The sequence below is a fragment of the Kitasatospora purpeofusca genome (assembly GCF_034043715.1).
GTDB classification, from domain to species: domain Bacteria; phylum Actinomycetota; class Actinomycetes; order Streptomycetales; family Streptomycetaceae; genus Kitasatospora; species Kitasatospora purpeofusca_A.
In genome coordinates this window covers 1-102,192 of sequence record NZ_JAXCLC010000024.1, presented here as the reverse complement: position 1 = coordinate 102,192, position 102,192 = coordinate 1, and the positions used below count along the sequence as shown (strand labels likewise).

Here is a 102,192-nt window from a genome sequence, read left to right as displayed (position 1 = left end):
GCCAGCAGGGCGGCGAGCTCGGTCCGGGAGCCGACACCCAGCTTGGGGAAGGCCCGGTACAGGTGGTGTCCGACCGTCCTCGGGCTGAGGAACAGCTGCGCCGCGATCTCCCGGTTGCTGGCCCCGGTGGCGGCCAGCCGGACCACCTCCCGCTCCTGCGGGCTGAGCAGGCTGATCGGCCCGTCCTGCCGGGTGGTCAGCACGGTCTCCCCACCGGCCGCGCCCAGCTCCGACCTGGCCCGCTCGGCCCAGGGCCGCGCGCCGAGCGCCTCGAAGCCGTCCAGGGCGGCGCGCAACTGCTCGCGGGCGTCGATCTGCCGGCGCAGACGGCGAAGCCACTCCCCGTACAGCAACGCGGTGCGGGCCCGGTCGAACGTGTTCCCGTCCCCGTTCCCGTTCCCGACCCCGTTCCCGACCCCGGCCACGTCTCCGTCCCCTTCCCCGTTCACGTGCCCGGCCTCGTGCAGGGCGAGCGCGGCCGTGAAGTGCTCCTCGGCCGTGCCGTCGGGGCCGGTCAGCGCCCGGCACCGGGCGGCCAGGGCGCCGAGAGCGGGCCGACCCAGCGCGGTGGCCCATTCGTCGAGCACACCCACCGCCTGTGTGGCCCGCTCCGGGCGGCCCGCCCGGACCGCCGCCTCCACCAGGTCTGGCAGCAGGGGCAGACAGAGCAGCGGGTGGCCGACCTCCTGCCGGGCCGCCGCCAGGTCGTCGAAAGCCGCCTGGGCCCGGCCCAGGCCGAGTTCGAGCAGACCCCGGGCCCACAGCGCGTCCGCCGCGGCCCGGCCCACGCCGCGCGGCCGCGCGTACCCGAGGGCCTCCTCGGTCAGGGCCCGGACCCGTTCCTCCTCGCCCCGGACCGCGGCCGGCAGCGCCAGGGCGGCGCGCAGGTGGGAGGCCCGGTGGGCGAGGTCGTGGTACTCGGCCAGCCGGAGCGCCTCGGTACCCCGAGCGGTCGCCTCCTCGTGGCGGCCCAGCGCCAGCTCCGCGCGGACCAGCAGGTCGAGCGTGGTGGGAAGCCAACCGCTGATGCCCTGCTCCCGGCAGTGGGCGACGGCGCCGAGGGCCACCCGGCGGGCGGTCGGGTGATCGCCCGCCTGCAGGCAGTGGATGCCGGTCAGCAGGCGCTCCATCACGCCCGGGGCGTCCGTGCCCGCTGCGTCCGTGCCCGCTGCGTCCGTGCCCGCGTCGCCCGTGGCCGCTTCGTCCGTGGCCGTCACCAGCGGGCGCAGCGCGGCGAGCGCGCCGGGCACGTCGGCGCCGAACAGCCGGGCGGGCACGGCGAGCACGGGCAGCCCGGGGGCGCGGGACGCCACCTCCGCCATCAGCGCCGCGTCCCCGCCCGAGTAGGCCGCGTGGACGGCGTCGACGAGCAGCGAAGCCGTCGCCTCCGGGTGCGCGGCACCGGTCCGGTCCGCGCTGTCGAGCAGGATCCGGGCGGCCGCCGCCGGACTGCGGTAGCCGAGCTCGACCACCGCCCTGGCCCGGGCGAAGCTCGCCGCCACCTCCGGGTCCGCCAGTGGCAGCGGCACCTGGTCGGCGAGGGCGCCGCAGCGCTCGTCCTGGCCCGCGTCGGCGGCCTTCCGGGCGGCCTGGACCAGGCGGCGGGCCCGCAGGTCCCGATCCGCGGTCAGCTGGGCGGCGCGCTCGTACGCCGCGGAGGCGGAGGCCATCGCCTGCCGGTTCCCGGCCCACTCGGCGACCCGCTCCAGCTCCTCGGCGACCCCCTCGTCCGGGCCGGTCGCGGCGGCGGCCAGGTGCCAGGCCCGGCGGTGCGGCTGGCCGGCGTCGCCGAGTGCCCCGGCGAGCGCCCGGTGGGCGGCGATCCGGCGGGCGAGCGGGGCGCTCCGGTACGCGGCGTACCGGACCAGCGGGTGCCGGAAGCGCACCAGTTCGCCGGAGACGACCACCAGCCCGGCCCGCTCGGCCGGTTCGAGGTCCTCGACGCCCGCACCGAGCACCCGAGCGGCCTCCAGCACCGTGCCGAGGCTCCCGGTGTCGTCGGCGGCCGCCACCAGCAGCACCAGCCGCGCGGCCTCGGGCAGTCGCCCGACCTGCTCCAGGAAGCCGTCCTGGATCCGGCCGCGCAGTGCGGCGGCCGTCTCGGGCAGCGCCAGCGGGCCCAGCCGGCCGGCGCGCTGGGCGGGCGTCAGGGCGGCGGACAGCTCGATCAGGGCCAGCGGGTTGCCCCCGGCCTCCTCCATCACCCGATCGGCGACGTACGGGGGCAGCCCGGGGAGCAGTTCGGCGGCGGCCGTACGGTCCAGACCCTCGACGAGCAGTCCCGGCAGGCCCTTCGCGGTGGCGCCCGGCGCCCCGTCGCGGACGGCGAAGAGCATCACGACGCCCTCGGCGCGCAGTCGGCGCGCGGCGAAGGTCAGCATGTCCACCGACGGCTGGTCGACCCACTGCGCGTCGTCGACCAGGCAGAGCAGCGGCCCGTCGGCGGCGGCCTCCGACAGCATGGCGAGCACCGCGAGGCCGACGGTGAAGCCGTCCCGCACCTCGTCGGCGGTGAGCCCGAACACCGCCCGCAGGGCGGCGGCCTGCGCCGGCGGCAGGCCGTCGACGAGGTCCAGCACGGGCAGGAACAGCTGGTGGAGGCCGCCGTAGGCGAGCTCCATCTCCGACTCGATGCCCTCCACCCGCAGTACCCGGGCGTCCGCGGCCTGCCCGGCGGCCCAGTCGAGCAGGGCGCTCTTGCCGATCCCCGCCTCACCGTGGAGCAGCAGTGCGCCGCTGTTCCCCAGGCGGCCGTCCGCCAGCAGCCGGCCGATCCGCTCCCGCTCCGTACTGCGCCCCCGCACGATGTGCCTCTGCTCTGTGTGTCCTGATCGCCCGTACTGGCCCCGCGGGACCGGACGGCGGCGACCGGCGGCCACCCCCGCGATCCTCTCATCAGCGCGTTTGCGCGTTCACGGGCCCCGTCGGCGACGAGCCGGGCGCCCGGCGGCCGACGCCGTCGCACGCCGTGCGGTCGCTCAGGCCCCGCCGGCCGAGCCGTAGGGCCCGTCTTCGAACCCGCACCTGCGGTGCGGCGCCGGGGCACGCACGCCCCCGGCCGAAGGCTGGGGGAACCGCACCGCCCGCCCTACGGGCGGACGGCGGGGGTTCGAAGACTAGCCCTGGGCCGACGCCCGCCGGACGCGGTAGCCCCAGCGCGCGAGCGACCGGACCACGGCCGCGGCGCCGACGGGGTTGGCGCTGTGGACGAACACCTCACCGATCCGGAAGGGCCGTCCGTCGAAGGCGGCCTGCTCCAGCAGGGTCACCACCGGCATGACGGTGTCGTCGCCACCGAGATCGTGGTCGAGCCACAGCTCGTCCACATAGCGGTCGCGGTGCTCCTCCAGGAGCCGGACACCCTCCTGGCTGGTCCGGGCGATCCGGGTGGCCCGGGGCAGCGCCCGCAGGTCGTCCACCCCGAGGACAACGGGCCCGGGCGCGGGGGAATCGTTTCTCATCGGACCATTGTGCGACGGGTAGCGTGACGGGCGTCCGTTCATCCGTTCATCCGTTCGACAGGAGGGGTCGTGGACGTAGCAGAACCTGCCGTTCCGGCACGTGTGACGGCCGCCGAGCGTATCGCCACGGAGCTGGTATTCAGGAAGAGCTGTACCCCTCAAGTGGGCAGGCTGCTCGGCCTGGCCGCGGCTTCGAAACCTGACGGGACCATCGCGGAGAGCGGCACCGGAGTCGGGGTCGGCACCGCATGGCTGCACAGCGGCCTCGGTAAAGGCGCGCGTCTGGTCACGGTGGAGCGGGATGCGCAGCTGGCCCGTCGAGCGGCCGGGGTCTTCTCGGACGACGAGCGGGTGAGCGTCCTCACGGGGGATTGGCGGCTTCTCGAGCGGTACGCCCCCTTCGATGTCTTCTTCTGCGACGGCGGGGGAAAGCGTGACGACCCCCAACGGGTTGTCGAACTGCTCGCCCCGGGTGGCCTTCTCGTCATGGACGACTTCACCCCCTCGTCCGACTGGCCGCCCCGCTACGGCGGCGAGGTGGACGAACTCCGGCTCTTCTACCTCACCCATCCCCTCCTTCGCGCCGCCGAGATCCTCACCACACCCTCCGCCGCGGCGGTTGTCGCGACCCGACGTCCGTAGCGCCACATCCGGAAAGTGAAGCCGGGACGGGCCGGTGACGTGCGGAAACTACAGCGACTCCGGGCGAGTCCGGTGGCACCGGTAGCGCAGGCCGTGGCCGTCCCGCGCTACCGGTTCGCTTCGCCGCCGGCGTCCCGTCGGGTCGCCGGCCGGGGGCCGCTCAGCGCAGGCCGGCGAAGAGGTCGTCCTCGGGAAGCGCGGCACCGGTGGTGTCCTGGACCCGGAGGAAGGTCTCCACCCCCATCAGCTCGGTGAACTTCTCCTTGCCCATCTTCAGGAAGAAGATGTTCTCGCCCTGGCTGGCGTGCGCGGCCAGGGCGTCGAACTTCTGGCCGCCGAACCCGGTGGTGTCCACCCAGGTGGTGATCTCCTCGTCGGGGAGGCCGATCTCGGGCAGCTCCGGCTCCTCGGAGCCCGGCTCCTCCCAGTCAGCGCCGAACTCGCGCATGACCTCGCCGAACCGCGCCATCATCGAGCGCGGGGCCGTCGTCCAGTACACCTTCGGCGTCGCGCCGACCAGCTCCAGCGCCCTGGAGGTGATCCGGTTGGCCTGGATGTGGTCGGGGTGGCCGTAGAAGCCGTTCTCGTCGTACGTCACGACCACGTCGGGCCGGTACGTCCGCATCAGCTCGGCGAGGCGGGCGGCCGCCTCGTCCACCGGCGTCGTCCAGAACGAGCCGGGCGCGTCGTTGGCGGCCCAGCCCATCATCCCGGAGTCCCCGTAGTCGAGCATCTCGAGGTGGCCGACCTTGAGCACCTCGCAGCTGGCCTCGAGCTCCTGACGGCGCATCGCGGCGACGGCCGCCGGGTCGTGCCCCGCCTCCCCGGGCTTGACACCCCCCGGACCGTCTCCGCACGCGCCGTCGGTACAGGTGACGAGCACCGTCCGGATGCCCTCGGCCGCATAGCGGGCGAGCACACCGCCCGTACCGGTGGCCTCGTCGTCGGGGTGGGCGTGCACGGCCATCAGCGTCAGGGGCCGGTCGGTCATGGGAATCGTCCTTCGGTCTGCCGAGTGTTCGGCCTCAGTGTGCGGCACGGGTCCGACAACGGACGGTCGGCCGTGCCTCTGATCGACAGTGGGGAACGACGGAGCCGCCGCCCCTATTCCGGGCGGTCGTTACCTCTCGCGCGGCTCTGACATCATCCGACCGGGCCCGGGTCCGGTCCTGTCCCGCTGTCCGTCGAGCCCGCCGCCGTCCGTCGCCCGCCGCTGCCGGTCCGGCCGCGTCGGGGGCGATTCGGGGCGACGTGCAACCTTTGCGGTCGCGCGGGGGTGAGTAGGGCAGAGCGGCGGTCCGGTGGGGCCGTCGCGCGGATCGCGGAGAGGAATGGGATGACCGCGAGTGCAATACCCGTACCGGTGGAGGACCGGTCCCGGCCGGTCGCGGAGTCGGCTGCCGGGCCGCCTTCCCGGGCGGTTGCCGGGGAGGGTTCCGGTGTGCGGGAGCTGGGCTTCGAGGGGTTCGCCGCCACGCGTTGGCGGCGGCTGGTGCGTACCGCCTACCTGCTGACGGGCGACCACCACGAGGCCGAGGACGTGGTGCAGGCGACGCTGGCGAAGGTGTTCCGGAGCTGGTCGCGGATCAGTCGGCTGGACGAGCCGGACGCCTACGTCCACCGGGCGTTGGTGAACACCAACCTGAGCCGCCACCGGCGGCGCCGGGTCAGGCAGCTGCTGGTGCCCGTCCTCCCTGATCGGGCGCACAGCGCGGGCGCGGGCCACCGCGATGTCGAGGAGCGCTCGGTGCTGCTCCAGGCGCTGGCGGAACTGCCGCCGCGCCAGCGGGCCGTTGTCGTCCTGCGGTACTGGGAGGACATGAGCGAGAACCGGGTCGCCGAGGTGCTCGGCTGCTCGGCGGGCAATGTGAAGAGCCAGGCCAGCCGGGGGCTGGCGAAACTGCGCGGCCATCCGGCGCTGGCCTCGTACGCGGTGGGGTCCGGTTCGACGATCGGCACGAACGGAGGCAACAGGTGATGGACACCGAGGACATGGTGCGCGGCGTGCTGCGGGAGGAGGCGGACGGGCTCGCGGTGGGGGACTGGTCCGCCGGGGCCGTGCAGGTCCACGTGCGCCGGCAGCGGCGGGGCCGCCGCCTGGCGATGGGTGTGTCCGCAGTGGCGGCCGCGCTCGTGGTGGTGGGCGGCACGGGCGTCGCCCTGTCGGCGCGGGACGGGGTCCGGGCCGTGGCGCCGGCGTCGCAGCCCTTGTCGGCGCCGGCCGGGCCGGCGCCCGAGGCCGTGGTCGTGGAGCCCGGCCAGCAGCTGTCGCTGGGCCGCGAGAACTGGTGGATGCAGCTGAACGACCAGGAGGTCTGCATCCACGACGAGCCCGCGTACAAGACCGGTCCTGGGTGCGGCGGGCACTCCTGGGCGGCGGGCGCGACCGAGATCACCATGCAGTACTACGGATTGCCCCCGCAGGACCGGGAGGGTTTCTACAACCTGGTGTACCAGGGGCCCGGGCGGGTTGCCTCGATGGCGATCGAGGTGGACGGCCAGGCGCACTGGGTCACCGTCGCCTCGCTCCCCGGGAGTCCGGGCTTTGCCAGCGGCTTCTTCTGGGGGCCGGCCCTCAAGGAGTCCGGCACCCCGAGCGAGCACCCGCCCGGCGGCATCCGGCTCGCCGCGTACGACGCCGAGGGGAAGGTGCTGGCGAGCAGGACGCTGGGGAGCTGACCCGGCATCGACCGTGCCTGTTACCGCGGAGCGCTCCGCGGGAACAGGCACGGTTCCGCGTACGGACGGCGGATCCCCTACGGCCGACCGCGTCCGGGGCCCGGTCCGGGCCGGCCGGTGCTCGCCCGTCGCACCCGGACCGAGGCGGCGTCGACGATCGCCGACGTCCAGTCCGGCTCACCGCACGCACCCGGCCGGTCCGGTACGGCCCGGTGCAGCCGGCACCACAGCCCGGCCCTCGTCCAGGCGGAGAACCGCCGGTGCGCGGTGGCCGGCGAGACCCCGAACGTCGGGGGCAGGTGCCGCCACGCGCATCCGCTGGTCAGGACGTACACCACTGCGGCGAACACGGCCCGCTCGTCCAGCGGCGCGGTGCCACCGCCCTGGCGACGCGTCGCGAACGACGGCAACAACGGCGCGACCTGGTCCCACAGGCCGTCGGGGACCAGCCGCTGCGACAGATCAGCGCCCACGGAGCAATGATGCCCGCGGCGCGCCCCGGTCCCACGTATTTTTTGTCATGAACGTTACGAATATTGGACTCGTCAACGTCCCCGCTCGGCTCCGGACCGGCGCTGGTCCGGTGCTGGTCCGGCACCGGACCGGCGCTGGTTCAGCGCCGGTTCAGCCACCCGGCCGCTTCCGTCGCCCAGTAGGTGAGTACGATGTCGGCGCCCGCGCGCCGGATCCCGGTGAGCGACTCCAGGACCGTGCGGTCCCGGTCGATCCAGCCGTTCGCCGCCGCGGCCTCGACCATCGCGTACTCGCCGGAGACCTGGTAGGCGGCCACGGGCACGTCCGCGATGTCCTTGACGGCCCGGAGGACGTCCAGGTACGCGCCGGCCGGCTTCACCATGATCATGTCGGCGCCCTCGTCCAGGTCCAGCCGGGCCTCCCGCAGGCCCTCCCGCGCATTGGCCGGATCCTGCTGGTAGGTCTTGCGGTCGCCGACGAGCTGCGAGTCGACCGCCTCGCGGAACGGCCCGTAGAGCGCGGACGCGTACTTGACCGCGTAGGCGAGCACGGCCGCCTCGGAACGGCCCGCCCGGTCCAGCGCGGCGCGGATCACGGCCACCTGGCCGTCCATCATGCCGCTCGGCGCGACGACGTGCGCCCCGGCCTCGACCTGCGCGACGGCCATCTCGGCGTAGATCCGCAGCGTGCGGTCGTTGTCCACCCGACCGTGCTCGTCGAGCACCCCGCAGTGGCCGTGCTCGGTGAACTCGTCGATGCAGACGTCGCCGATGACCACCGTCTCGTCGCCCACCTCGGCCCGCACATCGCGCAGCGCCGCGTTGAGCACGCCGTCCGGGTCGAGGCCGCGGGACCCGTCCGCGTCGTACTCCAGCGGAATCCCGAAGAGGATCACGCCGCCGACTCCGGCCTCCACGGCTTCGACGACCGCTTTGCGCAAGGAGTCGCGCGTGTGCTGAACGACACCGGGCATCGAGCCGATCGGGACCGGTTCGGTGGCGCCCTCCTTGACGAACAGGGGCAGCACCAGGTGGCGCGGTTCCAGAGTGGTCTCGGCGACCAGGCGTCGCAGGGCGGGGGTACGCCGAAGCCGTCGCGGGCGCTGTTCCGGAAACACCGATGTCCTCCTTGGGATCGACTGTCCTCCAGCCTACGACCGCCCCGGCGCGCGGTCGGACGCCACCACCGAGACACCGCAACCGAGTTGGTCGCACCGGCGGGCCCGGCCGGGTATCCGCCCCGGTGTCCGCTCCGGCGCTCGCCCCGGACCGTCCTTCGACCACGACCGGCCAAGTTCGGAACGGCGAAAGCCACTTGGGGCGATCACAAGCTCCGTGTACGTCTTCCCGCCTAGGCTCATTCCCGGACATGAGGGAGTGAACCTGTGCGAACCGGCGGAGGTGAGGCGCGACGGAACCCGCTGGACGCTGGAATACGGGCGGGGCGTGCGGGTCGCGGGGCCCGCACGCACCGGCCCGGCCGACGGCAGCGGGACCGTGATCACCTTCTGGCCCGATGCCGAGATCTTCGAGACGCTGACGCTCTCGTTCGAAACACTGGCCGATCACTTCAGGGAACAGGCCTTCCTGAACCGTGACTTGGACATCACCCTGGCCGACGACCGCGACCCCGGGGCACCCAGGGCAGTCCGCTTCTGCTTCCCAGGCGGAGCAAGGGACTGGATCGCGCAACAGAGCACCACACCCCACCCGGACGTGTTCGGCTTCGAGCGTGAGTACTCCGAGATGGAGGGAACCGTGGAGTCGCCCTGTGCTGGGGCGACTCCGGCGACGAGCGGGTCACCAGCTATGCCAACAGCCGGCCGACCGCCGGAGGCGGCACCCACGAACTCGGCTTCCGCGACGGCCTGGTGGCCGCGCTCACGGCGTACGCCCGGGAGCAGCGCCTACTCACCCCCTCCGACCCCGACCTGGCCCCCACCCGGCTCGGCGCGGGGCTGACGGCCATCGTGTCGGTGAAGCTCGACCGGCCCGAGTTCGAGGGCGCCACCCGCGGCCACCTGGGCAACGGGCCCGTCCGCGGCTGCGTCGCCGAGGCCGTCCGGGAGCACCTGACCACCTGGCTCCGCACCGACCCCGAGCGCGCGACGGCCGTGCTCCCCCGAGCCCTGGCGACCACCCACGGCTGACGGCCCCGAAATACCGAAGCCCAGGCCGGAGCCGCCGCCTGGCCTGGGCTTTTTCGGATGACACGGACGGCGTGGCCGCCGCCGTGCGCCACCGGTGGTCGCCAGGAGAACTGCCCCGCCGAGGGGGCCGGGGACGGGGCATGATTCGTACCGTGCAGAACGAAGCGGACCATCGGGAGCGGGCGCGGTTCACCCTGGTCGAGAGCGGTGGCCGCCGCACCTGGGGAACATGTGCCGAAGCGGAGGGCCTGTTCGGCGAGCCACGGTACGGGACGTACGAGTTGTTCGGCTGGACTCCGGAGGCCGGCGGGCCGCGTGGCTGGGCCGGCCGCAGCGTGTGGCTGGTGCCGGACGACGTGGCGCTCGGCCCTTGGCTGCTGGAGGACGCCCGGACACTCGAGTACGACCCGGGCCCGGGCGGCCTGGTGATCACCGGCCTGGACGACTACGAGGGCCCGCCCGATGGCCGCCGGGGCCGCGTCCGTCTTCACGACGGGCGCCGATGGCTGGGGACCTGCCGCGAATTCACCCGGGTCCTGCCGGCCCGGCACCAGGCGGTCCCGCTCGTGCTCCGGGGGCTCGCGCCGAGCGAAGGTCTCCGTACGCGCCTTGCGCGGGGCACGCGATCCGCACGGGACCTGGACCACGCCGTCCTGGAGATCCGGGACGACGGGGGAGTGCTGCTCACCGACCGGTCGGTGGGGGCCAGGATCGCGGCTTGGCGGCCGTCCTCCCGCGGTACGGGCCTGATCGACCTGGAACTCGACGGCGACCTCTGCGCACCCGTCCCCGCCCACGCCCGGCCCGTCTGGGAACAGTGGCTCGCCGGGCTGTCGGACGCCCCCGGGTCATGGGCCCGCTTGGACACCCGCCGTCGTGACGCCTGGCTCGACCTTGCCCGTGACCGGGCCTGCCGACGCACCCACCGTGACCGGCCGGCCGGTCACGCCTACGAACTCGACGGCCGGAACATCACCGACCAGCCCGGCCTCTACCTGGCCCTCGGCGAGGCGGTGAACGGACCGGGCGGCTACTTCGGCGGCTGCCTGGACGGTCTCGTCGACTGCCTGCGCGGAACCTTCGGTTGCACCACCCCCGCGACCATCCTCTGGCGGGACGCCTACATCGCCCGCACGCACCTGTCCCACACGCTCGGACCCGGAGGACAGCCCCGCGACCTGTTCGCCACCACCCTCGACGTCCTCGCCGAGGCGGGCATCCGGGTCACCCTCCGGTAGCGGCGGTCCGCCCGCCGCACCTACGGGTCCGGACCCGGACCCCGGACCCGGGCACCGGCGCCGAGCAGGTCATGCCGGGCGGGTGGCGCTTACACGGTGTCGCGGCGTCCGCACGAGGGTGGCGGAGACCGCGGCGATGCGGAGGACCCGGAGCAGGGCGCGCGGGCCGAGGGGGCCGCCCGGGGCGGCTCGGCCGACAAGCCCGCGCCCCGGCGGCAGCGGACCGGCCGCGCAATGCCGCTGCCCGCAGGGGTTATGCCGGAATCCCGCCGACGGCTGCCGCTACCGCAGCAGGAAGTCGTAGACCGCCTGTCGTCCGGCCGGATTCTCGGCCCGGCTCTGCACCGAATGCGCCGCGCCCGGGACGATCACGACCTGCGGGTTGTGTGCCGACTCGGCCTGCTCGTAGATCAATTCGTACGGCGTGGAGAGGTCCCGGTCGCCGCCGAGCAGCAGCACCGGCACGTTCGGCAGCCGTTGGTGCTCCGGCGGCGCCGGCGGCACCTGCTCGCGCGGCCAGTGGAGGCAGACCAGCATGCTGCCGAGCCCGGTCGCGGTCGCCGGGTCGTAGGGCCAGGTCTGTTCGGCGGTGAGCCGCCTGCGGGTGCGTTCCAACGCCGCCGCGCGGCCCGGGACAGGGGTGTCGGTGGTGCCCCAGGGGAAGCGCGAGTCGGCGCAGAGGGTGGCGGAGTGCAGTCCCTGGCTGAGTTCCTCGGCCGGGGCGGAGTCGACCTGCTGGTGGACGAACTCGAAGAAGTCCAGGAGCTTCTCGGGCCGCCCGGCGGCGGCCTCGTGCAGGATCTCCGGAACCCCGCCGTAGTCCGGGTCGACGAACTCGTAACCGGTGAGCGCAGCGAGGATCCGTGCCCCGTTGCCGTAGCGCCGGACGGTGGCGGCGAGGTCGGCGGCCGGATCGGTGGCGCAGCCGGTGGCCCGGCAGGCGGCGCGCAGCACCCGGGCGCTCGCGGGCAGCGCGGCCAGGTCGAGGGGGTCGAAACCCTGCTGCGGCACCACCGAGTCGAGCACCAGCCGCGCCACGCGCGCCGGGTGCGCGAGCGCGTACCGCTCGGCGACGAAGCTGCCGTACGAGACCCCGTCCAGGGTCAGGCGCCGGGCACCGAGGGCGCGGCGCAGCAGGTCGATGTCGGCGACGGTGTCCGCCGTGCTGTAGTGGCGGGCGTCGGGGCCAAGGACGGCTGCGCAGTCCGCGATCGACCGCCGGCGCGGCACGGCGAGGTCGGAGGAGCCCATGTCCGCCTGCAGGCCGGGGCACTGCAACGCGCCCCGGCCGGTGCCGCGCTGGTCGAACATCACCAGGCGGTAGTCCTTGAGGACGGGCTCCAGCCTCTCGGCCATCCGCCTCATGGCCGGGACGCCGGGCTGGCCTGGGCCGCCGGTGAGGAACAGCAGGTCGCCCCTGGGGGCCGCGGTGTTGCCGGTGACGGCCACCTGGAGGCCGAGGGTGCCGGGAGTGGCGCCGCTGTGGTCGAACGGGACGGTGAGGGTCCCGCAGATGAACTCGGGAGCCTGCGGGCAGGGCGCCTGCCCGGTGATCCCGCCCCCGGCGTGGGGCCCACCGGCCGTGGCGGCGAACCCGGCCGAAGGAGCGGTCAGGGCGTTCCCGACGACCACCGCCACGACACCCAACAGGGCGACGACACGCCCCCGCATGCTCGTCATGCTCGTCCTTCCGATCGGGCCGGGCCCGTGCCGGCACGGCGACGGAAGCAGCCTGCCCCCGGGCACACGTCGACGGCCCACCTCCAGCGCGCGACGCGACCGGGAACCGACCACCAGAACCCGAACGGCCCCGGAACGCGGACACACCCCCCGCCGTTCGGGTCCGACGGCGCGGCGGAGGTGGTGGTGGAGTTGCCTGGAGCCGTCCCTCCTCGGATCAGCCGCGCAGGGAGGCGATGGCCTTCTCGATGCGCCGCTGGCGTGTCTCCGGCTTCTTCGCGCTCTCGACGGCGCGCACATGCTCGCGCTTCCGGCTGAACGAGAGGTGGTCGTAAGCGGCGCGCGCGGCAGGGTCGTCGTCCAGAGCCTGGGCGAAGTCCGCGGGCTCGACGACGACGCGCGGCTCCGCGTCGAGTTCAAGCTCGACCTCGACCTCCTCGCCGATCTCGACCTCGGCGGCCTGCCGGTTGGCGTTGCTGAGGCCGAGCAGGTGCCGGCCGCGCAGGATGGCGACCCGGCTGCGCCAGGAATGCCCGTTGACCGTGATCGTCACCGGCGGCCGCGCGCCGCCGCCGAGCGCCGCCACCACCTCGGGCGGGACCTCCAGTCCCCGCATGGGCTCGGGCGGTTCGACGAGGGTGTGGAACTTCACGGGACGCTCCTCGGTGATCGGTGCGGCCGGTGTCGGCCACGATCACAGCTTCTCGCGGCTGCGGTGGGCGCACATCCGTACCGACCACGGAGACCATCACGGAGCCGGCGGCACGTGCGGACACGCTGGGGACCGTGGCCGCCCACAGGAATGCCGGGGCGGTCGCCCTCCTGGAGTGTTTCCGACCTTGGGTCCCAGGTTTTGAGACAGGGCTTGAGGGTCGGGCTCAAGGACTTCTCCATCTGCTGGAACTCGCCCGGGCATCCTGCCGCCGGCTCGGGCGGCAGGATGCCGTCGGGGTTGCGCTCGGTTGCGACGACCGGGGCGTACTGGTCGGGGTCCGAGCCGTAGAGCCAGCACATCCAGTTGGAGAAGCGTTGGGCCTTCCGGTTCATCGCCTTCCGCTACTAGCAGCGCTCCGTCATCGGGACGCCCAGGCGCAGCAGTTCGTCGGCGTCCTCGGGCACGGCGGCCGGGCGGCGGTGGTGGGGTTCATCGGCTGGTCGTCTCCTGGGCGACGTGGGTGGTCAGCGGGAGGCGGAGAGACCTCCGGCTCGATGGCGGGACGAAATCTCCTGCTCCCGCGTCCGGCGCTCCGTACGGGAGGTGGCGGTGGGGCATCTCAGGCTTCTACCAGGGCGCGCGGGTCCACCGAGTTGTCCCAGCCGTGGGTGGAGAACCCCCGCCCGCCGCCGCCGAGGTAGGCCGTGAGGGCGGCGTGCGAGGTGGGGAACATCGGGGTGGGCAGCGTCCGGACGTCCATCCAGAGGACGGCGAGGTGCTTGTCCGGCTCGGTGTTCGCCAGCTCGCCGCTCCAGGACGTCGTGGCGAACACCGAGAGCAGGAACGGGCCCTTGCCGTCCCACCCGGCCCTGACCTGGATGGTGTGGACCAGCCGCAGCTCCTCGGGGGCGACGGCCAGGCCCGTCTCCTCGTGCAGCTCGCGGGCGGCGGCCTCGTCCAGCCGCTCGCCCTCCTCGACCTTGCCGCCGGGGACCGTCCAGGCGGGCACCGTGGACCAGGAGTTGTTGGCGTAGTGGATGCAGGCGACCTTGCCCGCCTTCTCGTCGTGGACGATGACGCACACGGCCTGACGCAGGGACTGCACGGGGGACTCCATCGGGTAGAGGGGAAAGCGGTGTGCACCTGAAAGGGTTCGGGTCGCGCAGGAGGTCGAGTACGGCGCGGGCGCAGCCGAGGACATCCTCGTCGCGCTGGTGGTCCAAGGCCCGGCGGAGAGCGGGTGGGGCGCGCTCAACCGGCCCACCCGACGGTGGACAGGGTGCTGCCGCGGGTGATCCCGGCGAGCGCGTGCGCGGTGTAGGGCACGGTGTCGTCCGGCAGCCCGTCCAGCGGCCACCAGCGCAGTTCGCCGCACTTGTCCGGCTCCGCGTTTCGGAGCCGGCCGTTGTACCGGGTGGGGCGGAAGAACAACTGGAGGCGGCTGCGGCCGTCGTCGGCATCGAGGTGGTGCAGGGTGTGGACGAGCAGGAGGTCGTCCTCGGCGATGGTGATGCCGAGTTCCTCCTCGGCCTCGCGGGTCATGGAGCGGGTGACCGGTTCGCCGCGCTCCATGTGCCCGGCCGGCAGGTGCCACATCCCGGCGGCGTAGCGGGTGTTGCGGCGCCGGCCGAGCAGCACGCGGTGGGCCTCGGTCAGGACGAGGTGGACGCCGACGACCAGGGCCGGCGGATCCGTCCTGGACGCCGGGGCCGTGGTGAGGCGGATGTCGTCGCGGGGGTTCACGCGGTCCTCCCGGAGGTCTGGTCGGCGGTGGTGGCAAGGAGCGGCAAGGAGCGGCAGGCAGTGGCCGCCGGGGTACTCCCACAGGCCCGGCAGGACGTCGTCGGCGGCCCGGTGGATCATCAGGAACCGGCCCGAGGCGTCGCGGACCACGACGCCGACGCCGATCCGTTCGATGCCCTCGTGGGCGGCGCGTTCGGTGAGTACCTCGAAGTCGATCAATGAAGGGGCTCCTCGGTGTCGGGGGGCGTGACCGGGCGGTCAGGAGCGTGACGACCTCCAGCAGCGGGTGGTGTTCGAGCACATGGCGCCAGGCATCGGCGTCGTGCGCGGCAAGTAAGCCTTCTTGCAGCGCAGTTGGACGGCTTCAAGTGGTCGGTGACGACTGATGATGGTGCTGTTCGATTCTGGCGTTCAAGCGGTTTTCCGCCGGTCGAGCCCGGGTCGAACGGGGATTTTTCGATTAGCCCCGCGCGTGCTCCAGGGGCCCTCCCGGTCGACGGCGGAGGGCGTCCGGCAGGCGCTGAGCCCAGTGCACAGGCGGGCGACAGCCCGTTCGAGTGCCGCCGCCCCGGTCGGGGTCGGGACCACGGCGGAGGTCTCCCGGGTCTGCGGGTCGCGCAGTGCGCAGCCATCGCCGGATTCACCCGTTCGGCTGGTCAACTGATCCAGGAGGTTTCGCGCGACCGGACCCGCAGCTATCCACTTGAAGAATTCTTCACATTCATAGATGCTGCATCCTTGTACGGAGAGGTTCAGCACGGTCGGCCGCCACCGGCGGCCGGCACAGGGAGGGTGACGATGGGCGACGTGTTCGACGAGGAACTGCGCGAGCAGCTGGCCGAGGCCCGCAGGATGCGGGCCCGAGCAGGGGAAGCCGGCGACGAGGACGGCGCCCAGGCGTACGCGGGCCGGGTGACCCAGTTGCTGCGGATCGCCGCCCACCACGGCATCGCCGTGGCGCACACCGTGGACGAAGAGGAAGAGGACTGAGCGCTATGGCCGTCCCGCTGTACCAGGCCAAGGCGGAGTTCTTCCGCACCCTCGGCCACCCCGTGCGGATCAGGGTCCTGGAGCTCCTCCAGGACGGCCCGCGCCCGGTGCGCGAGCTGCTGGCCGCGATCGAGGTCGAGCCGTCGAACCTCTCCCAGCAGCTCGCCGTGCTGCGCCGCACCCAGCTGGTGACGGCGACCCGGGAGGGCAATACCGTGGTCTACGCGCTGAGCACCCCGGATGTGGCCGAGCTGCTGCGCGCGGCCCGGCGGATCCTCACCGAGATGATCACCGATCAGGGCAGGCTTCTCGCCGAGCTGCGCGAGCCGCAGCGGCAGGCGCACGGGGCATGAGCGGGACTGCCGACACGATCACGCCCACCTCCGCGTTCACGGCCTTCGCCCGGCGGGCGGAGGCGCGGCTGCGCGCGGTGCTGCCGAACCGGGCGGTGCTGGCGACGATGGGCCGCTCGCCGCGCAAGGACCTGCTGGCGGGCCTGACGGTGGCGATCGTCGCGCTGCCGCTGGCACTCGGTTTCGGCGTGGCCTCCGGCGCGGGGGCCGAGGCCGGGCTTGCCACCGCGGTGGTGGCCGGCGCGCTGGCCGCGTTCTTCGGCGGCTCCAACCTCCAGGTGACCGGGCCGACCGGGGCGATGACCGTCGTCCTGGTCCCGATCGTCCACCGGTACGGCACCGCCGGAGTCCTGACGGTCGGGCTGCTGGCCGGCGTACTGCTGACCGCCGCCGCGCTCGGCGGCGTAGGACGCTTCATGGCGTACGTGCCGGCCCCGGTGGTGGAAGGCTTCACCTTGGGCATCGCCGCCGTGATCGGCCTCCAGCAGGTGCCCGCCGCGCTCGGCGTGGAAGCCTCCGGCGCGGCGAACGTCGCGGTCGCCGCCTGGGACGCGGTCGTCGGCTTCGCGCGCACCCCGCACCTGGTGGCACTCGCCCTGGCGGCCGGGGTCGCGGCGGCGATGCTGATCGGTGCCCGGTGGCGCCCGGGTGTCCCGTTCTCGCTGCCGGCAGTGGCCGCTGCCACCCTGGTCACCGGCCTGGCCGGCCTGGACACGGCCACGATCGGGCACCTGCCCTCCGGACTTCCCGCCCCCTCGCTGGCCTTCCTGCACCTCGGCGAGGTTCCGCACCTCGCCACCGCGGCCCTGGCCGTGGCCGCGCTGGCCGCGTTGGAGTCACTGATGTCGGCGACGGCGGCGGACGCGATGAGCGTCTCCGAGCGCCACGACAGCGACCGCGAACTGTTCGGCCAGGGCATCGCCAACCTCGTCGTCCCGTTGTTCGGCGGTGTCGCCGCGACCGGCGCGATCGCCCGCACCGCGGTCAACGTCCGCTCCGGTGCCGCCTCCCGCCTCGCCGCGCTCGTCCACGCCGCCGTGCTGGCCGTGGTGGTGTTCGCCGCCGCCCCGCTCGTCTCCGGTGTCCCGCTGGCCGCACTCGCCGGAGTGCTGATCGCCACCGCCGTGCGCATGGTCGAGGTCGCCTCGCTGCGGGCGCTGGCCCGCAGCGGCCGGGGCGAGGCCGCGATCCTGGCCCTGACCGCCGGTGCGACCCTTGCCTTCGACCTGGTCACCGCCGTCGTCGTCGGCCTGCTGGTCGCCGGCGCGCTGGCCCTGCGCCAGGTCGCCCGATCCGCCGCCCTCACCAAGGTGGCACTGCACGAGGGCCTGCCTCCGGCCGACCACCACGCCGAGGAACAGGCCCTGCTCGCCGACCACATCGTCGCCTACCGCATCGACGGCCCCGTCTTCTTCGCCGGCGCCCACCGCTTCCTCCTCGAACTCGCCGAGACCACCGACGTCAAGGCCGTCATCCTGCGCCTGTCACGCGTCAGCGCGATCGACGCCACCGGCGCCCTGGTGCTCGGGGACGCCATCACCAAGCTGGAGCGGCGAAACATCCTGGTCCTGGTCTCCGGTGCGCACGAGGACCACCTGAAGACGCTCGACGCACTCGGCGTGCTCGACGCCCTGCACGCCGAACACCGGGTCTTCGCCGCCACCCCCGAGGCCATCGGCTACGCCCGCCGCCACCTGACCGGCGTACAGGCCGCCGCGGCGGAAGAGGGACGGTGGTGACCCGCACCCGGCGCGCCTTCGGGCCGCCACGACGAACCCGACCCCGCACCGGTACCCGACCCCGCGCCGGTACCCGCGCCGGCGGCGAGGCCCGGGAGCGCCCCGGCCCCCGGCCGGCCCCCCACACACACACAAACCTCAAGGAGTACCGATGAGCTCGGCCGGCAGGGACGAGAAGCAGCGCCGCAAAGCCATGCTGATCCGCGCCTCGATCTACATCGCCGGCACACACCTGTTCGCCGGCTTCGTCATCCTGCTCTTCGCGCTCGGCAACCGCCACTGACCGCACCCCGGTGAACGTCCTGCGCCGTTTCGGCGGCACGGGCGCCGGGCAGCCGCGCACCACCTCCCGAGAACGGGAGCGAACGGGAGAGAAGGGAGACCAGCGCCATGACCGACGACCGCTCTCAGCCCCGGCACGGCCCCGGCGGGGTCGGCGCCTCCAGTGGCCGCGAGCAACTCGCCCAGGAACGCACCGTGCCGGGCACCGCATCGGCTCGGGAGGGCTACCAGTCCGAGCCCGGCACCGCTACGGGCACGCCCTTGAAGGACATCGGGACGACGGGCACCGAACAGACGACGGACACCGAACAACAGGAGATCAGTGCGGCGGACGACGGGGACCAGCCCGAAGCCGACCGCCCCCGCGACCGCTGACCCCGGGGGCGGCGCGCCCGCGAAGGGACCGCCCGCGAAGGGACGGCGGCACTCGCCGACCGGCCCGGAACCCGTCCGGCCCCTGGGGAGAGCAAACCTCCGCCCGGGGCCGCGTTCGCCCCCGCCCCCGCCCCCTCCGCCCCGCCCTCACGCCGCCGATTCGCCGAGAGCGCGGGACACATCCGCGGCCGTCTTGTATCGGCCGTCCTGCGGGAGCCGTCGGAGGTTGTCCACCAGCTCACCGGGGGCGTGGGCCTCCTCCAGCGCGGACAGCAGACCCGCCGTATCGGTTGGGAAGGCAGCGCGTCCGAGGTGGCGGGCTATCTCGGTCTGGAGGCTGCCGTGTGCGCTCCCGGCCGCCGGGTCGTCGTCGGCAGGGGGTTCGGGGTCGTGGAAGTCCTCGGCGTGCGTCGACTGCCCGGATTTCAGGTAGCCCTGGAGTTCGTGCTTCCTCTGGTCGTCCTGGCGGGGCCCGATCGGATTGCTTCCGCGTTGCATGGGCGCCACACCTCCCGTCCTCAAGGGTGTGCTGATCATTCCCGGTCACTGCGCGGCCACCGCAGCAACGCGCCGACGCCTCCGGCCGGAGTGCCGTCCGCGGCACCGTCGCCCGGCAGCACGACGGCTTCTCCACCGGCCGCCGCCGTGCTCAGCAGCAGGGCGTCGTCCGCCCTGGCGGGGCTGGGGCGTTCGGCACCCAGCTGCTGGACGTCGGACCGCCGCGGGGCCACCTGATCGGGTTCCTCGCCCACCCAGACCTCGCGATGCAGGTCCGGGCCCGTGCCCCGCAGGAGGAGCGTGTCGATCCGGTGCTGCTGGGCGGCCTCGGCGACGTCCGGTACCCCTTCGACGGCTGCGCCGGGCCGGTCGGATGCGTTGCGACCCGCCCGGAACCGGTCGAGCAGGCGCTCCGTGCGGCGGGCCGCGTGGTCCAGGCGGGCCGCCTCGATGTCAGCCGCCAGTTGGTCGGAGTCCGCCCCCGCGGCCCGGCCGCCGTGGCCGCTGACCGTCGTGACCTCCCGCAGTTCGGGGGGCAGCCGGTCCCGTACGGCGTGGCATTCCCGGGCACCGCCGGCCAGCACGACCAGCTCGGCACCGGACGCCTCGAAGGCGCGGCCGAGTTCCTCCGCGATCAGCGAGGCGTTGTGCTCCCACGTGTTCTCCACGGCGGCGTCGAAGTGCTTCACCGACCAGTCTCCCGCGGACGCGCGGTGGATGGGCCAGTCCTGGCCCTGCACGCCGCCCGCGGCGGTGGGCCGGCCCACGTCGTACAGCTCGAAGTCCCCGCCGGACCGGTCGACACGTGCGACCAGGCAGGCCGGCTCCTGCCCGGCGAGTCCCAACAGGGGTGTCAGGCGCGGCAGCACGGACCAGGACGCCTCCGGGCGCCCCGGATCGCGGGCGAGTCGGCATTCGAGCGCGACGCGGCCCTCGGCGGCGAAGAGGGCGACGGCCCGGGGCCCGGCATCCGGGACCGAGCGCTCCAGCGCCCTGCGCACCGCGTCCACCGTAGGCGCGTCCGCGCCCTGGTCCTCGAGGGAATGGCACAGTTCCTGCCAGGTCAGCTCCCGCCGCGTGGTCGCCGCCTCGTCGGGCGGCCCGGTGGTGGCGTAGACGGTGGCCCACGGACCCTCCCGAGCCGTCACGGGCTCCAAGAAATCCAACTTCACCGTTATCGCCCCTCACATCACTGGTTCCTGCTTTCTCACCTTGCCCTTCCGCGGCTACCCGGCCGGACGGAGGCTACGCGCGCCCCGCCGCGGGGCGGCCCTGCGCTCCGCTGGGCCTGCTACGTCTCCCGGGGGGCGTCATGTGCACGTCGCGGATGTCGCACCACCCGGGCCCTCCGGCGACCGCCGCCCGGAGGCGGCGCTCCGCTTCGGCCAGGGCCTCCGGGTCGGGACGCTCGCCGACCCTGTGCCAAGGGCCCGGTCCGGCGGGAGGCCCAGGTCATCACGAAGGCACAGGACGTTCCGACGACGGGCCCACACGCACGCGGCGGGGGCGGGTCGGCGCCTCGGTCAGCGTCTCCCCTCAGCCAGCCATTCGGCGAGTACGGCGGCCTGGCTGTGGTCCGCGTCCTTGCTGGCGGTCAGCAGCGTGAGCCTGTCGTGGGCGGCGAGTTCGCGGAGGTGTCCGGCCGCCTCGCGGTGTCGCGCGTCCCGCAGTTCGGCCAGATAGCGGCGGCGGAACTCGGCGAAGCGCTCCGGGTCGTGGCCGTACCAGCGGCGCAGTTCGGTCGACGGGGCGACCTCGCGCAGCCACTCGTCGAGGTCGGCGCCCTCCTTCTTGAGCCCGCGCGGCCAGAGTCGGTCGACGAGCACCCGCCGCCCGTCCTGCGGTGAGGCTTCCTCGTAGATCCGCCGGTAGGCGATCCGTGCGGCCATGGGCGGCTGACCCCCAGCTCAATCGGCTGCGCCGAGTAGTGCCCTCGGCCCGGCGCCCGGCCGGCCGAGCGCCTGCTGCCCGGGGCAGTGCGGGTCGGGGCAGGGTTCGGGCTGCCGGACGCCGGGCCGCCGACCGGCCGGGGCGGCGGTCCCGAGGAGGATCCAGCGGCGCGGGTGCCCACAGACCGGGCACGGCTGTGCGAGGGCGCCGGACCGGACGGGGCCGGACGTGGGTGTGGTGGTCATCGCGGTCACTCCTGACGGATCGGGCTCAGGGGCTCTGCCCGCACCTCCGCGGGCACCCCACAAGCGCGTCTGCCCGGATCAGGAGGATCCTCACCGTCCCGCGGCTTGGATCCCGCCGCCCATCGAGGCGGCCGACGGGATCCGGGCCGCGGGACGGACCACGGGCGGCCGTCTCGCCCCGCGCCCGGTCGGCATGCGACCGGCGGCCGTCCCACCCCGCGCCCGGTCGGCATACGGGTGAAGCACGCTCCGCAGCGCGAGCCCGGGAGCCGCTGGGACCCGGCCGGGGCGAGGCTGACGGGAGACCGGAACGAGGAACGGAAGGCGGGGAGCACCGGATGCTGTTGACCCGGAAGAAGGCGGGGGCGGCCCGGCGGGCCGCGGGGGCGGTCGAGCGGTCGGCGGTCGCGCTGGACCGGCGGCTGCCGCTGTTCGACGGGGCGAAGGGCCTGGTGCGCAAGATCTTCCCCGACCACTGGTCGTTCCTGCTCGGCGAGCTGGCCCTCTACAGCTTCGTCGTGCTCCTGCTGACCGGAGTGTTCCTGACCTTCTTCTTCGAGCCGTCCATGGCGGAGACCGTGTACACGGGCGGCTACGGACCACTGCGCGGGGTCCGGATGAGCGCAGCGTACGCGTCGACGGTGTCGATCAGCTTCGACGTGCGCGGCGGCCTGCTGATCCGCCAGATCCACCACTGGGCCGCGCTGCTCTTCACCGCGTCGATCGGCGCGCACCTGCTGCGGATCTTCTTCACCGGCGCGTTCCGGCGCCCGCGCGAGGTCAACTGGCTGGTCGGACTGACCCTGTTCCAGCTCGCGCTCGTCGAGGGGTTCGCGGGCTACTCCCTGCCCGACGACCTCCTCTCGGGCACCGGCCTGCGTACCGCCCAGGGCTTCGTCCTGTCCGTGCCCCTGGTCGGCACCTACCTGGCCTTCTTCCTGTTCGGCGGGCAGTTCCCCGGCCACGACATCGTGCCCAGGCTCTACAGCGCCCACGTCCTGCTCCTGCCCGGACTCCTCGTGGCCCTGATCACCGCCCACCTGGCGCTGGTGTTCTACCTGAAGCACACCCAGTGGGCGGGGCCGGGCCGCACCAACCGCAACGTCGTCGGCAAGCCGCTGTTCCCGCACTTCACGGTGCAGACGCTCGGCCTGTTCGCGATGGTGTTCGGTGTGCTGGCGCTGTCCGGCGCCCTCGCGCAGGTCAATCCGATCTGGGAGTACGGGCCGTACCGCCCGGACCAGGCGTCCACCGATGCCCAGCCCGACTGGTACATGGGCTTCGTGGAGGGGGCCCTGCGGCTGATGCCCGGGGCCGAGACCCGGCTGTGGGGCCATACCGTCTCCTGGAACCCGCTGGTTCCCGCGGTCCTGTTCCCCGCCGTGTTCTTCCTCGCCCTGTACGCGTACCCCTTCTTCGAACGCTGGGTGACCGGCGACCTGGGCGAGCAGCACCTGTGCGACCGTCCACGCAACCAGCCCACCCGGACCGCCCTGGGGGCCGCGGGGACCGTGTTCTACGCGGTGCTGCTGATCGCCGGTGGTCAGGACGTCATCGCCGTCACCTTCGACGTGGCGGTGGAGGGCCTGGACTGGGTGCTGCGCGTCGCCGTGTTCGTGGGGCCCGTCGTGGCGTTCTGGCTCACCAAGCGGCTCTGCCTGGCCTTGCGGGCCAAGGACGTCCGGCTGCTGACCGAGGGGGAGGAGACGGGATTCGTCCGCGAGTCCATCGAGGGCGCCTTCCAGTCCGGGCACCGGCCGCTGTCGCAGGGCCGGCGCCACACCCTGGCAGCGGGTCGCACGCCGACGCCGCTGCCCGCTCCCGGGCCCGGCGCCACCCGCCGCGAGCGGCTGCGCGCCCGGGTCAGCGCCTGGTACTACCAGGACCGCGTCGAGCTCCCGGCCGCCGACGGCGGGAGCCGGACGAGCGCGCCCGCCGAGCAGACCCCGCCCCGGTCGCTCCGGTGACGGAGCGCCGCTACTGACCGCGGTTGCCGTACTCGAACACGAACCCCGCGATCCCGGGCGCCAGAAGACCGACACCGACCAGGACCATCCACAGCGCGTACACCACGCCCAGGGCGAGCAGCGCCGTGCCGGCGGCGGTCAGGGCCGGGTAGTAGCTGTGCGGGGGCAGGAATTCGAGCGGTCCGGCTCCGGTGGCGATCTCCGCGTCGGTGCGGTCCTGCGGACGCTGACCGCGACGGGTGTGCTGGGTCCAGAAGAAGAAGGCGACCAGCGCGGACATCAGGAAGGCGATGACCAGGACCGCCTTTCCGGCGGGCTCGTCCGCGAACCAGCCGTAGATCGAGGCCGTGACGGCGAAGAACAGCGCGACCCCGGCGAACAGGTAGGACTCGGCTCTCACTGGGCGCTCTCCTGGGCGTCGATCCGCTGGCGGGAGTGCTCGGGGTGGTGCAGGTCGAAGGCCGGACCTTCCGAGCGGATGCGGGGCAGGGTGTGGAAGTTGTGCCGCGGCGGCGGGCAGGAAGTCGCCCACTCCAGCGAGCGGCCGTAGCCCCAGGGGTCGTCCTCCGTCACCTCGGGCGCGTACCTGGCCGTCCGCCACACGTTGTACAGGAACGGCAGGGTGGAGGCGCCGAGCAGGAAGGCGCCGGCCGAGGAGACCGTGTTGAGAGCGGTGAAACCGTCGGCGGCCAGGTAGTCGGCGTAGCGGCGCGGCATGCCGGAGGCACCCAGCCAGTGCTGCACCAGGAAGGTGGCCTGGAAGGCGGGCAGCAGCAGCCAGAAGTGGATCTTCCCGAGGCGTTCGTCGAGCATCCGCCCCGTCATCTTCGGCCACCAGAAGTAGAAGCCCGCGAACATGGCGAACACGACGGTGCCGAACAGGACGTAGTGCAGATGGGCCACGACGAAGTAGCTGTCGGTGACATGGAAGTCGATCGGCGGGGCCGCCAGGAGCACTCCGGTCAGTCCGCCGAGGAGGAAGGTCACCAGGAAGCCGAGCGCGAAGAGCATCGGCGTCTCGAAGGAGAGGGACCCGTTCCACATGGTGCCGACCCAGTTGAAGAACTTCACACCGGTGGGTACCGCGATCAGCAGCGAGGTCAGGGAGAAGAACGGCAGCAGCACCTGGCCGGTGACGAACATGTGGTGGGCCCACACCACCGCCGACAGCGCGGTGATGGCGACGGTGGCGGCGATCAGCCCGTAGTAGCCGAAGACGGGCTTGCGGCTGAACACCGGGAGGATCTCCGTGACGATGCCGAAGAACGGCAGCGCGACGATGTAGACCTCCGGATGCCCGAAGAACCAGAACAGGTGCTGCCACAGCATCGCACCGCCGTTCGCCGCGTCGAAGACGTGCCCGCCGAACTTGCGGTCGGCCTCCAGCGCGAGCAGCGCCGCCGTCAGCGGAGGAAAGGCCAGCAGCGCCAGGATCGACGTGAACAGCACGTTCCAGGTGAAGATCGGCATCCGGAACAGCGTCATACCCGGCGCGCGCAGACAGGTGATGGTGGTGATGAAGTTGACCGCGCCCAGGATGGTGCTCAGACCCGCCACCACCAGGCCCATCGTCCACAGATCGCCCCCGGTGCCGGGTGAGCGCACGGGACCGTTCAGCGGCGCGTAGGCGAACCAGCCGAACGAGGCCGCCCCGTTGCTGGTGAGGAAGCCGCTCACGACCATCAGGCCACCGAACAGGTACACCCAGTACGTGTAGGCGTTCAGCCGGGGGAACGCCACATCGGGCGCGCCGATCTGGAGCGGCATCACGGCGTTGGCGAAACCGGCGAACGTGGGGGTGGCGAACAGCAGCATCATGATCGTGCCGTGGATCGTGAACAGCTGGTTGTACTGCTCGTTGCTGACGAACTGCAGTCCGGGCCTCATCAGTTCGGCCCGCATCGCCATCGCCAACAGCCCGGCGACCAGGAAGAACCCGAACGCGGTGACCAGGTACATGTTGCCGATGACCTTGTGGTCGGTCGTGCTCAACCAGCGCAGCATCGCCGAACCGTGACGCAGCCGCCCGGCACGCGGTTCGGACCTCCCCGCGGGCGCGACCGTCTGCTCCGCCATCCGACGCCTCCTCGTTCACCGGGCGGATTCGCTCCCGTCCCGCGGCCCCTGCCACGCCACCATGGAACCACCGGCCGTCCCCGTGAACGGCCAGCCACGCGGTGCGGCCCCCGGCCCACCCGGCACGTCACCCGTGCCGGAGCTGCTCCGCCGCGTCCTTCGAGAGGCCGACCCGGACCAGTGCGGCGGCCAGTCTCGCGTGGTCCTCCGGCGGCACCAGCTCGCCGAGGCCGCGGGGCGTGTGCGGCAGGCCGAGGTCCTTCGCCGTCGCGCACGCGCGGTCGCCGAAGTACGGACGCAGTTCCGGCCAGACCGCCTGCACCTCGCGGCAGAAGATGTCCGCGCCGACCGGTCCGATCCGCGGGACGTCCCGCAGCAGCCCGCGCAGCGCGTCCGGCTCGCCGTCGGCCTCCTCCCGCATGCGGCGCAGGTCGCCGTGCCAGCGGTCGAGCACCAGCTGCGCCCCCTCACCGAGGGCGGTGGCGGTGCTCTCGTCGTACCGGACGTAGTGGGCGCGGCCCAGCGCGTCCACCCGGTCCTGCCAGCCGGAGCGGGCCATCGCCCGCGGTGTCCGCCACCCGGCCCGGAACAGCTCCCGGGCGGCGGCGGTCGCCGTGTCGGCCTTGATGCGGACCGAGTAGAGCACGGTGAGTGCCAGCAGCTGGTAGAGCGGGGAGGGCTTGTCGCGCAGGGTGATGCCGGCCTCCTCGGCGTACGTGCGGCCGTGTTCGGACAGCAGCCTGCCGATGATCGTGTCGACTGTCATCGCTCCGGCACCTCGCCTTCCGCAACGCCCCGCAGTGTTTCGGCTGCCCCGCCGGGATCATTCGACACGTGCGACGTCACGCCGCACGTGTCGAAGGATCCCGGCGGGGTAGACGGAAGCCTGCCTGGGAGGAGGTACGGCGATGCCCGGAACGGACACCTTGGCGGAGTACCGCCGGAAGAGGGACTTCGGAAAGACCCGGGAGCCCAGCGGACAGGGCGGCGCCGGGGCCGGCCGGGAGCCCGGGTTCGTGGTGCAGATCCACGACGCCGGCACCATGCACTTCGACTTCCGCCTGGAGGTCGACGGCGTGCTCAAGTCCTGGTCGGTCCCCAAGGGGCCGTCCGGCGACCCGCACGACAAGCGCCTGGCCGTACCCACCGAGGACCACCCGCTGGAGTACCGCGACTTCGAGGGGACCATCGCCGAGGGCGAGTACGGCGCCGGCACGGTGATCGTCTGGGACGAGGGCGGCTACGAGAACCGCAGCACCGACAAGCGCGGGCACGGGATTCCGTTCGCCGAGGCGCTCGCCGACGGCCACGCCTCGTTCCGGCTGAACGGCCACAAACTGCGCGGCGACTGGGCGCTCACCCGGTTCCGGCAGGGCGACGGGGAACGGGAGTCGTGGCTGCTGGTCAGGCACGCGCCCGCCGCCCGGGCCTCCGGGCCCCGCGACCCGCGCCGGGCCCGCTCGGCGCTCAGCGGGCGGACGCTCAAGCAGGTCGCCGCCGAGGAGGCCGGCGGATGATCCCGCTGGACCGGCTCCCCGAAGCCCAGCACGACCGGCTGTGCCCGGCGCAGGACGCTAGCGAACAGCCGATGCCCGCCGTGCTCAGCGACCGCCGCACCTTCGACGAGGGCATGCTGTTCGAACGGGAACCGGACGGGGTGCGCGCCGTCGCCGTCCGCGGGGGCAGCGGGTGCGGCGCCGCGCACTGGGTCCGCCCCGAACTCGTCGCCCAGATCGGCTCCACCGAGTGGACCACGGCCGGACGGCTGCGCCACCCCCGGTTCCTGGGCCTGCGCGACGACCAACGGCCCACCGACGTCATCCGCGAGCGAGGCACGCCATGACGACCACCGACATCCACGTGAGCGGCCGGACCGTCGAGATCAAACGGGCCGACAAGGAACTGTTCCCCGACGACGGCATCACCAAGGCCGACCTCGCCGACTACTACCGCCGGGCCGGCCGCGGCATGCTGCCGCACCTGCGCGGCCGCCCGCTGATGCTGGAGCGCCACCCGGACGGCATCGGCGAGGGGCGCTTCATGCAGAAGGACACCCCCGACTACTTCCCGGAGTGGATCCACCGCGCCGAACTGCCCAAGGAGGGCGGTACGGTCACCTACCCGGTCTGCGACGACCTGGCCACCCTGCTCTACCTGGTCGACCAGGCGTGCATCACCCCGCACCGCTGGCTGTCCAAGGCCGACCGGCCCGACCACCCCGACCGGCTGGTCTTCGACCTCGACCCGCCCGGGGAGGACTTCGAAGCGGTCCGGCGGGCCGCCGCCCGACTGCACGAGCTGCTCGACGAGCTGGATCTGCCCGCTGCCCTGATGACCACCGGCTCCCGCGGCCTGCACGTGCTGGTCCCGCTGGACCGCCGTGCCCCCTTCGACGACGTCCGCGCCTTCGCCCGCGACGTGGCCGACCGGCTCGCCGGCCGGCACCCGGAGGAGCTGACCACCGCCGCGCGCAAACAGGCCCGCCAGGGACGCCTCTACCTCGACGTGCAGCGCAACGCCTACGCCCAGACCGCCGTCGCCCCCTACGCCGTCCGCGCCCTCCCCGGCGCCCCGATCGCCGCCCCGCTCAGCTGGAGCGAGCTGGACGACCCCGACCTCGCCCCGCAGCGCTGGACGGTCGCCACCATCGGCGATCGTCTGGAGAGCGACGACCCCTGGGGCGAGGAGCTGCGACGCGGCCGCTCCCTGACGGCGGCCCGCCGGAGGCTGGAGAAACTCTGAACCGGGCTCGGAGGGAGAAGGAGGGCGCTGCCGGGAGGAAGGGCGCTGCCGCCTCCGACAGCGCCCTCCTCGGTCCCTGAGGCTCCGCGCGGTGAACCGAACGCTCCGGCCCCGCCCGAAGGACGGGGCCGGAGCCGCGATCACCGGTCAGCTGTCGGAGTAGCTGAGGTCGCCGATGGTCCAGCTGCTGATGTCTTCGATGGCGATGCGGTACATGCCTCCGGTGTGAGGGAGTCCGAAGTCGCCCTGGAGGATCTTCGCCCGGTGGAGGTGGAGGTGGGTGGGCCGTGGGGGCGGGGCGTCGGTGGGAGGAGCGAAGAGGACGGCGAACGGCTTCAGGTGTTCCGAGGCGTGGAGGACCTCGGCCACCCGCTCCAGCCACAGGGCCACCGGCGCGAGCCTGCCGGTGATCACCGCTCCGGGGACCACCACGGTCAGGGACATCTGGTTGCTGTGCTCGGACTCGACCATCGTGGCGATGTCGACGAGCAGCCTGTCAGTGTTCGACATGATCCCCAGAATAGGACATGGCCTGCGCGGCGCCCACGGGCCCGGCCGGAGTCGAGGACCCCCGGCCGCGTCCGGCGCGGACGACGCCGGTGACCCGGCTGCCCTGGCGGGCCTGCTCGCCGAGGGCGTCGCCGAACATGGCGTCAGCGAGCACCGCCCCACCGATCGCGCTCTCGGTCTGCGCGGCCACGTACGCGGCGACCTCCCTACTCGGCGACGGTGACGGCGGGGGTGGAGTGCGTGCCGGCGACGGGGCCCGGCAGCAGGGCCGGCACACCGAGGCCGAGGACGGTGGCTGGCGAGTCGGCGAGTCGGCCGGCGCCTGCATCCCTACGTCCGTCGTGAGCCGGGTGGGGCGGATGCCGGAGCCGACCACGACGGGCTCCAGGGCGGCGGTGCCGGTCACCCGGGTGTCGCGCCGACTCGTGCATATGCCGCCGGTGCGTCCGGGCGGGTGAAATCCCGTCACGGCGGAGTGAGCCGGACCTGCCCCGTCACCGGCCGGAGCGGTTGACTGGTGCTCACTCCTCGGGAAGGTTGGGCATGCGGCGTGCGCCCCGGCACTGGCACTCCGTGGCCCGGTCTGCCGTGACGGCGCTGCTGGGCGCAGCCCTGGTCCTGCTGGGCGGCGCCGCCGCAGCCGAGGCCCGGCCGTGGGTCGCCGGCGTGCACTGCGTCACCGCTCAGGAGGCCCCCGCGGGGGGAGGGGAACCGCTGCCGCTGGTCGCCCCGGGCACCGGCGAGTGCTCCGAACCCGCCGAGCGCCGCCGCAGCCAGGGAACCGTCCCGCTCCATGCCTGCGCCCACCGCGCGGGCCCGGCCCGCATGACGGGCTGCGGTCGGCCGCCGCTGCCTCACCCCGAGGCGTACGCCGTGCACGACCCCGCCCGGCCCGCCCCGCCCTGGCCCCCGTACCCCGGACGGAGCGCGTCCGGGGCGGCCGGCGTTCGAGGTGTCGTCCTGCGCTGCTGAGGGGCCCCGCCGGGCAAGTTCGGGCCCACGCACCACCCACCGCGGCCGTGCAAGGCCCGGCCCGGCTTCCTGCGACCCCTTCCCACGCCGTACCGCAGGAGATCCATCATGCCTTTCGACGTCTTGTCCGCCATCGGCGCCATGGTGCGCGCCGAAGCCACCCGGACCACCGACCCCGCTCCGTCCCGCCCGTCCGCCCCGTCCACCTTGCCCACCAGGTCCGCCCCGTCCGGCCAGGGCGCCTCCGCCCGCCCGGCCGAACCGCGGACGGCCCCGCACCCGCTCCAGGAACCCGCCGCCGGAGCCGCCCCGCTGCCCCCGGCCACACCCCCGCTCCCCGGCCTGCCCGCCTGAACACCCTCGGGGCAAGGGCGGGCCGGCAGAGCCCGGCCCGCCCGGCCCCGGGCGCGCCGGAGGGACGGGTGATCACCGGATCGCGTGAACTTCGACGGGGGCTGACTTCGTATACAGACACGGTCCCGGGGGCCACCCGCACCCCACCCACAGGTCGCTGTCCCCTGCTGACAGCCGACCGGCATCGCGCGCATCCGGCGCGGCAAGCAGCCGCGGTCCTCCTCAGCGATCAAGATCAGGTGGCAGGATTGACCGGGGGGTTCGGTGCTGCCGGGGCCTTGTTCGCCTCCGGTGATCGTCGCCTTACTGATCGTTTCGGAATGAGATCGTGGTCTGACCTTCGGCCGGGTTGGTGGTCGGCGGTACGACGGAATCGCCTGCCCTGCCTGCGCGTTGGCTCGACAGGGCTTTGGGGGAGAGATATGTCGAGCTGGGGCTTCCCGTCGGCGCGAGCGGTCGGACGCGGGGCCGCCTGGTACCGCGGGGACTGCCATGTCCACTCCGTCCACTCCGACGGGGTACTCACCCCCGAAGAGTTGGCCGTTCGGGCGCGTGCCGCCGGGCTCGACTTCATCGCGACGACGGAGCACAACTCGGCTGCGGCCCCCGGTGTGTGGGGGCGGCTCGCCGCCGATGACTTCTTGATCGTCCTCGGTGAGGAAGTGACCACGAAGACCGGGCACTGGCTCGCGCTCGGCATCGGTCCCGGCGAGGTCGTCGACTGGAACCACCAGGCGAGGGACGGACTGGTCGGCAATTGCCTGGACCAGGTCCATCGAGTGGGGGGCCTGTGCGTGGCCGCGCATCCGCACGCACCCTATCCGTCCGGCGACTTCATGTTTCAGTTTCGGGGCTTCGACGTGGTGGAGGTGTGGAACGGACTGTGGACGTCGGACCTCCCTTGGAACGCTGACAACGAGGCGGCCCTGGCGGAGTGGGGGAGGACGCTCGCGGCGGACGTCCACTCGGGCTCGTGGCGGCCGGCGATGGGCAACAGCGACACCCACTTGGAAGGGCAGATCGGCATCCCTCACACCGTGGTCTTCGCCGAGGAGCTGAGCACCGAGGCGGTCCTGGCCGGGATCCGTGCCGGCCGCAGCTGGATCGCCGAATCGGCGGACGTGAACGTGTCGTTCACCGCCGATGCCGGTGGTCGCGTTGCCGGGGTGGGAGAACGGCTCAGGACTCATGGTGGGCAGGTGGAAGTGCGGGCAGCAGTACGAGGTGTGCCGGCGGCGACCGTCACCTTCCACACGGATCGAGGGAAGGTCCACCGGGCGTCGCTCCCCGCTGACGGGGCGGGCGTGGTGCAGTGGGACACGACGGCGGAGCACTCGGCGTTCGTTCGCATCGAGGTCCGCCATCCCAACGGGCATGCCGCCGCACTCACCAATCCGATCATCCTCAACTGACGGCTCGCTTCATGTCCTCGGCGACCGTCCGTTCGCCGAAGTCGGCACGAGAAGTACGGGTCGGCCGCCTCGTGCTGCGGCGCGCGGCCGGAAGTCGCACGGCCATCCCGTGACGCAGGTCACAGTCGAGGTCTTCCTGTTCGCACGGGCTCGGCCCGGCGCTAGGGTGAAAGCGCATGGGGGAATCGGCAGCCGACCTTCGTCGGTTCTGTCGTCCGGTCCGCCCCGGAGCCCGATTCCCGTCTTCCCGCCTTGTGAATTCCCTGTCTGCACAGTCGTGTTCATCCGACATGGGGGCCTCATGAGCCTGGAGAATGCAAGCGAGTTCCCGAACGATCAGATTCGTTCGACTGATCCCAACGACCCGAACGGCGTGGGAGAGCGCTTCTGGGCGGAACACCTCGCGGGTGCGCCCGCCCGGTCGAGCCTGCCGGGCCTCTTCGGGGCCGCGGGTGGGCCGGGTGGAGCGGGTGGAGCAAGCGGACCGGGTGACACCGGAACGGTGCCGTGCGCCCTGTCCGCGCCGCTGCTGGACGGCATCGACAAGCTGGCCGCCGCCGAGGGGTGCCGTCCGTTCGACGTCCTGGTCACCCTGGTGCAGGTCCTGTTGCACCGCTGCTGCGCACAGGACGACGTGGTGATCGCCGTGCCGCGCACCGGTGGCGGCGTCGGGGCCGTCCCGCTGCGTGCCGTCCTCACCTCGGGCACCACCTTCCTCGACCAACTGCGGTCCACCGCCGAGGCCCTGCGGCAGGCGGAGCGGCACCAGGACGTGCCGCCGGACCGGATTCTCGCGTCGGCCGGGTTCTCCGGCGGAGCCGGACCGCTGACGCCGTGCCAGGTGTTGGTGAGCCGTCCCGGCGAGCCGCAGTCCGTCGACGTCCGCTACGACGTCCGGTACGACCTCGAGCTGCACCTCGCGCCGGCCCCGGCCGGGGCGCTGGTCTACCGGGCCGACCGCCACGACCGGGAGACCGTCGTCGCGGCCGGACTGCGGCTGGTCCGGCTCGCCGAGGCCGCCCTCGCCGACCCCGGCCGCCCGGTCGGCCGCCTGGAGCTGCTGCCCGAGGCCGAGCGCGCGCGGTTGCGCGGCTTCAACGACACGGCCGTCGACCACGGCGAGCCGCGCCGGCTGCACGAGTACATCCTCGACCAGGCCCGGCGCACCCCGGCGGCGGTCGCGGTCAGCGACGGGGCCGAGGAGATCGACTACGCCGAACTCCTCGCCAGGGCAAGGGCCCTGGCGGAGCGCCTGCGGGCGCACGGGGTCGGACCGGACGAGCCGGTGGCCGTCTGCGCCCAGCGGTCGGTCGCCCTGGTGGTGGCCCTGCTGGGCGTGCTGCTCGCGGACGGCGCCTACCTTCCGCTGGACTGCGAGCACCCGGCGGCGCGGATCCGGACCATCCTGGACGAGGCCCGTCCGGCGGTGGTGCTCGCGGACGCGTCGTTCGCCCCGCTGTTCGCCAGTACCGGCTCCGTGCTGCTGCCGCTCGACGGGGGCACCCGGCTCACGGACCCGCCCACGGCCCAGGCGCCGGTCCAGGCGCCGGTCCAGGCCCCGCCGCCCGCCCGCGAACCGTCGGACGCCGACCTGGCGTACGTCATCTACACCTCCGGTTCGACCGGGCGCCCCAAGGGCGTGGCGATCCCGCACCGCGGCATCGTCAACCGGCTGCTGTGGATGCAGCGCCACTACCGGCTGACCCCGGACGACGTGGTGCTGCAGAAGACGCCCTACACCTTCGACGTGTCGGTCTGGGAGTTCTTCTGGCCGCTGCTGGCCGGCGCCCGACTGGTCATGGCGCGGCCCGACGGGCACCGGGACCCGGCCTACCTGGCCGGATTGATGGCGGAACAGGGCGTCACCACCGCCCACTTCGTGCCGTCGATGCTGGCGGTCTTCGCGGAGGAACCGGGACTCTCGGAGTGCACGGCGCTGCGCCGGGTGGTGTGCAGCGGTGAGGCGTTGACCTCGGCCGTCGTACGGCGGTTCCGGGAGCGCAGCCGGGCCGAGGTGCACAACCTGTACGGCCCGACCGAGGTGTCCGTCGACGTCACGCACTGGACCTGCCGGGACGACGACCCCGAGGGCGGGGTCCCGATCGGCGTGCCGATCGCCAACACCACGGCCCATGTCCTGGACGACGCGCGCGAGCCGGTGCCGATCGGCACGCCGGGCGAGCTGTACCTGGGCGGCGTGGGGCTGGCCCGGGGCTACGTCGGCCGGCCGGACCTCACCGCCGAGCGGTTCGTGCCGGATCCCTTCGGCACCGGGCCGGACGCGCGGCTGTACCGTACGGGCGACCTGGTGCGGTGGACGGCGGGCGGGCGGCTGGAGTTCCTCGGCAGGCTCGACCACCAGGTCAAGCTGCGCGGCCTACGGATCGAACTGGGCGAGATCGAGGCGGTGCTGTGCGGCCATCCGGCGGTGTCGGAGGCGGTGGTGCTGCTGCGCGAGGACCTGGGGGCGGTCCCGGCCCTGGTGGCCTACCTGGTGACCGCGGACCGGCAGGAGCCGGCCGACCTGGCGTCGCACCTGGCCGAGGTGCTGCCCCGCTACATGCTGCCGGCGCGCACGGTGGTGCTGGCGGCCATGCCGCTGACGCGGAACGGCAAGCTGGACCGGGCGGCGCTGCCGAAGCCGCCGGCCCGGCGTCGGCGGTGAGCACGCGGTGAGCACGGGGTGAGGTCGCGGTGAGCCGAGGCTGAGCCCGTCGGGCCCGGGTGGGGCGCTGCGGGGCGTGAACGAGGTCGGGCGGGTCGTTCCGGGAACACCACGTTCCCGGAACGACCCGCCCGATTGCTGTTCCTGCCATCACAGCGGTCCGAGCTGCCGCGACCGCTGCCGCGACCGCGACCGCCGCCGCTACCGCTACCGCGACCGCGCGTACGACCGGCGCTCCGGACGGTTCTCGGCGGGCCCGGCCGCCCCGGCCAGGTGCCGCTCGATCTCCGCGGCCCGAGGGTGCGCGATGTCCGTCAGGATCGAGTGGGCACCGCGCCAGGCCCGCACCGCCTGCTCGGGCCGGCCGAGCCGGGAGTACGACGTCCCCAGCCCGTTCAGCACCTCCGCCTCGGCGTAGCGGTCGCCGGACCGCCGGTACAGCAGCAGGGCCTGGCGCCGGTAGTCGACGGCCTCGGTGTCGCGGTCCAGCAGCTGGTGCAGTTCGCCCAGCCCGGCCAGTGCCTGCGCCTGCCCGTGCTCGTCGTCGAGGCCGCGGAAGGCCGCCAGCGCGTCGCGGTCGTGCGAGACGGCCTCGTCGAACCGCTCCAGCGCCCGGTACGACCGGGCCAGGTTCACCAGGCAGGTGGCCGCGCCGAGCCGGTTGCCCAGCTCCGCGAAGATCACCCGGGCCTGCCGCCAGCACCGGACCGCCTCCTGCGGCCGGTTCAGCCGGTCGTGCGCGCTGCCCAGGCTGAGCAGCGTGGCGGCCTCGCCCTCCCGGTCGCGGTTGGCCCGGTGCAGTTCCAGGGCCCGCTCGTGGTGCCGGACGGCGTCCTGGTAGCGACGGGTGAGCGCGTGGTAGTCGCCGAGCTCCGTGAGCACCCGGGCGGCCAGCTCCGGGTCGGCCTCCGGGTTGACGGTGGCCTGGGTGGTGCGCAGCACCGACAGCAGGCTCGACGCGGGACCTCGGGTGTGCAGGTACCAGCTGAGCGAGAGCGCCAGCGCGGCGACCAGCGGGCCCAGGCCGTGTTCGGCGGCTCGGGAGAGCACCGCGGTGAGGTTGGCGCGCTCCACGTCCAGCCAGGCCAGCGTCCGGTCGTGGTCCGGGAAGCGCAGGGCCGGCAGCACCGGCGGGGGCAGCGGCGGGGCGTAGCGCGGGCGGACCACCGACGAGCGGGTGCGCAGCAGTTCGTCCGCCGCCCGGGCGGTGTGGCAGTACCACACCGTCAGCCGGTAGAGGGCCAGCCGGTCGGCGGCCCCGCCCTCGGTGAGTTCGGCGGCGAAGGCGTGCAGCAGGTCGTGCAGGCGGTACCGGGCCGGGGTGTCCTGGATCAGCAGGTGCTCGTCCACCAGGAGTTCCAGCGTCTCGCGCGCGGTCGCCGGGTCGACACCGGCCAGGGTGGCGATCGCGGGGGCGGTGTACTCGCGTCCCGGGTGGACGGCCAGTAACCGGAAGACCCGTCGGGCCTCCTCGGGCAGGCCCCGGTAGGAGAGGTCGAAGCTGGCGCGCAGCGAGCGGCCGCCGGTGGTGAGGGCACTGATCCCGCCGGGTCTCAGGTACTCGACGAGGTCGGCGAGCCGCCAGGCCGGGCGGGCCCGCAGGCGCGCCGCGGCGAGTACCAGGGCCAGTGGCAGGTTCCCGCAGGCGTGGATGACCTGGGCCGCGGCGGCGGGGGAGTCGGCGACCCGCTCGGCGCCGGCGACCGCGGCGAGGAGCTGCAGCGCCTCCGCCGGGGCCAGGGTGGCGAGCGGCAGGGAGCGGGCACCGTCCAGCCCGGCCAGGCTGCGCCGGCTGGTGACCAGGACCAGGCAGCCGGGGTCGGCCGGGATCAGCGGGCGGACCTGGTGCGCGTCGGCCGCGTCGTCGAGCAGCAGCAGGGCCTCACGGCCGTGCAGGCGGTCGCGGAACAGGGCGGCGCGTGCGTCCAGGCCCTCGGGCATCAGCGAGCGGTCCACGCCGAGTGCGTGCAGCAGGCCCGCCAGGACGTCGGAGGGGTCGGCCGGGGGCCGGTCCGGATCGAAGCCGCGCAGGTTCACGTACAGCTGCAGGGTGCTGAACCGGCCGGCGCGGACCAGCTCGTGCGCCGCGTGCACGGCCAGCCGGGTCTTGCCCACCCCGGCCATGCCCTCGATCGCGGTGACCAGCACGGTGGCCGAGACCCCGGCCGGTCCGGCCGCCGGTCCTGCGGCCGGGGCCGGGGCCGCGAGCAGGGTCCGCAGCTCCTCCGTGCGGCCGTTGAAGAAGGGCAGGTCGGCCGGGAGCTGGCGCAGCACGGTGACCGGCTCGGCCGGTGCGCGACGCGCTCCCGGGAGCGCCGGGCTGCTCTCGCACACCGCCACGCCGCTCTCGCACACCGCCGCGCCGCTCTCGCACGCCGTCGTGCCGGGGCCGCCCGGCAGGGCGCCGGCGCCGGCGATGGCGACAGCGACAGCGGCGGGGCCGGTGCCGCTTCCGGTGCCGGGCGCGACCGGCCGTTCCCGGGACGCTACCGCCGCCGGCTCCGAACCACCATGCCCGGCAACGGAGTTGCCACCGGAACGCAGCACCCGTTGGTGGGCGGCCGCGATCCGCGCACCCGGTTCGATGCCCAGGTCGCGGGCGAGCGCGGTGCGCAGCCGCCGGTAGACGGCCAGCGCCTCGGCCCGCCGTCCCGCGATCGCGAGGGCCTCGATCAGCAGGGCGTGCACGCCTTCCTGGTGCGGCTCCTCCGCGGCGAGGCGGGTGAGCAGCAGCACGGATTCGGCCGCGCGTCCCAGTTCCAGTCCGGCCCGGGCAGCCAACTCGGTGACCTCCACCCGGGATTGGGCCCAGCCCGGTGTCTCGTCCCGGTGCAGCCGGTCGCAGTTCACGTCGGCCAGGGGCGCGCCGCGCCACAGGCCCAGGGCCGCGGAGGCCGCCGTCCAGACGGCGGGCCAGTCGCTCGACCGCGCGGCGTCGCGGGCCGATTCGCAGTGCTCGCCGAAGACCAGGCTGTCGAGTTCGGTCCGCGGCCCGACCTCGATCCGGTACCCGGGACCGGTGGTCACCACCCGGTCCGATCCCTCGCCCAACAGGCGCCGCAGGCGCAGCACATGGCTGCGCAGGGTGGCCGGCGCGGCGGGCGGTTCGTTGCTCCACACGATGTCGGTGAGCTCGTCGACGCTGACCGTCCGGTTGGGACGGCACAGCAGCGCCGCGAGCAGGACTCTGACCCGCGACGGCAGCGCGACGGTTGCGCTGTCGACACGGACTTCGACGGGGCCCAGTACCCCGAAAAAGACGCTGGTTTCTGTCATTTCTTCCCCCGAAAGGCCGGTGGCCGCTGGGAAATTGAACCTATGTGAACGGTCAGCGTCAAGGGTTGTTGATCCGCGTCCAAACCCCGGCCACGCGTATTCAACAGGATTTGCACAGGCATTCCATCGGCCTTGCACGGCCCTGCCGGACGCTCTTGCCGTGGCGATGGCCAGCGGGGCGGGACCGCTCGGCCGTCCCCACCCGTCCGACCAACCACGAAGCGACTCATGGAAGGGGTGTCCCCTTTGCTGGATTTGGAGTTGATAACCGGGCGATTGCAGGCGATCGCCGACTTCATGCGCCGGGGAAAGGTGAACCATCGCTGGGTGGGATCGCTGCCGGAACAGGTGGCGTCCCTGGCCAGGGAGTGGGAACTCGACATCGGGGAGGTGGTCGGCGTCGACTTCTCGTCGGCCGTGACCTCCGTGCTGGTCTCCTGCACGGGGCCGATGGGCGAGGCCGAGCTGAAGCTCGCACCGGACGCCTACGCCCTCGCCGAGGAAGTGGCGATGCTGCGGCAGTTCGCGCCCGGCGGCCGGGTGCCCCAGGTGTACGGGAGCAGCCGCGGCGCGGCGCTGCTGGAGGCGGTCCGGCCCGGCACACCGGTGGAGGACCTGCCGCAGGCGCCGTCCCCGGTCGACTACGCGCGGTTCCTGGACGACCTGCACAGGGTCGGCGACCCGGCGAGCGCGCCCCGGCAGGCCGCCGACTGGCTCGGCATGATGCTCGGCTGGGCCGAACAGGGCGGTGCCGAGCTGGCGCAGGCGAGGCGGACCGCCGACCGGCTGCTGGCCACCGAACCCGAGCGGGTGCTGCTCCACGGCGACCTGCACCTGGGCAACGTGCTCACCTCGGACCGCGGGGGCCTGGTCGCCCGGAGCCCGATCGCCTGCATCGGCGAACGCTGCTTCGACGCGGCCGACTACGTGCTGGAGGGCACGGACCTCGCGGACATGGTGGGCCGCCGGGACGGCCTGGCGGCCGCCGCCGGACTCGACGCCGAGCGGCTGGACGGCTGGGCCCGGGTGCTGGCCCCGCTCGGGGCCGCACGCGCACCCCAGCCGGAGCGGGTCGCCACGCTCCTCGCGTACGGACGGGGTGAGTACTGAGGTGGCCGGACCCGTGGGCAGCACCACCGGCCTGCTCGGCCGGCTGATCCCCGCCGACGCGCTGCGCCGGCGACTCCTGGCGATCCGGTTCGCCGAGGCGGCCGGCAAGGGCGTCTTCCTCTCCGGCAGCATCGTCTACTTCACCCTGCACGTCGGGCTGACCGCCGCCGAGGTGGGCATCGGCCTGTCGCTGGCGGGCTTCGCCGGCCTGCTCTCCTCGGTGCTCTTCGGCATGATCGCCGACCGGGTGCGCAAGCGCACCCTGCTGTTCCTGCTGTTCGCGGCGGTCGCCGTCGGCTTCGGGCTGTACGCCGCCGTGGACGACGCGATCCAGTTCTACGTCCTGGTGACCCTGGTCGGCTTCCTGGACTACGGGATCGGACCGACCGAGAACGCGCTGCTGGCCACCGTGATCCCGGAGGGCGAGCGGGTCCGGCTCAACGCGACCATGCGCACGGTCTTCAACGTCGGCTTCAGCGCGGGCATCGGCATCGCCGCCGCCGCCGCGCTGAGCACCCGGCTGCTGGTGCTGATCCCCGCGGTGGCGGCGGTCCTGCTCGGTCTCGCGGCCCTGCTGGTGACCCGCCTGCCGGAGGGGCCGCCGGGCGACCCGGAACACCGGCCGCGGCTCTTCGGCGCGGTGCGCGACCTGCGCTTCCTCGGCGTGGTCGGCCTGTCGACCGTGCTCGCCTCGCACATCAGCCTGCTCATGGTGGTGCTGCCGCTGTGGGCCCTGGAGCGCGCCGCCGTCCGGCCCTTCCTGGTGCCCCTGCTCCTGGTGGTCAACACCGTCTTCGTCATCCTCTTCCAGGTACGGGCGAGCAAGGGCGCCGAGACGGTCGCGGGCGCCGCGGCGACGGCCCGCCGGGCCGGGCTGTGGATCGCCGCGGGCTGCGCGGCGGCCTCGGTCACCGCCCTGTGGCACGGGACGGCGCCGGCCACCGCGGCCATCGTCGTCACCGCCCTGATGCTGTCCGTGGCCGAGGTCATGCAGTCCGCCTCGGCCTGGGGCCTCGCCTTCGGGCTGGCTCCCAAGCACGCCGAGGGCGAGTACCTCGGCGCGTTCGACCTGCACGTGGCGACCCAGAACATCGCCGGGCCGGCGCTCTTCTCCGGCCTGGTCATCTCGGCAGGCTTCTGGGGCTGGATCGCGATCGCCGGGCTGATGCTCGCCGCGGCCGTGCTGATCGGGCCCGCCGCGCGGCGCAGCGCCGACGCGATGGCGGGCACCGCCCGCCCGGAGGCCGCCATGGACACCGGAGGGGCGGCATGACCGACAGCGGCAGGGCTTCGTTCACCCAGGAGCGCTTCTACTTCCTCAACGAGCTGCAACCGGGCAACCCCGCCTACGTGGTGGCCTTCGCGCTGCGCATGACCGGCGCGCTGGACCGCGACCGGCTGGCCGCGGCGGTCCGCGCCGTCACCGCCCGGCACGCGGTGCTGCGCACCGGGTTCGCCGTGCGGGACGGCGAGTTGACGCAGCTGGTGCACGACACGGCCGAGCCCGACGTCACCGCCGTCACGCACCCGCCGGCCGGCCGGCCGGCCCAGGACCGCCACCTCCGCGAGCTGGTGGCCGCCGAGGCCGCCGTGCCGTTCGCGCTGGCCGACGGCCGGGTGCTGCGGGCCCGGATCCTGTCCTGGGGCGCCGACCAGCACGCGCTGGTGGTGCTGGTGCACCACATCGCCTGCGACGGATGGGCGGTCGGGCTGCTGCTGGACGACATCGCGGCGCAGTACAACGGCCGGGGCACGGCCGCGCCGAGCGCCTCCTACCTGGAGTACGCCGAGGCCCAGCGCACCCTGTGGGAGAAGCACACCCGGCGTCTGGAGCACTGGCGCGAACTGCTGGCCGGCGCCCCGAAGCTCGCCCTGCACAGCGACCGGCCCAGGCCCGGCGTACTCACCCACCGAGGTGCGGTGCTGCGCCGGCCGGTCGATCCGGAGCTGGTCCAACGGCTCACCGACTGGGCCAAGGAACACGGGGTCACCCTGTTCGCGGTGGCGCTCGCCGCCTACGCCAGGGTGCTGTCCCGGCACGCCCGCCAGCCGGAGGTGGTGATCGGTGTCCCGGTCGCCAACCGGCTGGACGAGGCGGAGGAGCAGCTCGTCGGCTGCCTGGTCAACACGCTGCCGGTCCGGGTCGACCTGACCGGCGAACCCGACTTCGCCGACCTGGTGACCAGGACGTGGCGGACGGCGCTGACCGCGCTCGGCGACCAGGACGTGCCGTTCGAGCGGATCGTCCAGGCCGTCGGCGAGGAGCGCCAGCTCAGCCACGCCCCGGTCTTCCAGACCATGCTGACGGTGCAGAACTTCACGTTCACCGTGCCGGACTTCACCGGGCTGACGGTGTCCGAGGTCGACGTGGAGATCGAGGCGGCCCGCTTCGACCTCGGACTGACCCTGGACGTCTCCACCCGGTCGCCGTTCCTGCGCGCCGACTTCAGTACCGAGCTGTTCGACGCGGCGACCGTCGACGGGTTGACGGCGCACTTCCACGCCCTGCTGGAATCCCTGGTCGACGACCCGGGCGCCGAGCCCGCCATGGTGGACGTGCGGGAGCACCGGCTGCTCGTCGAGGGCTGGAACCCGCCGGTCGGGCCGCCGCCGGGCGAACCGTCGCTGGGGGACCGCCCGTCCGTGCTCCGGCTGTTCTGCGAGCACGCCGCCACGGCGCCGCAGGACGTGGCGCTGGTGCACCGCGGGCGGACGACCACCTACCGGGAACTCGACGAGTGGTCCGGCCGGATCGCCGCCGGTCTGCGCCGGGCCGGTGTGCGCACCGGTACCCGGGTCGGGCTGCTGCTCGGCCGCTCCCCGGCGATGCTCGCGGCGATCCTCGGGACGTGGAAGGCCGGCGGCGCCTACGTGCCGCTCGACCCCGCCCACCCGCGTCGGCGCCTGGAACACATCCTGGACAGCTCCGAACCGGCCGTCGTCCTGGTCGAGGAGGAGACCGCCGGCCTCGCGCGGCAGCTCACCGAGGGCCGCGGCACGGTCCGGTTGGACGCCCACCGCGTCGAGGGCGCGCTGGAGCACCCGGTCCGCCGGCCCGAACCGTCGGACGTCGCCTACGTGATGTACACCTCCGGTTCCACGGGGGTGCCCAAGGGTGTGATGGTCCGCCACCGCGGCCTGAACGCCCTGTTCGGCCCGCGCCCGTGCGGCCTGGCCACCGACGGCGGCGACACCTGGCTGGCCGCGCACAACTTCTCCTTCGACGTGTCGGTCCTGGAGGTCCTGGGCGCCCTGACCACCGGCGGCCGGCTGGTCATCGCCGACCAGGAGGACGTGCTCGACCCCGAGCGCCTCGCCCGGCTGATCCACACGGAACGGGTGACGGTGGTCAACCTCACGCCGAGCCTGCTGTACCGGGTGCTGCCGCCGTTCTTCGACTCGCTGCCCGGCGACCGCTCCCCGGTGCGGTACGTGGTCCTGGTGGGCGAGGCGCTGAGCTGGTCCCGGCTGGCCGCGCTGGTCGACCCGCGGCGGCTGCCCGCGGTCTTCGTCAACATGTACGGGGTCACCGAGGCCACCATCGTGAACACCGTGATCGAGGTGCCAGCCGCGGAACTCGGCCGGGTGCGGGAGGGCAGCATCGGGGTGCCGCTGCCGGCGAACCGCTGCTACGTGCTGGACGAGGACCGACGGCCCACCGGCGTCAACGTGCCCGGCGAGCTGTACCTGGCCGGCGAGCTGGTCGCCGCCGGCTACATCGGCGAACCGGAGCTCACCGCCGCCCGGTTCGGCGAGGACCCGTACGTCCCCGGCGAGCTCTACCGGACCGGGGACATCGTCCGCTGGGCGCCCGACGGCCGACTGGTGTACATCGGCCGCGAGGACACCCAGGTGAAGGTGCGCGGCCACCGGGTCGAACTCGCGGACGTCGAGGCGGCGTTCCTGCGCCGCCCGGGGGTGCGCCAGTGCGTGGCCGTGGTGGAGGCGGAGGAGCTGATCGCGTTCGTCTGCGCCGACCCCGGGACGGGCGACGAGCGCGAACTGCGCGCCCTGGTCCGCGACGAGCTGCCCGGCTACATGGTGCCGTCCCGGATCATGCCGGTGGAGCGCATCCCGCTGAACGCCAACGGGAAGGTCGACCGGCGGCGGCTGCTCGCCGAGCACGCCACGGCAGAGCAGGCCACGGCCGGGCACGCCACCGCCGGGCACGCCACCGCCGGGTCCGCCGCCCCGGCCCCGCGCACCGACCCGTCGACCGCCGGCGGGGGACCGGCGAACGGCGACTCCCTCACCTCGCGGATCCGCGCGATCTGGGCCGACGTGCTGCGCCGGCCCGACCTCGAACCGACCGACAACTTCTTCGACGTGGGCGGCAGCAGCTTCGCGCTGCTCACCGTACGGGAGCGGATGGCGGAGACCGGGCTGGAACTCTCGGTCACCGACCTGTTCCGGCACGGCACGGTCGCCGCCTGCGCCGCGCACTTCCGGCAGGCACGCACCGCCGCGCCCGCCGACGACCGGACCGCGCTGCGCAAGCGCGGCCGTGACGAACTCGCCCGACAGCGCCGACTCAACAGGGGGCACGAGCATGTCTGACGAACAGGTACAGGGACAGGACCGGATCGCGATCATCGGCATGGGGATCAGGCTCCCCGGCGCCGGGCGCGACCTCGACCGCTACTGGCACGACATCGAGAACGGCGTCGAGTCGATCTCCTTCTTCTCGCGCGAGCAACTCCTCGGCTGGGGCGTCCCGGAGGAGGTCGCCGACAACCCGAACTTCATCCCGGCCCGCGCCGTCCTGGACGACTACGACCACTTCGACCACCGGCTGTTCGGCTACTCCCCGCAGGACGCCGTCCTGATGGACCCGCAGCAGCGGATCCTGCTCGAATGCGCCTGGGGCGCGCTGGAGCACGCGGGCTACCCGCCGATCGGCGCGGACGGCAACCGCACCGCGGTGTACGTCGGCACCGGGATGAACGTCTACCTGCTCGACATCCTGTGGCCCAACGCCCGCGCGGTGAAGTCGGCCGGCGGACTGGGCGTGCTCACCTCCAGCGACAAGGACTACGCCGCCACCAGGATCGCCTACAAGCTCAACCTCCAGGGCGCGGCCTTCTCCGTGCAGACCGCCTGCTCCACCTCGCTGGTCGCCATCCACCTGGCGGTGCAGAGCCTGCTCACCTACGAGGCCGACATGGTGCTCGCCGGCGCCGCCTCCTCCGGCCCGCCCACCCGGCGCGGCCACTTCTACGCCCCCGGCGGCACCTTCTCCCGCGACGGCCACTGCCGCACCTTCGACGTCGCCGCCGACGGCACCGCGGACGCCGACGGCGGCGGCGTGCTGGTGCTCAAGCGCCTGGAGGACGCGATCCGGGACAACGACACCGTCCACGCGGTGATCGCCGGCACCGCCGCCGTCAACGACGGCGCCCGCAAGGCCGGCTTCACCGCGCCCGGCGTCGAGGGCCAGGCCACCACCATCCGCACCGCACTCGCGGCCGGTGGCATCGACCCCGACACCATCGGGCTGATCGAGACCCACGGCACCGCGACCCCGCTCGGCGACCCGATCGAACTCGCCGCGCTGCGCTCGGTGTTCGGCACCGACCGGGGCGACCGCCCGAAGGCCGCCCTGGGCGCCCTCAAGTCCATCATGGGCCACCTGGACACCGCCGCCGGGGTCGCCGCCGTGATCAAGACCGTGCTCGCCCTGAAACACCGCACCATCCCGCCGGTGGGCCTGTTCACCGCGCCGAACCCGGCCCTCGAACTGGAGAAGTCGGTCTTCTACGTGCCCGCCACCGCCACCGAGTGGCCGGCCGTCGACGGCGTGCGCCGGGCCGGCGTCAGCTCCTTCGGCATCGGCGGCACCAACACCCACATCGTCCTCGAGGAGGCCCCGCCGGCCACCCGCCGGCGGCCCCGCCGCCCGGCGAGCGAACTGCTGCTGGTCTCGGCCAGGACGGAGCAGGCCGCCACCGAGAGCCTGGCCCGGGTGGACGCCTTCCTCGCCGACCTGCCGCCGGCCGAACTCGGCGACGTCGCCTACACACTGCGCACCGGGCGGACCGAACTCCCCTGGCGCGGCTTCACCGTCCGGATGCCGGAGGAGGACCTCAAGCCGCTGCTGCCGGTGCGCCGCACCGACCCGCAGGCCGCCGAACGCGGGGTCGCCTACCACCTCACCGGCGGCGGCCGGCTGCCCGGCTGCGGCCACTGCTACCACATCGACCCCGACTTCCGCCGGATCATCGACCTCGGCTACGCCGCGCTGCGCCCGCTGGGCGAGGACGCCGACCCGGCGACCAAGGAGCGGGTGGGCCGGTTCGCCGTCGCGATGGCCTGGACCGACGCGCTGGCCCGCCGCGGCATCCGCCCGGTCGCCCTGACCGGCAACGGCCCCGGCGCGGTCGCCGCGGCCTGCACGGCCGGCGTGCTCGACTTCGAGGCCGGCATCGAGCTGGCCCTCGGCCGCCGGCCGTCCGACTGGCGGCCGGCCGCACCCACCGCCCGGCTGTACTCCCCGGCCGACGGCGCGCCGGTCACCGCCGAGCAGGCCGCCGACCCCGACTACTGGGCGAGCCGGTTCGACGAGCCCGGGGACGGCGCGTTCGCGCCGCCCGCCGTCGACCCCGAGCCGGCCGCCTGGCTGGAGGTCGGCACCCAGGTCTTCCCCCACCTCGGGGTCGAACTGCCCGAGATGAGCAGCGCCTACGACCGGATGCTGGCCGCGGTCGGCCTGCTCTGGCAACTGGGGATCGGCGGCCCCTGGAACCCGGAGGGCGACCTCGGCCGCAGCCGGGTCCCCGCCCCCGGCTACCCGTTCGCCCCCACCCGGCACTACCTGGAGATCCCCGCCACCGCGAAGGAGAGGCACCTGTGATGAACCCTCGGACCGAGCAGGACTGGGTCGCCGAGTTCGAGCAGCTCTGGATGGAGGTCCTCGGCGTCGACGAGGTCCACGACCACGACGACTTCTTCGACCTCGGCGGCCACTCGCTCAGCGCGCTGCGGCTCAGCACCCTGATCCGCCAGGAGCTCAACCGTCCCGTCGACCTCGCCGACGTGCTGCACAACCCCCGCTACGGCGACCTGCTGGCCGTGGCCGGCCGGGACGAGCCGGAGCCGGCGGGGGCCGAGGACGGTCCGGCATGACCGTCGCCCCCGGGCGCGCCGCCGACTGGCTGCCACTGGTCGCCGAGGTGCTCGGGCTGCCGGCCGACGAGGCCGCCGCCCGGTACCGGGCCGAGTCGTTCACGGCCCTGGGCGGATCCTCGCTCCAGGCGATCGCACTCGGCGCCCACGGCCAGCGCCGGCTGTCCCGCGACGTCGAGGTCGCGGGACTGCTCGGCCCGGACCCGCTGGCCGCCGTCCTGGCCGGCGCGCGGGCCTTCGCGCCGAGCGTCCCGCCGCCCGTCGACCCGGCCGCCGCCCCGCGGCCGCGCCCGCTCCTGCCCGGGCAGCGGGCCATGCTCGCCGCCCACCTGGCCGGCCAGGACCAGCCCTACCGGCTGCTCTTCACCCTGCGCCCGCCGGAGCCCCTCGACCCCGGGCGCACCCGGGCCGCGCTGCGCGCCCTCACCGCCCGCCACGAATCGCTGCGCACGATGTTCACCGCCGAGCAGCCGCTCCCCGGCGAGCAGCGGACCGTGCGACGGCTCGTGCTGCCCGCCACCCACGAGCCGAGGCTGCTGCACCAGACCCTGCCCGCCGGGACCGACGCGGTGCGCGCCGTGCACGAGCTGTACGCCGCGCGCGCCGGGGAGCTGCTGCGCCCCTTCGACCGGCCGCCCGTGGTGTTCGTCCGCACCCGCGCCGGCGCCGGGACCCTGCTCTCGGTGCTGGTGCACCACGCGCTGGCCGACGGCTGGAGCATCGGTGTGCTCTGGCGCGAGTTCGCCCGGCTGTACGAGGGCGGTCCGGGCGCGCTGCCCGCGACCGGACCGTCACCGGACTGGATCGGCACCCGGCTGGCCGCCCGGGAAGCCTCCGGTGACCTCGCGGCGGCCACGGCCGGGGTGAGGCGTCGACTGGACGGCGCGCCGCTGGTGGCGACCCTGCCCGGCGGACCCGACCCGGCCGGGTCGGCCGGTGTGGCCGGTGGGGCCGGTCAGCCCGGTGCCGACGGCAACGGCGCCCGGCTGGTGTTCGAGCTGCCCCAGCGGGTGGCCGAGGGCGTGGACCGGCTGGCGCGGCACTGCCGGACCACGGTCACCTCGGTGCTGCTCGCGGCGTGGTCGCTCGCCGCGGCCCGCCGGACCGGCACCGCCGACCTGGTCCTCGGCGTGGCGGCCGCGGGCCGCTTCGAGGCCGGAATGGAGGACGTCGTCGGGCTCTGCACCCGGATCGTCCCGGTGCGCTGCCGGATCGACGGCGCCCGGCCGGTCACCGAGCACGTGCGGGCCACCGCGGGTGCGCTCGCCGCCGCCCTCGCCGACGCCGACCTGCCGTTCGACCGCGTGGTGACCGCTCTGGACGGCACGGTGGACGGGACCCGCAACCCGGTGGCGCAGCTCGGCTTCGCCGCCCACCACGAGCTGGTCCCCGACTCCTTCGAGGCCGCGGGCGGCAGCTGGCGGGTGTACGAGGGCCACTGCGCGGGTTCGGCCTTCGACGCCCTGCTGTACGTGCAGTCCTGGTCGCCGCGGCCCAGGCTCGCCATCGAGTACGCGACCTCGGCGCAGAGCGCCGCGGACGTCGGCGAGCTGGCCGAGTCGCTGCACGCCGTACTGGCCGAGCTCGCGGCGGAGCCGCAGGCCGCCGTGGAGCGGATCGCCGGGCTCTCCACCGGCCAGCTCGCGCGGCTGCGGGAACTCGGCCTGGGCGTGGACCCCGCGACCGGCGACGACCTGTGGAGCCGGTTCGAGCGGCAGGTACGGGAGCGTCCCGACGCGACCGCGCTGCTCGATCCCGACGCGGGCCACACGCTGACCTACCGGCAGCTGCACGCGCGCGCCCTCGACCAGGCCGAGCTGCTGCACGGCTGCGGGGTCCGCGCCGGTGACCGGGTGGTACTGGAGCTGCCGAGGTCGGCGGCGGAGGCCGTGGCCGTCCTCGCCACGCTGCGCCTGGGCGCCGCCTGGGTGGCGGTCGACTCGGCCGCCCCGGCGGCCAGGCGCGCCCAGATCGCGGCCGCGGTCGCGGCCACCGCCCGGATCGGCGGGGCGGCGGACGATCCGGTCTTCGCCGGCGTCCCCCGGTGCCCGCAGGCCGGTCCCGGCCGGGCGCTCCCGGCGGGGCGGCCCGCCGGTGCGGGGCCCGGCCTCGCCCCGCACCGGCCGGAGCCCGCACGGGCGGCCTACGTCTCCTTCACCTCGGGAACCACCGGTGTCCCCAAGGGCGTGGTGGTCCCGCACCGCGCGGTGCTGCGCCTGGTGGACGACGCGGACCTGTTCGCCGACACGGACCTGTCCGCCGACGGGCCGGGGGCGTCGATGCTGCGGCTGTCCCCGCTGGCCTTCGACGCCTCCACCCTGGAGCTGCTGGTGCCGCTGGCGAGCGGGACGACCGTGGTGGTCCACCCGCCCGCGGAGCCGACGCCCGACAGCCTGGCCCGGTTCCTTCCCGCCGCGGGCGTGACCCACGCCTGGCTGACGGCGGGCCTGTTCCACCTGGTGGCCGACCACCGGCCGGAGGCGCTGCGCGGGCTGCGCCAGGTGTTCACCGGCGGCGGGGTGGTCTCCCCGGCGCACGTCCGGCGGGTCCTCGAACAGTCGCCCGGACTGCGGGTCACCAACGGCTACGGGCCGACCGAGAACACCACGTTCACCACGGTGTGCCACGTCGAGGGCGTGGCCGAGGTGTCCGACCCGTTCCCGATCGGCCGCCCGGTGCACGGCACCGGCGTGCGGCTCACCGGCCCGGACGGGCGGTTGGTGCCGCCCGGGGCGGTGGGTGAACTGCGGGCCACCGGCGCGGGCCTCGCCGACGGCTACCTGGGCGACCCGGAGCGCACGGCGCAGTCGTTCGGTGAGCGGGCCGGCGAGCGCGAGTACCGCACCGGCGACCTGGCCCGCTGGGGCGCGGACGGGCGGCTGCTCTTTTTGGGCCGCGTCGACCGGCAGCTGAAGGTCGCCGGGTACCGGATCGAACCGGCCGCCGTCGAGCGGCGGATCAAGGAGCAGGAGGGGGTGCTGGACGCCGTCGTGCTGCTGGCCGGTGAGCGGCTCTGCGCGGCGGTCAAGGCCGAGGGCGACATAGTGGACCGGGTGCGGGCGGCCGTCGAGCCGGTCCTGGCCCCCTACGAGCGTCCGCAGCGCTGGCGGGCGGTGGCGCGGTTCCCGCTGGACCGCAACGGCAAGGTCGACCTGCGGGCGCTCGGCGCCCTGTTCGCCCCGGCACCGGGGCCGGACCTGGCCGCTTCGGGGCCCGTCGCCGCCACGCGGCCCGTTGCCGCTGCGGAGCCGGTCGTCGCCGCGCAGCTCGTCGCCGCCGCGCAGCCCGTGGCCATCGGTGACCCGGCCGCCGCCGCCGGGGCCGACCCGGTGGGCCGGGCCGCCGACGACGCCGAGGAGCTGATCCGCGACGTGTGGACCGAGGTGCTCGGGACCGACGACTTCGACTTCGACGAGGGCTTCTTCGACGTCGGCGGCGACTCGCTCACCCTCGCCATGGTCCGGACCCGGCTGGAGCGGCGGCTGGGCGGCCGCCCGGTCGGCCTGGCCGAGCTGTACCGGTACCCCACCGTCCAGGCCCTTGCCCAACACCTGCGAACGACATGACGACATGACGGGGGTGACGAGATGAGTGACGAGCCGCGTGACGAAGTGCGTGACGAGATGAGTGACGAGCTGAGGCAGGACATCGCGATCGTCGGAATGGCCGGCCGGTTCCCCGGCGCGGCCGACCTCGACGAGTACTGGAACGGCCTGCTCTCCGGGCGGGTGGCGGTCGCCCGGCTCTCCCGCGAGGAGCTGCTGGCGGCCGGCGTGCCCGCCGCCGACCTGGACGACCCGGCCTACGTGCCGGCCCGCGGCCTGCTCGCCGGGCCGGAGCTGTTCGACGCCGGGTTCTTCGGCATCCCGCCGCGCGAGGCCGACCTGATGGACCCGCAGCACCGGCTGCTGCTCCAGACCGCCTGGGAGGCACTGGAGAGCGGCGGACTGATCACCGACCGGCCACCGGGCCGGGTCGGCGTGTTCGCCGGCTCCGGATTCAACTACTACCTGCAGCAGCAGGTCCTGGCCGACCCGGAGATCCTGGCCGAGCAGGGACTGCTCTCCGTCGTGCTCGCCAACGAGAAGGACCACCTCGCGGCCCGGATCGCCTACCGGCTGGGCCTGAACGGGCCCGCGATCGGCGTCCAGACCGCCTGCTCCACCTCACTGGTCGCCGTGCACCTGGCCTGCCAGAGCCTGCGCACCGGGGACTCGGACCTCGCCCTGGCCGGCGGCGTCGACCTGGAGTTCCCGCAACGCGCCGGCTACCGCTACGAGCCCAAGGGCATCATGTCGCCCGACGGCTCCTGCCGCCCGTTCGACGCCGCCGCCAACGGCACCGTGCCGGGCAGCGGTGTCGGCATGGTCGTCCTCAAACGGGCCGCGGACGCCCGCCGCGACGGCGACCGGGTCCACGCGCTGATCTCCGGCTCGGCCGTCAACAACGACGGCGCGGCGAAGGTCGGCTACACCGCCCCGGGCGTCACCGGCCAGGTCGACGTGCTCGCCCGCGCCTACGCGGCCGCCGGCGTCGACCCGTCGACGATCGGCTACCTGGAGGCGCACGGCACGGCCACCGAGGTCGGCGACGCCATCGAACTGTCCGCTCTGCGCGAGGTGTTCGGCGACGGCCGGGGCACGTGCTCGCTCGGCTCGGTCAAGGCGAACATCGGACACCTGTCGGCCGCCGCCGGCGTGGCCGGCCTCATCAAGGCCGCCCTCGCCCTGCACCACCGGTGGATCCCGCCGCTCGCCGGCCTCGACCGGCCCAGGGCCGAACTGACCGGCCCCGGGTCGCCGTTCACCGTCGACACCGTCGCCCGGGAGTGGACCGTCCCGGACGGCCTGCCGCGCCGCGCCGCCGTCAGCTCCTTCGGCCTCGGCGGGACCAACGTCCACATGGTGCTCACCGAGGCACCCGCCGACCCGGCGCCACCCACCCCGAACGCCCCGGACGTCGTCCTGGTCTCCGCCCCCACCGAGGCGGCCGTGCGGAGCGCCGCCGAACGCCTCGCCCGCCACCTCGCCGACCACCCCGGGCTCCCGCTGCCCGACGTCGCCGTGACCACCCAGCAGCACCGCCGGCACTTCGCCCATCGGATCGCCGTCGCCGCGCCGGACACCGCCGGCGCGGCCCGCGCCCTGGCCGGCGCACCCGTACGCACCGCGCTGCGCCGGCCCGAGGTGGTCTTCCTGCTCCCCGGCCAGGGCGCCGAAGCACCCGGCATGGCCGAGTGGGCCTACCGTCGCTACCCGTCCTTCGCCGCCGACATCGACCACGGCAGCGAACTCGCCCGCGGCCTCCTCGGCGTCGACCTGCGCGACCTGCTGGTCGACCGGGACCCGCAGGGCCTGATCCACCGCACCGACCTCACCCAGCCCGCCCTGGTGCTGCACGAGTACGCGCTCGGACGGCTGCTCGGCACCTTCGGGGTCCGGCCCGCCGCCCTGCTCGGGCACTCGGTGGGGGAGTACGCGGCGGCCTGCCTGGCCGGCGAACTCGGCCTGGCCGACACGCTGCGCCTGGTCGCGGAGCGGGGCGCGCTGATGCGCCGGGCCCCCGAGGGCGGCATGGTCGTGGTCCTCGCGGCCCCGGCCGCGGTGCGCGCAGAACTCGCCGGACCGGACGAGCTCGACATCGCCGCGGTGAACGCGCCGGAGGTGGTCGTGGTGTCCGGCCCGGCCGACGCGCTGACCCGGCTGCGCGCCCGGCTGGACGCCGCCGGCATCCAGCACCGGGTGCTGCCCACCGAGCGGGCCTTCCACTCCCGGATGATGGCCGGGGCCGCCGCCGCGCTGGACGCGGTGGCCGCGACGGTCGAGGCCGAGCCGGGCGGGGTCGACGTGATCAGCACCGTCAGCGGCCGGGTGCTGCCCGCCGGCGGGCTCCGGCCGGCCGGCTACTGGGCGGAGCAGCTGCGCAGCCCCGTCCGCTACCAGGACGCGGTGGTCACGGCGGCGGCCCGCGGCCGGGCGGTCCTGGTCGAGGTCGGCCCGGGCAGCGGTCTGATCGGCAGCGCCCGGCAGGTCCCCGAGGCCCGGCGGACGCCCGTGGTGGCGCTGCAGCCGCGCCGCGCCGACCTGCTGAGTGGGCTCGGCGCGCTGTGGGCCTCGGGCGTCGAGCTGGACTGGGCGGCGGTGCGCGCGGGCGCCCCGGCGGCCCGGGCGCCACTGCCCGCCCGCCCCTTCGCCGCCGAACGCCACTGGCTGGACGCGCCCGCGTTCCGGCACGTCCCGGCACAGGCGTCCGTCCCGGCCCCGGTCCTTGCTTCGGTGCCGGTCCCGGCTACGGCTCCCGTCTCGGTCTCGGACGACGAGGACCGGACCGTGCAACAGATCGTGGAGATCTGGCGCGCACTGCTCGGGGTGCCCACCGTCGGGGCCGACTCCGACTTCTTCACGCTCGGCGGGGAGTCGCTGCTCTTCATCCGGATGATCGCCCAGGTCCAGCGCAGGTTCGGCGTCCCGGTCCGGATCGCCGAACTGGCCGACGCACCGACCCCGCGGGCGATCGCCGCCCACGTGATCGGCGGGTGACCCGGTCCCGGTGTGCGGTCCGCCGCACACCGGGACGGCCTCCGTCACACGTAGCTAAACCATCGACATATGTAAATCAGTGATCTATGGTTCCAGCATGGCAGACCGTCAACTGCAAGAGCCTGCGAGGCTCGTACTCACCGCACTGGCCGACGAGCCCCGGCATGGTTACGCGATCCTCCAGGAAGTCCTGGCGATCACCGAAGGCCGCACCAAAATGCTCACCGGCACCCTCTACACGGCACTGGACCGCCTGCTCCATCAGGGCCTGATCCGGATCGCCCACGAGGAGGTCGTGGGCGGGCGGCTGCGCCGCAGCTTCACGCTGACCGAGCAGGGCCGGCACACACTGACCGAGGAGACGCAACGGCTGCGCGCCGGCGTCGCGGAGGCCGAGCGCAGGCTCGCCCTCGGCACCGCCCCCCGGCCCACGCTGCGCACGAACTGGGGAACGGCATGACCGACGAGCACACCTCTCCTCCCGCCCTGCTGCGACGCCTTCCCCTCTCCGGCCTCTACCCGTCCGAGTACCGGGCCGCGCACGGCGCGGAGATCAACGCCGTCCTCGCCGACGCCCTCCAGCACGCCGGCCCCCGCACCGCCCTGCGCGAGTGGGCCGCCCTCGCCGCACACGCCGTGCGACTGCGCACCCGGCTCAGCTCCAGCGATCCCGCGGGCAGGATCCTCGCCGGTGGCGCGCCGGCCCTGCTGGCCGGCAGTGCCGCCCTGAGCGTGCTCCACCTGCTGTTCGGCGCCCTCCCCGCCGGATCCGACGCGCACTGGGCGGCGGGTGCCGCGCAGAGCGCCCCCTGGGTCCTGGCCCTGCTGTGCGTCGCCCTCGGCCGCTGGGCCCCGGCCCGGGCCCTGCTCCTGGCGGCCGTCGCGCTGGCGGCATTCACCCGTAATCCCGAACTGCCCGGCCTCTGGGCCGTCACGGCCGTCCTGGCGCTGATCGCACCGCCCGACGCCGTCGACCTCTCCCGGCGGGGCCGCTCCTGGGCGATCGGCTCCGCCGCCGCCGTCGCGCTGCCGCTGAGCGCTCTCACCGTGCTGTGGCTCGGCACCCGGCCCGAGGACTACCCCGATCTGGTCTTCCCGCCCCTCCAGCAGGCCCTGCTCGACCTCTCCCCGGCCTGGCCGGCCCTGGTGCTGAGCCTCGCCCACCTCGCGCGCCTCCGCAGGCCGAACACCGACCCCCTGCACGCCGGCGGCATCGCACTGGCCGTCCTGCCCTGGACGCTCACCATCGCCCCACCCCTCCACGGCGGCACCCCGTCCGACGCACTCGACCTGCTCCGAAACGTCGGCCTGGTCCTCGCCTTCCTGGCCACCGCCGCCGCCATCGGCATCGGACTCGTGCGCCGCGACACCCGGCGTACCCGCCTCACCGAACCGGACGGACCGCGAGCACCTGGTCCGACACCGTAGCCAGCAGCCGCCGACACCACGCCTGAACCAGCCTGCGGAAATCGGGGGCGAGGCGGCTGCGGTCACGGGAGCCGACTCCGTGCTACCTTCCAGGCCGTTGGGTTCCAGGGTCGGGGGGCCGGTGTGGACGGTACGCCGAGGGCGGCGCGTGAGGAACTGGACCGGCTGGGCCGGTCCCTGCGTGAGCAGATGGTCGCGCTGATCACCGATTTGACCACCCGTGTCCACCTGCGCCGGCTGTCCCTCGACGAACCGAAGGCCGCCGACCTGGGCGGCCCGCCGAGCCACCGCTATTCGACGGTGTACCAGGGCGATCGTCCGGCGGGCGCCACTGCTGCCGGGACGGCCTCCCGAGCGGCCTTCCAGCTCCGCGCGGCCGGTTGGGACGTCACCGTGTCCGAGGAGCACGACGACGGGCGGCTCTGGACGGTGGTCCTGGCGCACCGGGACGGGAACGAGATCCGTGTCCTGACGAGCGAGGACACGCCCGCCGTGGCGTTCCGGGGGCGGACGCCGGCGCTGGCACTGGGCCCGCCGGAACGGGCCGGGGAGGCGGAACCGGTGCGGACGCCCGCTACCGTCACGCCCGGCCACGTCCTCTGCTACGAGTGCGACGGCCTCGGCCGGTGCCCCGGGTGCGGCGGCCGCGGGTGGGTGCCCGGCCGGAACCGGCCGAGGAGCCGGTGCGGGGAGTGCGCCACGACGAAGGTCTGCCCCATCTGCCGGGGTCGGGGCGAGTTGGCCGTCTCCGGTCTGTCGCCGTACCAACGCGGCTACTACCCGGGACTCGACCAGCGCTGACCGGGGCGCTCCCGGCGGGACCGTGGCTGGTCCGGGCGCCCGCCGTCGACGGCGGGCCGCTGCGAGCGGCCACTATCGTGTTCCCGTGACCGTCCCCGCGCAGCGTCCGCTGCTGTTTCTCGACGTCGACGGACCTCTCATCCCATTCGGGTCGCCCGATCGGTATCCGACCTTCGCGACGGGTCCTCACTCACCGGGCGACGACGCGAACCCTCTCCTGAGCAGGATCGATCCCGCGCACGGGCCCCGCCTGTCGGCGCTCCCGTGCGACCTTGTGTGGGCGACGAGCTGGATGGCCGAAGCGAACGACCGCATCGCCCCGCGCATCGGCCTACCCCCGCTCGCGGTGGTCCCCTGGCCGGAACCGTCCGACCTCGACGACCTTGACGACCTCGGCCGCCTCGACGACCAGGACGAGCGGCACGGGCTGCACTGGAAGACCCGCACCCTCGTCGACTGGGCCGCGGGGCGCCCGTTCGCCTGGGTCGACGACGAGGTCACCGACACCGACCGGGCCTGGGTCGCCGCCCACCACCGGGCGCCCGCACTGCTCCATCGCGTCGATCCCCGCCGCGGTCTGACCGACGGCGACTACGCGGCTCTCGACGCGTGGTTCCGCCGGCAGATCAGAGTCCTGGGACAGTGAGGGCCGTCGTGCCCTCGGCCCCGCCGGGCCTTGTCGCAGCGGTGAACGTCGGCTCGTGGCCGGTCAGGTCACTGCTGGCCGCCCAGAGGATTGCCGCGGTCGTGGTGTCGGTGAGGTGGTTCCACAGGGGTTCGGTCCTGGGTGTACCGCGCAGGCCGAACGCCCGGGGGCTCAGCATCCGGCCGCCGCGTACGCCCGGGTCGAGCACGGCTCGGACCGCGGGCCACGCGGCGGCGTCCTTGCCCTGGACGACGAGGCCGAGCGGCAGGTGGCCCAGCCGCTCGCGGGCGGTCCGGACGTGGATCGGCGGGCGCGACGGGGTGAGGGAGTCGAGCGCCCCGCCGGGATGGACGAGCACGCTGAGCGTTGCGCTGCCGGCGGCGCGCAGGCGGCGGTCGAGTTCGAGGGCGAAGAGCATCTGGGCCAGCTTGGAGCGCGCGTAGGCGCGCTTGGGCCGGTAGTCGCGCGTGCTCTGGAGGTCGTCGAGGTCCAGGCGTTCGGACTTGGCGGCGAAGCTGCCGGTGGTGACGATCCGGCTCCCCGGGGTCGCCATGAGCAGGGGAGCCAGGTGGTGGGTCAGGGAGAAGTGCCCCAGGTGGTTGGTCGCGAACATCAGCTCGTGGCCGGCCGCGGTCTCGCGGCGCGGGGGGCGGTCGAGTGCCACTCCGGCGTTGTGGACGACCGCGTCGAGGCGGTCCAGCCCGAGCGCGTCCACGGTTGTCCGGAGCGAAGCGGGATCGGCCAGGTCCAGGGGCAGGTGCCCCAGCTCGGCGCCGGGGACGCGCGAGGCGATGGAGGCGATCGCGGCTCCGGCCTTCGCCGGGTCGCGGCTGCCGAGCACGACTGTGGCCCCGGTGGCGGCGAGCTGCTCGGCGACGAAGTACCCGATGCCCGCGTTGCCGCCGGTGACCAGGAAGTTCTTTCCGTCGGCCCGGGGCAGCCGGTGGACGTCCCACGGCGGGGTCTGGGGTACGGAGGACATGGCGGGCTCCCGGAGCTCGAAGTGGTGCGGCGGCGGGCGGAGCCGCGGATTCCCAGCCGCTCACGCCCGGTTCCCACGGTCCCGGAGGCCACCCGCATCCCACCCACAGGTCGCTGTCCCCGCTGACAGCCGACCGGCATCGCTCTCCCGGTCCGTGTGATCAAAAACCGCGCCCTACCGGACAGGCGTCCGGACAGCGGGTGCACCGAGGTCGGTCAACACGTTCCCGACGTGTGTCTTCACTGTCTTCGGACTCACCACGGGCGACCGCGCGAGCTCGGGGTCGGCAGCCGTGCAGGCTGCCGCGCGGGAGGTCCGGACGGGGATCGGCAGGTGAACCGCCGCCGCCCGAGCGCAAGGTTGTCCCGTAACAGCAGCGCGCGCGTGAGATGATCTCCGTGTCGTCCGAGTCGTCCGTGTGCTCCGACCGCTGACAACGCCCCCGGCAGCCCAGCGGCGCCCGCCCGGACCTGCCCGGGTGGCGCCGGCGAGCACGGGCGGAGTTGGCGGTGCGAGGTTCCCGGAAGGAAGCGGTCGGCCCCGGCCGGCCCGGCGAAGGCCCGGCCGACGCCGGGGTGGCGAAAAGATTGGTGTGCGGGACCGGCGGAACCGGGTAACGTCCTTGCCGTGTGCTTCCAGGCGCCGCTTTACGAGTGAGAGCGTGACGGGCCTGCGCTGACATCCTTCGACGTCGCCGCCCGTCCCCCACCGATGCATCCGTAGATCACTTCACATCATTAACCCTTCACATCATTAACCGGAGACCCTTGACTGTGAGCAAGAACATCAACAACCCCGTGGGCATGGGCGGCGGCCAGCGCAAGAAGCTGTCCCGCGACGAACGGCGGAACAACGGTCCGCACCGCAACCTCGACCGCCAGAGTGCGGCCGACCAGAAGGCGGAGCTGGTGCGCAAGATGCGCGAGAAGGCAGGCACGGCCGAAGACGCCGCGCAGGCGGGCGACGACACCGCGCAGACGCAGAGCTGACGCACCGCCGCTGCTGAGAAGCACGGGTCAGGGCCCGGACCGCGCGTCGCGGTCCGGGCCCTGCTGCTCTTTCGAGCCCCGCATCGACACCGGCGGAAGATGGCCGGGCCCCTCACGCTCGTCGACATGAGGGGCCCGACCATCAGCCTACGCCCGTGGCCACCGGCCCTTGCGGCCGGGCCGGCCCGAACCGGAGTTCCACAGGCACTACCGCCGCCGACCTTCCCGGACCGCGCCCCCGGCAGTGACGCAGGGACTCCCGCGTGAACCAAGCCACGGGCGGCACGAGTCCGACGCCGAGGAACCGGTGAGCCCGCCCCAGGCCGCCCCGCCAGGCGATCAGGACCGCGGATTCCCGCCCGCGGTGGGGCCCCGGTGGTCCCAGCCGGGGGAGCGGACCTCCAGGCCGACGTCCGGGCTGCGCACCTCCACCCCGCAGGTGCGACAGGTCCAGGCCGCGTCCAGCGGGTGGCCGGGATCGTCAGGGTGGTCGGAGTCGTCAGGGTGGTCGGGGTTGTCCAGGTGGTCGGGATGGTCCGGGTGGTGGCGTAGCACCACCGGTGGCTCGGGCGACAGCCAGCGGTCGCCCCAGGCGAGCAGGGCCTGGGTGAGCGGGGCGAGGTCCCGACCGGCCTCGGTGAGGTGGTACTCGTAGCGCGGGGGGCGCTCGCTGTAGGCGCGGCGTTCGACCACTCCCGCTTCCTCCAGGGAGCGCAGCCGGGCGGTGAGCCGGTCGCGCGGGGCGCCGGTGTTGCGGGCGATCCGGTCGAACCGGTGATTGCCGTAGAACAGCTCGCGCACCGCGAGCAGCGCCCACTTCTCGCCGAGGACCTGCAGCGCGGCCGCGATGGAGCAGGGGCGGCCCGGCAGGGCGGTGGCGGCGGAACGGGCGGCTGCGGGCTGGGCGTCGATGTGCGGGGTCACTCCACCAGCCTGCCACAGCGGGTTGCGTATTCAAACTCACTGCCGCTAGCGTTCCGGGCCATGGAGCCAGTTGGAATATCAAACCCAGTAGCCGCGCCGACCGACCGGGACCGGCCCCACCGCCGCACCGCGTTCCTGGTGCTCGCCGCCGCGGTCTTCGTCTCGAACCTCGACCTGTTCATCGTCAACGTCGCCCTCCCGGCGATGCAGCAGCACTTCCACGGCAGCAGCCTGGCCACCCTCTCCTGGGTGCTGAACGGCTACGCCATCGTCTTCGCCGCGCTGCTGGTCCCCGCCGGACGGCTGGCCGACCGCATCGGCCACCGGAGGGTGTTCCTCGCCGGGCTGGCCGTCTTCACCGCTGCCTCCGCACTCTGCGCACTCGCCCCGGCCGTCGGCTGGCTCGACGCCGCCCGGGCGGTCCAGGCGGCGGGCGCGGCGGCGCTGATGCCGACCTCACTCGCGCTGCTGCTCGATGCCACTCCCGCAGCCGAGCGCCCCGGCGCCATCCGGGCCTGGGCCTCGATCGGCGGGATCGCCGCCGGCCTCGGACCGGTCCTCGGCGGACTCCTGGTCGAAGCCGACTGGCGCTGGGTGTTCGTCGCCAACGTCCCGGTCGGCATCGCCGCCATCGCCGTCGGGGCCCGCGTACTGCCCAGGCTGCGCGGCCGGGAGAACGGACCGCTGCCGGACCTGCTCGGCGCCGTCCTGCTCACCGCCGCCATCGCCACCCTCACCGTCGCCCTGGTCAAGGGCGACAGCTGGGGCTGGCTCTCGCCCCAGGTCCTGGGCAGCCTGCTCGCGAGCACCCTGCTGACCGGCTGGTTCCTGCGCCGCTCGGCGCGCCACCGCGCCCCCATCGTCGAACTGCCGCTGCTGCGCGTACCGGTCTTCGCCGCCGCCAACACCGCGGCCCTGCTGTTCACCCTCGCCTTCGCGGGCATGCTGCTGACCTCGGTCCTGTGGTGCCAGCAGACCTGGGGGTACTCGGCGCTGCGCACCGGACTCGCCATCGCCCCCGGACCGCTACTGGTGCCGCCGGTCGCACTGGGCAGCGCCGCACTGGTCCGCAGGCTCGGCCCCGGACGGGTGGCCGCGCTCGGCACCCTGCTGTTCGCCGCAGGCATCGGCTGGTGGACCGCCGCCGTCGGAGTCCGGCCCGGCTACGCGACCGAACTGCTGCCCGGGCTGCTGCTCACCGGCCTGGGCGTGGGACTGACCCTGCCCACCCTCGTCGGGTCCGCCGCGGCGGCGCTGCCGCCCACCCGCTTCGCCACCGGCTCGGCGATCACCACGATGGCCCGGCAGCTCGGCGCGGTGGTGGGCGTGGCGCTGACGGTGAGCCTGATCGGCACCTCGCACGGGTCGCAGGCCGCGCTGGAGGGCTTCCGCCGCAGCTGGACGCTGGTGATCGCGGCAGCACTGCTGGCCTGCGCGGCCGCCCTGTGGCTCGCCGCCGCCCAGCGCCGCGCGGCGGATCCGCGGTAGCCGGCACGCGTCGGCCACCGCCGTCCTGAAACCGCCGGCCGGGGCGGTGGTGTGACCGCTCCCCGCCACCGGCGGCCGGCGCTGGACCCCCAGTCACCAAGGACCACGCCCGGGCCCGAGCCGCAGGCGGCCACCGACGGCCCCGGCCCGACGACGCGTTTCCGGAAAGAGCGGGACCTGGGCGACCGACAGCTGATCCTCATCGGCCGGGCGCGGCTACCTGGCGAAGCTGTCGAGGAGCCAAGGAGCAGCGTCTCATCGTGTCATCCGTGACCGACAGGGCGGGTGGGTCCTGGAGGAGAGGCCCAGTTGTATCGGGCTTGGGTGTGGTTGGGGGTACGGCGGTTCGGTGGGCCGGTCGGGAGGCGTCTGCCAGGTCGCTGGTGTGGAGAGGGTGGGAGGGTGCAGGGTGTCACCATGTCCGAACGCCGTGACCGTCGTCGTCGTCACGCCCGTGCCCGGGCTCTCGGAGTGCCCGTCGGCCAGGTCGGCCGCCGGACTTCCTTCCGTCGGCCTGGGCCGCCGGTCGTGGAGCCCGCGTGGCCGCGTACCGCGGTGCCGGACCGGGACGAGGCTCCTGCGATCGTCCGGGCGCCGCTTCCGGTACTGGTGGTGTGCTGCACGGTCTCGCGTGACCGTCAGGTCACGGACGGCGGGACCGTGGTGGTGCTGATCCGCCACACGGCCGACTGCTCGATCTGGTCCGCTCGCTGACCACGGGCCCCGACGGACCCGACCACGCGACGAGGACCATCGGGCATGGGCACCTGTGTGCTGCGTCCGTCGGCTGACCCCGCAGGCGAGGGGAGGGCACGGTGATCACTGCCGGCGGGCTCCCGCGATGCGGCTGACCCCCGTCTGTGCGGGGGAGAGTTTCGAGGCAGTAGTGGGGCTGACGAAAATCATCTGGAGATCTTCGTGGCCCCTGGCAGGCTGGTGGCATGGCATCCCTAGATGATCAAGAACTGAGCACGGCGATTCGGAATGCCGACTCACCGGCATGGTCCGTTCGTGCGGCTGCCGGGCGGCAGCTTGCGGTGTCGGACAGGCTCGAGGAGGCGACGGACGTCATCCACCGCCTCCTCCTGGACGTCCAGGACACCGGCGTCACCCAGGAGACGGCGGTGGCCCTGCTCGAACGCGAAGACACGATCGGGCTCCGCCGCGTGTTGCTGGCCAGAAGCTGTGCGTCGGAAACCTGGACTGCAGAGGAGATCCAAGCCGCTCTGGACTGCGACCCCGACTGGATGACGACCGAAGGCGCGGACCGGCTGATCAAGCAGTACCGCGAGCTGGCAACAGACCAGGACGTCGGCGTCCGCGACGAGGCCCAACGGCTTCTGGCGCGGCTGCGGCCGCGCGAGGAATGGGCACGGGACTCGGAGACGGACGCCTGACACTTGGCACCCGGACACCTGACCCTCGCGCCTGCGAGGATGACCTCGGCGCCGACGACGGGGATCAGGGGCACGGCGGCTGGCCCCCGGACCCGGTTGAGCACGTCGGACCGGATCGACATACTTCCTCAATGACCAGCACCGGGACCGAAGGCGTTCAGTCGGGATGGGACGAGCCCTGGTACCGCGTCCGAACAGATCGGTTCCAGGCATCGTTCCTGCCCGATGCGGGCGAACCCCTGGACACCGTGTGCAACGTCGATGTCGAGGTCCGGCTGACATCGGACGGCTCCCGCTGGAGCGCGACCGTGTTCACGCTTGCCGAGGTCGAACGCATCATGCAGAGATGGTCCCGAACCGGTGAGGCACAGGGCGGCCGCTACTTCGCGTGCTCCGACGGCCTCATCGTTCGGGATCGCGGCATCGAGAACATGACGCAGGTGCTGGCCGGCCTCCTCGACGACGGCGACTTCACACAGGTTCTCCAGCGGCTCGACGACGAATGACCGTCCGGCTCCGACCGGGCCCGTGGCCGCGGACACCGCGCGGCTGCGGGCCTGCTGTTCAAGGGCGAAGGGCGCATCGGCGAGCGGCTCGCGCTCGGCCGGGAGGCGGTGCCCGGCGGGTGCGGATCGCGGGGACCGGCCTCGTAGGTCGGGCAGCGGGTCGATGGCGGGCCCGGTGGCTGAGTCGGCGTTCTTGGTGGGGGTGGAAGGTCCGGTAGCGGTCGGAGCCGCCGCTGGTGAGCAGGGCGCGTGGTTCCGGGGCGGCTTTGGCGCCGGCCGGTGGCCGTCGGGCTCCGGTGATGTCGGGGTGGTCGCCGATCAGGTGGCGGCAGGCGCCTTCGGGTGTTCGCGCTCGGCTCGGTGCCCGGCGGAGTCCCCGCCGGGCACCGAGCCGAGCGACAGCCGTCCGCCCGAGTGCCGCGGTCTGCCGGCCGCGGCACGGGGAGAGGCCGGGAGCAGCCGGAGGAGCGGTCAGAGACAACGGGGCCTCCTGGCGTGCTCAAGGTCTCGACAACCCCGAACTGCACCAGAGGCCCTGTCTCCATGCTCGGCGAGCGGCAAGATCACCCGACCGTGCTGTCCAGTCGGACCCGCGTCCACCAAGATCGATACGACAACGGCTTCTCACGCCTCGCCGACCAGCAGCCGGGCGTTGATCGTCGGGTTGCCCGCCTGCGAGAGCGGGAAGGCCGTGCCGATCTCCTCGCCGTGCCCCGGCACGTCGATCCGGACGGACAGCGCCTTGTCGAGGATCTCGTCCTGGGACATCCGGAAGTCGAGGTTGATGATGCCGTTCTTCTTGCACGTCTCACAGCCCTGCGGGTTCTTCGGCTGGAAGAAGAACCGTGCCGCGATCGGCTCGCCGTCGGCGAGCAGGGTCACGCTGAACGACCCCGGGATGTTCAGCCGGTCGATCCCCTTGACCCGCACCGAGACCGGGTCGGAGCTCCGGAACGCGAAGGTGCGGGCGGCGTCGATGCTGCCGGAGAGGTTCTCCATCTCACCCTTCGCGTGGCTGATGAGTTCCAGGCGGTCGTACGTGACGTCGGTGGCGATGGTCTGCTGGGCGACCTGGGGGAAGGGCTTCAGCTCGGTGAACACGGAGGAGGCGGGTTGCAGCCAGGTGTCGTCCTGCCCTGCCAGCGTGGTGCGGAACCCGGCGAGTGCGGTCGCGTCGGTGTTCGTCTGCCAGCTCAGCCAGAGCCGGTCGATGTTGCAGTGGAAGAACCAGAACACCGGGTCGAAGGCCGAGACGTTCTGGTCGTTCATCGTCGGCCCGATCGATCCGTGGCCGGCGTCGTGGGCCTGGATCGAGAAGTCCTGGTAGCCGTTGGTGTTGAACGCACCCCACAGCGACTGCGCCAGCGAGGTGGTGATGTCGCCGAGGACGTCGAACACTCGGACGCGCGCCGTGATGCCGTCGACCGAGTAGCGCTCGGTCGTGTACGGGAAGTACCCGTGAACGGGCGGGTGCGCGGCGGCGCCGGGGTCGGCCGGCAGGACGTACTTGTCGAACGGCGGGTGCTGCAGACGGTCCGGCAGCGGGGTCGAGATGTCCCAGTACGGGAGCGTCACGTCCTGGCAGCCCGGAACGGAGCGCAGCGCGTCCTCGAACTCGGTCAGGTACTGGCGGTGCCAGGGGTTGAAGCGGTTCTCGTGGTGCAGGCACCAGGCTCCCGGGAGGCCGTGCTGCCCGGCCAGCACGAAGTAGCCGTCCGCCGCCATGGTTGCGCGGGCCATCACTCCCTCGAACGCCGTTGCCAGAAGGGCGAATTCGGCGTCGGTCAGGGCGGCGACGTCCTTGCGCAGCCGGGTCGGCGCCGCCCCGGTCGGCGGCTCCGCGGCAGGGGGCGTTGCCGTACCGAGCGGGAAGCCGTTGAGGATCCAGTTCTTGAACGTCTGCGAGCGGTTGGCGCTCCACTTGCCGGCCGGGTCAGGGGGCATGTCCGCCGTGGGAGGAGCGGTGTGGGTGAAGATCGCCCCGGCGTTGTTCTTCACTCCGTCGTAGGTGCCGAGATCGATGCCCTTGGCGGCCATGTGTTCCACGTCCTGGGGCCGGAAGTAGTGGCGGATGTCCGCCAGGTAGGTCGGCGCCGCGACGACCGGATCGTCGGCGGGGTTGTTCTGGGGCGTGGTCATCTGTCCTCCGCGGGGCTCGGGGGGCGTTTTGCTCTGATATCGAGCATTGCGGGGCGAGTATGCGCCACTGCAAGAGTTCTCTATACGATCGACACGGCCCGGCGGTCGGAGTCGCGGTGTGCGGGCGGCTGTTTCCTGCGAATTCCAACGAATTACTCAGGCGCTCCGGTCTTGAGTTCCAGGGGCCCTTTCGCGTGCGCTACTGGTCTGCGGACCACGGATCGGTCTTCCAGATGATCCTGAAGACCGTCTGGGGCGGGTAGGACCTGAAGCCCCCGCCGCCGCTGCTGTCCGGCTTGACGTGCACCCAGCCATCTGGGCCGATAAGGGCCAAGCCCGTGTCTGCGGCGTGGCCGCCCTCGGTGGCGGGGAGCTCAATTCTGGCTTCGGTCCATGTGGTCTGTGTCATGTATCGACTGTTCCTGGCCCTGGAGCGGATTCGCCACCCGGCGTGCGCCGGGTGGCGGGCAGCACACCTCGAAGGTGCAGCCCGACCGGAGCAGGAGGGCCTCGGGCATCGCGCTCCGGGCCCTCCCTCATGCACTGGGGGTCACAGTCAGAGCGGCCTGGCCGGCTTCGCCGCCGGACTGGTCCCCGACCTCGACGCCGTCGTCCTCGTTCTCACGTCACTTCGGCGCGTCCAGCCGTGACTCGGCGACCGCGAGACCGGTGATGGCCACGAGCATCAGCACCGTGCCGATCACCGTGGCCGGGGTGAGCCGCTCGCCGAGGAGGAGCACGGCGAGCACCGCCGCGCTGACCGGCTCGATCAGCATGACCACCGATGCCGTCGCTGCCCGGACGGCGCCTGCCCCGGCGAAGTAGAGCGGGTAGGCGAGCGCCGTCGTGACGGTGGCGACGTAGAGCATCAACAGCATGACGCGGCCGAGGTGGGCGGTGTGCGGCACGAGTCCCTCGCTCAGCGCGAGGGGCAGCATGACGGCGGCGCCGACGGCGAACGACCACACCATGAGGGTGTAGGGATCCTCGCCGGCGCCGTGCCGTCCGGTCCAGCGGCCCAGGATGTTGGAGACGGCGTACCCGCCGGCGGACAGCAGGGCCATCCCCACGCCGACGGGGCGGACGACACCGCTCTGATTGCCCAGCACCAGGACGGCGAGGCCGGCCAGCGTGCCGGCGACCGCGAGCAGCCCGGCGCGTCCGATGCGCTCGCCCAGAAACAGGCGTCCGCCGGCGGCGGTGAACACCGGGGCCGCTCCGAGCGTGACGGTGGTGCCTACGGCCAGTCCGGTGTCCTGGACGGCGGCGAAGTAGGCGGTCTGGAAGACCGCCAGGCCGATGCCGGTGCCCGTGAACAGCAGCACACGCCGGTCCAGCGTCTGCGGAGTCCTGGGCGTGTTGCGGGCAGGGCGGAGGGCTCGGGCCGCGAGCAGCAGTGCCGCGCCGGTCAGGAAGCGCCAGAACGAGACGGCCATGGGCCCGAGGTCGCTGGACCGGTAGACGAGGTCCACGGTGGCTCCGGTGGTGTCCCAGGTGATGGCGGCGAATGCCAGACAGGCAAGGCCGCGGCGCACCGATCGGGGCGCCGTCACGGGGGCAGGGGTGATGGCGACAGCAGTTTTCGACACGGAAAGAATCTCCAGACGGAGCAGATGGTCGTGGTCTCGCGTCTGCGGGCACAACCAGTCAGCGCGTCGGGTCCGGGGCCCGGGCCCCGACGCGCCGGTGTCGATGGCGACCCGCCTCAGAGGACGGGCGGCGACAGAACTGCTGTGGAGGACATGCTCACCACTGTAGGGCGCCGCGGGTGGAGACTCATCCCCGGCGAAGGTGCCGAGGCGTCCCGATGCCCCGTGGCGCGACTTTGGCCGACGCACCGTCGCCCGAACGGTGCGCCGAGCCGCAGGTGGCCCACCCAGCGAGCACCTCGACCACGGGTGACTCACGGGTGCTGTCGTCGCCCAAACCGGGGAACTCCTCGACACCGGAACGCTCTTGGCCAGTCGGCCTGCACCGGAGCCTGCGGAAACCCGGCCTGACCGTCCTGCGGGCGGCCTGGAAGTGAAGCTGCGGATACGGCTACTTCTCAGTGGCCGACGTGGATATACCCGGCCCACAGTGAGGGGCTGGCCCGATACCGGTCACGCAGGGCACGTACGGCCTGGTTCAGGGCCAGGGCCGACAGTTCGGTGCGCGGTGGGGTGCTGCCGCCGTGGGTGAGGCCGGCGTAGGTCGCGCGGGTGATCTCCACCGAGGTGCTGTCGTCGACCGGCCAGAGGGTGCCGATGACGCGTTGGTATCCGGCGAGTTGGAAGGCCCCGGTGATGTGCAGTGCCTCGTCGGCGTTGTCCGGGTGCGTGTGGGAGGTGCTGCAGGCGGACAGGTAGGCGAGGTCCGCGGAGGGCAGCTCCAGGGCGGAGAGTTGTTCCACGGTCAGCGGCCGGGTGAGGTGGTCGTGGAGCAGCAGCATGCCGGCGGCGGGGTTCTCCCAGAAGGTGAGGCCGTGGCAGGAGAAATGGGCGACGGGGTAGGCGGGCAGCGCGCGGACGACGTTCTCGTACGTGGCCTGCGCGCCGGACAGGACCAGGGCGTTCGGCAGCAGTTCCGTGAGGGCCGCGGCCTCTGCCGCCGCTCCCGGCAGCGGAGGGGCGTCCTCGGCGTCGGGCACCGCCACGACCAGCGCGCGCGGGGTCGTACCGGCCGCCGGGGGACCGGACCGGCCGGCCAGGGCGCGCACGGTGGTGGTGTAGGAGGAGACGGCCCGGTCCATCACCGTCGCCTTCCCGCCGCTGTCGTGATGGCCGGCGGCATGGAGCGGGAAGTACGCCATCAGGCCGACGGGGCACCACCAGATGCGGGGCGGGGGCCGCGTGTCGGAGGACGGGGCGGTGAGGCCCAGCGCGTCGAGCACGGGTGCGGTGACGCGGTCCCACAGCCAGCGCAGGATCTCGTCCAGGTCCCGCTGGGCGTTGCGGCGGGTGAGCAGCGACGGGTCGTTCGGGGCGGCGAAGACGGCACGAGTCAGGCGCAGAAGGTGCGCGATGACGTCGGCCTGGGTCAGGCCGGTCAACGGGATTGTCAGAAGGGGCTGTTCGGCGTCAGCCCGCAGGACGAGTGCGTCGCAGCGGCGCTCGTTGATGTTCACGATCACTACGGGGCCCTGATCGGCGTGGCGGCGCAGCGCGTGGACGGAGGGCGCCCGCAGGAAGCCTGCCATGCCGTCGAGGCTCCGGATCCGGCTCATCAGGTCGTCCCAGTTCCCGTCGTTCCCCTCGTTCCCGTCGCGGGCAGGGGTGTTGAGGGCAGGGGTGTTGAGGGCGGTGCGCAGCCGCAGGAACTCGGCATGGAGCTGGGGTGACCGGTGCCGCAGCAGCCTGAGGTCACGGGCCTCCAGCGTCCGACCGTGCAGGATTCCGCGCGACAACTCCAGGAGTTCCACGGCCCGTTCCGGTCTGCCGAGCTCCAGTGCGGCGGCTGCGGCACCGTCCGGCAGTCCCTCGATCTGGCTGAGTCCGACGATGTTGCCGTGGTAGGACAGCCAGTCCGGGGTGAGCTGCGGCAGCAGGGCGACTGCGGCTTCGTAGGCGGCGAGTGCGGCGTGCGGGTCGCCGAGGGCGGCCTCCATGGCGCCCAGGTGCTGGAAGCTCTTGATCCGTACGTTGGGGGGTCCGGCGGCGGACGCGGACTCTGCGAAGACGTGCCGTGCCTGGCGCCGCCACGCGGCGGTGTCGCCGTCGCCGTGCCTGGCCAGGTCGCGCAGGGTGACGCCCAGGTACCACAGGCGATCGCCCCGTTCCCGGTGGTCGGGCGGTGTGGCAGCCGCCACGTGCTGGAACAGCCCGAGCGCCTCGTGCAGTGCTACGGCGTCCGTGCCGCGCGCGTCCACGCTGGAGCGGTACAAGAGGGTTGTTGCCAGGGCGAATTGGGCCGCTGTGCGCCAGGGGCCGGGGTCGGGGGCGGCGGCCACGGCCGTGCGGGCGGTCAGTTCCGCCTCGTGGAGCGCGAGTTGGTCGTCGGTCATGGTGTGCAGGGAAGCCAGCGACTGAGTGAGGTCGATGAGGGTGTCGGCGTGCTCGTCGGCGGCCGACGGCGTCTCGATCGTCGCCCGCATCAGGTCGATGGCCCGGCGCATCAGGTCGGGGTCCCTGCGGTCCTGGGCGAGCAGCCTGACGGCGGATGCGAGACGCGTCCGCCGCCTGTTGAACTCGGGATCGCGTCGCGGTGTGGCCGCGAGGCATTGTTCGCTCAAGTCGACCGCCTCCACCAGCAGTCGCGTGTCCGTCGTCGCGTCGTACATGGCCCGCAGAGCGCGTACGAGATCGAACTGGGCCCCGGCACGGTCGGAGGTGCCGCGGGCCTCGGACAGCGCCTCGCGCGCGAGGCCGACGGCTTCCTGGAGCGGTTCGACGTGTGCGGTGACGCCCGCGAGCCGCCGCAGCGAGGTGATCAGGGCCGTCCGGAACATCGGGTGGAGCTCGTCGCCGGGCGGGACGGTGGCGTAGCCCTCGCGCGCCACCCGGACGGCCTCGACGGGCGCGTCCCGGTGCCCGCTCCGCTCGAAGTGCTCACCGAGCTGGACCACCAGATAGAACTGGTTCACCTGGCGCATGTGGTTGCCGTGCGGTGTCGCCGCCACGGCCTCGCGGAAGGCGAGCACCGACTCGGCCACGGGCTCGGGGGAGTCCGTGCCCTGTGCGACTGCGAACAGCCGCTGCCCCAGGCTGTTGAAGACCCGGCCGCGGTCGTCGTGGCCGGGCGGCACCAGCGGAACGCAGCGGTGCAGCAGGGCGATCGAGGCCGCGAGGTCCGCTTCCCGCGCGGTGCCGGATCTGCGGCCGGCGCGGTCGGCGAGCAGTTCCGCGGCGGTGAGCAGCACTTCGAGATCGTACGGATCATCGGCCGCCAGTTGGTGCAGGCCGGCCAGCACGTCGGACGGGTCGGTGCCCCGCCTCTCATGCAGTCCGGCCCTGAAGAGCAGTCTGCGGCGCTTCCACTGACCCACTGCTTCCTCCTGGTGGCCCCGCGGCGTCCGGCACCGCACCACCGACCACCGTAGCGGGATGCGCCGGATCCTGGGGCCCCGTAGAGTCGCCAACTCAGGGATCGTCCAACTGACATGGCGATCGCGAAGGCAGGGAGCCCTCGGTGGACGAACTCGCGGAACGGCTCAGTCGCGTGTGCACGCTCATGGGTGCGGGCGAGCTGGAGGAGGCGGCGCGCGAGGCGGGCGCGGCGGAACTCGTCGTCGCTGTCCTTGCGGCGCTGCGCGGAGAAGAACCGGTGGCGCGCTCCGTGCTGGAGCGTCGGCTGGACACCCTGGACGACCGGATGGCCGCGGCCGGCTTCGGCATCGTGACCAGGGCGGCGAAGGGCTTTCCGACCCTGCCGGGGAACAGCACCGGCCGCCCGGTGGCGCACCGGTGGACCTGCCCCGCCGCCCACCCCTGCGAGCGGTTGCCGAGCGTGGAACGGTACCCGGAGGCTCCCGTGTGCGCGATGACGGGCCGTCCCTTCGTCTATGGCCGGGCCCGGCTGTGAACACCTTTCTGTCCGCACTCGCCGGCAAGGCCGCCGAGAAGTGGCTCGCCCTGCTCGTCCTGCCCGGAGTGGTCTACCTCGCCGGTGTGGCCGCCGCCGCCGTACTCGGACACGCCCAAGCCCTGGACCTGGCGGAACTCCGGGCTGCCATCGACCGGTTGGCCGCCGACCCAGGAGCCTCCAACGCCGCTGCGGTCCTTCTCGTGGCCGCCGGTGTGCTGGCGGCGGCCACGCTGGCCGGACTGTGCGCCAGAGCGTCGGCAGTCGTCGTGGAGCACCTGTGGACCGGTCGGGGCGACCGGTGGCCCGCGCGCCTTCTGGTACGCCGCCGCGTCCACCGCTGGCGGCAGGCCGAAGCGGCGTGCGAGGCGGCCGGGACCCGCGCCGAACTCGCCAGGGCCATCGAACGCCGCGACGCCATCGCCCTCGTCCGCCCCCGGCGGCCCACCTGGATCGGCGACCGCCTCCACGCGGCCGATCAGCGGGTGTACGACGCCTACGGCCTGGACCTCGGCGCCGCCTGGCCCCGGCTCTGGCTGACGGTGCCCGATGCGGTCCGGGCCGAAGTCCTCTCCGCTCGCGAGGCATACGGCGCCGCTTTCGGGCTCGCCGGATGGGCTGCGCTGTACCTGCTGCTCGGCGTCTGGTGGTGGCCGGCGCTGGCCGCCGCCGCTGTCGTCGCGGCCACGGCATGGATCCGGGGCCGCTCGGCAACGGCGGTGTTCGCCGATCTCGTCGAGGCGACCGTCGACCTGCACGCCGTCACCCTGGCACAGGAACTCGGCCTGACCGGCGAACGGCCCGCCCTCACCTGGGAGGTCGGCGACGCCATCACCACCACCCTGCGCAAGGATCCGCCGCCCGAGCCACCCCGTGATCCGCCGGGCACTGCCTGATTAGCGGCGCCCTGCCCCCCGACAGGTCGGCTGCCGGCGGACCAGCGCACCGGCGCCGCCGGGTGCTGCTTCCGGCCGTCAGGCCGTGGCGTGGTCGGGAAGCAGGCGGGCGCGCAGGAATGCGAGGACCTCGTCGCGGGCTTGCACGGTGGGGTGGCCCTGCTCGTCGACGAGGTGCGCGGTGAGCACGCTGTGGGGGGTCCGGACCAGGTCGCGGAAGAACGGCGGCGGTTCGGGGTTCGCGTACTCGCCGGGGAGGACACGGCCCTCGAAGCGGTCACCGAGCAGTTGTGCGTAGGCGGCGAAGCGTTGGCCGGTACACCACTTGTCGGTGTCGAAGCGCAGGCCGAGCGCGGTGAGCCCGTCGCGCTCGAACCGCTCCCGGATGGCGGCCTCGTCCTCGGGCGACAGCTCCAGGGCGCCCGGGTCGTCCAGGGGCAACGAGGGCTGGCCGAGGACCGGGGCGATGACGGCCGGTTCCAGCGTCATGCTCAGCGCGAAGTTGCCGGTGAAGCACATCCCCACCGCGCCGACGCCCGGTCCGCCGCACTCGTCGTGCGCGGTCCTGGCCAGCGCGCGCAGCCACACCGCCACCGGACTCGTGCCACCGCCCGCGAACGCCCTGAACTCCTCACTGACGCACGCCCGTTTGAGGATCGGCTCGCCGAGTTCGACGGTGGGATACGCCCCGTCGACACCGAAGAGCGAGGGCACGTAGACGGTGAACCCCGCATCGCGCACCCATCCGGCGAAGCGCACCACGTCGGGGCTTATGCCCGGCATCTCGGGCATCACGACCACCGCGGGCCCGTTCCCGGCCACGTGGACGGTCTTCTCGCCCCCGGGCAGCGAGAGCACGCGTCTCGCGAAGCCGTCCAGCCCGGCGCCGTCGTCGGTACCCATGATCTGCGCCCCCACTATGCGATCGACCGGTCGTAATTATTGCGCACACTACACGACCGATCGATCGCATACAATGGGGCACATGCTCCCGGACACCCCCCACCCCGCCGCTGACGCGCCCGCGCCGCGCGCCGACGGCCGCCGCGCCCGCGGCGACCGGACACGGCACGAAGTCGCCCGCCAGGCAGCCATGTCCGCGACCGTCCACGGCCTGGACGCCATCACCGTCGGCACGCTCGCCGCCCGGACCGGGCACAGCAAGAGCGGCATCCTCACGGTGTTCGCCAACCGGGAAGCCATCCAGATCGCCGCCGTCGCCGAGGCCCGCGCCCTGTACCTGCGGCACGTCGTCGAGCCGTCGTGGCCCGCCGCCCCGGGCCGGCCCCGGCTCCGCGCCCTGCTCGACAACTGGGTCGCCTACCAGCGCGACGGCGTCTTCCCCGGCGGGTGTTTCATCACCACGACCTCGGTCGAATACGGCCGCCGCAAAGGCCCCGTCGCGGACGCGGTCCGCGACCTCGTCCGCGAGTGGACGCACCTGCTGGAGTCCGAACTGTCCACCGCCGGCAGCCGTTTCCCCGCCGACGACGCCTTCCGCATCGACGCCTACCTGCGCGCTGCCAACACCCGCTACCAACTCTTCGGCGACGATACCGACCTGGACCGCGCCAGACGCCTGTCCCTGGACGTGCTCGGCGCCTGACGCCGCCACTCGAAGGCGCCACCTGCGGCACCACCACCCGCTTCTCCGGCCCGTGCGAAACCCGCCCGGGGCCTGCTCGGCGGTTCACACGCGAAACGGGGCGGGCCGACGGCGTCGGGTGCCGGCTCGCGCGCTCACCGCCCGGGCCGCTCCTCCCAGGCGTGCAGGACCTTGTCCAGCGTGATCGGCAGGTCCCGGACGCGCACCCCGCAGGCGTGCCACACCGCGTTCGACACCGCGGCGGCCGTGCCGACGATGCCGATCTCCCCGATGCCCTTGGATCCCATGGCGTTGACGTGGGGGTCGTGCTCCGGGATCCAGTGCGCCTCGATCTCGTCGACGTCCGCGTTGGCCGTGATGTGGTAGTCGGCGAAGTCGTGGTTGACGACGTGGCCGGTGCGGGGGTCGAGCACGCTGCTCTCGTGCAGTGCCATGGACAGCCCCATCGTCATCCCGCCGACGAACTGCGACCGCGCCGTGCGCGGGTTGATGATCCGGCCCGCGGCGAACACTCCCAGCAGACGTGGCACCCGCACCTCGCCCGTGTCGGCGTGGATGTGCGCCTCGGCGAACTGCGCTCCGAAGGCGTGCATCGCATAGCGCTCGTCGGGCGGCCCGACGGTACCGGACGCCTGGGCCCCGTCCGGCGGCTCGGCCCCGTACGCGTCGCGGAAGGCGCGCGCGGCCTCGACCACGGCGGAGCCCCACGTCGTCATGCCCGAGGAGCCCCCGGCCACCGATGCCACCGGGTAGGCGGTGTCGCCGATCCGCACCTCCACGCGGGCCACCGGCTCGCCGAGCGCGTCCGCGGCGATCTGCGCCAGCGTGGTCCACGTCCCGGTGCCCAGGTCGGCCGCGCCGATCTCGGCGACGTAGCGTTCCCCTTCCCGCCGGATCGTCGCGGTCGACCTGGGCATGCGGTTGACCGGGTAGGTGGAGGCGGCGACGCCCGTGCCGACCAGCCAGTCGCCGCGGCGGCGCACGCCGGGGCGCGGATCGCGCTGCGACCAGCCGAACCGTGCCGCGCCCTCCCGTAGGCAGCCGACGAGGCCGCGGCTGGAGAAGGGCTTGCCCGAACCGGGTTCGACGTCCGGCTCGTTGCGGATCCGCAGCTCGATCGGATCCAGGCCCAGGCGCTCGGCCAGCTCGTCCATGGCCACCTCGGGGCCGAACATGCCGGGGCACTCGCCCGGGGCGCGCATCCAGGACGGTACCGGGACGTCGAGAGCGGCGAGCCGGTGCGTGGTGCGCCGGTTCGGCGAGGCGTACATCATGCGCGCGGGCACACCGGTCTGTTCGGCGAACTCCTTGATGCGTGAGGTCTGTTCGACGACGTCGACCGCGATGGCGGTGAGCCTGCCGTCCCGGTCGGCGGCGAGGCGGCAGCGCTGGATGGTCGGCGTGCGGTAGCCGGTGAGGGAGAACATCTGCTGCCGGGTCAGGGCCAGCCGCACCGCCCGGCCGGGGACGGCGCGCGCGGCCAGCGCGGCGAGCACCACGTTGACGTGCGGCTGCCCCTTGGACCCGAACCCGCCGCCGACGTACGGGCAGACGACCCGCACCCGCGCCTCGTCCAGACCGAACAGCGGCGCCACGACGGCACGCGTCGTGTGGACGCCCTGCGTGGAGTCCCACAGGGTGAGCAGCCCGTCGCCCGCCGGTTCCCACAGGGCCGCCGTGGCGTGCGGCTCCATCGGGTTGTTGTGGTACATCGCGGTGGTGTACGTCGCCTCGACGCTCACCTGGGCGGCCGCCATCGCGGCGTCGACGTCGCCCTCGGCGGTGTCGGTCGGAAAGTCCGGGTTGACCGTCTCCGGCGCGTACAGGTCCTCGCGGTCGGCCCGCAGCTCGCAGTCGTGCTCCTCGCGCGCGTAGCCGACCCGTACGAGCGCGGCCGCGTGCCGCGCCACCTCGGAGCTGTCGGCGACGACCAGCGCGAGGACCTGGCCGCGGAAGGCGACCTCCTCGTCCTGCAGGACCGCCAGCTCCCTGTTCTCCGTGGCGGCCAGGCGCTCCGCGGAGCCGGGGGTGAGCACCGCGACCACGCCCTCGAGCGCCTCCGCGGCGGTGGTGTCCAGCTCCGTGACGCGCCCCCGGGCGATCGTGGCCTGGACGGCGTGCAGGTGGGCGGCGCCCGCCGGCGCGTTCTCACCGGCGTACGCGGCGGTGCCCAGGACCTTGACGGCCCCGTCCCGCCGGGGCAGGTCGCGGCCGACGGCCTGCGGTTCGTTCGGGAACGTCATCGGGTGTCCTCTCCGGCCAGCTCGCGCAGGGTGGCGGCCAGGGTGCGGCGCAGCAGGGGGATCTTGAACGCGTTGCCGCCGTCCAGCCCCTCGGCGGCCCGGGCGTCGGCGAGTTCCGCGTCCGCGGCGGCCCGGTAGCTCTCCTCCGAGGCGGGGGAGCCCCGCAGCACCTCCTCGGCCCGGTAGGCGCGCCACGGCGCGTGCGCGACGCCGCCGAACGCGACGCGCGCGTCCACGATCACGCCGTCCACGACCTCCAGCGCCGCGGCCACGCTGACCAGGGCGAACGCGTACGAGGCCCGGTCGCGCACCTTGCGGTAGGCCGATCGGCGGGCGAGGGGCTGTGCCGGCAGGTCGATCGCGGTGATCAGTTCCCCGTGCTCGAGCACCGTGTCGCGCTCGGGAGCATCGCCGGGCAGGCGGTGCAGGTCGACGAAGGGGACCACGCGCTCGCCGTCCGGGCCGAGCACCCGCACCCGCGCCTCGAGCGCGGCCATCGCCACGGCCATGTCGGAGGGGTGGACCGCGATGCAGTGCTCGGACGCGCCGAGGACCGCGTGGTGGCGGGTCCACCCGCCGATCGCCGAACAGCCCGCGCCCGGCTCCCGCTTGTTGCACGGGGTGGTGACGTCCTGGAAGTAGACGCAGCGCGTGCGTTGCAGCGGGTTGCCGCCGACGGTGGCCATGTTGCGCAACTGCCCCGACGCACCCGACAGCAGCGCCTGCGACAGCACCGGGAACCGGGCGCGCACCCGCGGGTCCGCGGCGAGTTCGCTGTTGCTGAGGCCCGCGCCGATCCTGAGGGCGCCGCCGTCGAGTTCCTCGATCTCGGTGGGCAGGAGGCCGGCGAGGCCGACGACCAGGCGGGGTTCGGCGACGCCCAGCTTGAGGTGGTCCACCAGGTTCGTCCCGCCGCCGAGGAACACCGCGTCCGGATTCCCGGCGACGCCGCGCACGGCGGCCGCGGGGTCGGCGGGGCTGAGGTAGTCGAAGGGTTTCACCCGGCGACCCCCTGGTCGGCGACCTCCTGGTCGGCGACCTCCTGGTCCGCGGCCCGCCGGGCCGGGGACGCCTCGGCCGCCTGGCGTACGGCGGTCACGATGTTGACGTAGGCGGCGCAGCGGCACAGATTGCCGCTCATCCGCTCGGCCACCTCGGCGCGGTCCAGTCGCGGCGCCCCCGGGCCCTTCGTGACGGCGCTCGGCCAGCCCTTCGCGAACTCGTCGAGCGCGCCGACGGCGGACACCACCTGCCCCGGGGTGCAGTAGCCGCACTGCAGCGCGTCGCAGTCGACGAACGCCTGCTGCACCGGATGCAGCCCGCGCTCGCCGTCCTGTCCGTCGCCGTCCTGTCCGTCGCCGTGCCGTTCGTCGGTGCCGGCCACCTCGGCGGCGAGCCCTTCGGCGGTGACGACCTCGGTGCCGTCCTGGGTGACCGCGAGTGTCAGGCAGCTCAGCACGCGCCGGCCGCCGGACAGCACCGTGCACGCGCCGCACTGTCCGTGGTCGCAGCCCTTCTTCGGGCTCGTTACCCCGATCCGTTCCCGTAGGGCGTCGAGCAGCGTGGTGCGGGTGTCGACGGCCAGTCGGCGCGGGATCCCGTCGACCCGCACGGTGATGTCCTTGTTCATCGCACGAGCGTCCCCGGTCCCGCCCCCGCTCACACGGCGCCCGGCGTCCGGTCACACCCCTGGCGGCAGGACCGCGCGCAGGGGCTTCGCGTCCGGAGCCGGGGGCGGAGCGGGCCGGGTCCGCGGGGGCGGGGGCGGGGGGTGTCAGCCGGCGTCGCGGTCGCGCAGCTGTTCGGCTGCGGCCTGGTAGGCGTCGGTGGCGCGGGCGAAGTAGTCGAGGAGGACCTCCAACTGCTCGGGCGGGTAACCGCCGAGGAGTTCGCCGATCCGCCGGCGGGCGGGGGCCATCGCCTCGTCGAGGCCGGCGGGCTTTCCGACGGGTTCGATGATCACCTTGCGCCGGTCGTCGGGCGACGGCGCCCGGCGGACGTAGCCGGCGGCCTCCAGCCTGTCGACCAGGCGGGTGGTGGGGCCGGTGGTCAGGCCCGTCCGCGCGCCCAGTTCCCCGGGGGTCATCGGCCCGCAGAGCTCCAACACGTTCAGCGCGTACAGGTCGGTGGCGCCGAGGTCGCACGCCTTGGCGCTGGCGTGGCCGTGGAGCATCACGGCGCTCAGGTACCGGCGGTAGGTCTTCCCGGCCCCGGCCGGGACGGCATGCGTTGACACGGACTTCCCCACTCCCTAATCTCTTCCTTGAAGAAGATAAATCCTGGAGGCAGATAAAGCCTCGAGGAAGCATCTTCATCGGCGAAGCTACCACGGACGGGATCCCGCCCGGGCCGGGACGTGACCACCCCGAAACCCGCCACCGCCGGACTACCGCCCACCCCGCAACCTCCCGGAGGACCCGACCGTGACCAGCCACCAGCCCGCCCCCGCCGACCGCACCGAGGACACCGCCGCCGTCCGCGCCCTGCTGCAGCGCAGCGCCGCCGCCTGGGCCGACGGCGACGGCGCCGCGTACGGGGCGTGCTTCACCGCCGACGCCACCGATGTCACCTACGCCGGCACCCTCTACCGCGGCGCCACCGAGATCGGCTGCGCCCACCAGGCCCTGTTCGACAGCTTCCTCCAGCACACCCGCCTGGACCTCGACCTGATCGACCTGCGCTTCCACGGCCCCGACACCGCGGTGGCGGTGACGCGCGGCGACGTGCGCAAGAGCGGCGCCAAGCCCGGCCGGCCCGCGAAGCTCGCCACCTACACGCTGGTCCGCGAGGCCCACGGGCAATGGCGCATCGCCGCCGTCCAGAAGACCCGGCGCAAACCCCTCATGGAGGCCTTCTCCTTCCGCGTCCAACCCGCCACCCGGCCCGCCGCCCACTGACCGAGTCCGCTCGTTCCGCTGGATGCCGCGCGGCCGAGGCCGGGTGACGATCTCGCCGCGGCAGCCGCCTCGTGGCCGGGGGACCTGGTGCGACCGGGAACCCCGGTCGGGTGCGGCGACCCGCTCCTCGGCTCACCCGAAACGACCGTGCACCGCACCGAGGGCATGGAGCCGGTCCTCTCTCCCAAGTACGGGCATCGCCAACCTCCCGCCGCAGGGCCTCCAACAGCGCCGGGCCCGCGGCCGGGTCGGCGAGCCGGTACAAGCGCGGCGCGGCGGAACACCGCTTGGGCGAGAGTCGGTGACCGAGCTGCGCCACGGCTTCGCCCGATGTCAGTGCCATCGCACCCCTCTTCCCGGCGACTGCGTCCTCGGTGGCAACGTACGTCCTTGCTCCGACCAGGCGCTCCGGCTCCTCCTCGGTCAGGACCCGATGAGCTGACGTGCTGCCGCGTCGATGGTCTGCGCGAGGAGGACAGCAATAGTCATGGGGCCGACACCGCCGGGCACAGGAGTGATCAGGCTCGCCCGCTGCCGGGCTGTGTCGAAATCAACGTCCCCGACGTTGCCCGGGTTGTAGCCTGCGTCGATCACCACGGCGCCGGGCTTGATGTCCGCGCCGTTGATGAAGCGCGGCCGCCCGACCGCAGCGACCAGGACGTCCGCCTCGCGCACGATCGAAGGCAGATCAACGGTGCGGGAGTGACAGTAGGTCACCGTAGCGTCCCGCCCGAGCAGGAGCATGCCGACGGGCCTGCCGAGGATCGGGCTGCGTCCCACCACGACGGCGTGCTTTCCCGTGAGGTCGACCTCGTACTCGTCCAGCAAGCGCATGATCCCTCCGGGCGTGCAGGAGACGAAGCCAGGCAGGCCGAACCCCATCGCCGCGAAGGAATGCATGGTGACCCCGTCGACATCCTTCTCGGGGGCGATCGCCTCGAACGCGGCGCGCTCGTCGATGTGTGCCCCGACCGGGTGTTGGAGCAGGATGCCGTGCACGCCGGGATCCTCGGACAAGGCGGTGACGGTCGCCACCAGGCCGCTGGTGCTCACCGTGGCGGGCAGGGCCACGTGCCTCGAGTGAACGCCGGCCTTCGCGCACCTGGCCTGCTTCATCCGGACATAGGTGACCGAGGCCGGGTCCTCTCCCACCAGTACGGTCGCCAGGCAGGGGGACACCCCGGTACGCCGACGGATGTCCTCGGCGGCTGCCGCACTGGTCTTGGTCATTCGGCGGGCGAGGTCCGTGCCGTCCATCAGCCGTGCCTGCTGCGTCTCCATCACGTGCCACTCCTGAGCTCCACAGTGAGGTGCCCAGGCGCACGGCATCGACGATGCGTCAGGCCGCTCCCCGGTGGTACTCCACCTCAGCGCCAGTTACGGCCCACGCTCACCATACCGGTGCGGCCCCAGGCGGACGGCCCCATCCACTGATCTCGACAATTGCATGCTGGTCTGGGTGAACGTCGCCGAACCGCCCGGATCATCGCCGCTACGCGGCGACCGCGCGACGGGTGGCGGAATAGTCTTGCGGGACTGGGCGGCCCGGCGCGCGGGGATCGGTGGGCCGGTTGCCGGCAGGTTGACCTGGGCCGTTGCCGGGCCGTGCCTGGGGGCCCACGTTGTGTGGTGCTCCACGTCAGCAGAACGACACCTTTTCGAACAAGGTCCACCCGTTCGAGCGCAGCCTGTTCGAGGGTGCCTGCTGGTCTGGGCGGTAGGGGACCTCCTGTGAGCGTCATGACCGCTTCGGCGCCGGTTCGGGCAGTGGTGGGTTCGCGTGTCTCGGACGCGCACGGGAACGAGGGCAAGGTCTCGCTCCCGATCCAGGCAGAGCCAGCGACCCGGCATGCGGTCTCGAAGGAATGTCACTACCGACTCAGCGGTGACGCCACAGCGAGTGCAGCCGCAGGACGTCCATCTGCCAGTGCTGTTGGAGTCCGTTCTGTGGTTGAGGGAGCTCCCTGCTGAGTGCCGCCGCGACCTCGCGGTAGACCCCGGTCGGGGTGTGGTCACCCCTGACGACGAGTGCGGACAACAACGGCTCGTCAGCCGGCGTAGCCCTGTCTGCCCGGGCGAGCAGCTCACGCTGCTCGGAGCCGTCAAGCCGGGGCAGTTCGCGCTTCAACCGACGGCTGATCCCCGACCAGGTAATGGTGGATTGGTGGCGGGCGACATCCCGGAGAATGCGCTCCACGGCCTCGGCGAGTTCGCTGAGCGCGGCCTCCGGAAGGGCACGGTTCTGCACGACCTCCTCGGGCGTCGCCCTCGCCATATCGGTTGCCGTGAGGGTGGTCGCAACCGGCGGCGCCGAGTCGCCGGGTTCGAGGAGCGGGGAGGCCGGTCCTGCCACGGTGGCCTCGGGCGCGACCACCCGCACCGTTGTGCCGGGCGACACCCGAGGTGGGGAGCAGATCTCGAACAGTTCCTGAAGATCCCGCGGAACACCGCCGATGAGCTTGCGCCGAAGGATCCTGGCGTGGGCGAGGTCGCTGCGCAAGGCGAGTTCGTCTCCGTTCTCTCCCGACCGGCGGGCGTTCTCCAGCAGGCTGCGGATGCGGGCCAGGATGTCGCCCGCCTCGCGCGAACCGATCCACTTGTGGAGGTTCCTCAGCAGCCGTCGAAGCGTCTTGGTCGTCGGGTCCGGCACCCCGGGTGCGCCGAGGGCGCGCACCGACTCCTCACGGATCCCGGTTGCGGCGGACACGTCGTCCGCGGCCTTGGCCCGCTCGAAACGGGTCACCAGGTCGGCGGCCCGGTCGGCGTGGCCGGACGAGGGGTGATCCGCCTGGCGGGCGGCCGGGACCCCGGCCTGCCCCCGTCCGGTGGCGTTCTTGGTCTCAGCGATGGGGTCGGGGCGTCGGGCGGTCTCGCCCTTGCCGATGTCTGCCGCTCCGCTGGCGCGGCCGGGTCGGGCGCGGCGGCCTCCCGAGTCGGGTGCGCCTGCCCGGCCGGTGACCGTGGTTCCCGCCACTAGGGTTGCGCCGTTATGGGTGGCCGTCGGCTGCGCCTGGACGGTGTGGCCGAGCACCCTGGCGAATTCTTTGAGGAGGGCGGTACTGGGCAGCACGACAACGCCGCGGGCACGGGCCGTCTCGAAATTGTGCAGTTGTTGCTCCGCCTGCTGGATCGCGGTGGCCAGTCGTTCCGCCCGCCTGCCCTGGGTACGGGGCCGGAGGTCCTGGGCCTCGCGCAGCACCCGACGTAGCTCCCGCACCTCCGACGGTTCCGAGTCGTCGGGCCGGGAGTGCGGTGCGGCGCCCGAGGTCGGTGCGGACCGGTAGTGGTCGTGGGTCGCTCGGACGGCCCGCTCGCACCAGTGCTGGAAGGCGGCTTCCGTCACCGGTATATCCGCGTTCAGCTGGCGCAGCACGGTTCGCAGGTAGGGGAGGACGCGCCCGGACCGGCCTTGGACCAGGACGCACAGCGGGGCTCGGTCCGGGTGGAGCGGCCGGTCGACCTCGACCAGGAGGGAGCGCCGTTTCGGGTCAGGCAGGTGTGACAGATCGAAGTGGGCCCGATGGGAGAGGTCCTCCCACGAGGTGCTCTCTCCCGCGCGAGCGACTCTGATCAGCACCTGGCGGAGGAGTTCCGCGAGAGGGCTGCGCGGGGCATCGTCGGATCCGGTCTCGACCCGGATCGGTGCCGCCTTCGACGGGGCTGAGGTCGGAGGGCCGGCGGGGACCGGGTCCTCCAGGGCGACCTCGGGGCGCCAGAGGCCGGTCCGTTCGGCTTCCAGGCCGGACAGCCGGGTCAGGCCGTCGGCACGGACGGCCCAGCCGGTGTTCCCGGAGGCGTCGAGGTCGTCGACCAGCAGCCGGGCCACCCCGTTGAGCCGGTAGACGTACTGCTCGGTGGGGGCCGGCACGGCATCGGGCAGCGAGACGTAGGAGCGGACGATCCGGCTGGCGGCCGCCTTCACGAACGCCGCGACCAAGTAGCGGCCGGGAACCCCGAAGTGCGACGCGGCCGGGGGAGCTGCGGCCGTGTCCACCGCGAAGACGACCTCCGCGCCCCGGAGCGGCAGGCTCGCCGGGAACGGGGTCTCTCCCACAGTGCGAGTGGGCAACGAGCCCTCGGCCCGCAAGGCGGCCAGTGCAGGGGGAATCAGGCCGTCGCCGGTCATCCGGCACGACTCCAGCGGTGCCCACGGGACGGCCCCGGTACTGGCGGTCACCAGTCCGATCAGAACACGGCGGTCGGTTCCCTGCGTCTGGCAGCGGACCCGCAGGGCGTAGCCGCGCCGGGCCACCATGTCGTTGACCAGGACACCGTCCTGCCCGAAGACCCATTCGACCCGGCCGGTCTTCGCTCCGAGGCTCTCCACGGCCCGACGCCAGTTCCGGTAGTCCCCGGGGTGGAGTGCGAATCGCAGCTGCTGCTCGGTGGCGCGCAGCCAGAAGTCCACGGCGTCCCCGGGTCCGTGCCCCAGGCTTCGGAGGTCGGCCTGGGCCAGGTGACCCTGGTCGGCCAGCCAGGCTTTCACATCGCGTTTGATGAAGAGGTGGTCGGCGCTTTCCACACCGGTTGCTCTGCGGTGGCAGGTGGGCTTGCTGCCGTCGCGGTCCGGGTAGTGGGAGAAGTGGCAGACCTTCCACTCGTACCGTTTGGTCATCAGCTTCTCGCCGCAGCCGCCCAGGTGCGTGCCGCACCAGAACTGGTCGGTTCCGAAATGGCGTCGGAACTCGTCCAGATTGTGCGGTTCCTCGGGGGCGATGACGGGCCGGTCCGAGTCCGGGTCTCCGATGACGGCCGTCTGTACGCGTCGGCTGTCGACTGCTGCCACTAGGTTACCGCCTGATCGGTCTGTCGCTTGCTTGCGGCAGAGAATATGTCAGGCCTGACCGACAGTCATTGCCGCTGCCTGAATCGTGACCTCGTGTGCGAACCGGTGCGGAGTCGATCCGTTCTGCGCGACCCGCTCCCGCTCAGCGTGCGCAGCGGGAGCCGCCTTGAGTGCCCGGACGGCAAGGATCGCCGCGATCGCGGCGAGCTTGACCAGATCTCCGCCGCCTGCTCCCGGCAGCCGTCCGGCGGGCAGCCAGGGCACCGATACGTCGCCGTTCCTCCCGCTAGGCGTCGTCAACGGCATCCTGGCCGGGCTTGTCCCTCCTGGCCGCCCCCATCTGCCGGGCCTTCTCCGCCTTGTCGGCCCCCGACTACGTGCGCCGGTCCCTCGACCGGCTCACCTCCCGCCGCGGACGCCCCGCCTACCACCGCGACGGCCGCATGGTCGGCTACGCCGTCCTCGGACCGGACGCCAAGTCCTCCCGTGCCTCCGGAACCTTCCGCCGCCGCGTCTTCTGGCTCCTGCCCCACGATCGCGACCAGGAACCCACCGGCCTCTACGCCACCGGCGCCCCTCCGAGGCCGTCGACCCCCGCACCGTCGCCCCAGGCGTCAAGGGCTACAGGACCGAGCGGTCCGAGGGCGGCCCCGCCTCGCCCGCCATGCTCGAGCTGGGGATGACGCTCCCGAAAGCCTGACCGGCCATCGGAGAGCAGACGTCGTACGGTCCAGCAGTGCGGTGATCCGCGCGGCTCGGTGGTGCGCTGATGGGGATCTCGGCAGACGGAAGACGGCCAGGGCTGCTCACGGTTCCCCGCGAAGCGCCTCTCCTTGGTCGGATCGGTGCTCCGGGCGGGCTCGGTGGCCGGCCCGGGCGCGGTGGGTCCCGCTTGTGGTGCCGTTCCCCGGGCGGCGGCCGGATGTGGTGAAGTCGTGCCGCCATACGGGTGAACGGGGCCGATATAGCCGCGACTCAGTCCGTTCGTACACGCTACAGATGGGGGTGTTCGTCAACGGAGCCCGGCCCTGGCCGGTGGGTGGAGAAGGTGGTCGGCATGCGCAAGGCTTGGCTCGCGGCAGTGGTGGCGCTGGGGTTGTCGCTCGTTCCGTCGACGGTCGTGCCCGCCGGGGCGTCCCCGGCACCCGCGCCGGTGCCGACCGAGGCGGCGTACGAGGGGGTGCTGCTCGTGAACCGCGCCAGTGGGAAGTGCCTGGAGATCGCCGACAGCAGTCACGCCAACGGGGCACGCGCCCAGCAGTGGTTGTGCGACGGCGGCGCGAACACGATGCGGTGGCGCATCGAGCGGCACGGGGGCGGTGACACCTTCCGGATCGTCAACGTCAACAGCGGCAAGTGCCTGGAGATCGAGAACGGCAGTTACGAGGACGGCGCCCGGGCGCAGCAGTGGGCGTGCGAGAACCTGCCGGTGATGCGCTGGTACGTCAAGCTGAGCGGCGACGCGCTGGTGGTCTACAACGAGGAGACGCTGCGCTGCCTGGAGATCGCGGACTCCAGCCTCGCGGACGGTGCCCGTGCGCAGCAGTGGGCGTGCGCCTACTGGGCCACCCAGTTGTGGGACGCCATCGTGTGACGGGGGTTCCGGGTAGTCCCGGTGGGCGGAGGGGTCGCGCGCCGGGACCGGCCGGCAGGTCAGCTGCGGACCGCATGGGCGACGGCGGCCTGCGGGTCCGGCACGGTGGCGAGGCCGGCGATCGGGACCGCGGCACAGCCGAGGCGGCGACCGCCTGACTGGCCGGCTCAGGCCGTCCATCCCTCGGTGGCCCGATCCCGACGGCAGTGGCCTGGGCGGAGCCTTCGGCGCGGGCGGCGCGGTGCTCGGCCGAGCTGTACTGGCGGGAACTCGCGGCCGAGAGCGCCGATTGGTGCTGTCGGCCGGCGAGCTGCCGCAGCAGGGCGCGCACCGTGGGCTGCCCGTCGGCCGCTACCTCCGGTCCAGCCACTCCGCCGGGGGGAGGTGGGTCTCCGTGTAGTCGGTGATCCGGTCCGCCCAGAAGGTACCGACGAGCACAGGCCTGGTGAGGAGGACGTCGTCGGCCCGCTGGGAGCGCCCGACCTCGAGGGTGCTTGTCGTGGGGGTCGGTCTCCAGGGTCCAGCGGGTGCCGTCGGGGGCGCGGGCGGTGTGCCCTGTTGCCACCGCGCCTCCCGATGTCGGCCGCATACCGGTCGGCGCGGCCACCGAGAGCCGTCCGTTGCGCGCAGGGCACCGGAGATCCGGCGCCCCGGCCCACCTTGCCTGCCGGGGGTGCGACACTGGTGATCATGACCGACCGTCGTAGTCTCTCGCTGCTCGCCTTCTCCGACCCTGCCGCCGACGCGCCCCGGGCCGCCCCGTCCGGCGGGCGTCGGCTGCTGCCGGTCGAGCAGGGCGCCGACTTCCGCCAGCCGCCCGGCGGGACCGCGCCCGTACCTGCTCCGACCCGGCGTCCGCTCGCGGTCGGCGGCCTGAGCTTCTCCGACCCGGACCGGCAGATCTGAGCGCTACGGCGTGCTGCCCGAGGAGCTGGGCACCCAGCAGGGTGCACTGACGGGTTTCGGTGACGACGAAGGCTCCGGGTTCGGCTGGTACCCGGCAATCGGCTGCATGCTGTTCCTGGTGATGCCCGCCCTCGCCCTCGTCCGTCCGGCCGGCGCCGAGCAGAAGGCGGGCCCGCCGTGGCACTGACCGACGTCGCGATCGAGCGGATCAAGGAGATGATCGTGTCCGGGGCGCTCGCCCCGGCTCCCGGCTGCCGAACGAATCCGATCTCGCCGAACAACTGGGGCTGTCCCGCAACTCGCTGCGCGAGGCGGTGCGGGTCCTCACCGCGATGCGGATCCTGGTCGCCGGACAGGGCGCCGGCACCTATGTGTCCGGTCTCGAACCACACCTGCTGCTGGAGGCGATGTCCTTCGCCGCGGACGTCTCCCACGGACAGTCCGCGCGTCAGCTCCTGCACATCCGACGAATGCTGGAGCCCCAGGCCATCGCCCTCGCGGCGGACCTGCTCTCCGAGTCGGAGCCGGCCGAGCTGGAGGCGATCCTGGAGGCGGGATCCTGGAGGCCAGTGCGGAGACCGAGAGCATCGAGCGCTTCATCGCGCTGGACGTCGAGTTCCACCGGGTGATCGTGGACCCGGTCAAGAACCCGGCCCTCTCCACGCTGCTGGGCATTCTGTCCACGCGCACCCAGCGGCTGCGGATCGTGCGCGGCACCCAGGACAGCGTCCGGCGGGCCGCCCACCGCGAGCACGTGGGCATCCTGCGGGCACTCGGCCGACGCGACGGCCAACTGGCCGCCGCCATGGCCACGGTGCACGTCGCCCGCCGTCGAGGACTGGCTCACCGCCGGCTCCCCGATGTGAGCACCGCACCTCCGAGGCCGTCCCCCCGGGAGGAGGACGGCCTCGGACCTTGTACCGCTCAGGCAGGCCGCGGCCCGTGTCCGGCCGGTCCGGCTACAGCGGCGGCAGAGCGGACGCGGGCGATCCGAGCGTCTTGCGCAGCCACTGCTCCACCCCGGCGACATGCACCGTGGCCCAGGCGTGGGCGAGATCCGGCCGACGGGACTCGATGGCGGACAGGATCGCCTCGTGCTGCTCCCTGGTGCGCTCGACGGCCCCCTCCTCGGTGACCCCGCGCCAGATCCGGGCGCGGGTGGTCGGCCGGGAGAGCCCCTCGACCAGCGAGCACAGCACCGTATTGCCGGACCCGGCGGCGATCTGCTGATGGAAGTCCAGATCGTTGGCGATCAGCTCCTCCAGCGTGGGATCGTCGCCCAGGCTGTCGAGCACGGTCCGCAGCCGGGCGATGGCCTCGTCCGACATGAGGCTCGCGGCCATCGCCGTCGCGGCCGGCTCCAGGATTCGTCGTACCTCCAGGAAGTCCAGCACCGTGTCGTCCTGGTGGAAGTCGACCGCGAAGCCCAGCGCGTCCAGCAGCAGATCGGGCTCCAGACTGGTCACGTAGGTACCGTCGCCCTGGCGGACATCGAGCACCCTGATCAGCGAGAGGGCCTTCACGGCCTCGCGCAGCGAACTGCGGGAGAGGCCGAGCCGTTCGGCGAGCTCGGCCTCCTTGGGAAGCCTCGCCCCGGGGCGCAGTTCGCCACTGACGATCATCGCCTTGATCTTGTCGATCGCCTCGTCGGTGACCGGCACGCGCATCCGCTCCCTCCCAGCTCAAACATCTGATCTTTACAGGATAGACTCCGCTCCCCAGGGCCTGCACGGCGTCAGGCCGGGACCCGCCGCCACTGCTGGCCGGTGCCGCCGTCGGCGGTCTGCTGCTCCACGGCCGCGAGGTCGGCGGTGGAGCCGCCGGTGACACCGAGCACCTTGCCGCTGCGTACGGACGTGATGGTCACGTACCCGTCGCCGGTGTCGGTGAGCCGCCACTGCTGGTTGGTGCCGTGGGTGGGCGTCCACTGGGTGAGCCTGGCACCGTCGGCGGTGGATCCGCCACTGATGTCCCAGGTCAGGGCGGTGTGGGTGCAGTCGACCTCGTGGACGTCGCCCCCGACGGGTGTGAACCGGAATCGCTGGTTGGCGGCGCTGCCCGGGGTGTACTGGATCAGGGCGGTGCCCGCGGCGGTGGAGGCTCCGGGAACGTCGATGGCCTTGCCGCTCCTGCGGTTGACCAGTTGGAACACGGCGCTCCGGGGCTGGGGCGGGGGAGACACGGTGACCGAGCCGCCGGCGGGGACGGTGACGGCCTTGCTCCACGCGCCGAAGACGACGGTGGTGCTCGTCCCGGGCTTTCCGCGCAGGGTGGCGGAGGTGACCTGTCCGGCCGCCCAGCTCAGGTCGGCCGTCAGGCCGCCGCGCACACCGACACCGGTGACGCTGCCGGACGCGGCCCAGGCCGAGGGCAGCCCCGGGAGCAGTTCGACCCGTCCGGGCCGGGACTGCACCAGCATTTCGACCATCGCCGACGGGGTGCCGAAGTTGGCGTCGATCTGGAAGGTCGAGCGGTTGCCGAAGCTGTACATGTCGAACATGTTGAGGCCGGTGCCGTTGCCGAAGTTCACGGACGGCTTCATCACGGCGAGGACCAGCTGGTAGGCCTTGTCGGCGTTCTTCAGCCGGGCCCAGCACAGGGCGCGCCAGGCGCTGGCCCAGCCGAAGCTGACCATGCCGCGGGCGGTGAGCAGGGCGGTGGCGCCGGCGATGGTGGCGGGCGGGGAGTCCTGGAGGTTGACACGGTCGCCGGGGAAGAGCCCGGCGAGCGGGGAGAGGTGGCGGTGGGTGGTCTCGCCGAGGTTGTCGTCGCTCATCCACTCCTCGAGCCAGCCGCTGGTAGCGCTCACTTCGGGCAGGTACAGCCTGTCCTGGAGGCCGCCGATGGTGGTGGCGTAGGCGGTGTCCCGGCCGAGCCGGGTGGCGGCCTCGCGGTAGTTCCGGAACAGTTGCCAGACCAGTTCCTGCGCGTAGGTGATGCCGATCGCGTCCTCCGGGCCGTGCTCGGGCGACCAGTCGTGGTCGTCGACCAGGACCTGGCGGGTGCCGCCGGTCGCCGGGTCGGCCACGGTCCTGGTGAGGAGCCGGGACTCCCAGAATTCGCAGGCGCCCTTGAGCAGCGGATAGATCCGGTCGAGGTGGACGGAGTCCTGGGTGTACTGGTAGTGCTCGTACAGGGAGTTGCACATCCAGGCGTTCCCGGCCGGGTGCCACCACCAGCCGTTGCCGCCCCAGACGTTGGTGGAGATGGCGAGGGTCCAGCCGGCCACGGTGCCGGAGGTGTTGCGGAACCGGTTGCGGGGGTCCTGGAACAGGTCGCGGGTGGTGGCCTGCCAGCCCGGCAGCTGGGCGACGCAGTAGTCCGTGAAGGCGTCGAAGCACTCCGGCAGGCCCGTGCGGTCGGGCAGCCAGTAGTTCATCTGGACGTTGATGTCGGTGTGGTAGTCGCTCATCCAGTCCGGGGCGTTGCGGTCCAGCCACAGACCCTGGAGGCTGAGCGGGAGACTGGCGCGCGAGCCGCAGATCATCAGATAGCGGCCGAACTGCAGGTAGGAGGCTTCGAGTTCGGGGTCGGGCGCGGAGCCGGATCCGGCGCGGGCGGTGAGCCGGGAGGCGGTGTCCATGGCCCGCTGCACGGCGCTGGAAGTGCCCAGGTCGACCGTCATGGCCTGCTGCAGACGTCGGTAGTCAGCGACGTGGGTGGCGAGCAGGGCGGTGCCGGGGACGGCGGCCGCGTCCGACGCCTTGGCGTGGGCGACCGTGAGCGGAGCGACGGCGGTGTCCTTGTAGGCGACGGACGGGTCCGCCTTGTAGTTGGTGCCACCGGAGATGATCAACAGCACCTCCGTGCAGCCGGTGAAGCTCACCTTCGCGCCGGAGGCCGAGACCGGGCCGCCGGTACCGACCGCCTTCACCACGGCCGCGTACCTGAGCGTGTTCGCGAGCGCCGCGCCGAAGGAGACGCTCGCCGTGGCGTCGTCGGCCGATACCGTCTCGCCCCTGGTGCCGGTGAGTGTCACCGATCCCGTGTATGTTCCGCCGCCGCTCTGCGTGAGCCGGACGACGATCACGTCATCGGGGTGGCTGGCGTACACCTCGCGCCGGTACGTCACGCCGCCGAACCGGTACGAGGCGGTCACCACACCGTTGGAGAGATCGAGGGTGCGGCGGTAGCCGTTGACGGCTCTGGCGGTGTGGGCGGGGATGTCCAGGTATGCCTTGGCCAGGAGCCCGAAGGTGCCGAAGTCCTCGGCTCCGTAGGGGAACTGGCCGTCCGAGCCGAGTGTCGCGTTCGCGTGGCCGGTCCACAGGGTGGCGTCCGAGAGGTACAGCGCGTCGCGGGACGGACCGCCGGTGACCATGGCGCCGAGCCGTCCGTTGCCGATCGGCAGCCCCTGCTCCAGGATCGCCGACTCGCTGCCGGGCGCGGTGTACCAGAGTGTGACCGCCTGGCCGGCCGGCACCGCCGACAGGGAGCCGGGGCGGGGCACGGACACGGCGGACGCGGTGAACTCCGGCAGGGAGCCGAGCGCGAACAGTGCGCCGACCGAGGCGGCCGCGCGCAGGATGCCACGACGCGACACGCCGTTCACGGGCGCGGGCCCGGGGTGGGGGAAGGCGGTCTCGGACATGGGTGGTGTCCTTCCTGACGGTGTCGGGCTGGGAGCCAGATTCCTGCTTATACATCAAATGAATGTCGACCGGGCCGGCTTGGCGGATGCCGGTATTGGAAGGCTTTGACCTGAATATTTCGCGCAGAGGCTCGCCAGAACATCCGATGTCTGCGGCCCCCGGGCAGCTCCTCGCTGTCCGGGGGCCGGCTCCGGGACCGCTAGCGGTGCGTCAGGGCAGCTGCCACTGCCGGCTGGTGCCGCCGTGGCAGGTCCAGATCGCCGGCCGGGTACCGCTGGCGGTGCTGGAGCCGGGAACGTCGAGGCATCGGCCGGACTGGTGCGGCGCGGCGTGAACACGCGTAGACCACCCATGGGTGTCTCCAGAGGACTCGGTCCGGGAGTGTCCGGGAGCGCGCTGGACCGTGCTGAATGCGCACGGACAGTGGCGGTGGACATGCCTGAACGGGGACGCGCGCCGAACGTCGCCGCGGCGGCCTTCGGCCTGCTGTGTGGTGGGCGCACGGCCGTCGTCGCACGGGGCTCGGTTGTCGCACGATCGGCTCGTCGAGGCGGCGGCCCTGCCTTGAACTCGGTTCGGCTCCGCATGCGTTGGCCGGACGGAGGACTGTGGCGTCCGCCCGGCGCCGGGTGGGTGGTCGTTGAGGCCGATCGCGTCCGGGGGGCTGGTGTGCGGCCGGTACGGCGGGACCGGACATGGGGCGCCGGCCGCCTTGCCGGTCCCGCCGTTGTCCGAGGGCGTGCCCTACGGGCAGGCCCTCAGCCGATCGCCCAGCGCTGGAGCACCGATCCGGTGCCGGGCTGTTGGGTGACCTTGGCGCCGTCGGCGGCGGAGGCGGCGGTGAGGAACAGGCCGCTCCTCTGGGAGGCGATCCGGTAGCCGCCGGACACCGGGGTGACCAGCCACCGCTGGTTGCTGCCGCCGGTGCAGGCCCACTGGATCACCTTCGCGCCGGCGGAGGTGGAGCCGTCGCTGACGTCCATGCAGAGCTTGGACTCTCTGTTGGTGATCTGGTAGCTCCCGTCCGTCTGCTGCGTGAAGACCCAGGTCTGGTTGGGACCGCTGTTGGGCGTCCAGGTGACCAACTGGGTGCCCTGGGTCGTGGAGTGGGCCGGGTTGTCGAGGGCCTTGCCGGAGGCGGTAAGGGTGTGGGTACCGTCGAGCGGCGGATTGCCGGCGGTCCCGGTGGCGGTCAGGGTGAGTGCCTGCTCGGCAGCGGTGCGGGTGCCGCCGACGGCGTCGCCTGTGGTGTTGGTCCAGCTGCGGGCCGGAGTGGTCTCGGCGAGCCGGCCGTCGGCGGAGGAGAGGCCGAGGGCAAGGCCGCTGTAGCGGTTGAGCAGTTTGAAGGTGCCGGTGTCCGCGCCGGTGGCGGAGGTGGCGCGGACGACGAACCACTGCTGGCCGACGGTGGGTCCGTTCGGGCCGGCGGCGGTGGCGGTGGGCCGCGCGCCCCAGGCCCGGCCGGTGACGGCGGTGGAGTTGACGCCGAGCAGTTGGCCGGTGGCGGCGTTGGCGATCCGGTAGGAGCCGTCGCCGTTGGAGGCGAAGCTCCAGGACTCCAGGGCCGAACCGGTGGCGGTCGCGGCCGACGTGGTGGCGGAACCGCCGGGGGCCTGGGCGAGGACCCGGCCGTCGGCGTTGCCGATCCGGTAGGTCTTGCCGAGGTCGACCGGGGGAGCGGCGGGCGCGGAGCTGCCGATGGTCACCTCGACGTACTCGCCTCCCGCGCCGCCGGAGCAGCTGATGGAGCAGTAGGCGCGGAAGGTCTTGCCGACGATGGTGGCGTTCGTCCGGTTCGCGCCGTCGAGGAACCAGCGGTACCAGGACGCGGTGTGGTAGCCGCCGGTGTCCCCGATCGGGTACCACTTCTGGGTGGCCAGATTGTCGGTGGCGTAGTACTGCTGGGGCGCCGATCCGCTCTGGTCGACCGCCTGCGGCTCCCCGATGTACAGACCGAGGTAGGCGTTGTAGGTGATGTCCATGACGAACAGCGGCGAGGTCGGGGGCATCGTGCCGGCCGCGACCTGCTGGTCCACCGTGCCGGTGTTGGCCGGGCTGTACTCGCCCGCGGCGGGGGTGTGGCCGGTGGGGTTGGCGGCGCTGACGGGGACCAGGTTGCTCTCCTGGCCACCCGCACCGGGCTGGGACCAGGCGCCGTCGTACCACTTCTGCCACGAGTCGGGCGCCATCTTGGCGGAGATCGGCGCGCGGGCCACGTGCTCGTGGAAGGCCTTCCAGCTACCGCCCTTGTCGACGATCCGCGATCCGTAGAAGGCGTAGAAGTAGCCGGAGGCGGTGTCGACGAACAGCCGCTGGTCGCCGTCGCCGTAGTGGTAGGTCTGGTTCGGGAAGGCTGCGGTGTCGCCCCGCTTCGTGCTGTAGGGCGAGGTGATCACGTGGTCCTTGACGGCCCAGGTCCGGCCCTGGTCGGTGGAGACCGCGTAGTCGACGGCGTCGTAGTGGAGGCCGTCGCCGAAGGGCTGCGGGGTGAACTCGTTGTGGACCAGCCCGTACCAGTGGCCGGTGTCCGGGTCGACCCAGACACCGGACAGGTCGCAGTAGTTCCTCTGGGCGTAGCCCGACCCGGCGGGTGCGTGCGTCGACTCCAGGCCGGTCGGGCTGTTGTCGCAGCGCCAGGTGGTGTCGTTGTTCCGGTCGTTGGCGTTGGCGGGGTCGACCGCGTCGCTGATGGCGCCGGACCGGACGGCGGTGTCGAAGTCCGTGCCGGTGAAGAAGTCCCAGTACCGCGGGTCGGTCGCGCCGTAGAGCGCGGCCGACTGCTGGAAGTAGAAGGTCCCGTCCTTGTCGATGTACGGCACGGCCGGGGTGTCGGTGGGGTGGGCGTAGCCGACCGGCTTCCCGACGCTCACGGTGTAGGTGGCCGAGGGGGTGGGTGCGGCCACGGCGGCCGGGGCGAAGCCCGCGCTCAGCGCAAGGAGCGCGGGTGCGAGGACGGTGGCGAGTGCTCTGCGGGGTGGGGCGGACACGAGGTCTCCTTCGGTGCTGTACCGCGGGGAGGGGGCCGGTACTGGCATGTGGGGGGCCGATTGCGGTGCCATGCAGTATCCGGCCCGTTAACGCGCAGATGTCAACAGTTTCGATCAGAAACCTGCAAGCAGGCTTCCCCTCTATGATCAATGCTGCTTGAATCGAGCCAGAAGGAAACAGAAATCAGCAAACGATCACTGTGGAGGTGGCCGATGGCGACCCACGTCGAGGCCGAGACAGCCAGCCAGCCCGACTGCTGGCGCCGTGCCGCGGAGCTCGCCGCCGCAGCGGGGAGCGGAGCGGGAGCACTGCCCGAGGCCGGCGAGCGGGTCGCGGTCATCGGCTGCGGGACGTCGTGGTTCATGGGCCAGGCGTACGCCGCACTCCGCGAGTCCGGCGGGCAGGGCGTCACCGACGCCTTCGCCGCCTCGGAGTTCCCCGGCGTCCGTTCCTACGACCGGGTGGTCGCGTTGACCCGCTCCGGCACCACGACCGAGGTCCTGGACGTGCTGGACCGGGTGCGCGGGCGGGTTCGTACCTCCGCGATCACGGCGACCCCGGACACCCCGGTGATGGCCGCCGCCGACGACGTCACCGTCCTGGACTTCGCCGACGAACGCTCCGTGGTGCAGACCAGGTTCGCCACGACGGCCCTGACCCTGCTCCGGGCCCACCTCGGCCTGCACACCGAGGCGGTGGAGGCCGACGGACGGCGCGCACTGGAGGAGCCGCTGCCGGAGGGCCTGACCGACCGCACCCAGTTCACTTTCCTCGGCACCGGCTGGACGGTCGGCCTCGCCAACGAGGCCGGTCTCAAGCTGCGCGAGGCCGCGCTCGCCTGGGCCGAGGCCTACCCGGCGATGGAGTACCGGCACGGCCCCATCAGCATCGCCGCTCCCTCCACCGTCACCTGGATGCTGGGCGCGGCACCGGTGGGTCTGGCCGAGCAGGTCCGCGGGACGGGCGCGCACTGGATCGAGGGTCGGCTCGACCCCCTCGCCGAGCTGGTGCGCGTCCACCGGCTGGCCGTCGCGCTGGCCGCCCCCAAGGGGCTGGACCCGGACCGCCCGCGCAACCTGACCCGGTCCGTGGTCCTCGCCGACGCATGACCACGGCACGTCAGGTCGTCGCCGTGGACGTCGGCGGGACCGCGGTCAAGGCGGCGTTGCTGGACCGGGAGACAGGCCGCCGCGATGGCCGCCCGCGCCCGCGTCCAGCTCGTCCCCGGACTGGCGCCCGCCGTGTCCAGTGCGAGCAGGTTGGCTCCCAGGCAGCCGGCCACGTCTCCGAGTGCGGCGGCCGGCCGCACGGCGCCCGGGGGGAGGCCGGAACCGTGATCGTCACCGTGGCACCCGCCATCGGCAGCTCCCACGCGACGACCTCCCGCGACGCCCGGCTCGACCACGCCCTGCTCTCCGCCCTGCACCGCACGCTCGACGTCCCGCTCGTCCTGCACGGCTCCTCCGGCGTCCCCGACGACGAACTCCGGCGTGCCGTCCGCGGTGGCATCTCCAAGGTCAACATCGGGACGGCGCTGAGCGTCGCCATGACGGCCGCCGTCCGAGCTCATCTGGCCGGTGACGAGCGGACGGTCGACCCCCGCTCGTACCTGGCCGCGGGCCGCACGGCGATCACCGAGACCGCCGGACGGCTCCTGCCGACCATCGCGGCGGCCGCCACCGTGTGAGCCCGCGGGGCCGCCACGGCGGCCGGACCGGTACCGCCCCCACACCCATGAGGACCACCATGATCCAGATCTCCCGGAACGGGTTCACGCTCGACGGACGCCCCCTGCGCCTGCTTTCCGGAGCCGTGCACTACTTCCGCAGCCTGCCCGAACAGTGGCCGCGACATCTGCGCATGCTGCGGGCCATGGGACTCAACACCGTGGAGACCTACGTCCCGTGGAACCTGCACGAGCCACGCCCCGGCAGCTACGACTTCACCGGCCGGGCCGACCTGGAGACCTTCCTCCGCACCGCCGCGGACACCGGACTGAACGCGATCGTGCGTCCGAGCCCGTACATCTGCGCCGAATGGGAGAACGGCGGCCTGCCCTGGTGGCTTCGGGCGGACGGGGGCCGCCTGCCGCTGCGCACCGGCAGCCCGCGCTACCTGGCCCACGTCGACCGCTGGTACGACACGCTGATCCCGATCCTGGCCGAGCACCAGACGACCCGCGGCGGAAACGTCGTCATGGTGCAGATCGAGAACGAGTACGGCTCCTACGGCACCGACCGGGCCTACCTCGCGCACCTCGCCGACGGCCTGCGCGCCCGCGGGATCGACGTTCCGCTGTTCACCTCCGACGGTCCGGAGGACTTCTTCCTCACCGGCGGGACCCTGGCCGGCCACCTCGCGACCGTCAACTTCGGCAGCCGCGCGACGGAGGCCTTCGCCGAACTGCGCCGCCACCGCCCGCAGGACCCGCCGGTGTGCATGGAGTTCTGGAACGGCTGGTTCGACCACTGGGGCGAGCCGCACACCACCCGCGCGGCGGAGGACGCCGCCGGGGCGCTCCGCGAGATCCTGGAGGCCGGAGGGTCCGTCAACCTCTACATGGCCCACGGCGGCACCAACTTCGGCACGTGGGCCGGCGCCAACACCGCCGACCCCCGCACCGGCCAGGGCTACCAGCCGACCGTCACCTCCTACGACTACGACGCCCCGCTGGACGAACGCGGCGCTCCCACCGCCAAGTTCTGGGCGTTCCGCGAGGTCCTGTCGGCCTACGCGGACGGCCCGGTGCCGGAGCCCGAGGAGCTCCCGGCCACACTGCCGCCGTGCCGGGTGGAACTCGACCGGCACCTGCCGCTGGCGGACGTCGTGGACCACCTGTCCACCGGAGAGGTCCGCTCCGCCGTGCCGCCCTCCTTCGAGGAACTCGGCGTCCCGCACGGCCTCGTCCGCTACCGGACCACCATCCCCGGCCCGCGCGGGGAGTACCCGCTGACCGTCGAAGGGCTCGCCGACCGTGCCCACGTCCTCGTCGACGGCACCCGTCTGGCCACCCTGGAACGCGATGTCGAGAGCGATCCGCCGCTGATCCCGGTGCCCGGCCCGGAGGCTCGGCTGGAGCTCCTGGTCGAGTCGATGGGCCGGGTCAACTACGGGGCCGGGATCGGTGACCGCAAGGGCGTCACCGGCGTCCTGCACACCCAGCAGTACCTGCACGGCTGGACCGCCGACCCGATGCCGCTGGCCGACGGCACGCCGGACCGGCTCCCCTGGGACGTGGCCGCCGCATCGGCCGGCGGATCCGGGCCGGTCTTCCACCGCGGCACCTTCGAGGTCGAGGAGCCGGCCGACGGCTACGTGGTGCTGCCCGGCTGGACCAAGGGCTACGTCTGGGTCAACGGGTTCCTGCTCGGCCGCTACTGGGACCGCGGCCCCCAGCGCACCCTCTACCTGCCCTGGCCGATTCTGCGCAGCGGGCCGAACGAGATGACCGTCCTCGAACTCGACGGCTGTACCGACCCCGCGGTGGATCTCGTGCCCCGTCCGGACCTCGGCTGACGTCGTTCGCCGCTCGCTCGCGGCTCGCGGCCGGCGGCCGGTGATCAGCTGGCGCCGTGTCGAAACCGAGACCGCTTCGTCGGCCGGATCCTCTAGGCATGTGCTCGATTTTGAGCAATACTCCTCCCAAATGAGCAGTTGAGAGCAAGGCGGTGAACTGATGGCCACTCAACTCGAGGCCCGCGATCGGGGCGCGACCGCCGGCCGGCGAGCATTCCGCTGACGCGAGCCGCCGACTCCCGCCGAATCCGATGCCCTCCTGACAGTCCCCACCGCTCGGACCCCCACCGCTCGGACCCCGATCGCGCCGGCCTCCACCTATCCGGCCGCCGCGTCGCGACAACCGGGCTCCCGCACACGCAAAGGACCAGATCCATGGCGAAGACACGAATCCGCACCCGCCTGCTGGCCGCCGCCGCAGCGCTGCCGCTGCTCGCCGGCGTCACCGCCTGCGGCTCGGACGGTGACGGCGGGTCCGGGGCCGGCGGCACCGCCGAGGTCACCTTCTGGGGCTGGGCGCCGGGCTACGAGGAGGCAGCGGCCCAGTACAACGCGACCCACCAGAACTCCCGGATCAAGTTCGAGAAGATCGTCTCGGGCAGCAAGGGCGGCTACGCCAAGATCTTCGCGGCCGTCAAGGCGGGCAACGCCCCCTGTCTCGCCCAGGTCGGCTACGAGTCCCTGCCCAGCTTCGTCGTGGAGGGCGCCGCCCAGGAGGTCGGCGCGGACGCGGGGAAGTACCAGCCGCAGTACGGCGACGCCGCCTGGAGCTCGGTGAAGGTCGGCGGCCGGGTGTACGGCATCCCGGTCGACCTGGGCCCGATGGGGCTCTACTACCGCACCGACCTGTACGCCCAGTACGGCCTGAAGCCGCAGGCCACCTGGGAGGAGTTCGCCGCCGACGCCGCCAAGGTGCGCTCCGCCAACCCCAACGGCTACCTGAGCGTGTTCAACCCGGACGACCCGTGGTGGTTCGCGGGCATGTCGGCCCAGGCCGGCGGCAACTGGTTCGGCGCCGACGACAAGGGCTGGAAGGTCGCGCTCGCGAGTGACCCGGGCACCGCCAAGGTCGCCAAGTACTGGCAGGGCCTGGTCGACCAAGGCCTCGTCAAGTCCGAGCAGAGCGGCACCCCCGACCTGTACAAGGACATGCAGGACGGCACGCTCGCCGCGTACGCCGGCCCGGTCTGGTTCTCCTCCATCCTGGAGCAGAACGCGGCACAGGCCTCGGGCAAGTGGGGAGTGGCGCCGATGCCGCAGTGGCAGGACGGCGCCAAGTCGGTCGGCAACGACGGCGGTTCGTCCACCGCGCTCATCAAGGGCTGCAAGAACACCGCGGCGGCACTGGAGTTCGCCAACTGGATGAGCACGGACCCCGCCGCCGTCGCCACGCTCGTGGAGAAGGCCGGTATCTACCCGGCTTCCACCAGCGGCGCCTCGTCCCCGGCCCTGGCGAAGCCGAGCGCCTACTTCGGCAACCGGCCGATCTTCGACGTCTTCAAGCAGGCGACCGCGCAGGCCGCTACATGGAACTGGGGCCCGACCATGACCCAGACCTCCAGTGATCTCACCGACGCCTTCGGCGCCGCCGTCGCCTCCCACGGTGACCTGACCGCCGCCCTGGGCACCGTCCAGAGCAAGACGGTCGACGCGATGAAGGCCAAGGGCCTGACGGTCACGACCGGCTGACCGGCTGACCGGACGGCCGGCGGCCCCCCGGGGGTCCGCCGGCCCCGGAGACCGACCCCCGCCAGCCGAGGCCAGCACGAGAAAGAACCCAGATGAGCGCAGCAGCACCCCAGGCGGCGACGGGCCGTACCGGTCCCGAACCCGCACCCGTACGACGGGGCCCGGCCCGCAACCGCGCGGCCTTCGCCTTCCTGCTCCCCTTCGGCCTGCTGTTCACCGCCCTGTTCCTGCTGCCCATCGGGTACGCGCTCTGGCAGAGCCTGTTCCGGATCGAGCGGTCCGGCCTCGGTTTCGGCCCGGCCAGAACGGTCTTCGCCGGGCTGGACAACTACACCGCGGCCCTGGGGGACGGGTCGTTCCTCACCGGCGTCGGGCGGGTCCTGCTGTTCGGAGCGGTCCAGGTCCCGGTGATGCTCGGACTCGCCCTCGGACTGGCGCTGTTGATCGACGCCAAGGGCACCCGGCTGAAGAAGTTCTTCCGGCTCGCCTACTTCCTCCCGTACGCGATCCCCGGAGTCGTGGCCACCATCCTGTGGGCGTTCCTCTACCTGCCCGGAACCAGTCCGCTCGTCGCGGGCCTGAAGGACATCGGCATCGACGCCGACTTCCTCTCCCCGGACACCGTCCTGTGGTCGATGGCCAACATCGTCACCTGGACCTGGACGGGCTACAACATGCTGGTCATCCTCTCCGCCCTGCAGGCCATCCCCAGCGACCTCTACGAGGCCGCCGACCTCGACGGCGCCGGCCCGTGGCGGATCGCCTGGCACATCAAGATCCCCCTGGTGGCCCCCGCCCTGGTCCTGACCGGGATCTTCTCCATCATCGGCACCCTCCAGCTCTTCACCGAGCCGATGGTCCTCCACTCGCTCGCCTCGACCGTCGCCGCCGACTACACCCCGAACATGGCGGCCTACAACGCGGCCTTCGGCAACAACGACTACGGCAAGGCCGCAGCGATCGCCGTCCTGCTGGCGCTCGCGACCTGCGCCCTGTCCTTCACCTTCCTGCGCCTCTCGGTGCGCCTCACCGGAAACCGGGTGACCGCATGAGCACCGACCTGCACCGGCGCGCCGCGGCGGCGGAGTCCGCCCCGCCCCGCCCCGCCGGGACCGCCCGTCGGCCGGGCCCGGGCCGCCGCCGGCGGCCCAACGTCCTCGGCACGGCCGTCCTGTTCGTGCTGTCCGCCTACTTCCTGCTGCCCGCCTGGTGGCTGCTGGTGGCCTCCACCAAGAACAGCAGCGATCTGTTCGGCAGCGACGGCTTCTGGTTCTCCGCCTTCCACCTCGACGACAACCTCCACGAACTGGCCACCGCCAACGGCGGCCTCTACTTCCGCTGGCTCCTCAACACCGTGCTGTACGCCGGAGTGGGTGCGGCGGTCGCCACGCTGCTCGCGGCGATGGCCGGCTACGCGCTCACCAAGTACCGCTTCCGGGGCCGCGAGGCGGTGTTCAACACGATCCTCGCCGCGGTGCTCGTCCCGGCACCGCTGCTCGCCCTGCCGGTCTACCTCCTGCTGTCCAAGGCGCACCTGGTCAACACCGTCTGGGCCGTACTCCTGCCCAGCATGATCAGTCCGTTCGGTGTCTACCTCAGCCGGATCTACGCCGACGCGTCCGTCCCGGACGAGATTCTGGAGGCCGCCCGGATGGACGGCGCCGGGGAGTTCCGGATCTTCTTCACGGTCGTCCTGCGGATCTTCTCACCGGCGCTGGTGACCGTTTTCCTGTTCCAGTTCACCACCATCTGGAACAACTTCTTCCTGCCGCTGGTCACCCTGTCGGACCAGCAGCTCTGGCCGGTCAACCTCGGCCTCTACTACTGGAACGGCCTCAGGGACCAGACCCCGTACAACCTGGTCGTGACGGGCTCCCTGGTCTCCGTCGTGCCGTTGGTCGTCGCCTTCGTGCTGCTGCAGCGGTTCTGGCGCACCGACCTGACGGCGGGGGGCGTCAAGGCCTGATCCGACACCGCCCGAGCTCCGGTACCCGCCGCGCCCCGCTTCCCGCCGAGGCACGCTTCCCGCCGAGGCACGCGGGGCACCGGCGTTCGCGGCGCCGGACGTCAGGCCCGGTGGACCCGCACCCCGCAGTTGGCGAAGGCCGCCTCCTGGGCGCCCGTCAGTCCGCGGTCCGTCACCAGGTCGTGGACGTCGGAGAGCGGGCAGATCCGGGCGAACGTGACCCGGCCGGCCTTGGTGCTGTCGGCCAGGACGACAGCACGCGCGGTGCTGCGCAGGAACGCCCGGTCGGTCTGGGCCTCCATCTCGTCGTGCGTGGTGCAGCCCTCCTCCGCGGTCAGGCCGTCCACCCCGATGAAGGCGATGTCCAGATGATATTGCGAGAGCATCCGGTCGGCGGCCGGGCCCACCAGCTCGTAGCTGGCCGAGCGGGCGATGCCGCCGATCACCACCAGGCGCACCTCGGGGCGGACGATCAGATCCGCCGCAATGTTCACCGCATTGGTCACCACGGTGATGCCGACCCGTTCGGCGAGCACCCAGGCGAGCTCGCTGGTGGTCGTGCCACCGCTGAGGCCCACCACCGCCCCCTCCGGCACGAGCTCGGCCGCCGCCTGGGCGATCCTGCGCTTCTCCTCCCGCTGCTTCTCGCTCCGATGACGCAACGGCAGTTCGAGGTTGACCGAGCCGGTCACCGCGCCACCCCGGGTGCGGTGCAGCAGCCCCTGCTCATGGAGGTCCTGAAGGTCGCGGCGGACGGTCGCGGTCGAGACGTCCAGCAGCTCGGCGAGCGCGTGCACATCGGCGCTCCCTGCCGCGCTGACGTGCGAGAGGATCCGGGCGGCGCGATCAGCTTTGAGCATGATCCGAGTCTAGCCCTGTCCCGGGCGCCGACCGGCCTGGGCGGCCCGCTCGGGGGTGGCCCTTCGGGCTGCCCCACGGCCTTCACCTTTGCTCGAAGATGACTATGATGGGCGCTCTTAAAGCAAATTCGCTCAATGCCGAGGCTGCCCGCGCCATTGCCAGGAGCGACCGCGTGACCGCGGACCGTACCTGCCCTGGCCGGTGCCCGGTTGGTCCTGCCCGGCGGCGTGGTCGAGGGCGACCGTCTCGCCGTCCCGGGCGAGCGGATCGCCGGCCTCGGCCGCCGGACCCATTGCAGCCCGGCGGCGCTGGCCGCGTCCGATCACCCGTCTGTCGTCGTGGACGTCAACCCGATTGCGAATGGAGCGACGGTCGTAGCCCGAACACGTTGACGGCCTGACGGAGAACCCAGGTCAGGAGCCTCCGTCTGGGAAGCCAGCTACCGCCGCGGGTGACCTCGTCGGACGGCCTGGGGGACGTTCGGCCGGGCATGGATTCGGCAGGGAAGGCAGTGTCCAGCTCGGCGGGGGCGTCGATGTCCAGCTATCTGATGCGCCATCAAGTCATATGGTCCTGACATTTTCGCGACCTTCTCTCCATGAGGGCTACACATGTCAGCCTGACCGGCGCGTCCTGGAGGGGTGCATCGCAAGACCATCGTCGCTCCGGACCCAGGGGGACTCGGAGGCCCGGCGTTCATGCTCGTGGGAGGGGAACAGTGGCATCTCAGGATTCCTTGCTCAAGGTGTACGGGGACCGGTCGTACGCACGTGACCATGGCGCGGCATCAGGGCACGACCATCGCGTTCGCGATGGACGCGTCCAGTCGGATCGTCTTCCCGGGGAAAGAGCAGTTCGGCCGGGTTCTCGCTCCAGTACGCGGCATCCGCCTCGCCCTTGGTCGGCGGCCCGGACAGGTCCAGCACGGAGTACGGTGCCGGCCGGACGCCGCCCCAGGGTCACGCGCACAACGGTGCGTCGGCCACGGCCCGCAACGCGGCCGGTTCTCGAAGGTAGCCGGGCGCCTCGAACCGGGCCGTGTCCGCCCCGGTGACCGTCACATAGCCAGGCACCACCAGCGGAGCGGAGTTCGGCCCGTGGACTCCCGGCAGCCCCGGCGGCAGTGGCACCTCGCCCTGCGCCTGCCAGATCCTCCCCGAGAACCGCAGGTACCGCGCCCCGCAATGGACGCCCCAGTCAAAGGGATACGCCTGGCCCAGCACCGGACTGCCGGGCTGGGCCGGCGGATCGGCGGGATCCACCTCGCGGCGAACCAGGGCCGCTGCCGGTGCGGATGCGAATTCAGAGGCTGCCGCCGAGACCGTCGGTTCCGCGGTCGCCGGCGCCGACCGGCGTTCGTCCGGCGCGGACCGCGGCCCGGACAGTACGCCCGCCACCACCGCGCACGCCACGAGGGCCGTGACCACACCGGCGACCCGCACCCGACGACGGCGCCGCCCACGCTCCACCACCTCGCGCACCGGCGCCGGCACCGGAACCTGCTGATCCGCCAGCCCCCGTAGTCCCGAACGGAGTTCTTCCTGCTCCCGGCCCTCGGAGTCGGTCATTCCTGATCCCTCCTTGCACGTCCGGACAGTTCTACCCGTCCGCGGATGCGGTCCAGAGCCCTGCTTGTCCTGGATTTGACCGTCCCCACCGAGCACCCCAGCAGCTGTGCGACCTGCTCCACGCTCAGGTCCTCGTAGAACCTGAGGACCAGGACCGTGCGCTGCGCGGCCGGCAGCGCGGCAAGAGCGCGCTCCAGATCCACCAGGTCCCCCCAACGCTGTGCGGGGTCCTGGGCCTGGCCCTGCTCCCGGGGACTGCGGTGGGGGATCTCCCGGTACCAGTGCCTCCGACGCCACGTGGCGTGGACGTTGACAAGGGTCCTGCGGGCGTAGGCCGCAGGGTTGTCCCACGTATCGGAGCGCCCCCAGGACATGTAGATCCGCAGCAAGGCGCTCTGGGCCAAGTCCTGGGCGGCATGCGGGTCCCCGGTCAGCAGCCTGGCGGTGCGCAGCATCGCCGGATGGACAGTGTGGGCAAAACGGCTGAAGTCCGCTTCACGTTCGGAAGGCGAGTCCCGCACCGGCATCCCTCCCGCAGGTCGTGTCGTCATGTCGTTCTACTGGACAACCTGGGAGACCGGGCGGGTTCCCTCCACCCGACAGGTGCCGTTCGAACGGCAGGGTGACCGCGCTACAGCTCCGAGAGGAGAGCTGGCCAAGCGAGCCGGGGCCGGGAGGCGGGCCGGAGCGACAAGGGGGCTCCTGTCGGTGAGGGGCCTGCACGAGCCCGGCGCCGCCATCACCGCCGACGCCGTCACCCGCTTCGCCAACTCCTTCGGCCAGGCCTTCCGTGGAGAGGACCAAAAGGGCCAGGGGGGAAGTGGCCGAGCGAACGAAGGCCTGGCTGGGAACACGAATTCTGCCACGGGGGAGGGCAGCGAGAACTGCCTGAAGATAAAATCAACTATCGGGGACGACCCCTTGCTGGCCAAAAGCAGCAGAGCAAGCGGGGAAGAACCAGATGGTCCAACGGGAGCTGGATAACCTCCTCGAGCAGCTGTCTCAGGGGAATATGAATCCGGGAACCGGCAGCAAGGCTTTCGAGGGAACTGATGTCGTGTATGCGCGTGGCGATAATGGCGCACGACCATTCTTCTGAAATGTCGACGGAGGTATCCAGATCGTGGACAAGGCAGACAAGCGAAGTGAATCAAAAGTCATGGGAAGGTTGAAGAAACTATATGGAAAGTAACTCCTTTCCGGTCACCCGCGGGGTTCAGTTCGAGGCTGTCTTCAAGCTCGAAGCTGGTGAGCAGGCCGAGACAGTGGAGAACGTGGATGCCGAAGTCACTGCATCTGATGGAACCCGGTGGAGCGCGACTTTCATGACGCTCTCGGAGGTCGCTCGTATCATGGACCGCCGGACCTTCACTGGCGAAAGCAAGGGCGGCCAGTATTTTCAATGCCCGGACTTGGTGATCGTCCGGAGTGGTGGAATTTCAATCAT

The 102,192-nt window shown here is 73.0% G+C and carries 86 protein-coding genes, 4 pseudogenes and 1 riboswitch; of the genes and pseudogenes, 51 read left to right on the top strand and 39 right to left on the bottom strand.

Going from position 1 to position 102,192, the window contains the following annotated elements; genetic code table 11:
* A partial coding sequence (locus SM793_RS15040; protein ID WP_320438676.1) for a helix-turn-helix transcriptional regulator occupies positions 1-2,804 on the bottom strand: 2,804 nt, incomplete at its 3' end.
* Between the two features lie 312 nt (positions 2,805-3,116).
* Entirely contained in the window at positions 3,117-3,461 is a 345-nt protein-coding gene (locus tag SM793_RS15035; protein WP_320438675.1) for a cyclic-phosphate processing receiver domain-containing protein, read from the bottom strand.
* A 69-nt stretch (positions 3,462-3,530) separates the two neighbouring features.
* On the opposite strand from SM793_RS15035, the gene SM793_RS15030 reads away from it, so the two are divergent.
* Positions 3,531-4,103: a class I SAM-dependent methyltransferase gene (locus tag SM793_RS15030; RefSeq protein WP_320438674.1), complete on the top strand. Its 573-nt coding sequence runs from the start codon at positions 3,531-3,533 to the stop codon at positions 4,101-4,103.
* A gap of 160 nt (positions 4,104-4,263) precedes the next feature.
* Here the strand turns inward: SM793_RS15030 and SM793_RS15025 are convergent, their stop codons facing one another.
* Positions 4,264-5,094 (bottom strand): PIG-L family deacetylase, encoded by an 831-nt coding sequence (locus tag SM793_RS15025; protein WP_320438673.1) that lies wholly within the window; start codon positions 5,092-5,094, stop codon positions 4,264-4,266.
* A gap of 450 nt (positions 5,095-5,544) precedes the next feature.
* On the opposite strand from SM793_RS15025, the gene SM793_RS15020 reads away from it, so the two are divergent.
* Together SM793_RS15020 and SM793_RS15015 are read left to right on the top strand one after the other, a co-directional pair.
* Positions 5,545-6,081 (top strand): SigE family RNA polymerase sigma factor, encoded by a 537-nt coding sequence (locus SM793_RS15020; RefSeq protein WP_320438672.1) that lies wholly within the window; start codon positions 5,545-5,547, stop codon positions 6,079-6,081.
* Positions 6,081-6,782 (top strand): hypothetical protein, encoded by a 702-nt coding sequence (locus SM793_RS15015; protein WP_320438671.1) that lies wholly within the window; start codon positions 6,081-6,083, stop codon positions 6,780-6,782. Before SM793_RS15020 ends, SM793_RS15015 begins: the two co-directional genes overlap by 1 nt.
* 77 nt (positions 6,783-6,859) lie before the next feature.
* Here SM793_RS15015 and SM793_RS15010 read toward each other — a convergent pair whose 3' ends face one another.
* Positions 6,860-7,255, bottom strand: coding sequence for a transposase (locus SM793_RS15010; RefSeq protein ID WP_320438670.1), 396 nt, complete (start codon positions 7,253-7,255; stop codon positions 6,860-6,862).
* A gap of 140 nt (positions 7,256-7,395) precedes the next feature.
* A complete protein-coding gene (gene hemB, locus SM793_RS15005; protein ID WP_320438669.1) occupies positions 7,396-8,373 on the bottom strand; it encodes a porphobilinogen synthase in 978 nt (325 codons plus the stop codon).
* A 651-nt stretch (positions 8,374-9,024) separates the two neighbouring features.
* Here hemB and SM793_RS15000 point away from each other — a divergent pair.
* A complete protein-coding gene (locus SM793_RS15000; RefSeq protein WP_320438682.1) occupies positions 9,025-9,405 on the top strand; it encodes a hypothetical protein in 381 nt (126 codons plus the stop codon).
* 140 nt (positions 9,406-9,545) lie between these two features.
* Positions 9,546-10,643 (top strand): barstar family protein, encoded by a 1,098-nt coding sequence (locus SM793_RS14995; protein ID WP_320438668.1) that lies wholly within the window; start codon positions 9,546-9,548, stop codon positions 10,641-10,643.
* A 282-nt stretch (positions 10,644-10,925) separates the two neighbouring features.
* Here the strand turns inward: SM793_RS14995 and SM793_RS14990 are convergent, their stop codons facing one another.
* The 5 genes from SM793_RS14990 to SM793_RS14975 form a co-directional block, all read right to left on the bottom strand.
* A complete protein-coding gene (locus tag SM793_RS14990; protein ID WP_320438667.1) occupies positions 10,926-12,323 on the bottom strand; it encodes an alpha/beta hydrolase in 1,398 nt (465 codons plus the stop codon).
* A 217-nt stretch (positions 12,324-12,540) separates the two neighbouring features.
* Positions 12,541-12,975 (bottom strand): YdeI/OmpD-associated family protein, encoded by a 435-nt coding sequence (locus tag SM793_RS14985; protein WP_320438666.1) that lies wholly within the window; start codon positions 12,973-12,975, stop codon positions 12,541-12,543.
* Positions 12,972-13,370 carry a DUF4344 domain-containing metallopeptidase gene (locus SM793_RS36420; RefSeq protein ID WP_413815965.1) on the bottom strand — a complete coding sequence of 133 codons (399 nt, stop codon included), beginning with the start codon at positions 13,368-13,370 and terminating at the stop codon, positions 12,972-12,974. Before SM793_RS36420 ends, SM793_RS14985 begins: the two co-directional genes overlap by 4 nt.
* A 227-nt stretch (positions 13,371-13,597) precedes the next feature.
* A complete protein-coding gene (locus SM793_RS14980; protein WP_320438665.1) occupies positions 13,598-14,083 on the bottom strand; it encodes an NUDIX domain-containing protein in 486 nt (161 codons plus the stop codon).
* Between the two features lie 146 nt (positions 14,084-14,229).
* On the bottom strand, positions 14,230-14,940 hold the full coding sequence (locus tag SM793_RS14975) for an NUDIX domain-containing protein (RefSeq protein WP_320438664.1): 711 nt from the start codon (positions 14,938-14,940) through the stop codon (positions 14,230-14,232).
* A 579-nt stretch (positions 14,941-15,519) separates the two neighbouring features.
* Between SM793_RS14975 and SM793_RS14970 the strand changes: the two genes are divergently transcribed.
* From SM793_RS14970 to SM793_RS14950, 5 genes are all read left to right on the top strand, one after another.
* The gene (locus tag SM793_RS14970; RefSeq protein WP_320438663.1) at positions 15,520-15,711 is read left to right on the top strand and encodes a hypothetical protein; all 192 of its coding nucleotides are present in this window, start codon (positions 15,520-15,522) and stop codon (positions 15,709-15,711) included.
* A 5-nt stretch (positions 15,712-15,716) separates the two neighbouring features.
* Positions 15,717-16,064: a metalloregulator ArsR/SmtB family transcription factor gene (locus SM793_RS14965; RefSeq protein ID WP_320438662.1), complete on the top strand. Its 348-nt coding sequence runs from the start codon at positions 15,717-15,719 to the stop codon at positions 16,062-16,064.
* Positions 16,061-17,803 (top strand): SulP family inorganic anion transporter, encoded by a 1,743-nt coding sequence (locus SM793_RS14960; RefSeq protein WP_413815964.1) that lies wholly within the window; start codon positions 16,061-16,063, stop codon positions 17,801-17,803. The genes SM793_RS14965 and SM793_RS14960 overlap by 4 nt, the downstream gene beginning before the upstream one ends.
* Before the next feature lie 151 nt (positions 17,804-17,954).
* Entirely contained in the window at positions 17,955-18,086 is a 132-nt protein-coding gene (locus SM793_RS14955) for a DUF6126 family protein (protein WP_320438661.1), read from the top strand.
* Between the two features lie 107 nt (positions 18,087-18,193).
* Positions 18,194-18,460, top strand: coding sequence for a hypothetical protein (locus tag SM793_RS14950; protein WP_320438660.1), 267 nt, complete (start codon positions 18,194-18,196; stop codon positions 18,458-18,460).
* A gap of 147 nt (positions 18,461-18,607) precedes the next feature.
* Here SM793_RS14950 and SM793_RS14945 read toward each other — a convergent pair whose 3' ends face one another.
* From SM793_RS14945 to SM793_RS14935, 3 genes are all read right to left on the bottom strand, one after another.
* Positions 18,608-18,958: a DUF2795 domain-containing protein gene (locus tag SM793_RS14945; RefSeq protein ID WP_320438659.1), complete on the bottom strand. Its 351-nt coding sequence runs from the start codon at positions 18,956-18,958 to the stop codon at positions 18,608-18,610.
* Positions 18,959-18,993: 35 nt separating this feature from the next.
* Positions 18,994-20,106, bottom strand: a complete 1,113-nt coding sequence (locus tag SM793_RS14940) for a Vms1/Ankzf1 family peptidyl-tRNA hydrolase (RefSeq protein WP_320438658.1) — start codon at positions 20,104-20,106, stop codon at positions 18,994-18,996.
* A 375-nt stretch (positions 20,107-20,481) separates the two neighbouring features.
* A complete protein-coding gene (locus tag SM793_RS14935) occupies positions 20,482-20,847 on the bottom strand; it encodes a DUF488 domain-containing protein (protein WP_320438657.1) in 366 nt (121 codons plus the stop codon).
* A gap of 584 nt (positions 20,848-21,431) precedes the next feature.
* Between SM793_RS14935 and SM793_RS14930 the strand changes: the two genes are divergently transcribed.
* Positions 21,432-23,060 (top strand): ubiquinol-cytochrome c reductase cytochrome b subunit, encoded by a 1,629-nt coding sequence (locus tag SM793_RS14930; protein ID WP_320438656.1) that lies wholly within the window; start codon positions 21,432-21,434, stop codon positions 23,058-23,060.
* A 10-nt stretch (positions 23,061-23,070) separates the two neighbouring features.
* Here the strand turns inward: SM793_RS14930 and SM793_RS14925 are convergent, their stop codons facing one another.
* The 3 genes from SM793_RS14925 to SM793_RS14915 form a co-directional block, all read right to left on the bottom strand.
* Positions 23,071-23,460 (bottom strand): cytochrome c oxidase subunit 4, encoded by a 390-nt coding sequence (locus SM793_RS14925; protein WP_320438655.1) that lies wholly within the window; start codon positions 23,458-23,460, stop codon positions 23,071-23,073.
* Positions 23,457-25,136, bottom strand: a complete 1,680-nt coding sequence (ctaD, locus tag SM793_RS14920) for a cytochrome c oxidase subunit I (RefSeq protein WP_413815963.1) — start codon at positions 25,134-25,136, stop codon at positions 23,457-23,459. Before ctaD ends, SM793_RS14925 begins: the two co-directional genes overlap by 4 nt.
* Before the next feature lie 127 nt (positions 25,137-25,263).
* A complete protein-coding gene (locus SM793_RS14915) occupies positions 25,264-25,902 on the bottom strand; it encodes an endonuclease (RefSeq protein ID WP_320438654.1) in 639 nt (212 codons plus the stop codon).
* Positions 25,903-26,044: 142 nt separating this feature from the next.
* Between SM793_RS14915 and SM793_RS14910 the strand changes: the two genes are divergently transcribed.
* The 3 genes and pseudogenes from SM793_RS14910 to ligD all read left to right on the top strand — a co-directional run bounded on the left by SM793_RS14910 (position 26,045) and on the right by ligD (position 27,878).
* A complete protein-coding gene (locus tag SM793_RS14910) occupies positions 26,045-26,653 on the top strand; it encodes a DNA polymerase ligase N-terminal domain-containing protein (RefSeq protein ID WP_320438653.1) in 609 nt (202 codons plus the stop codon).
* 182 nt (positions 26,654-26,835) lie between these two features.
* Positions 26,836-26,979, top strand: a pseudogene (locus SM793_RS14905) (ATP-dependent DNA ligase); the annotation flags it as partial.
* Complete coding sequence (ligD, locus tag SM793_RS14900; RefSeq protein ID WP_320438652.1) at positions 26,976-27,878, top strand: non-homologous end-joining DNA ligase; 903 nt, start codon at positions 26,976-26,978, stop codon at positions 27,876-27,878. The pseudogene SM793_RS14905 and the gene ligD, both read left to right, overlap by 4 nt.
* 147 nt (positions 27,879-28,025) lie before the next feature.
* Here ligD and SM793_RS14895 read toward each other — a convergent pair whose 3' ends face one another.
* Positions 28,026-28,388, bottom strand: coding sequence for a hypothetical protein (locus SM793_RS14895; RefSeq protein WP_320438651.1), 363 nt, complete (start codon positions 28,386-28,388; stop codon positions 28,026-28,028).
* Positions 28,375-28,578 (bottom strand): hypothetical protein, encoded by a 204-nt coding sequence (locus SM793_RS36415; protein ID WP_413815962.1) that lies wholly within the window; start codon positions 28,576-28,578, stop codon positions 28,375-28,377. Before SM793_RS36415 ends, SM793_RS14895 begins: the two co-directional genes overlap by 14 nt.
* 353 nt (positions 28,579-28,931) lie before the next feature.
* On the opposite strand from SM793_RS36415, the gene SM793_RS14885 reads away from it, so the two are divergent.
* The 4 genes from SM793_RS14885 (at position 28,932) to SM793_RS14870 (ending at position 33,791) form a co-directional block, all read left to right on the top strand.
* The gene (locus tag SM793_RS14885; protein ID WP_320438650.1) at positions 28,932-29,360 is read left to right on the top strand and encodes a hypothetical protein; all 429 of its coding nucleotides are present in this window, start codon (positions 28,932-28,934) and stop codon (positions 29,358-29,360) included.
* Between the two features lie 108 nt (positions 29,361-29,468).
* Complete coding sequence (locus SM793_RS14880) at positions 29,469-29,714, top strand: hypothetical protein (RefSeq protein ID WP_320438649.1); 246 nt, start codon at positions 29,469-29,471, stop codon at positions 29,712-29,714.
* 422 nt (positions 29,715-30,136) lie between these two features.
* Positions 30,137-31,126 (top strand): CehA/McbA family metallohydrolase, encoded by a 990-nt coding sequence (locus tag SM793_RS14875; protein ID WP_320438648.1) that lies wholly within the window; start codon positions 30,137-30,139, stop codon positions 31,124-31,126.
* On the top strand, positions 31,089-33,791 hold the full coding sequence (locus SM793_RS14870; protein WP_320438647.1) for an amino acid adenylation domain-containing protein: 2,703 nt from the start codon (positions 31,089-31,091) through the stop codon (positions 33,789-33,791). The genes SM793_RS14875 and SM793_RS14870 overlap by 38 nt, the downstream gene beginning before the upstream one ends.
* A gap of 207 nt (positions 33,792-33,998) precedes the next feature.
* Here SM793_RS14870 and SM793_RS14865 read toward each other — a convergent pair whose 3' ends face one another.
* Entirely contained in the window at positions 33,999-37,067 is a 3,069-nt protein-coding gene (locus SM793_RS14865) for an AfsR/SARP family transcriptional regulator (RefSeq protein WP_320438646.1), read from the bottom strand.
* Positions 37,068-37,394: 327 nt separating this feature from the next.
* On the opposite strand from SM793_RS14865, the gene SM793_RS14860 reads away from it, so the two are divergent.
* The 11 genes from SM793_RS14860 (at position 37,395) to SM793_RS14810 (ending at position 54,713) form a co-directional block, all read left to right on the top strand.
* A complete protein-coding gene (locus tag SM793_RS14860; protein WP_320438645.1) occupies positions 37,395-38,177 on the top strand; it encodes an aminoglycoside phosphotransferase family protein in 783 nt (260 codons plus the stop codon).
* A gap of 13 nt (positions 38,178-38,190) precedes the next feature.
* Complete coding sequence (locus SM793_RS14855) at positions 38,191-39,450, top strand: MFS transporter (RefSeq protein ID WP_320438644.1); 1,260 nt, start codon at positions 38,191-38,193, stop codon at positions 39,448-39,450.
* On the top strand, positions 39,447-42,734 hold the full coding sequence (locus tag SM793_RS14850; protein ID WP_320438643.1) for an amino acid adenylation domain-containing protein: 3,288 nt from the start codon (positions 39,447-39,449) through the stop codon (positions 42,732-42,734). Before SM793_RS14855 ends, SM793_RS14850 begins: the two co-directional genes overlap by 4 nt.
* Positions 42,727-45,027 carry a beta-ketoacyl synthase N-terminal-like domain-containing protein gene (locus SM793_RS14845; protein WP_320438642.1) on the top strand — a complete coding sequence of 767 codons (2,301 nt, stop codon included), beginning with the start codon at positions 42,727-42,729 and terminating at the stop codon, positions 45,025-45,027. The genes SM793_RS14850 and SM793_RS14845 overlap by 8 nt, the downstream gene beginning before the upstream one ends.
* Complete coding sequence (locus tag SM793_RS14840) at positions 45,027-45,299, top strand: acyl carrier protein (RefSeq protein ID WP_320438641.1); 273 nt, start codon at positions 45,027-45,029, stop codon at positions 45,297-45,299. The genes SM793_RS14845 and SM793_RS14840 overlap by 1 nt, the downstream gene beginning before the upstream one ends.
* Complete coding sequence (locus SM793_RS14835) at positions 45,296-48,865, top strand: amino acid adenylation domain-containing protein (protein WP_320438640.1); 3,570 nt, start codon at positions 45,296-45,298, stop codon at positions 48,863-48,865. The genes SM793_RS14840 and SM793_RS14835 overlap by 4 nt, the downstream gene beginning before the upstream one ends.
* Positions 48,866-48,922: 57 nt before the next feature.
* Positions 48,923-51,838: a type I polyketide synthase gene (locus SM793_RS14830; RefSeq protein ID WP_320438639.1), complete on the top strand. Its 2,916-nt coding sequence runs from the start codon at positions 48,923-48,925 to the stop codon at positions 51,836-51,838.
* A gap of 97 nt (positions 51,839-51,935) precedes the next feature.
* Complete coding sequence (locus SM793_RS14825) at positions 51,936-52,298, top strand: PadR family transcriptional regulator (RefSeq protein ID WP_320438638.1); 363 nt, start codon at positions 51,936-51,938, stop codon at positions 52,296-52,298.
* Positions 52,295-53,266, top strand: a complete 972-nt coding sequence (locus SM793_RS14820) for a hypothetical protein (RefSeq protein ID WP_320438637.1) — start codon at positions 52,295-52,297, stop codon at positions 53,264-53,266. The genes SM793_RS14825 and SM793_RS14820 overlap by 4 nt, the downstream gene beginning before the upstream one ends.
* Positions 53,267-53,389: 123 nt before the next feature.
* Complete coding sequence (locus SM793_RS14815) at positions 53,390-54,067, top strand: hypothetical protein (protein ID WP_320438636.1); 678 nt, start codon at positions 53,390-53,392, stop codon at positions 54,065-54,067.
* A gap of 85 nt (positions 54,068-54,152) precedes the next feature.
* On the top strand, positions 54,153-54,713 hold the full coding sequence (locus SM793_RS14810) for an HAD domain-containing protein (RefSeq protein ID WP_320438635.1): 561 nt from the start codon (positions 54,153-54,155) through the stop codon (positions 54,711-54,713).
* On the opposite strand, the gene SM793_RS14805 is transcribed toward SM793_RS14810, so the two are convergent.
* Positions 54,694-55,695 carry an SDR family NAD(P)-dependent oxidoreductase gene (locus SM793_RS14805; protein ID WP_320438634.1) on the bottom strand — a complete coding sequence of 334 codons (1,002 nt, stop codon included), beginning with the start codon at positions 55,693-55,695 and terminating at the stop codon, positions 54,694-54,696. The two genes, SM793_RS14810 and SM793_RS14805, sit on opposite strands and share 20 nt — an antisense overlap.
* Positions 55,696-56,462: 767 nt before the next feature.
* Between SM793_RS14805 and SM793_RS14800 the strand changes: the two genes are divergently transcribed.
* Positions 56,463-56,684, top strand: a complete 222-nt coding sequence (locus tag SM793_RS14800) for a DUF6243 family protein (protein WP_320438633.1) — start codon at positions 56,463-56,465, stop codon at positions 56,682-56,684.
* Between the two features lie 339 nt (positions 56,685-57,023).
* On the opposite strand, the gene SM793_RS14795 is transcribed toward SM793_RS14800, so the two are convergent.
* On the bottom strand, positions 57,024-57,608 hold the full coding sequence (locus tag SM793_RS14795) for a helix-turn-helix domain-containing protein (protein WP_320438632.1): 585 nt from the start codon (positions 57,606-57,608) through the stop codon (positions 57,024-57,026).
* 60 nt (positions 57,609-57,668) lie between these two features.
* On the opposite strand from SM793_RS14795, the gene SM793_RS14790 reads away from it, so the two are divergent.
* The 3 genes from SM793_RS14790 (at position 57,669) to SM793_RS14780 (ending at position 60,999) form a co-directional block, all read left to right on the top strand.
* Entirely contained in the window at positions 57,669-59,096 is a 1,428-nt protein-coding gene (locus SM793_RS14790; RefSeq protein ID WP_320438631.1) for an MFS transporter, read from the top strand.
* A 941-nt stretch (positions 59,097-60,037) separates the two neighbouring features.
* Positions 60,038-60,493, top strand: coding sequence for a hypothetical protein (locus SM793_RS14785; RefSeq protein WP_320438630.1), 456 nt, complete (start codon positions 60,038-60,040; stop codon positions 60,491-60,493).
* Between the two features lie 131 nt (positions 60,494-60,624).
* The gene (locus SM793_RS14780; RefSeq protein WP_320438629.1) at positions 60,625-60,999 is read left to right on the top strand and encodes a hypothetical protein; all 375 of its coding nucleotides are present in this window, start codon (positions 60,625-60,627) and stop codon (positions 60,997-60,999) included.
* A gap of 624 nt (positions 61,000-61,623) precedes the next feature.
* Here SM793_RS14780 and SM793_RS14775 read toward each other — a convergent pair.
* The 3 genes from SM793_RS14775 to SM793_RS14765 form a co-directional block, all read right to left on the bottom strand.
* Complete coding sequence (locus SM793_RS14775; RefSeq protein WP_320438628.1) at positions 61,624-63,138, bottom strand: tyrosinase family protein; 1,515 nt, start codon at positions 63,136-63,138, stop codon at positions 61,624-61,626.
* 626 nt (positions 63,139-63,764) lie between these two features.
* The gene (locus tag SM793_RS14770) at positions 63,765-64,727 is read right to left on the bottom strand and encodes a DMT family transporter (protein WP_413815961.1); all 963 of its coding nucleotides are present in this window, start codon (positions 64,725-64,727) and stop codon (positions 63,765-63,767) included.
* A 458-nt stretch (positions 64,728-65,185) separates the two neighbouring features.
* Positions 65,186-68,101 carry a CHAT domain-containing protein gene (locus SM793_RS14765; protein WP_320438627.1) on the bottom strand — a complete coding sequence of 972 codons (2,916 nt, stop codon included), beginning with the start codon at positions 68,099-68,101 and terminating at the stop codon, positions 65,186-65,188.
* Positions 68,102-68,244: 143 nt separating this feature from the next.
* On the opposite strand from SM793_RS14765, the gene SM793_RS14760 reads away from it, so the two are divergent.
* Positions 68,245-68,637: a hypothetical protein gene (locus SM793_RS14760; RefSeq protein WP_320438626.1), complete on the top strand. Its 393-nt coding sequence runs from the start codon at positions 68,245-68,247 to the stop codon at positions 68,635-68,637.
* Positions 68,634-69,533 carry a hypothetical protein gene (locus SM793_RS14755; RefSeq protein WP_320438625.1) on the top strand — a complete coding sequence of 300 codons (900 nt, stop codon included), beginning with the start codon at positions 68,634-68,636 and terminating at the stop codon, positions 69,531-69,533. Before SM793_RS14760 ends, SM793_RS14755 begins: the two co-directional genes overlap by 4 nt.
* Before the next feature lie 78 nt (positions 69,534-69,611).
* On the opposite strand, the gene SM793_RS14750 is transcribed toward SM793_RS14755, so the two are convergent.
* On the bottom strand, positions 69,612-70,436 hold the full coding sequence (locus SM793_RS14750; RefSeq protein WP_320438624.1) for a dienelactone hydrolase family protein: 825 nt from the start codon (positions 70,434-70,436) through the stop codon (positions 69,612-69,614).
* Between the two features lie 82 nt (positions 70,437-70,518).
* Between SM793_RS14750 and SM793_RS14745 the strand changes: the two genes are divergently transcribed.
* The gene (locus SM793_RS14745) at positions 70,519-71,139 is read left to right on the top strand and encodes a TetR/AcrR family transcriptional regulator (RefSeq protein ID WP_320438623.1); all 621 of its coding nucleotides are present in this window, start codon (positions 70,519-70,521) and stop codon (positions 71,137-71,139) included.
* Between the two features lie 134 nt (positions 71,140-71,273).
* Here SM793_RS14745 and SM793_RS14740 read toward each other — a convergent pair whose 3' ends face one another.
* The 4 genes from SM793_RS14740 to SM793_RS14725 form a co-directional block, all read right to left on the bottom strand.
* Entirely contained in the window at positions 71,274-73,382 is a 2,109-nt protein-coding gene (locus SM793_RS14740) for a xanthine dehydrogenase family protein molybdopterin-binding subunit (RefSeq protein WP_320438622.1), read from the bottom strand.
* Positions 73,379-74,383, bottom strand: coding sequence for a xanthine dehydrogenase family protein subunit M (locus tag SM793_RS14735; protein ID WP_320438621.1), 1,005 nt, complete (start codon positions 74,381-74,383; stop codon positions 73,379-73,381). Before SM793_RS14735 ends, SM793_RS14740 begins: the two co-directional genes overlap by 4 nt.
* Positions 74,380-75,012 (bottom strand): (2Fe-2S)-binding protein, encoded by a 633-nt coding sequence (locus tag SM793_RS14730; protein WP_320438620.1) that lies wholly within the window; start codon positions 75,010-75,012, stop codon positions 74,380-74,382. Before SM793_RS14730 ends, SM793_RS14735 begins: the two co-directional genes overlap by 4 nt.
* Positions 75,013-75,156: 144 nt before the next feature.
* Positions 75,157-75,618: a MarR family winged helix-turn-helix transcriptional regulator gene (locus tag SM793_RS14725; RefSeq protein ID WP_413815960.1), complete on the bottom strand. Its 462-nt coding sequence runs from the start codon at positions 75,616-75,618 to the stop codon at positions 75,157-75,159.
* Between the two features lie 187 nt (positions 75,619-75,805).
* Between SM793_RS14725 and SM793_RS14720 the strand changes: the two genes are divergently transcribed.
* Positions 75,806-76,279 carry an SgcJ/EcaC family oxidoreductase gene (locus SM793_RS14720; RefSeq protein WP_320438619.1) on the top strand — a complete coding sequence of 158 codons (474 nt, stop codon included), beginning with the start codon at positions 75,806-75,808 and terminating at the stop codon, positions 76,277-76,279.
* Positions 76,280-76,702: 423 nt separating this feature from the next.
* Here the strand turns inward: SM793_RS14720 and SM793_RS14715 are convergent, their stop codons facing one another.
* The 3 genes from SM793_RS14715 to SM793_RS14705 all read right to left on the bottom strand — a co-directional run bounded on the left by SM793_RS14715 (position 76,703) and on the right by SM793_RS14705 (position 81,329).
* The gene (locus SM793_RS14715) at positions 76,703-77,560 is read right to left on the bottom strand and encodes a bifunctional 5,10-methylenetetrahydrofolate dehydrogenase/5,10-methenyltetrahydrofolate cyclohydrolase (RefSeq protein WP_413815959.1); all 858 of its coding nucleotides are present in this window, start codon (positions 77,558-77,560) and stop codon (positions 76,703-76,705) included.
* 24 nt (positions 77,561-77,584) lie between these two features.
* A riboswitch (ZMP/ZTP riboswitch) is annotated at positions 77,585-77,670 on the bottom strand.
* Positions 77,671-78,158: 488 nt separating this feature from the next.
* Entirely contained in the window at positions 78,159-81,065 is a 2,907-nt protein-coding gene (locus tag SM793_RS14710; protein WP_320438617.1) for a hypothetical protein, read from the bottom strand.
* Positions 81,066-81,113: 48 nt separating this feature from the next.
* Positions 81,114-81,329 (bottom strand): hypothetical protein, encoded by a 216-nt coding sequence (locus SM793_RS14705; RefSeq protein WP_320438616.1) that lies wholly within the window; start codon positions 81,327-81,329, stop codon positions 81,114-81,116.
* A 107-nt stretch (positions 81,330-81,436) separates the two neighbouring features.
* Between SM793_RS14705 and SM793_RS14700 the strand changes: the two are divergent.
* From SM793_RS14700 to SM793_RS14670, 7 genes and pseudogenes are all read left to right on the top strand, one after another.
* Positions 81,437-81,765 (top strand): annotated as a pseudogene (locus tag SM793_RS14700) (DUF6009 family protein); the annotation flags it as partial.
* Positions 81,766-82,122: 357 nt separating this feature from the next.
* Positions 82,123-82,659 (top strand): RICIN domain-containing protein, encoded by a 537-nt coding sequence (locus SM793_RS14695; protein WP_320438615.1) that lies wholly within the window; start codon positions 82,123-82,125, stop codon positions 82,657-82,659.
* Positions 82,660-83,349: 690 nt separating this feature from the next.
* Positions 83,350-83,565 (top strand): hypothetical protein, encoded by a 216-nt coding sequence (locus SM793_RS14690; RefSeq protein ID WP_320438614.1) that lies wholly within the window; start codon positions 83,350-83,352, stop codon positions 83,563-83,565.
* A gap of 10 nt (positions 83,566-83,575) precedes the next feature.
* Positions 83,576-83,752: a hypothetical protein gene (locus SM793_RS14685; RefSeq protein WP_320438613.1), complete on the top strand. Its 177-nt coding sequence runs from the start codon at positions 83,576-83,578 to the stop codon at positions 83,750-83,752.
* Positions 83,753-83,816: 64 nt separating this feature from the next.
* Positions 83,817-83,879, top strand: a pseudogene (locus SM793_RS14680) (hypothetical protein); the annotation flags it as partial.
* On the top strand, positions 83,880-84,194 hold the full coding sequence (locus SM793_RS14675) for a hypothetical protein (RefSeq protein WP_320438612.1): 315 nt from the start codon (positions 83,880-83,882) through the stop codon (positions 84,192-84,194).
* A pseudogene (locus SM793_RS14670) lies at positions 84,122-84,331 on the top strand (FCD domain-containing protein); the annotation flags it as partial. The gene SM793_RS14675 and the pseudogene SM793_RS14670, both read left to right, overlap by 73 nt.
* 193 nt (positions 84,332-84,524) lie before the next feature.
* On the opposite strand, the gene SM793_RS14665 reads toward SM793_RS14670, so the two are convergent.
* From SM793_RS14665 to SM793_RS14650, 4 genes are all read right to left on the bottom strand, one after another.
* On the bottom strand, positions 84,525-85,226 hold the full coding sequence (locus SM793_RS14665) for a FadR/GntR family transcriptional regulator (RefSeq protein ID WP_320438611.1): 702 nt from the start codon (positions 85,224-85,226) through the stop codon (positions 84,525-84,527).
* A 74-nt stretch (positions 85,227-85,300) separates the two neighbouring features.
* Positions 85,301-88,156: a glycosyl hydrolase family 95 catalytic domain-containing protein gene (locus SM793_RS14660; RefSeq protein WP_320438610.1), complete on the bottom strand. Its 2,856-nt coding sequence runs from the start codon at positions 88,154-88,156 to the stop codon at positions 85,301-85,303.
* Positions 88,157-88,367: 211 nt separating this feature from the next.
* Complete coding sequence (locus tag SM793_RS14655) at positions 88,368-88,808, bottom strand: RICIN domain-containing protein (RefSeq protein ID WP_320438677.1); 441 nt, start codon at positions 88,806-88,808, stop codon at positions 88,368-88,370.
* Between the two features lie 107 nt (positions 88,809-88,915).
* Positions 88,916-91,144 carry an RICIN domain-containing protein gene (locus SM793_RS14650; protein WP_320438609.1) on the bottom strand — a complete coding sequence of 743 codons (2,229 nt, stop codon included), beginning with the start codon at positions 91,142-91,144 and terminating at the stop codon, positions 88,916-88,918.
* Between the two features lie 213 nt (positions 91,145-91,357).
* Between SM793_RS14650 and SM793_RS14645 the strand changes: the two genes are divergently transcribed.
* The 6 genes from SM793_RS14645 to SM793_RS14620 all read left to right on the top strand — a co-directional run bounded on the left by SM793_RS14645 (position 91,358) and on the right by SM793_RS14620 (position 98,316).
* Positions 91,358-92,254: an SIS domain-containing protein gene (locus SM793_RS14645; RefSeq protein WP_320438608.1), complete on the top strand. Its 897-nt coding sequence runs from the start codon at positions 91,358-91,360 to the stop codon at positions 92,252-92,254.
* A 224-nt stretch (positions 92,255-92,478) separates the two neighbouring features.
* On the top strand, positions 92,479-92,832 hold the full coding sequence (locus SM793_RS36410) for a class II fructose-bisphosphate aldolase (protein WP_413815958.1): 354 nt from the start codon (positions 92,479-92,481) through the stop codon (positions 92,830-92,832).
* A gap of 59 nt (positions 92,833-92,891) precedes the next feature.
* Entirely contained in the window at positions 92,892-94,661 is a 1,770-nt protein-coding gene (locus SM793_RS14635; protein ID WP_320438606.1) for a glycoside hydrolase family 35 protein, read from the top strand.
* A gap of 375 nt (positions 94,662-95,036) precedes the next feature.
* Positions 95,037-96,350, top strand: a complete 1,314-nt coding sequence (locus SM793_RS14630) for an extracellular solute-binding protein (protein ID WP_320438605.1) — start codon at positions 95,037-95,039, stop codon at positions 96,348-96,350.
* A 92-nt stretch (positions 96,351-96,442) separates the two neighbouring features.
* Entirely contained in the window at positions 96,443-97,402 is a 960-nt protein-coding gene (locus SM793_RS14625) for a sugar ABC transporter permease (protein ID WP_320438604.1), read from the top strand.
* Positions 97,399-98,316 (top strand): carbohydrate ABC transporter permease, encoded by a 918-nt coding sequence (locus tag SM793_RS14620; protein ID WP_320438603.1) that lies wholly within the window; start codon positions 97,399-97,401, stop codon positions 98,314-98,316. The genes SM793_RS14625 and SM793_RS14620 overlap by 4 nt, the downstream gene beginning before the upstream one ends.
* Before the next feature lie 101 nt (positions 98,317-98,417).
* On the opposite strand, the gene SM793_RS14615 is transcribed toward SM793_RS14620, so the two are convergent.
* The 3 genes from SM793_RS14615 to SM793_RS14605 form a co-directional block, all read right to left on the bottom strand.
* Complete coding sequence (locus tag SM793_RS14615) at positions 98,418-99,176, bottom strand: DeoR/GlpR family DNA-binding transcription regulator (RefSeq protein ID WP_320438602.1); 759 nt, start codon at positions 99,174-99,176, stop codon at positions 98,418-98,420.
* A 960-nt stretch (positions 99,177-100,136) separates the two neighbouring features.
* The gene (locus tag SM793_RS14610; RefSeq protein WP_320438601.1) at positions 100,137-100,745 is read right to left on the bottom strand and encodes a hypothetical protein; all 609 of its coding nucleotides are present in this window, start codon (positions 100,743-100,745) and stop codon (positions 100,137-100,139) included.
* Positions 100,742-101,296, bottom strand: coding sequence for a SigE family RNA polymerase sigma factor (locus tag SM793_RS14605; RefSeq protein ID WP_320438600.1), 555 nt, complete (start codon positions 101,294-101,296; stop codon positions 100,742-100,744). Before SM793_RS14605 ends, SM793_RS14610 begins: the two co-directional genes overlap by 4 nt.
* A 630-nt stretch (positions 101,297-101,926) precedes the next feature.
* Here SM793_RS14605 and SM793_RS14600 point away from each other — a divergent pair.
* The coding region (locus SM793_RS14600) for a hypothetical protein (protein ID WP_320438599.1) at positions 101,927-102,192 on the top strand (266 nt) is incomplete at its 3' end.

What these genes read in the sequence shown, in the direction of transcription:
- SM793_RS15035 (WP_320438675.1), bottom strand. Translation starts at nt 3,461, where the DNA reads ATGAGAAACGATTCCCCCGCGCCCGGGCCCGTTGTCCTCGGGGTGGAC.
- SM793_RS15025 (WP_320438673.1), bottom strand. Translation starts at nt 5,094, where the DNA reads ATGACCGACCGGCCCCTGACGCTGATGGCCGTGCACGCCCACCCCGAC.
- SM793_RS15015 (WP_320438671.1), top strand. Translation starts at nt 6,081, where the DNA reads ATGGACACCGAGGACATGGTGCGCGGCGTGCTGCGGGAGGAGGCGGAC.
- SM793_RS14995 (WP_320438668.1), top strand. Translation starts at nt 9,546, where the DNA reads ATGATTCGTACCGTGCAGAACGAAGCGGACCATCGGGAGCGGGCGCGG.
- SM793_RS14990 (WP_320438667.1), bottom strand. Translation starts at nt 12,323, where the DNA reads ATGACGAGCATGCGGGGGCGTGTCGTCGCCCTGTTGGGTGTCGTGGCG.
- SM793_RS36420 (WP_413815965.1), bottom strand. Translation starts at nt 13,370, where the DNA reads ATGAACCGGAAGGCCCAACGCTTCTCCAACTGGATGTGCTGGCTCTAC.
- SM793_RS14970 (WP_320438663.1), top strand. Translation starts at nt 15,520, where the DNA reads ATGGGCGACGTGTTCGACGAGGAACTGCGCGAGCAGCTGGCCGAGGCC.
- SM793_RS14965 (WP_320438662.1), top strand. Translation starts at nt 15,717, where the DNA reads ATGGCCGTCCCGCTGTACCAGGCCAAGGCGGAGTTCTTCCGCACCCTC.
- SM793_RS14960 (WP_413815964.1), top strand. Translation starts at nt 16,061, where the DNA reads ATGAGCGGGACTGCCGACACGATCACGCCCACCTCCGCGTTCACGGCC.
- SM793_RS14955 (WP_320438661.1), top strand. Translation starts at nt 17,955, where the DNA reads ATGAGCTCGGCCGGCAGGGACGAGAAGCAGCGCCGCAAAGCCATGCTG.
- SM793_RS14950 (WP_320438660.1), top strand. Translation starts at nt 18,194, where the DNA reads ATGACCGACGACCGCTCTCAGCCCCGGCACGGCCCCGGCGGGGTCGGC.
- SM793_RS14945 (WP_320438659.1), bottom strand. Translation starts at nt 18,958, where the DNA reads ATGCAACGCGGAAGCAATCCGATCGGGCCCCGCCAGGACGACCAGAGG.
- SM793_RS14935 (WP_320438657.1), bottom strand. Translation starts at nt 20,847, where the DNA reads ATGGCCGCACGGATCGCCTACCGGCGGATCTACGAGGAAGCCTCACCG.
- SM793_RS14930 (WP_320438656.1), top strand. Translation starts at nt 21,432, where the DNA reads ATGCTGTTGACCCGGAAGAAGGCGGGGGCGGCCCGGCGGGCCGCGGGG.
- ctaD (WP_413815963.1), bottom strand. Translation starts at nt 25,136, where the DNA reads ATGGCGGAGCAGACGGTCGCGCCCGCGGGGAGGTCCGAACCGCGTGCC.
- SM793_RS14915 (WP_320438654.1), bottom strand. Translation starts at nt 25,902, where the DNA reads ATGACAGTCGACACGATCATCGGCAGGCTGCTGTCCGAACACGGCCGC.
- SM793_RS14910 (WP_320438653.1), top strand. Translation starts at nt 26,045, where the DNA reads ATGCCCGGAACGGACACCTTGGCGGAGTACCGCCGGAAGAGGGACTTC.
- ligD (WP_320438652.1), top strand. Translation starts at nt 26,976, where the DNA reads ATGACGACCACCGACATCCACGTGAGCGGCCGGACCGTCGAGATCAAA.
- SM793_RS14895 (WP_320438651.1), bottom strand. Translation starts at nt 28,388, where the DNA reads ATGTCGAACACTGACAGGCTGCTCGTCGACATCGCCACGATGGTCGAG.
- SM793_RS14885 (WP_320438650.1), top strand. Translation starts at nt 28,932, where the DNA reads ATGCGGCGTGCGCCCCGGCACTGGCACTCCGTGGCCCGGTCTGCCGTG.
- SM793_RS14880 (WP_320438649.1), top strand. Translation starts at nt 29,469, where the DNA reads ATGCCTTTCGACGTCTTGTCCGCCATCGGCGCCATGGTGCGCGCCGAA.
- SM793_RS14875 (WP_320438648.1), top strand. Translation starts at nt 30,137, where the DNA reads ATGTCGAGCTGGGGCTTCCCGTCGGCGCGAGCGGTCGGACGCGGGGCC.
- SM793_RS14870 (WP_320438647.1), top strand. Translation starts at nt 31,089, where the DNA reads ATGCCGCCGCACTCACCAATCCGATCATCCTCAACTGACGGCTCGCTT.
- SM793_RS14865 (WP_320438646.1), bottom strand. Translation starts at nt 37,067, where the DNA reads ATGACAGAAACCAGCGTCTTTTTCGGGGTACTGGGCCCCGTCGAAGTC.
- SM793_RS14850 (WP_320438643.1), top strand. Translation starts at nt 39,447, where the DNA reads ATGACCGACAGCGGCAGGGCTTCGTTCACCCAGGAGCGCTTCTACTTC.
- SM793_RS14845 (WP_320438642.1), top strand. Translation starts at nt 42,727, where the DNA reads ATGTCTGACGAACAGGTACAGGGACAGGACCGGATCGCGATCATCGGC.
- SM793_RS14840 (WP_320438641.1), top strand. Translation starts at nt 45,027, where the DNA reads ATGAACCCTCGGACCGAGCAGGACTGGGTCGCCGAGTTCGAGCAGCTC.
- SM793_RS14835 (WP_320438640.1), top strand. Translation starts at nt 45,296, where the DNA reads ATGACCGTCGCCCCCGGGCGCGCCGCCGACTGGCTGCCACTGGTCGCC.
- SM793_RS14830 (WP_320438639.1), top strand. Translation starts at nt 48,923, where the DNA reads ATGAGTGACGAGCTGAGGCAGGACATCGCGATCGTCGGAATGGCCGGC.
- SM793_RS14825 (WP_320438638.1), top strand. Translation starts at nt 51,936, where the DNA reads ATGGCAGACCGTCAACTGCAAGAGCCTGCGAGGCTCGTACTCACCGCA.
- SM793_RS14820 (WP_320438637.1), top strand. Translation starts at nt 52,295, where the DNA reads ATGACCGACGAGCACACCTCTCCTCCCGCCCTGCTGCGACGCCTTCCC.
- SM793_RS14805 (WP_320438634.1), bottom strand. Translation starts at nt 55,695, where the DNA reads ATGTCCTCCGTACCCCAGACCCCGCCGTGGGACGTCCACCGGCTGCCC.
- SM793_RS14790 (WP_320438631.1), top strand. Translation starts at nt 57,669, where the DNA reads ATGGAGCCAGTTGGAATATCAAACCCAGTAGCCGCGCCGACCGACCGG.
- SM793_RS14785 (WP_320438630.1), top strand. Translation starts at nt 60,038, where the DNA reads ATGGCATCCCTAGATGATCAAGAACTGAGCACGGCGATTCGGAATGCC.
- SM793_RS14780 (WP_320438629.1), top strand. Translation starts at nt 60,625, where the DNA reads ATGACCAGCACCGGGACCGAAGGCGTTCAGTCGGGATGGGACGAGCCC.
- SM793_RS14775 (WP_320438628.1), bottom strand. Translation starts at nt 63,138, where the DNA reads ATGACCACGCCCCAGAACAACCCCGCCGACGATCCGGTCGTCGCGGCG.
- SM793_RS14750 (WP_320438624.1), bottom strand. Translation starts at nt 70,436, where the DNA reads ATGGGTACCGACGACGGCGCCGGGCTGGACGGCTTCGCGAGACGCGTG.
- SM793_RS14745 (WP_320438623.1), top strand. Translation starts at nt 70,519, where the DNA reads ATGCTCCCGGACACCCCCCACCCCGCCGCTGACGCGCCCGCGCCGCGC.
- SM793_RS14740 (WP_320438622.1), bottom strand. Translation starts at nt 73,382, where the DNA reads ATGACGTTCCCGAACGAACCGCAGGCCGTCGGCCGCGACCTGCCCCGG.
- SM793_RS14730 (WP_320438620.1), bottom strand. Translation starts at nt 75,012, where the DNA reads ATGAACAAGGACATCACCGTGCGGGTCGACGGGATCCCGCGCCGACTG.
- SM793_RS14715 (WP_413815959.1), bottom strand. Translation starts at nt 77,560, where the DNA reads ATGGAGACGCAGCAGGCACGGCTGATGGACGGCACGGACCTCGCCCGC.
- SM793_RS14695 (WP_320438615.1), top strand. Translation starts at nt 82,123, where the DNA reads ATGCGCAAGGCTTGGCTCGCGGCAGTGGTGGCGCTGGGGTTGTCGCTC.
- SM793_RS14690 (WP_320438614.1), top strand. Translation starts at nt 83,350, where the DNA reads ATGACCGACCGTCGTAGTCTCTCGCTGCTCGCCTTCTCCGACCCTGCC.
- SM793_RS14660 (WP_320438610.1), bottom strand. Translation starts at nt 88,156, where the DNA reads ATGTCCGAGACCGCCTTCCCCCACCCCGGGCCCGCGCCCGTGAACGGC.
- SM793_RS14645 (WP_320438608.1), top strand. Translation starts at nt 91,358, where the DNA reads ATGGCGACCCACGTCGAGGCCGAGACAGCCAGCCAGCCCGACTGCTGG.
- SM793_RS14635 (WP_320438606.1), top strand. Translation starts at nt 92,892, where the DNA reads ATGATCCAGATCTCCCGGAACGGGTTCACGCTCGACGGACGCCCCCTG.
- SM793_RS14630 (WP_320438605.1), top strand. Translation starts at nt 95,037, where the DNA reads ATGGCGAAGACACGAATCCGCACCCGCCTGCTGGCCGCCGCCGCAGCG.
- SM793_RS14625 (WP_320438604.1), top strand. Translation starts at nt 96,443, where the DNA reads ATGAGCGCAGCAGCACCCCAGGCGGCGACGGGCCGTACCGGTCCCGAA.
- SM793_RS14620 (WP_320438603.1), top strand. Translation starts at nt 97,399, where the DNA reads ATGAGCACCGACCTGCACCGGCGCGCCGCGGCGGCGGAGTCCGCCCCG.
- SM793_RS14615 (WP_320438602.1), bottom strand. Translation starts at nt 99,176, where the DNA reads ATGCTCAAAGCTGATCGCGCCGCCCGGATCCTCTCGCACGTCAGCGCG.
- SM793_RS14610 (WP_320438601.1), bottom strand. Translation starts at nt 100,745, where the DNA reads ATGACCGACTCCGAGGGCCGGGAGCAGGAAGAACTCCGTTCGGGACTA.
- SM793_RS14605 (WP_320438600.1), bottom strand. Translation starts at nt 101,296, where the DNA reads ATGACGACACGACCTGCGGGAGGGATGCCGGTGCGGGACTCGCCTTCC.